We start from the raw sequence: 112,066 nt of genomic DNA on the forward strand, positions 1-112,066 counted from the left end.
CGCAACCCCGGCGATACCAGCCCGATCGACGAACGCGCCGCGCCACAGGAGATCACGCCGCTGGTGGGTTCGTTCAACGACCTGCTGGCACGCCTGGACCAGTCGGTGCAGACCCAGAAGCGCTTTATCGCCGATGCCGCGCACCAGATGAAGACACCGCTGGCGGGCCTGCGCATGCAGGCCGAGCTGGCGCAGCGCGAGCAGTCGCCGGAAGAGCTGCGGCGCTCGCTGGCGCAGATCGCCGGCAGCTCTGAGCGCACCGCGCACCTGGTCACGCAGTTGCTGTCGCTGGCGCGCATGGAAAACCTGGCGGGCACCGGCGGCATGGCAGCGCTGGATCTCGCGGCGCTCGCGCGCGAGGTGGTCAAGGACTGGCTGCCGCAGGCCTGGGCGCGCGACATCGATCTGGGCCTGGATGCCGGCGACCATCCGGTGATGGTGCAGGGCAACCGCCTGATGCTGACCGAGATGCTGAACAACCTGCTCGACAACGCCATCCGCTACACGCCGCGCGGCGGGCATGCCACGGTGCGCGTCAGCGCCGATGCCTTCGAGCCGTTCGCCTACCTGGATGTGGAAGACACCGGCCCGGGCATTGCGCCGGCCGAGCGCGAGCGCGTGATGGAGCGCTTCTACCGCGTGCTCGGCACCAATACCGAAGGCAGCGGCCTGGGCCTGGCCATCGTGCGCGAGATCGTGCAGCAGCACGGCGGCGACGTCCAGATTTCCGACCACGTCTACCAGCCATCGCCACGGCTGGCCGGCGCGCATTTCCGCGTGACGCTGCGCCGGCCCGACTACCTTCCGCCCGCATGAACCCGCATGAACGACAGCCCCGCCCCCGATAGTGCCGAAGCCCGCCAGCGCCAAGCCTGGCGGCGCAACCTGCGCTGGATCTGCGGCCTGCTCGCGATCTGGTTCACCGTCACCTTCGTGGTGGCATGGTTTGCGCGCGACCTGCGCTTCGACTTCTTTGGCTGGCCGTTCTCGTTCTGGGTCGGCGCGCAGGGGGCGCTGGTGGTCTACGTGCTGATGGCCGCGCTCTACGCCTGGCGCATGAACCGCGCCGACGGCGAAGCCGAAGCCGACAACCTGGCCGCACCCGCCCCTGCGCCGTCGCAGGGCGCCTCGCGCGGAACAGGCGCCGATGCTGCATAGCCGCACCCCTGCAAAGCGCGCCATTCCGCCACACAAGTACATCGCCCCCCGCAGCGCAGCATCCAAACTCCCGCCAACGGCTAGCGTATACCCCGACATTTTTAGACGATTGCGCGCCCGGATCTGTCAGAACGCAGTAAGTTTCGCCACCCACAATCCTCTGCAACTCAGGCATAGCGGCCAGCCGCGCGGTCTTTCCCGCGCCACGCCCACCCGAGATCCATTCCAGACGGAGGAGACAATATGGCAAACGTGCAAAGCGCTGCAGTGCCCGGAGGGGGCGCGCAGAACGCACCGATGACAGCCGAAGAGCGCAAGGTGATCTTTGCCTCATCGCTGGGCACGGTGTTCGAGTGGTACGACTTTTATCTCTACGGCTCGCTGGCGGCGATCATTGCCAAGCAGTTCTTCGCCGGGCTGGATCCCACCTCGGCGTTCATCTTTGCGCTGCTCGCATTCGCCGCCGGCTTTATCGTGCGGCCGTTCGGCGCGCTGGTGTTCGGCCGCCTCGGCGACATGATCGGACGCAAGTACACCTTCCTGGTGACGATCCTGCTCATGGGCCTGTCGACCTTCATCGTCGGCCTGCTGCCGGGCTATGCCACCATCGGCTGGGCGGCGCCGATCATCCTGATCGCACTGCGCATGCTGCAGGGCCTGGCGCTCGGCGGCGAGTACGGCGGTGCCGCCACCTACGTGGCCGAGCACGCACCGCACGGCAAGCGCGGCGCCTATACCTCGTGGATCCAGACCACGGCCACGCTGGGCCTGTTCCTGTCGCTGATCGTGATCCTGCTGTGCCGCGAAATGACCGGGCCCAACTTCGAGACCTGGGGCTGGCGCATCCCGTTCCTGGTGTCGATCCTGCTGCTGGGCGTGTCGGTGTATATCCGCCTGTCGATGAATGAATCGCCGGCGTTCCAGCGCATGAAGGCAGAGGGCAAGACCTCCAAGGCCCCGCTGACCGAGTCCTTCGGCCAGTGGCGCAACCTGAAGATCGTGATCCTGGCCCTGCTCGGCCTGACCGCCGGCCAGGCCGTGGTCTGGTACACCGGCCAGTTCTATGCGCTGTTCTTCCTGACCCAGGTGCTCAAGGTCGATGCCAAGACGGCCAACCTGCTGATCGCCGGCGCACTGGTGCTCGGCACGCCGTTCTTCATCTTCTTCGGCTCGCTGTCGGACAAGATCGGCCGCAAGTGGATCATCATGGCGGGCTGCGCGCTGGCCGTGCTGACCTACTTCCCGCTGTTCAAGGCAATGACTCACTACGCCAACCCGGCGCTGGAGCGTGCCCAGCACAGCGCCCAGATCGTGGTCACCACCGACCCGAAGCAGTGCTCGTTCCAGGGCAGCCCGATTGCCCGCGAGATCGACTTCCGCAGCTCCTGCGACATCGCCAAGCGCACGCTGGCCCAGGCATCGGCCAGCTATGAAGTGGTCGAGGCCCCGGCCGGCACCGTGGCCACGGTCAAGATCGGCGACAAGGAGATCAAGGCCTTCGACGCGCAGCTGGTGAACGGCCACAGCTTCGACGACGCCAGCAAGAAGCAGATCGCGGCGTTCAAGAAGGAGGTGGGTGAATCGATGGCCTCCGCCGGCTACCCGACCAAGGCCGACCCGGCGCAGATGAACACGATCATGGTGCTGGTGATCCTGGTCATCCTGGTCATCTACGTCACCATGGTGTACGGTCCGATCGCCGCCATGCTGGTGGAGATGTTCCCGACCCGCATCCGCTACACCTCGATGTCGCTGCCCTACCATATCGGCAACGGCTGGTTCGGCGGCCTGCTGCCCACCATCTCGTTCGCGCTGGTGGCCCAGAACGGCAACATCTACTACGGGCTCTGGTACCCGATCATCATCGCAGCCATCACCTTCGTGATCGGCGCGCTGTTCATCCGCGAGACCAAGGACGTGAACATCTACGCCAACGACTGAGCGGTCGTCCGGCACTAACGGAAACGGCAGGCCATCCGGCCTGCCGTTTTTTTATGCATGGGCCCTTCGCGCAAAATCTTCGCAGGAAGGTGTTGACAGCCTCGAAAGCCCAGGTATAATCTCAGTCTTCGTTGGCGAATTAGCTCAGTCGGTTAGAGCGACGGAATCATAATCCGCAGGTCCGGGGTTCGAGTCCCTGATTCGCCACCATCTATTTGAAAAGCCGCGATCCCGCATGGGTTCGCGGCTTTTTTCTTTGGGTCGTTACCAGGGCGCGCAAGCGAGCCGCCCATCATGGGCGGCCACAGACAGCGCTTACCAGTAACGCACGCGCCCGGTATCGATGTGCACGAACTGGTCAGACTCGTAGAAGCCGACGCCCCCGCCCTGCAATGACTTGGCCGCGTCGCGCACGTCCGCCAGCGGCACGCCGGCCAGGCGGATGTCGATGGCCTTGCCGTCCATGTGCAGGCTGTGCCTGGCCACGCCGCCGCCGCGCGTGTTGCGCAGGCGCGAGTTGGTGGCCGGGCTGCGGAAGCCGGAAATGACCTGGAACGGCTGGTCGGTGCCAAGCTCGCGGCGGACCTGGAACAGCAGGTCGAACAGCTGCGGGTCGATCATGCCGACCTTGCCGGAGTAGTGGTCGCGCAGGAAGCCGTTGAGTGTCGTCAGCGCTTCGGGCACGAAGCGCTCGCCCACGGCGTAGACCAGCGAAACGCGTTCACCGGTATGGGTGTGGTCGAAGGCCAGCGTGCGGGCGTCCGGCAGGCTGGCCAGCGCCTGGCGCGGCGCCAGCGGCATCAGGCCGGCGGCAAGGGCCAGGCCTCCGGCGGTATGAAGAAAGCGGCGGCGTGCCTGGCGCGTCGCATCAGTCATGGTACTTCCTCTGAATATGCTAGTGGCGCCTCAGTGGGTGGTGCCAGAGGCGCTTGCGATAGCTGGTTGCTGGGGGCGTCCGTTGCGTTGCCGCAGTGCCTTGTCCAGCAATTTGTCGTGACCGTAAATGTCAGGCAAGAAGGATACACGACCATCGGCGCGCGCAATGGCCGTGCCATAGGCCAGCACCACCGGCAAGGGCTGCTGCAGGCGCACCGTATTGGACTTGCCACGCGTCATCGCTTCGCGGATCCGGGTCTCGTTCCAGTCCGGCATATCCTGCAACACGAACTGGGCCAATGCTACTGGGGCTTCCACGCGGATGCAGCCGTGGCTGAAGTCGCGCCGGTCGCGCTTGAACAGCTGCGGCGAGGGCGTGTGGTGCAGGTAGATGTTCTCGTTGTTGGGAAACACGAACTTGATATCGCCGAGCGCGTTCAGCGGCCCCGGCCGCTGGCGGATGCGCATGCGGCCGTTCAGCACTGCTTCGAGATTTTCCTCGGACAGCGTGGTCACGGCCTTGCCGTCGCCGGTGACGAACTCCAGCCCCTGCCGGTTGAAATAGGCCGGATCGCGGCGCAGGTGCGGCACGGTCTCGCGGCGCGCGATCGAGGGCGGGATGTTCCAGTACGGGCTGAACTCGATGTAGCGCATATCCTCCTCGAACAGCGGCGTGCGCGTATCCAGTGCCTTGCCGACGATCACCTTCATCTCGAGCTTGATGTCGAGCTTGCCGTCGTGGATCTCATAGGCGCGCAGCATGAACTCCGGCACATTCACCACGATCATGCGCGGACCGTCCAGCGGCGTCCAGCGCAGCCGCTCCATGGTCAGTTCGATTTGCCGCACACGGCTGGCAATGGGCAGGTTGAGTTGTGCCAGCGTGGCCGCGCCGATCACGCCGTCGGCCTCCAGGCCGTGGCGCGACTGGAACGCCTTGACGCCGTCGACCAGGGCGCCTTCGTAGCGGGCCGGCACCTGGGTGCCGGCGGGCAGGTCGCCCAGCGCAACCAGGCGTGCAGCCAGCGCCGCAGCACCGGCCCAGGGCTGGCCCGGCGTCAGCTTGCTCGCCGGCAAGGGTGGCAGCGGCTGCCCCCAGGCCGGCTGCTTCGCGATCTCGCGGTACCGCGCCAGGGCCTCCCGCAGCGTGCCATAGAGCGGGAAGGTGGGCGCTGCCTGGCGGATGGCATCGGGCAGCCGCTGCTGCGTGACGGCATCGCGCAGCCAGATGGCGGCATCGAAGGGCCGTTCCGCCTGCGGGGCAAAGTTGGCATGGACCGCGCGCGGGTTGACGCGTCCGCCGTGCAGGTCTGCCAGCATCCGCTCCATCGCGGCGCTCAGCGCGGCATCCACGCGTGCGGCCGCGTCCGGCGGCAATGCTGGCCCGCTGGCGGCCTGGGCCACGGCCTGGCGCAAGGCGTCGGCATCGTAGTCGCGCGGATCGAGGCCGTCGGCCGCGGCCGCGGCCAGCGCATCGACGGCCTGGCGGGCCGCCGGCACCGGACGGCCCTGCGCAAACCACATCGGTTCATTGGCGAACGCAGGCGTGGCCAGGTACGCGGCGGCACAGGCAAGCACCACAGCGCCCAGGCGGCGCGCGGCGGCATTCAGGGTCGGAGGCATCGGGCGGAAAGCTCGGATTCATCACACACGCCCACAGTCTACCCGCGATGGCGGCATGGTGCGGCAAGCCGCCCGGGGTGCGCGTCACCACACCAGCTGATGCCGGCGCGCGTAGTCCACCATTTCGACCAGGGAGCCGACATTGAGCTTGGCCATGATGTTGGCCTTGTGGGTGCTGACCGTCTTGCTGCTGATCAGCAATTGCGCCGCGATCGACTTGTTGGAATGGCCGCGCGCCAGGTATTGCAGGATGGTGATTTCGCGGTTGCTCAGCCGCGCAAAGCCGGATTCCCGCTGCTCGCCGATCTGGCGCACGGTCTCCAGCGTATGCATGGGAAATACCAGGTAGCCGCCCAGCACGCCGCGCACGGCCTGCATCACCTCGGCCAGCCCACGCTGCTTGACCACAAAGCCATGGGCGCCGGCGCGCAGCGCCCGCACCGACGCCAGCGTGGCATCGCTGTCGGACAGTACCAGCAAGGGCACGGTGGGCAGCGTCGCCGAGACGCGCCGGACAAAGTCGATGCCGGGATTGCCGAAGCGCTCGACATCGACCAGCACCAGCCCCGGCCGGTGCTCGCGGACCAGCCGGAACGCTTCCCGCATGCCATCCGTTTCCAGTACTTCACCGGCGCCCAGCTCAGCGCAGAGTTCAGCGGACAGCGTGGTGCGGAACGGGGAAGGTTCGTCGACGATCAGCGCGAGATGCAATTTGAGGCTCCTTAACGACTGGCATGGCTTGGCCTGGTGCCAAGGTTAAGGGGCCGGAGAGATCCTGACGCGCCGAATCCTCGCCGCGCAGATGCGGCAAAATCTGCATCAGAGTCAGACTTTTCTGCATCGCGCTGTTTTCGTACCGATGCCGCGGTCGGCGTTACCCGTTGGCAGCGTCAAGGACTTCAGTCAGCTTGCGGCTCGCATCCAGTGCCGCGGGGAACCCGCAGTAGACCGCGCTGTGCACCATCAGCTCGCGCAGTTCCTGCGGCGTAACGCCGTTGGCGAGCGCGCCACGCAGGTGCCCGGCCAGCTCCTGCGGCCGGTTCAGCGCAATCAGCATCGACACCGTGGCCAGGCTGCGCTGCTTGCGGTCCAGGCCGTCGCGGGTCCAGACCGTGCCCCAGGCGAACTCCGTCACCAGTTGCTGCAGGCTGGTGTCGCCCTGCTGCGCGGCGGCGTCCAGCGCGCGCTTGACGTGCTCGGGGCCGAGCACTTCGGTGCGCACGCCAAGACCGGCCTCGAAGGCCGGCGTGGGGGTATAGGCGGGAGGTTGGCTGGGTTCGGCCATGGCATGGGTCTCCGGTTTGGGTGGATGCCGCATGGTAGCCGAACCGATCAAGCAGATTCGAGAGGCCGCAGCATCAGTGCCGCGGCCCCAGGTCATTCCGTGCCTGCGGGCAGGAAGCGCGGCGCCGGCGCCGAACGCGGCACCTCGCGCTCGCCCTGCTGGTACAGCCGATACGTGCCGCGAGCCTGGTTGTGCGGATGGCGCGCGGCCTCGTCCAGGGTCAGCACGCGCGCAAAGCACACGTCGGTGCCGCCCAGCACTGCCTCCCAGTGGGTGCTGGGCTTGCCTGCGATGCACGCGGCAATGCGCGCCTTCACCGCGGGCCAATGGGCGCGGTCATACTGCGTGGCGGGGTCGATGTCGGTCAGTTCCAGCCGCTCGAGCAGCTCGCGGTAGAACTGCGGCTCAAGCGCGCCCAGCGTGATGGCGCGGCCGTCGGCACAAGGAAAGACGTCATAGAACGGCGAATCGTGGAAGGGGCTGGGTTGCGGGCCGCCCAGCGTGCCGGCTGCGCGCGACACCTGCACCAGCGAGCCCAGCATGGCGACGATATCGGTGATGGCTGCATCCACCACGCAGCCCTCGCCGCTGGCGCGCGCGCTCAGGATGGCGCTGGTGATGCCGAATGCCAGGCCAAGCGCGCCGGTGGCATCGCCCACCACGGTCGGCGGCACCATCGGCAGTGAGCCTTCGCGCGCGGCCATCGACAAGAGGCCGGTCAGCGCGATGTAGTTAAGGTCGTGGCCGGCGCTCTGCGACAGCGGGCCGGTCTGGCCCCAGCCGGTCATGCGGCCGTAGACCAGGCGCGGATTGCGTGCATGGCACACCTTCGGGCCCAGGCCGAGGCGCTCCATCGCGCCCGGGCGCAGCCCTTCGATCAGCGCGTCGGCGCCGGCCACCAGGTCCAGCGCGGCGGCCACGTCTTGCGGCGACTTCAGGTTCAGTTGCACCACGCGCTTGCCGTGCTCCAGCTCCATCTCAGGCGGCACGGGCTGGCCGCGCAGGATGCGGCGGGCATCCGGCGCGACCGGGCGGGTCACCAGCGTGACCTCGGCGCCCAGGCCGGCCAGCATCGCGCCGCACAACGGGCCGGGGCCGATGCCTTCGAATTCCACTACCTTGATACCGCGCAGGGGCAGCAGGTTGCCACGCTCACTCATGATCGTCGTCTCCGGAATCGCCGCCCGCCCGCGCCATGGCCGGGGGCAGCTTGCATTGAATTGGTATGGGATGGGCCGTGCCTGCGGCAGCGCGGGCGTGCCAATGCCTGCCGCGGGGCTCGGGAGCATGCTACGCGCCACCGCGTTGACGGGGCAATGGCCAAATGCTTCAGCCGGATTGACGGAATCCGTCAGCCGGCCGGCTATCGCACGGCGGGATCGGATAAATCCGATCCGACTTGATCTAAATCGGGTCCTGGCAGGACACTAGGTGCCATGATGGTTCCAGATGGCGGTGCCGCCTCATGGCGCACCGCCTGCCGACAGCCCCCATCCAGGAGATTCCCAACATGACCAATATCGTGCTCGCCACCGACGGCTCGGCCTTCAGCGACGCCGCGGCCCGTTTTATCGCCGAAGGCAAGCTGCTGCAGAGCGGCTTCACCGTGCATGTCGTGCATGTGGCGCCGGAAGTAAGCGGCCAGGTGCGCGCCTTTGTCAGCAAGGAGACCATCGACGACTGGCACAAGGAGGCCAGCGACAAGGCCATGGCGGCGGTCTGCGACATCCTGTCCGCAGCCAAGGTGCCGTTCGAGCGGCACCCGCTGCACGGCTTCGCGCCGGAGCGCATCGTTGCCTGTGCGCGCTCGGTCGACGCCGCGGCCATCGTGATGGGCACGCATGGCCGGGGTTCGTTCTTCGATGCGGTGATCGGTTCAGTCGCGGGCCGCGTGCTGGCGCAGGCCGAGTGCCCGGTGCTGCTGGTCAAGGCGCCTGAAAAGAAGAGCTGAGCAAAGCAGCGGAATACCGGCGCCCTGGCGGCGCCGCCCGGTAGGTCTCAGGCGCCCCACAGGGGCGCTTCGTCCATCAGCGCCACCTGTTCGCGCAGCTCCAGGATGCGGTCCTGCCAGTAGCGCGCCGTGCCGAACCACGGGAAGGCGGCCGGAAAGGCCGGGTCGGCCCAGCGGCTGGCCAGCCAGGCGCTGTAGTGCAGCAGCCGCAGCGTGCGCAGCGCTTCCACCAGCCACAGTTCGCGCGGCTGGAATTCGGCGAAGTCTTCATAGCCGGCAACGATATCGGCCAGCTGGTCCTGCATGGACGCGCGGTCGCCCTCCAGCAGCATCCAGATGTCCTGGATCGCCGGCGCCATGCGGCTGTCGTCGAAATCGACGAAATGCGGGCCCGGCGCGCCATGGGTGCCGCCGCGCGCATCGTCCTCGTCAATCCACAGCACGTTGCCGCGATGGCAGTCGCCGTGGGTGCGCAGCAGGCGCACCTCGCCGGCGCGCTCATAGCAGCGGCGCACGCCGTCCAGCGCCAGGTCCGTCACCGATTGCCACGCGGGCAGCAGGTCGGCGGGAATGCAGCCGCTGGCGAGCAGCCAGTCGCGCGGGGCAACGCCGAAGGTTTCCAGATCCAGCGCCGGGCGCGCCTGGTAGGGCTGCGTCGCCCCCAGCGCGTGGATGCGGCCGATAAAGCGGCCGAGCCAGGTCAGCGTGTCGGAACGGTCCAGCGCGGGCTCGCGGCCGCCGCAGCGGGGGAATACCGCGAAACGGAAGCCGGCGTGATGCAGCAGCGTGCCGGCCTCGCCCGGTGCCAGCACCATGGCCGGCACGGCCGGGATCTCGGCATCGGCCAGCTGCTGCACGAAGGCGTGTTCTTCCAGGATGGCCGCGTCGGTCCAGCGGCCCGGACGGTAGAACTTGGCGATGACCGGCGCGGCATCTTCGATGCCCAGCTGCCAGACGCGGTTCTCATAGCTGTTGAGCGCCAGCAGGCGCCCGTCGGGGCGCAGGCCGGCGCCTTCCAGCGCGTCCAGCATCAGCTCCGGCGTCAGGCCGGCGTAGGGAACGCCGGGGTCGGCCGGGGCGTCGGGCGCGTGCATGGTGTCAGCCTGTCCCGCTCAGCGCGCCGGCTTGCGGTTGCCGCCGAGCAGCGCGGCCTGCGGCGCCGGACGGCGATTGCGCGCCGGTGCCGGTGCCGCGTCGTGCGGCTGGCGCGCGGGTTGAGCCGTGGTCCGTTGCTGGCGCGCCGGCTCCTGGCCATCGCGGCGCGGTGCGGGATTGCGCGCGCCGCCGGCGGGCTGGCCGCCACGGTTGCCATTGGCTGCACCGTTGCCGCGCTGGCCGCCTTCGGCAGCGCGCGTGCGCGGCTGGCCGCCCTGGGCTTGCCGCGGCGCAGCCTGCGCTTCGCGCGCCGGGCGTTGGCGCTGGGCGCCCTCGCCTTCGTTGCCGGCCGGACGCGCCTGGGCGCGTCCGCGGCCCTGGCCTTGTCCTTGCCCCTGGCCACCACCGCCACGCTGTTGCCGGCCCTTCTGGATCGGCTCGGGGGCGATGCTCGGGTCAACCTCGAAGCCCGGCAGCGCGGTCTGCTCGAGCTTGCGCTTGATCAGGCGTTCGATATCGCGCAGCAGCGCAATCTCGTCCACGCAGACCAGCGAGATCGCTTCGCCCTCGGCGCCGGCGCGGCCGGTGCGGCCGATGCGGTGCACATAGTCCTCGGGCACGTTGGGCAGGTCGAAGTTGACCACGTGCGGCAGCTGGTCGATGTCGATGCCGCGCGCGGCGATATCGGTTGCCACCAGCAGCCGCAGCGTGCCGGTCTTGAATTCCGACAGCGCGCGCGTGCGCGCCGACTGGCTCTTGTTGCCATGGATCGCCAGTGCCGACAGGCCGTCCTTGGTCAGCTGCTCGGCCAGGCGGTTGGCGCCGTGCTTGGTGCGCGTAAACACCAGCACCTGGTGCCAGTCATGCTGGCGCACCAGGTGGGCCAGCAGTTCACGCTTGCGCTCGCGGTCCACCGGGTAGACGCGCTGGTCCACGGTTTCAGCCGTGGTATTGCGCCGCGCCACCTCGATCGAGGCGGGGTTGTTCAGCAGGCGGTCGGCCAGCGTGCGGATATCGTCCGAGAACGTCGCCGAGAACAGCAGGTTCTGGCGCTTGGCCGGCAGCACGTTGAGGATCTTGCGGATGTCATGGATGAAGCCCATGTCGAGCATGCGGTCGGCTTCATCGAGCACCAGCAGTTCCACCTGCGACAGGTCGATGGTGCGCTGGGACACGTGGTCCAGCAGGCGGCCGGGCGTGGCCACGACGATCTCTACGCCGCGCTTGAGCTGTTCGATCTGCGGATTGATGCCGACACCGCCGAACATCACCATGGAGCGCAGGCGCAGGTATTTGCCGTAGTTGCGCACGCTCTCTTCGACCTGGGCGGCCAGTTCGCGCGTGGGCGTCAGCACCAGTGCGCGCACCGGCAGGCGGGCCGGACGCTGCGCGCCATTGGCGCCGCGCGCCGCGGAGTCGGACAGCATCTGCAGCATCGGCAGCGTAAAGCCGGCGGTCTTGCCGGTGCCGGTCTGCGCGCCGGCGAGCAGGTCACCGCCCTTGAGGATGGCGGGGATCGCCTGGGCCTGGATGGGAGTCGGCGTGGTGTAGCCCTGTTCGGCCACGGCACGCACAATCTTGTCGGACAAGCCGAGTTCAGAAAAAGACATGAATTGCTGCTTGGGCCATCGCTGCGCACGCGGTGCGCCAAACGCCGGATGGCTCCTGGTAATCGGATCGGAATCGGAACGCGAACGCCGGGAAGCCGGCATGGCAGGGCACCGGCCCGCCCGCGAAGGAAAGAGCGGTAGTGTACCAGTCCGGGACAAGCGGGTTCTGCACCGGGCGCGGCCCCGCATGCGCGCTGGCGCACATCGGGTCTGCGCGGGTGGCGCTGCGCTATCATGACAGCCTCTGCCCGCCCCCTCTCCGGCTCCGCACCCGCGCCACATGTGCCCCGGAAAGCCGCCATGCGCTTGCGTTTCCTCGAAGACCAGGAAGTCACCCTGTTCGCGGCCATCCCGGTCGGGATCGTCGCGGCCATTGCCACCACGCTGTTCAAGGAAGCGCTGGAGGGCGCGGGCGTCATCCTGTTTTCCAGCCATGCCGACGTGGTGGCCGTGTTTGCCACGCTGGCGCTGGCTTGGCGCGTGGTGGTGCCGGCCGTGGGCGGCGCGCTGGCGGGCGGCCTGCTGGTGCTGTCCAATCGCCTGGCCGGCAGCCACGGCGGCGCCACCGACTACATGGAAGCGGTGGCCAACGGCAGCGGCCGCCTGCCGGTGCGGATCACCTTGCTGCGCGCGCTCTCGTCGTTTTTCTCGATCGTCAGCGGCAGCTCGGTCGGCAAGGAAGGCGCGATGATCCAGCTGGCGGCGCTGTGCGGCTCGCTGTTCCCGTCGACCCGGCTGGAACGCGGCGGCGGCTCGAACATGCGCCGCATGCTGACCGCCTGCGGGGCCGCGGCGGGCCTTGCCACCGTCTATCACACCCCCTTCTCCGCCGCCGTCTTCGTTGCCGAAGTGGTGTTCGGGGCGCTCGCGGTGCAGCGCCTGATGCCGCTCTTCCTGGCTTCGGTGGCCGGCGCCATGGTCAGCCAGTGGCACGGCGGCCTGCAGCCGCTCTACCCGGGCCTGGATATCGCCCCCGACCTGCGCCCGCACATCCTGCTGGCCGCGGCGGCGCTGGGCGTGGCCGCCGGCATTGCGGGCGCGCTGTTCATGCGCGCGGCGGGCTTTGCGCGCAGCCGCTTTGCCGCGGTGCCTGGCGGCCCGGTGGCACGGCTGACGCTGGGCGGGGCGCTGGTCGGCGTGCTGGCGATGGCGGTGCCGGAGGTGGTCGGCAACGGCTATTCCACCATCCAGACCATCCTGCAGGAACAGCCGCTGAGCGTGCCGGTGGCCGGCGTGCTGCTGGCCAAGCTGGTGGCAACGGTGATCAGCATGGGCTCGGGGGCGGTCGGCGGCGTGTTCACGCCGTCGCTGTTCGTGGGGGCGGCGCTCGGGCAGTTGCTGGCCATCGGCATGCAGGGCACGGCGGCCGGTGCGGCGCCGCTGCTGCCGCTGGTGGGCATGAGTGCGTTCCTGGCGGCCACCAGCCAGGCGCCGCTGATGTCGGTGCTGATGGTGTTCGAGATGACGCTGGCGCCCGCGCTGCTGCTGCCGTCGATGATCGGCGCGGTGGCGGCGTACTACACCGCGTCACGCTGCCAGACGCTGTCGCTGTACAGCGTGATCGCCGAGCGCACGGAGGCCTCGGCCGCGGCCGAACATGCCCGCACGCTGACGCTGGCGGGCCTGTGCGACCCGACCGATACCGTACTCGACCCGAACGCTACCCTGGCGGCCGCAGCCGACAAGTTTGCCGAGACCGGCACGCGCTACCTCTATCTGGTCGAAGCGGATGGCCGCCTGCTGGGCGCGCTGTCGATCCACGCGCTGCAGCGCGCCCAGCGCGAGGGGGCCGCGGACGACGTGCTGGCGCTGGCCGAACGCGACTTCCCCGCGCTAACCCCGGATTCGCGGCTGCGCGATGCCCTGGCGGTGTTTGCCGAGCACGGCATCAACCGCATCCCGCTGGTGCGCGACAGCGCCAGCCGCGAGCTGATGGGCACGGTGTCCAAGCAGCGTGTGCTGCAAGAGGCATCCTGCCTGTTCTGAGCCCGGCCGCATCGCCGACACAGCCAGGCCGCCAGCGGGGTAAAATCACAGGTTGCGCCCGCCTTCGGGCCATTCCCGCCAACGCGTCGTCCCATTTGTCGGAGTTCTCCCCCATGCCAGCAGGTCGTGATGCGCGCCGCGAGGCGCCGGAGTCGGTCCAACCCAGGCGCGCCCGCAGGCTGTTGCCAACGCTGGCCTGCGCCGCCGCCCTGCTGCTCGGTGCGGCAAGCGCGATGGCCCAGCCGGTGCGGGTGATCCCGGACGATGCGCAGGCGGCCAGGCTCGTTATCGCCACGCCGTCTGCCGGTGCGCCGCAGACGGCCACGCTCGATGGCAAGACCGTCGGCGTGGCGCCCGGCCTGCGCCTGTTCGGCACCGACAACCAGTTGCTGGCCAGCGCCGCGGTGGCAGGCCAGAAGCTGCCGGTGCGGTACAGGCTGGACCTGTACGGCCAGCTGCTGACCGCGTGGGTGCTGAGCGAGCCGGAACAGAAGGCGCTGAAGAAAAAGTCGTAGTCCCCCGGAAGTGCGACCGGCGTGCCCCACGCGCCGGCCGTGTTGTTGCAACACCCTGATGCCCCCAGGTCAACCACTGAGATCGGCATATGAAGAAAGTTTTCGTCAAGACGTACGGCTGCCAGATGAACGAGTACGACTCTGGCAAGATGGTCGACGTCCTCAACGCCAGCCAGGGGCTGGAACCCACCGACAACGTCGAAGACGCCGACGTGATCCTGTTCAACACCTGCTCGGTGCGCGAGAAGGCGCAGGAGAAGGTGTTCTCGGAACTGGGCCGGATGAAGGCGCTCAAGGCCGTCAAACCCGACCTGGTGATCGGCGTGGGCGGTTGCGTGGCCAGCCAGGAAGGCGCCAGCATCGTCTCGCGCGCGCCGTATGTCGACGTGGTGTTCGGCCCGCAGACACTGCACCGCCTGCCCGACCTGATTGCGCGCCGCCAGCGCACCGGCCAGTCGCAGGTGGATATCTCCTTCCCCGAGATCGAGAAGTTCGACCACCTGCCGCCGGCGCGCGTGGAAGGCCCGAGTGCCTTCGTCTCGATCATGGAAGGCTGCTCCAAGTACTGCAGCTACTGCGTGGTGCCCTATACCCGCGGCGAGGAAGTGTCGCGCCCGTTCGAGGACGTGCTGGCCGAAGTTGCCGGCCTGGCCGAACAGGGCGTGCGTGAAGTCACGCTGCTGGGCCAGAACGTCAACGCCTACCGCGGCAAGATGGGCGACACCACCGAGATCGCCGACTTTGCGCTGCTGATCGAGTACGTGGCCGAGATCCCCGGCATCGAGCGCATCCGCTACACCACCAGCCACCCGAAGGAATTCACTTCGCGCCTGGTCGAGCTGTACGGCCGCTGCGACAAACTGGTCAACCACCTGCACCTGCCCGTGCAGCATGCGTCCGACCGCATCCTGATGGCGATGAAGCGCGGCTACAGCGTGCTGGAGTACAAGAGCATCATCCGCAAGCTGCGTGCGCTGCGCCCGGATATGTCGATGTCGTCGGACTTTATCGTCGGCTTCCCCGGCGAGACCGATGCCGACTTCGAGAAGCTGATGGCGATGATCGAGGAGATCGGCTACGACACCTCGTTCTCGTTCATCTTCAGCCCGCGACCCGGCACGCCGGCGGCCAACCTGCATGACGACACCCCGCACGAAGTCAAGCTGCGCCGGCTGCAGCGGCTGCAGGCCACCATCGAGGAAAACGTGCAGCGCATCAGCCAGAACATGGTCGGCACGGTGCAGCGCATCCTGGTGGAAGGCCCCGCGCGCAAGGATCCGACCGAGCTGCACGGCCGCACCGAGAACAACCGCGTGGTCAACTTCGCGCTGCCGGGTGTGCCCCAGGCCGGCCGCGACCGGCTGGTCGGCCAGCTGGTCGATGTCAGCATCACGCAGGCGTTCCCGCACTCGCTGCGCGGCGAGATCGTCGTTCGGCAGTAATCAGGCACCATCCAGCGAGGCCATCGCCAACTGATGAAAGTCCCATCCGCAGAATTCGTCGCTCCCAAGGACGACAACACCCGGCTGCAGAACCTGTGCGGGCCGCTCGACGAAAACCTGCGCCAGATCGAGCAGGCGCTCGACGTGACCATCCAGCGGCGCGGCCACCGCATGACGGTGCGCGGCAACAATGCGCAGGACACCGCGACGGCGCTGGAGCGCTTCTACAACCAGGCACGCACGCCGCTGTCGATCGACGACGTGCAGCTGGGCCTGGTGGAAACGCGCCAGCTGTCCGCACATGGCAGCTACCTGCCTGGCAACGGCGACGATGTCGAGGAGCGCGAGATCGGCGACGAATCGCCGGTGCTGCACACCCGCCGCCCCGGGCTGCAGGGCCGCACCGTGGCGCAGCGCGACTACCTGCGCAATATCCTGTCGCACGACCTGACCATGGGCATCGGCCCGGCCGGCACCGGCAAGACCTACCTGGCGGTGGCGTGCGCGGTCGATGCGCTCGAGCGCGATGCGGTCAAGCGCATCGTGCTGACGCGCCCGGCGGTGGAGGCCGGCGAGCGCCTGGGCTTCCTGCCCGGCGACCTGGCGCAGAAGGTCGACCCCTACCTGCGCCCGCTGTACGACGCCCTGTATGACCTGCTCGGCTTCGACCGCACGCAGAAGATGTTCGATCGGCAGATGATCGAGATCGCGCCGCTGGCCTATATGCGCGGGCGCACGCTGAACCATGCCTTCATCATCCTGGACGAGGCGCAGAACACCACGCCCGAGCAGATGAAGATGTTCCTCACGCGCATCGGCTTCGGCTCCAGGGCGGTGATCACCGGCGACATCACCCAGATCGACCTGCCCAAGGGGCAGAAGAGCGGCCTGGTGGAAGCGCAGCACGTGCTGCGCGACGTGCGCGGCATTGCCTGCACCCGCTTTACCAGCATCGACGTGGTGCGCCATCCGCTGGTGGCCCGCATCGTCGATGCCTATGAGGAATACCATGCCCAGCACAAGGACGCTTAATTGAAATCCCAGAAATCCAAGTCTTCCGCCGTGAGCCTGACCCTGTTCGACGGCGACGGCCGCGCGCGCAAGAGCGCCGCGCACGCGCTGCGCGTACAACTGCCCGACGGCCGCAGCCTGACGCTGGACCTGTCGCAGGCCGCCGACGGCGTGGTGGCGCTGCTGGCCGAGCATACTGATACCAACCAGCAGGCCGGCCTGCTGGTGCGCCCGGACAACCATGACTCACTGTCGGTGGCCGTGACCGCCACGCCAGTGGTCACCACCACGGGCACCCCGGCCACCCCGCCCGCCCTGGAACTCGAGATCCAGAACGGCGACGGCGTCGGCAAGCGCGCCGGCCTGCCGACGCGCCGCAAGATCGAGACCTGGGTCAAGTCGGCGCTGTATGCCGACGCGGCGCTGACTATCCGCTTTGTCGGCGAGGAAGAAGGCCGCACGCTGAACCGCACCTACCGCGGCAAGGACTACGCCACCAACGTGCTGACCTTTGCCTATGCGGAAAACGAAGATGACCCGGTCACGGGCGATGTCGTGCTGTGCTGCCCGGTGGTGGAAGCCGAGGCGCGCGAGCAGCGCAAACCGCTGGAAGCGCACTATGCGCACCTGATCGTGCACGGCGTGCTGCACGCGCAAGGCTACGAGCACGAGGAAGACGCCGAGGCCGAGGAAATGGAAGCGATCGAGACCGAGACGCTGCAGGCGCTGGGCTACGCCGATCCTTACCAGGGCGACCGCACCGCGTGATCCTCGCGTGATCCCTTTCTCACAGGCGGCGCCGACCGGGCGCCGCTTGCTGCACAAATCGTCTCAGGCCACCGCCCACCGTCACGGGACGGCCAGGCTTTTAGTGTATCCTTCAGACGATCTCCACCACGCGCTCGCCGCGAAATGAACGACCCTTATCCCAGTTCGAAGCCCGCTTACCTGAAGCAGGCCGATCGGCCCAGATCGCTTCTCGAACGCCTGTCAGACCTGATTTCCCCCGAGCCGGACACCCGCGCGGAATTGCTCGAAGTGCTCCAGGAAGCGCATGAGCGCAACCTGATCGACGCCGACTCGCTGTCGATGATCGAGGGCGTGTTCCAGGTCTCCGAACTGACCGCGGCCGACATCATGGTGCCGCGCGCGCAGATGGATATGGTCAATATCGCGGACGCCCCGGAGGCATTCATCCCCTTCATGCAGCAGACGGCGCACTCGCGCTTCCCGGTCTACGAAGGCAGCCGTGACAACATCATCGGCATCCTGCTGGCCAAGGACCTGCTGCGCTACTACACCGACCCCGCCTTCGACCTGCGCGAGACCCTGCGCCCGGCGGTGTTCATCCCCGAGTCCAAGCGCCTGAACATCCTGCTGCGCGACTTCCGCATCAACCGAAACCATATCGCCATGGTCGTCGACGAGTACGGCGGCGTGGCCGGCCTGGTGACGATCGAGGACGTGCTGGAGCAGATCGTGGGCGACATCGAGGATGAGTTCGACCTGGACGAAGACCAGGACAATATCCTGCCAATGCCCGACGGCAGCTGGCGCGTGCACGGCCTGACCGAGATCGCCCAGTTCAACGAGGCCTTCGGCACCGCCTTCTCCGACCACGACGTTGATACCGTGGGTGGGCTGCTGTCCAACCACGTGGGCCACGTGCCCCACCGCGGCGAGGTCATCACCCTGCCGCCGATCCGCTTCGAGGTGCTGCGCGCCGACGCGCGGCAGGTGCACCTGCTGCAGGTGCACCGAGAATCCAACGGCGACAACGCGGGCGCGGCCGGCGCATGAAGCGTTCGGCCCCGATCCTCAACGGCGCCGCCGCTGCCGACGCCGCCCCGACGGGCGTGCCTGGCACGCGCGCGCATTCGCGCACAGCGACCATGGCGCGGCTGCTGCTGGCCGGCGTGCTCGGCATCGCCCATACGCAAGCCTTCGCCCCCCATGACTGGTGGTGGCTGCAGATCCTGTCGCTGGCCGGCCTGGCCGCGCTGATGGCCGACGCGCCGCGCGCGCGCCTGGCCGCCGCCACTGGCTATGCCTTCGGGCTGGGCTGGTTCCTGTCCGGCATCTGGTGGCTCTATATCAGCATGCACGTCTACGGCGAGATGCCGGCGTGGATGGCCGCGCTCGCGGTGGTGCTGTTCTCGGGCTTCCTGTCGCTCTACCCGGCGCTGGCCGGCGCGCTGTGGCATCGGCTGACGGCGCGCCTGCCCAGGGCCACGCTGCTGGCGCCGCTGGCCTTCGGCGCTGCCTGGGGTCTCGCCGAATGGCTGCGCGGCGTGGTGTTTACCGGCTTCCCGTGGCTGTCGGGCGGGTATGCCCATACCGATGGCCCGCTGGCCGGCTTCGCGCCGCTGGTTGGCGTGTACGGCATCGGCGCCCTGGCAGCCGCGGTGGCGGCACTGCTGGCGGCTGCCGTACGCGGACTGGGCCGCGGCGAACGCGGCCGGGCGCTGGGCGCATTGGCACTGGCACTGGCCCTGCCCGCTGCGGGCGCCGCGCTGGCGCCGCTGGCCTGGACCACGCCCGCCGGCAAGCCGCTGTCGGTGCGGCTGCTGCAAGGCAACGTGGCCCAGGACATCAAGTTCGAGCCCGCCGGCATCCAGCGTTCGATCGAGCTGTACCGCGACATGATCACCGCCGCGCCGGCCGACCTCGTGGTCACGCCGGAAACCGCGTTCCCGGTCATCCTGCAAGAACTGCCGGTCGACGTGGCCGTGGCGGTGCGTGACTACGCGCTGGCCAGCGGCACCACGGTGCTGTTCGGCGCCGCCGGCGCCGACTCCCCGGTGGACTTCACCAACAGCGTCTTCGGCCTGGGCCCCGAGACCGAACGCCTGTACCGCTACAACAAGCACCACCTGGTGCCATTCGGCGAATTCATCCCGCTGGGGTTCCGCTGGTTCGTCGACATGATGAAGATGCCGCTGGGCGACTTCCGCCGCGGCGGGCTCGACCAGGCCTCGCTGCCGGTGCGCGGCGTGCGCGTGGCGCCCAATATCTGCTACGAGGATCTGTTCGGCGAGGAAATCGCGCAGACGCTGCGCCAGCAGCCGGCGCCGGCCAATATCCTCGCCAACCTGACCAACCTGGCGTGGTTCGGCGACACCATCGCGCTGGACCAGCACCTGCAGATCTCGCGCATGCGCGCGCTGGAAACGCGCCGGCCGATGCTGCGCTCGACCAATACCGGCATGACGGCGGTGGTGCGCCCGGACGGCTCGGTGCAGCAACGCCTGCCGACCTTCACGGTCGGCACGCTGGCGGCCGAGGTGCAGGGCATGCAGGGGCTGACGCCCTATATCCGCTGGGGGAACGCGCCGGCGCTGGCGCTGTTTGCGCTGGTGCTGGGGCTTGCTGCCTGGCGTGCGCGCAAGATGCGCGGTGCAGGCTGAAGGCACAGGTTGAAGCAAGCACCGGACGCGGCGGGATCGCCGCCGCCGTCCGGCGCTTGATTGCGGTGCCGGTTGTGGCGCCTCAGGTGAGCGCCAGCCGGTTCAGTTCAGCAGCCCGGTCGCCACGGACACGGTGGCCGCGGCGATCATGACCGCGATTGCGACCAGATATGGTTTGCGAGAAAGAAGTGCCATGATGCCAAGTCCCCATCAATCATCAGTTACCGACAGACGGCCCCTGCCCTACCAGCCAGCAGCCGGCCGTGCCCGCCATGCCGGCACGGACTGTCAACCGCAACGCTCTGAAACGGGTTGCTTACTCATACTGTATACAAAAACGTTATCGGCCAGCAGCGGCCAAACCTGAAATCCGCCTCAGTATTTTCCCGATGCGTTGCGTAGGGCCGACATTGGCAAGCATCCTCAGCCATCGGTGCGTGCCCTAGCCGGCCCCGCCAAACGGGGCGCCTTGCCAAAAAGCCGATAGAATTCAGGGTTTGGCAAAATCCGCATGCGCCGGCTCCGGCACGCGCTGCGCGGCCTGCATGCCGGGCGCCGCGACCGCGCCCGGGTGCCTCTACCTAGTCTTCATATGCTGACCTTCCAACAAATGATTCTGACCCTGCAGGCCTATTGGGACCGGCAGGGCTGCGCGCTGTTGCAACCCATCGATCTGGAGGTCGGCGCCGGCACATCCCACGTACACACCTTCCTGCGCGCGCTCGGCCCCGAGCCGTGGCGTGCCGCCTACGTGCAGCCGTCGCGCCGCCCCAAGGATGGCCGCTATGGCGAGAACCCCAACCGCCTGCAGCACTACTACCAGTACCAGGTGGTGCTCAAGCCAGCGCCGGAGAGCATCCTGGAGCTGTACCTGGGCTCGCTCGAGGCGCTTGGCCTGGACCTGAAGCAGAACGACATCCGCTTCGTCGAGGACGACTGGGAGAACCCCACGCTGGGCGCCTGGGGCCTGGGCTGGGAAGTCTGGCTCAACGGCATGGAAGTGACGCAGTTCACCTACTTCCAGCAGGTGGGCGGGATCGACTGCAAGCCTATCACCGGCGAGATCACCTACGGCATCGAACGCCTGGCGATGTACCTGCAGAGGGTCGAGAACGTCTTTGACCTGATCTGGACCGAGTGGGTCGAGAACGGCGAGACGCGCCGCCTGACCTACGGCGATGTGTACCACCAGAACGAAGTCGAGCAGTCGACCTACAACTTCGAGCACAGCAACACCGAGATCCTGTTCCGCCATTTCGCCGACCACGAAGGCGAGGCCAAGCGGCTGATGGGCAATGGCGAAGGGGCTGACGACGGCCAGACCGCCCGCACGCGCCTGGCGCTGCCCGCCTATGAGCAGGTGCTCAAGGCCGCCCACACCTTCAACCTGCTCGATGCGCGCGGCGCGATCTCGGTGACCGAGCGCGCGGCGTATATCGGCCGCATCCGCAACCTGTCGCGCCAGGTGGCGCAGGCCTACTACGACTCGCGCGAGGCCCTCGGCTTCCCGATGTGCGGCAACGGCGGAGCCCGGGCATGACGCGACTGGCGCGCAGCGCGTTGTGCTGCGCCATGGCGATCGCCGCGCTGGCCGCCGCCGGCAATGCCATCGGCGCGCGCGCACAGGCGGCACCCAGCGCGCAGGTCCTGCTGCTGCCGGCGGAACTGAGCAATGTGTGCGAAGCCGACCCGCAGGCGCTGCAACTGGCCATGGCACGCCAATGGCGCACGTCGCTGAACGCGCTCGACCAGTGGACGCAACTGGTGCGCTCGTTCTCGTGCGACCTGTCCGGCCAGCGCGACCTGGGCTGGCACCGCGTGCCGCTGCGCGCCTATGAAAGCGCGATCCGCTACCCGCTGACGTGGGTCGAGACGGAAACCCACAACGGCCGCACGCGCCGCAAGGTCAAGACGTACTACTCGGCTGCGCAGCTGCCGCCGAAGATCGATTTCTGGGTGGGCGGGCGCATCGACGAGATCCGCTACGACAAGCGCCTGCGCCGCATCGACGCACGCTTCCCGGCGGCAGGCAGCCGCGGCGGCAGCAACGGCGCGGCCAGCGCCGCGGCGGCCGCGCAATGCGCCTACACCACGCTGCAATTCCGGCAACAGAACGGCCTGTGGCTGCTGTCCGGAGTGGAACCTAATCTTTCGCCGCGCTGCTGACAAGCGGCGCGCGCTACAACCTGTTGGATACGATTCATGTCGCAACCCATGACCGACTCGCTGCTGATCGAACTGTTCACCGAAGAGCTGCCACCCAAGGCGCTGGCGCGCCTGGGCGACGCCTTCGCGCAGGGCCTGTTCGCCGGCCTGGGCGAGCGCGACCTGCTTGAGCCGGGCGCCACCGTGACGCCGTTCGCCACCCCGCGCCGCGTGGCCGCGCTGGTGTCGGGCGTGCGCCGCAGCGCGCCCGACCGCGAGCAGCGCGAGAAGGTCCTGCCGCTGTCGGTGGCGCTGGACGCCAAGGGCGAGCCCACCGCGCCGCTGGCCAAGAAGCTGGCCGCGCTGGCCAAGTCGGTCGGCGTCGCCGAGATTGACTGGCAGTCGCTGGAGCGCGCCTCCGACGGCAAGGCCGAGGCCTTCTTCTACCGCTATACCGCACGCGGCGCCGAACTGGCTGCCGCGGTGCAGGCAGCGCTGGAAGACACCATTGCGAAGCTGCCGATCCCCAAGGTCATGAGCTACCAGCGCCCGGACGGCAGCACGGTGCATTTCGTGCGCCCGGCGCACAGCCTGATCGCACTGTTCGGCGCCGAGATCCTGCCGGTGACGCTGCTGGGGCTGCAGGCCAGCAACCTGACCCAGGGCCACCGCTTCCTGTCGCATGGCGTGATCGAGATCGCGCATGCCAATGACTATGCGCAGCAGCTGGAATCCGCCGGCCGCGTGGTGGCCAGCTACGCCGAGCGCCGCGAGCGCATGCGCACCGCGCTGCTCAAGGAAGCCGGCGCCGACCAGGTGATCATGCCCGAGTCGCTGCTCGATGAAGTCAATTCGCTGGTGGAATGGCCGGTGGTCTATGCCTGCCATTTCGAGGAAGCCTTCCTGGCGGTGCCGCAGGAATGCCTGATCCTGACCATGCAGACCAACCAGAAGTACTTTGCGCTGACCGATGCCGACGGCCACCTGCGCAACCGCTTCCTGATCGTGTCGAACCTGGCCACCGAGACGCCGCAGTCGATCATCACCGGCAACGAGCGCGTGGTGCGCCCGCGCCTGGCCGATGCCAAGTTCTTCTTCGACCAGGACCGCAAGAAGACGCTGGCGTCGCGCGTGCCGCAGCTGGCCAGCGTGGTCTACCACAACAAGATCGGCACCCAGCTGGACCGCGTGCAGCGCCTGCAGCAGATCGCCGGCCATATCGCCGATGCGCTCAACGCCGCCGGCGTGCCCACCGACAAGGCCGCCGCGATGCGCGGCGCCGAACTGGCCAAGGCCGACCTGCTGACCGATATGGTCGGCGAGTTCCCCGAGCTGCAGGGCACCATGGGCACGTACTATGCCCGCCACGACGACGAAGCCGAAGACGTGGCACTGGCCTGCTCCGAACACTACCGTCCGCGCTTTGCCGGCGATGCGTTGCCCGCAGGCGCGGTCAGCACCGCCGTGGCGCTGGCCGACAAGCTCGAGACCCTGGTCGGGATCTGGGGCATCGGCCTGCAGCCCACCGGCGAGAAGGACCCGTTCGCGCTGCGCCGCCATGCGCTGGGTATCCTGCGCATGCTGATCGAAAAGCCGCTGGCGCTGTCGCTGTCGTCGCTGCTGGCGCTGACGCAGCAGGCCTTTGCCGGCATCGCTGCAGTCAAGCCGGCCCCCGAGGCAATCAGCGACTTCCTGTACGACCGCGTGCGCAGCTACCTGAAGGACAAGGGCTACACCACCAACGAAGTCGAGGCCGTGGTCAGCCTGCGCCCGGACCAGCTGCACGACATCCTGGGCCGCATGGAGGCAGTGCGCACCTTTGCCGCGCTGCCCGAGGCCGAGGCCCTGGCCGCCGCCAACAAGCGCATCACCAACATCCTGCGCAAGAACACAGAGCCGGTCGGCGCGGTCGATCCGGCGCTGTTCCGGGAAGAGGCCGAAGGCGCGCTGCACGCCGCCATCGAGCGCGTGCGCCCGGCCGTGGAAGCGGCCTTCGCCAGCGGCGATTTCACCGCCGCGCTGCGCGACCTGGCCCAGCTGCGCGATGCCGTCGACCGCTTCTTCAATGATGTGATGGTGATGGCCGAGGACGCGCAGCTGCGCGCCAACCGCCTGGCGCTGCTGGCTTCGCTGCATGCGATGGCCAACCGCGTGGCCGACATCTCCAAGCTGGCCGCCTGATCGCAGCCATCGCCGCCAGCCACCGGAGCCGCACATGCCGCAGACGCCGCCCAAGTTTGTCATCCTGGACCGCGACGGGGTGGTCAACCTCGACAGCGACCAGTTCATCAAGACGCCCGATGAATGGGTGCCGATCGACGGCAGCCTGGAGGCCATCGCCGCGCTGAACCAGGCCGGCTACCGCGTGGTGCTCGCCAGCAACCAGTCCGGCATCGGCCGCGGGCTGTTCGAGATGAGCGCGCTCAACGCCATGCACGAGAAGATGCACACGTTGCTCGCGCGCGCGGGCGGGCGCGTCGACGCGGTGTTCTTCTGCCCGCATACCGCCGCGGACGGTTGCGACTGCCGCAAGCCCAAGCCGGGCATGCTGGAGCAGATCAGCGAGCGCTTCGGCATCGAGCTCCGCGGCGTGCCCATCGTTGGCGATTCGTTGCGCGACCTGGAAGCCGGCGTGGCGATCGGCTGCGCGCCGCACCTGGTACGCAGCGGCAAGGGTCAGAAGACCCTCAACCAGGGCGGCCTGCCGCCGGGCACGCAGGTGCACGACGACCTGCGCGCGTTTGCGCGCTGGCTGACCGGCAACGGCGGCGTACAGCGCCCGCCCACTCATAGCGCCGGCTGACCGCCCGCATCCATTCCCTATTCGCGCCCCCCGCATGACGTTTCTCCGTTCCCTGTTGTTTGCGCTGTACCTGCTGGTGCTGACGCCGCCGTACGCGTGCGCCTGCTTCCTGGTGTTCCCGTTCATGAATGCCGACCAGCGCTTCCGCTTCGTGCGCGGCTGGCCCCTGCTGGTGATCTGGGCCGCGCGCGGCATCTGCGGCATCCAGTACCGCATCGAAGGCCATGAGCATATGGACGTGATGCTCGACAAGCCGGTGGTGCTGCTGTCCAAGCACCAGTCAGCCTGGGAAACCGTGGCCTACGTGGCGCTGATGCCCAAGCCGCTGTGCTTCGTGTTCAAGCGCGAGCTGCTGCTGGTGCCGTTCTTCGGCTGGGCGCTGGGCATGCTGAAGATGGTCCATATCAACCGCAGGGAAGGCATCCGCGCCTTCGCCTCGGCCGCGCGCCAGGGCCGCGATCGGCTGGCCGAAGGCGCCTGGATCATCATGTTCCCGGAAGGCACGCGCACGCCTTCGGGCCTGGAGAAGGCGCGCTACAAGAGCGGCGGCGCGCGCCTGGCGGTGGAAACCGGCGCCTGGGTGCTGCCGATGGCGGTCAACTCGGGCCGGGTGTGGCCGCGCAATTCGTTCCTGAAGCGCCCGGGCATGGTGACGATCTCGGTCGGCCCGGCGATCGCTTCGGCCAACAAGACCGCAGACCAGCTCAACCAGGAGGTGGCGGAATGGATCGAGCGCGACATGCGCCGCATCGATCCGCAGAGCTACCGGGGCGCGGCCCCGGGCGGGCCCGCCGCATGAAGCTGCTGCGACCCGACGCCGACGGCGCGCAGCTGGAGCTGCCGCTGGCGGAGTCCGCCCAGGCGCCGCAGCCTGCGGCCCCGCTTGCACAAGAGCCCCCGCAGCAGCCCGCATGGCCGGTGCCGCAACCCAACGCACGCCTGCTGCGTATCGGCGAACGGCCGCTGCACTACACGCTCAAGCGCTCGGCGCGCCGCACCATCGGCTTCACCATCGACGACCGCGGCCTGTCGATCACGGCGCCGCGCTGGGTCACGCTGGCGGACATCGAGTCGGCCATCCTGGAAAAACAGCGCTGGATCTTCAACAAGCTGGGCGAGTGGCGCCACCGCGAGTCGCGCCGCATCCTGCCCACGGTGCAATGGCGCGACGGCGCCAGCCTGCCCTTCCTGGGGCAGCCGCTGACGCTGTCGCTGGAGTCGCCGCTCGGCGCGCTGCTGTTCGATGCCGACCGCCGCGTGCTGCACCTGGCGCTGCCGGGCCATGCCGACGAGCAGCAGATCAAGGACCGCGTGCAGGGCTGGCTGCAGCAGCAGGCGCGCCGGCTGCTGGCCGAGCGGCTCGATATCTATGCTGACAAGCTGGGCGTGCGCCACACCGGCTTTGCGCTGACCTCGGCCGCCACGCGCTGGGGCAGCTGCACCGCCGACGGCAAGATCCGGCTGAACTGGCGCCTGATGCATTTCCCGCTGTCGATGATCGACTATGTCGCCGCGCACGAGCTGGCGCACCTGAGGGAAATGAACCACGGCCCGCGCTTCTGGCAGACCGTGGAATCGATCTTCCCCGAGTTCCGCGATGCGCGCGCGCAACTGCGGGCACACCCGCCCGAGCTGTTGCCGACCTTCTGAGCGGGCGGGAGCGGGCCGGTACGTTTCGGCCAAACGCACTAAAATGGCGCCTTCCTATACCTAAAACAGTTGAAGGCCCTCAAATGCGACTCCTCCACACCATGCTGCGCGTCGGCGACATGCAGCGCTCCATCGATTTCTACACCCGCGTGCTCGGCATGCAGCTGCTGCGCCAGAGCGACAACCCTGAGTACAAGTACCGCCTCGCCTTCGTCGGCTACGGCCCCGAGAGCGAGACCGCGGTGCTGGAGCTGACCTACAACTACGGCGTCGACCAATATGACCTGGGCACGGCCTACGGCCATATCGCGCTGGAAACCGACGATGCCGCGGCCGCCTGCGAGCGCATCCGCGCCGCCGGCGGCAAGGTCGCGCGCGAAGCCGGCCCGGTCAAGGGCGGCACCACCGTGATCGCCTTTGTCGAAGACCCGGACGGCTACAAGATCGAGCTGATCGAGCGCCATTCCACCCGCGACGCCAGCCGTCCCTGACGGACGCTGGCCATGAGCACGCAAACCCTGACCCGGCAGCCGCTCGACGGCATCGCCGTGGGCCTGATGGTGGTGCTGTGCGCCGCCTGGGGCCTGCAGCAGGTGGTGATCAAGGTCACCGCGCCGCTGATGGGCGCGGTGCTGCAGGCCGGCGTGCGCTCGGCGGTGGCGGCGTTGCTGGTGTTCGGTTTTGCCGCCTGGCGCGGCACGCCGCTGTGGCGGCGCGACGGCACGCTGAACGCGGGCTTGCTGGCCGGGCTGCTGTTCGGCGCGGAGTTCTTCTGCATCTTCGTCGGCCTGGGCCACACCACGGCCTCGCGCATGGCGGTGTTCCTGTACACCGCGCCGATCTTCACCGCGCTGGGACTGCATTTCGCGGTGCCGGGCGAGCGGTTGCACACCGGGCAATGGCTGGGCGTGGCACTCGCGTTTGCGGGCATGGCGCTGGCCTTTGCCGATGGCATTGCCGCGCCATCGGCGCAGGGCAGCACGCTGCTGGGCGATGCGCTTGGCATCCTCGCCGGCGCACTGTGGGCCGCCACCACCGTGGTGGTGCGCGCCAGCCCGCTGGCCAGCGCCCCGGCCAGCAAGACCCTGCTGTACCAGCTGGCGGTGTCCGCGGTGATGCTGCTGGCGATGGCGGTGGCCGCCGGCCAGACCGCAACCGTGCAGATCGACGGGGTGGTGCTGGCGAGCCTGTTCTACCAGTCAGTGCTGATCGCGTTTGCCAGCTACCTGGCCTGGTTCTGGCTGCTGCGGCGCTACCTGGCGTCGCGGCTGTCGGTGTTTTCCTTCCTGACGCCGCTGTTCGGGGTCGCCTTCGGCGTGGTGCTGATGCACGACGCGGTGGGCGCGCGCTTTGCCGTGGCGGCCGTGCTGGTGCTGGCGGGGATCGTGCTGGTCAATCGCCGCGCCTGAGCGGCGCGGCTACCGCAATACGGTGGCGGCCCGGAGCCGCCGCTTCCTGGCGCTCAGCGGCGTGCCTCGAACGAGAACATGCCGAGCGCGTCGCGCACTTCGTCCAGCGTCTGCTGGGTCAGTGCGCGCGCCTTCGCGGTGCCCTGGCGCAGGATGTCCAACACATAGTCCGGATCCTTGGCCAGTTCTTCGCGGCGCGCGCGGATCGGGGCCAGCATGTCCTGCAGGATGCCCTCGATGCGGCGCTTGAGCACCATGTCGCCCAGGCCGCCCTGCTGGTAGTGCTCCTTCAGCGCCTTGACTTCCTCGGTGTTGGGGTCGAACGCATCCAGGTAGGTGAACACCACGTTGCCCTCGACCTGGCCCGGGTCCGACACGCGCAGGTGGTTGGGGTCGGTGTACATGCTGTGCACCGCGGCCTTGATCTGCTCGGGCGAGGCCCCCAGCGCGATCGCGTTGCCCAGCGACTTGCTCATCTTGGCCTTGCCGTCCACGCCAGGCAGGCGGCCGAACTCGGGGATCAGGGCCTTGCATTCGGGCAGCACTTCGCGGCCGACCTGGTGGTTGATGCGGCGCACGATCTCGTTGGTCTGCTCGATCAGCGGCGCCTGGTCTTCGCCCACCGGCACCACGTGGGCCTTGAAGGCAGTGATGTCCGCGGCCTGCGATGCCGGGTAGCACAGGAAGCCGGCCGGGATGTCACGGCCAAAGCCACGCGCCTGGATCTCGTCCTTGATGGTCGGGTTGCGCTCAAGCCGCGCCACCGTGACGAAGTTCAGGTACATCAGCGTCAGCTCGGCCAGCGCCGGCAGGTGCGACTGCACGGTGATGGTGGTCTTGGCCGGGTCGATACCGACGGCCAGGTAGTCCAGCGCCACTTCCAGCACGTTGCGGCGCACCTTGTCGGGATCGTGCGCGTTGTCGGTCATGGCCTGGGTGTCGGCCAGCAGCACGTATTGCTCATGCGAGTCCTGCAGCGCCACGCGGCTCTTCAGCGAGCCGACATAGTGGCCAAGGTGCAGCGGGCCGGTGGGACGGTCGCCGGTCAGGATCACGGGACGCCGGTTGGTTTGGGTCTGGGCTGTCATGGGACGGTCTTGCACGAAATAGTCGCGGGAAATTCGGAATTCGGGATGCGCGGGCCTCAGGCGGCCTGTCCGGCCTGGCCGGATGGCGTACCACCCAGGCGCCGGGCCAGTTCGACATACTCGCCGACGGGCACTTCCTCGGCGCGGCGGCCAAGGTCGAAGCCCATCGCATCGAAGTCGACCTGGTCGCGCAGGAACGAGAGCGTGTTGCGCAGCACCTTGCGCCGCTGCGAGAACGCCGCGGTGACCACGTCGCCCAGCACGGTGATGTCGCAATCGGCATGCGGCGAACGCAGCCGGCCGTCGCTGTGGCGCGGCCACGGGATCATGCGGACCACGGCGGAATCGACCTTGGGCGGCGGGTTGAAGGCGCCCGGCGGCACGTCCAGCACGTGTTCCATGTAGTAGCGGACCTGCAGCATGATCGAGAGCCGGCCGAAGGCCTTGCTGCCGGGCTCGGCCACCATGCGCTCCACCACCTCTTTCTGCAGCATGAAGTGCTGGTCGCGCACCTGGTCGGCGAAGTCCATCAGGTGGAACAGCAGCGGGCTGGAGATGTTGTATGGCAGGTTGCCGACGATGCGCAGCGGGCGGCCTGGCACGGCGAGCTTGTCGAAATCAAACGCCAGCGCATCGCCGGCGTGGACCTGCAGGCGCTCGCCATAGCGGCGGCGCAGGCGCTCGACCAGGTCGCGGTCCAGCTCCACCACCTGCATCTGCGGGATCCGTTCGAGCAGCGGGTCGGTCAGCGCGCCCAGGCCGGGCCCGATCTCGACCAGCACGTCGTCGGCCTGCGGGCTGATGGCATTGACGATGCCGTGGATGATGGTGTCGTCGACCAGGAAGTTCTGCCCGAATCGTTTGCGGGCCACATGGCCCTGGTGCACGTTTGAACGCATGGGTTATTCGTCCAGCTTCAGCATGGCGGCTGCAGGCCGGAATGGGTGTGGCCAGGATGGCTGCCCGTGGCACCGTTGCTGCCAGGGCGCCGGCCATTGGCGTGGCCGGCCATGGTGACCGCACTGCGGATGGCCTCGATCATGCTGCCGTGTTCGGCCTGGCCGGTGCCGGCAAGGTCGAGCGCGGTGCCATGGTCCACCGAGGTGCGGATAAAGGGCAGCCCCAGCGTGATATTCACGCCGTGGCCGAAGGTGCCGTATTTCAGTGGCGCCAGCCCCTGGTCATGGTACATCGCCAGCACGCAGTCGGCATCGCGCAGGTGGCGCGGCTGGAACAGCGTGTCGGCCGGAAAGGGCCCGCGCGCGTCGATGCCGGCATCTTTTGCCTGCGCCAGCGCGGGCGTGATGATGTCGATCTCTTCGCGGCCCATATGGCCGCTTTCGCCGGCATGCGGGTTCAGGCCCGTGACCAGGATGCGCGGCCGCAAGATGCCGAAGTAGCGGCGCAGGTCGGCATCGATGATCGACAGCGTCTGCACCAGCAGCGGCACGGACAGCGCATCGGGCACCGCGCGCAGCGGCAGGTGGGTGGTGGCCAGCGCCACGCGCAGCATGGCCCCGTCATGCGCGGGCTGCGGGCCGGCCAGCATCATCACCACGCGCGGCACGCGGGCGCTGTCGGCCAGGTATTCGGTATGGCCGGTGAAGGGCACGCCGGCGTCGTTGATGGTGCTCTTCTGCACCGGCGCCGTGATCATTGCGGCATACCGGGGCGCGGCCTTGCCGCGCGCGCGGCAGCCGCGGATGGCGGCATCGAGCAGCTTCAGCACATAGGGGCCGTTGCGCGCGTCGAGCCGCCCGGCCTCGCACGCGACCGCCAGCGGGATGTCCTCGACGATCACGTCGCCGTCGGCAATGCGCCGCTCCCAGGCGTGCGTGGCGCCCAGCGCCGCGGCGCGATCGGCCAGCAGGCGGGCATCGCCCAGCACATGGAAGCGGTATTGGCCGCCGCCGACACCATTGTTGGCGCCCGCCAGCTGCAGCAACGCCCCGATGGTGATATCGGGACCGATGCCGGCGGGTTCTCCGGTCGAGATGGCAAGGGCTAGCGGGTCGGGCATATCAGGTCAGCTCGGGGGGCCGGCGCTTCAGCGCTGCCGGTTTACCCGGTACTCCACGTACGCCTGCGAACGCAGCTGGCGCACCCAGTCATCATAGGCTGCGCGCAGCTTCTGTTCGCGGACTTCGGCACGGGCGAAGTCGCGCTGCTTCTCGGGCGACATCTCGGTCTCGCGCCGGTTGAGCACCTGGATCAGGTGCACGCCGAACTGCGTGACCACCGGCTCCGAGATCTCGTTCGGGCGCAGGCGGCTCATGGCCTGCTCGAACTCGGGCACCAGCTCGCCCGGCGACACCCAGCCGAGGTCGCCGCCGTTCTGCGCCGAGCCGTCCTGCGAGAAGCGCTTGGCCGCGTCGGCAAAATCGCCGCCGTGGGTGATGCGGTCGCGCAGCGTGCCGAGCTGGCGGCGCGCCTCGGCCTCGGGCATGTTGGGGCCGGTGCGGATCAGGATGTGGCGCACCTGGGTCTGGGTGATCTTCGAGGCCGCGGCCGGGCTGGATGCCGGCGCCGCGCGCCTGGCCACCAGCTTGACCACATGGAAGCCCGCGGCGCTTTCCACCACCTGCGGCGCCACGCCGCCAGCCTGCAGGTCGACCACGGCGTTGGCGAACTGTGCCGGCAGGCGGCCGATCTCGCGGAAGCCCATCGCGCCGCCCTGGGCCGCCTCGGCGCCCTCGGAGTTGGCCTGCGCCAGCTGCGCGAAGTCGGCACCGCCCTGGGCCTGCTTGAGCAGCCCTTCGGCCTTGGCGCGCTGCGCCTGCTTCTGTGCGTCCGAGGCATTCTCGGGCACACGCACGAGGATCTGCGCCACGTTGTACTCGGCGGGGCCGCTGGCGGCGCCCTGGCCGCCGCGGGCCGCCAGGTAGTTGTCGATCTCGCCGTCGTAGACCTGCACCTTGGAATCGACCTCGCGCTCGCGCAGGCGGATCACCTGCACCTGCTTGCGCAGTTCCTCGCGGTACTTGGTCCAGGTCATGCCGCTGGCCTCGACGCGGCGGCGCAGCTCGGCCGCATTCAGCCGGTTCTGCTGCGCCACCGATTCGATGGCGCGGTCGATTTCCTGGTCGGTCACGCGGATGCCGGCTTCCTGTGCGGCCTGGGTCTGCACGCGCTCCATCACCAGGCGCTCGAGCACCTCGCCCAGCAGGTCGGCGCGCGCAGGCACCGGGCGGCCGGCGGCACGCAGCTGGCCTTCGATTTCGTCGGCACGGTCGAGCAGCTCACGCCGCGTGATCACGCTGTTGTTGACGACCGCGACCACTTCGTCGACCAGTTGCGAACGCTTCTGGCCGCCGGCCTGCGGCACGCCCAGCTTGGGCTGGCTCGACGGCGCCGCGACGTCAGACGCCTGCGGCACGAAGATGCCGCTGGAGCGCGGGGCCGTCCCGGGCGCCTTGAGTTGCGCGGCAGCCGGCACCGTCATGGCGGCCAGCACGGCCGGCAGCAGCAAGCGGTGCCAGGACGTCAGGAGAAAGGAAAACACGGCGAATTCTTGACGTTTCATCGTAATCCGTCATTCATAGTGATCGAACTGGGTCGTCGGCACCGGCTTGGCCGACACGGGCTCATAGCCGGGCACGTTCAGGCGCAGGATATTCAACGGGTTGGAACCGATCTTGGAAAGGCCACGGAGCTCCACCTGCAGGAAGACCCGCCCGGTGTAGCCATTCGTGGTGTTGCGGAAGCGCTGGTAGACCACGCGGCCAACCCAGCAGTCGGCGGCGTACTCGACGCCGGCCAGCGCATCGACCATCTGGCTTGCGGTCAGGTCGAAGGCAAAGCGTGCGATGCCGTAGGCACGGCGCGTGATCGGCCACTGGCTTGACACCTCGAACTGGTCGATCGCGGTGTTGTCGGTCACCGAGGTCGGGCGGCGGTAGCGGTAGCCTGCGTTAATCACCTTGCGCGACTCGGGCCGGTAAGAGAGCGCCACGTTGCCGTAGTTGATCCGGTCGCTGTCCGGGTTGTACTGCACGCCCGCGTCCAGGTAGTAGCCGCGGAACATCTGGATGGTGGTGGCCGCCAGCAGGTCCGAGAAACCCGCCTTGGGATCCGCCAGCGTGCCGTTGATCTGCACGCGCTGGCCGGTGAAGTCGTAGCGCTGCGCGATGGTGCCGCGGAAGCGCTCGATCCCGGTGTCGGCCTCGATCAGGCGCGTGGTCACGCCACCGGTCAGCTTGTTGTTGTCGGCGACGCGGTCGTAGCCGGTGAACGGGTTCTCGCTGAAGATCTGCCCGTAGCCGAAGTCGGACTGCACCGTGTCGAACAGCGGGAACTGGCTCTGGTCGCGGAACGGGGTGTACACGTAGAACAGGCGCGGCTCCAGCGTCTGCACATAGTTCACGCCGAACAGGCGGCTGACAGTCGGTGCCTCGCGCTCGAACGTCATGCCCGAGTCCAGGCTCATGGTCGGCAGCACGCGTGAGAAATTATTCTGCACCGTAGGCGTGTTGGAGGCCGCCTCCATCTGGTACTGGGTCGCGTTGAAGGTGACCTTCGGCGTCACGTACCAGCCCGCCCGCACGATCGGGTAGCTGATGCTCGGCTGGATATACATGCGCTCGCCCTGCGGCTGCTGGAAGCCCGTGGACGTCAGCGGAATGCGGAAGCGCGTGTAGTCCGCTTCCACCTGCACGTCGAAGCCGCCCAGGTCATAGCGGATGTACTTGCCGTTGAGCTGCGGCACGCGCTCGTACGACGGCTCGCTTGGGCGCAGCGTCTGGAACTTCTGCACCCGAGCCAGGAACGTGAAATCCTGCCAGTTATAGGTAACGCCGCCTTCCTGCGTGTACTGGCGCAACGTTGATTGCGCAACGCTGCGGTTGAAGTCGTCCGGGTACTGGTCGTCCGATACCCGGTTCACATTCAGGTAGGCATTGAGACCCTTGGCCAGGTTCTGGTTATGCTGGATCGAGTAGGCCCAGCGGTTCGAATTGGTCTTCTTGTCGTCCGGCAGGAACTCGGCGCGCAGGCGCCCGTTGTAGCCCTGGCCAAGGTAACGGTACTCGCCGCCGAGCTGCAGGCCGCGCTCCGTCATCAGCCGCGGATAGATGGTCAGGTCGCGGTTCGGCGCAATGTTGACGTAGTACGGCGTGGTCAGGTCGAAGCCCGAACGCGAGCCGTAGCCCATCAGCGGCGGCAGGAAACCGCTGCGGCGGTCGTCGTTCAGCGGAAAGCTGAACGCCGGCGCCGCCGCGATCGGCACGCCGAAGAAGTTCAGCACGCCGCCGTAGGCCACGCCCACCTGGCGGTCGTTGTCCAGGTCGATCCGGTTCGCGCTGAAATACCAGTCGGCGTTGTCCGGCGAACAGGTGGTGTATGACGCGTGCCTGGCGGTGCTGCGGTCCTTGTCCAGGAAGTCGATGCGCTCGGCCTTGCCCGAGCCGCCGGTCTGCTGGAAATAATAGTCCGGCGACAGCATGTAGCCTTCGTTGGCCTCGACTTTCATCCGCGCCTCGGGGCCGACCGCCAGCGTGCCGCTGCGCGACATGCGCACATTGCCCTGCGCAAAGGCTTCGTCGGTGTCCTGGTCGTAGGTCAGCTTGTCGCCCTTGATCGCACCGCCGTCACGGCGCAGCTCGGCATGGCCTTCCAGCTCGACGCCACGCTCGCTGTAGCCGGTCATGCGGTCGGCCTCGATAAAGGTCGGGGCGCCGGAGCCGGCGTCAGACTGTTTGCCGGGTTCGGCAAGCCGCGGCACCAGTTCGCCGGATTCCATGGGAAGCGGCGGCGCTTTCGGCACGGCTTCGAACACCGGCTCGACCTGGTCGAGATCGGGGATCGCCGAACCGGACATCTGCGCGTGTGCGCCGGCCGACAGGCTGGCCATGGCCAGCACCAGCGGCCGCAGCGCGCCCGCGTGCAGGCCGCCGGCGCGCCTGGCTCGGGCAGGAACGCTGGTTGGGGCAGGCGAAGGCAAGGCCCTGTTGTTCGGTGATCGTTGTTGTTCGGTCATTCGCACGGGTTGTCAGTCTCGGCGTCGGCTGCGGCCCGCCTGCAAGCCGCCAGCCCCCGCCGGAGCAGGCTGCGGGGCAGCGAATGGCCCCTCCCGGGGGCCACCCGGCGCCCGGGTCTGGTCGGGTATTATACGGGGCAACCTAGGGTCCCCTTCCCGCTTACTTTCGGTTTCATTTCCACTCTGCGCCCGTTCCCCACACGTATCTGTATGGCAGCTCTCCCCCACGACCCGCGCCTGGACCAGCTCAAGGCCTGGGTATCCGGACTTGGCCCGGCATGGTCCGCCGATCCCGATTCCTGCGCCCCCGCCTCGGCCGACGCCAGCTTCCGGCGCTATTTCCGCGTCAGCACCGGCCATCCGGCGCATCCCACCACCATCGTGATGGACGCGCCGCCGGCGCACGAGGACTGCCGCCCGTTCATCCATGTGTGCGGGCTGTTCGGCGCGGCCGGCGTGACCGTGCCGACCGTGCTGGCGCAGGACCTGGAGCAGGGTTTCCTGCTGCTGGCCGACCTTGGCAACCAGACCTACCTGTCGCGGCTCGATGATTCCACCGCCCACGGCATGTACGCCGACGCGGCCGCCGCGCTGGTCCGCATCCAGGCCGCCACCCGCCCCGGCGAGCTGCCGGCCTACGACCGCGCGCTGCTGCAGCGCGAGCTCGACCTGTTCCCGCAGTGGTACGTGGCCAGGCACCTGGGCGCCACCCTGACCGAGGCCCAGCAGGCTGACCTGCACGAAGTGACTGAAACGCTACTCGCCAATATTCTTGCGCAGCCGCAGGTCTACGTGCACCGCGATTTCCACTCGCGCAACCTGATGGTGCTCGACGGCGGCGCCAATCCGGGCGTGCTCGACTTCCAGGACGCGGTGATCGGCCCGATCACCTACGACGCGGTCTCGCTGTGGCGCGACGCGTATATCGAATGGGACGAGGAGCAGCAGCTGGACTGGCTGATCCGCTACTGGGAGCGCGCGCGCAAGGCCGGCCTGCCGGTCAACGCCGACTTTGGCGCGTTCTATCGCGATTTCGAGTGGATGGGCCTGCAGCGCCACCTCAAGGTGCTGGGCATCTTCGCCCGCCTGTACCACCGCGACGGCAAGGACGGCTACCTGGCCAACCTGCCGCTGGTGATGAAGTACACCCGCCAGGTGGCCGGCCGCTACACCGAACTGCGCAAGCTGATCCGGCTGCTGGACGCGCTCGAAGGCGTGGCCAGCCCGGCCGGCTACACGTTCTGACGCCGTGCCCGACCACGAGCCGGTTCTGCCCGACAACCACGCGCCCGCCATCACCGCCGCCGGCGAATGGCTGGCCGGCGCGCGCGCGCTCGCGCCGATGCTGCTGGGCGTGGTGCCGTTCGGCCTGATCTACGGCGTGCTGGCCGTCGGCGCCGGCATGCCGGCGTGGCTGGCCTGCGCGATGAGCGTGGTTGTGTTCGGCGGCGCCTCGCAGATGATCCTGACCCAGTTGTGGACCGCCGGCACCCCGGCAGTGGTGATCACGCTGACGGTGGCCATGGTCAACCTGCGCCACGCGCTGTATTCCGCCACCATCGCGCCCACGCTCGCGCACCTGCCGCGGCGCTGGAAGGCGCTGATCGCCTACCTGCTGACCGACGAAGCCTTTGCCGCGATGACGCACCGGCTGGGCGATAGTGGCCCGCGCGCCCGCTACCGCCACTGGTACTACTTCGGCGGCGGCTTCGCCCTGTGGGCCAGCTGGCAGCTGTCGACGCTGGCCGGCGTACTGGTCGGCGCCCAGGTGCCGCGCGACTGGCCGCTGGATTTCTTCCTGCCGCTGACCTTCATCGGCATCATCGTGCCGGGCCTGAAGCACCGCTCGCACGTGGCCGCGGCGCTGGCCGCCAGCGTGCTGGCGGTGGCCTGCTACAGCCTGCCGCACAAGCTCGGGCTGATGGTGGCGGCGCTCGGCGGCATTGCCGTGGGCATGCTGGTGCTGGGCCGCAACCGCCCCGGGCAACGCCCGGCCAGCCGTGGCACCGATGCCACGCCAGGCGGATCGGCTGGCAAGGAGGCCGCATGAGTGCGATGACCCTGCTGTGGGTCTTCCTTGCCGCGGGCCTGGCAACCTTCCTGATCCGCCTGTCGTTCATCGCCGTGGAAGGCCGCGTGCGGCTGCCGTCGTGGTTCCGCACCGCGCTGCAGTTCGTGCCGGCAGCGATGCTGTCGGCGCTGATCGCCCCTGACCTGCTGATGCAGCATGGCGAGCTTGCCCTCACCCCCGCCAACGCGCGGCTGGTGGCCGGCGTGGTGGCCATCCTGATCGCCGCTCGAACCCGCAGCGTGGGCTGGACCATCGCCGGTGGCATGGCCGCGCTGCTTGCCCTGGAGGCTCTCTTCTGATGAAGGCCATGATCTTCGCCGCCGGCCGCGGCGACCGCATGCGTCCGTTGACCGATACCTGCCCCAAGCCGCTGCTGGCGGTGGGCGGCAAGCCGCTGATCGTCTGGAAGATCGAGGCGCTGGCGCGTGCCGGCCTGCGCGACATCGTCATCAACCATGCCTGGCTGGGCGGACAGATCGAAGCCGCGCTGGGAGACGGCAGCCGTTTCGGCGTGCGGCTGGCCTATTCTGCCGAGCGCACTGCGCTGGAAACCGCCGGCGGCATAGCACAGGCCCTGCCGCTGCTGTCCGCGCACCCGGAGCGCGGCGAGATCTTCCTGGCCGTGTCGGGCGACATTTTCTGCGACTACGACTTCCGCAGGCTGTTGCCTCGCGCGCACGACATGGCCGGCGCGCCCGCCCCGCGCATGCACCTGGTGATGGTGCCCAACCCGGATTTTCACCCGAACGGCGACTTCACCTTGGAACCGAACGGCCTGCTGACGCTCGACGGGACACTGGCCAACGGTGGCGAACGGCTGACATTCGGCAATATCGGCCTGTACGACACGCGCCTCTTCACCGCCATCGAACCTGGCACCAAAATGCCGATGACACCCTACTACTGGGAGGCTATCGAGGCCGGCGCCGCTACCGGCGAACGCTTCGACGGACGCTGGGAGAACGTGGGCACGCCGGCGCAGCTGGCCGAGCTGGATGCGGCGCTTGCGGCAGCAGCACCTGTGGCGGCGCACGGGCGCTAAGTCGACTGACTGGGCAGGCCCCGGAAGATCCCGCGGCCAGCAAGGCGCCAGCGGCGGTAGAATCGGCCTGATCCTCCTCATCCCAGGCCCTACCATGTCCGCACCCGACAACGCCCTCCTCGCCGCCTGCCGCGACCGCCGCGCCCGTGTGCTGCAGCACCTGCGCGCCGGCGGCGGCGGCGTGGCGATCCTGCCCACGGCGCCGGAAGCCATGCGCAACCGCGACAGCGACTACCCGTACCGGCACGACAGCTATTTCTATTACCTGAGCGGCTTTACCGAGCCCGAGGCCGTGCTGGTGCTGGTGGCCGGCGCGCCGGGCGACCCCGCCGATGCCGACCGCAGCATCCTGTTCTGCCGCCCCAAGCATGAAGAGCGCGAGATCTGGGACGGTTTCCGTTTCGGCCCGGACGGCGCGCGCGCCGCCTTTGGCTTCGATGAAGCGCATTCGGTCGAAGAGATCGACGCCGCGCTGCCGCCGCTGCTGGCCAACCGCGCGCAGATTGCCTACCCGCTGGCCGACTCGACCCGCACCGACGTGCAGATGCGACGCTGGATGGACGCCGTGCGCGTGCAGGGCCGCGCCGGGGTGGCCGCGCCGTCGGTTGCGCTCGACATCCGCACCCTGCTCGATGAAATGCGCCTGTTCAAGGATGCGGGTGAACTGGCCACCATGCGCCGCGCGGCGCAGATCTCCGCCGGGGCCCATGTGCGGGCCATGCAGGCCACCCGCGCCGGGCTGCGTGAATACCACCTGGAAGCAGAACTGCTCTATGAATTCCGCCGCCATGGCGCACAGAGCGTGGCCTATAACTCGATCGTCGCGGCCGGCCCCAACGCCTGCGTGCTGCACTACCGCGCCGGCCCCGCCGAACTGCGGGACGGCGACCTCTGCCTGATCGATGCCGGCTGCGAGTTCGACGGCTACGCCTCGGACATCACCCGCACCTTCCCGGTCTCGGGCCGCTTCTCGCCGGCGCAACGAGAGCTGTACGACCTGGTGGTGGCCGCGCAGGACGCCGCCATTGCCGAGACCCGCGCCGGCGTGCCCTACAACGTGCCGCACGACGCCGCCGTGCGCGTGCTGGCACAGGGCATGCTCGATACCGGCCTGCTCGACCGCAACAAGGAGGGCACGCTCGACGACGTGCTGGCCAGCGGCAGCTACCGCCGCTTCTACATGCACCGCACCGGCCACTGGCTTGGCATGGATGTCCATGACGTGGGCGAATACCGCGTGGCCAGCCACGGCGGCGAAGGCGAGCGTCCGTGGCGGCCGCTGCAGCCGGGCATGGTGCTGACCATCGAGCCCGGCATCTATGTGCGCCCGGCCGAGGACGTGCCCGAGCGCTACTGGCATATCGGCATCCGCATCGAGGACGACGCCGTGGTCACCGACGGCGACTGCGAGCTGATCACGCGCGGCGTGCCGGTGCTGGCCGACGAGATCGAGGCGCTGATGCGCGATAACGCGAGCGCTGCCGGAGGTCTGCGATGATCGGCTGGCTGCGCAGGATCTTTCCGGGCCAGGCCCGCAGCGGCAGCAATGCTGGCAGCACCCGCCGGCCCGATCCGTCCGAACCCTTCATCATCAACCTGTACGACGACCGCGTGGTGGTGCACCGCCCCGACGGCCAGCGCGAGGAAGTCGCCTGGGACGCGCTCGAGCGCGTGGTGGTGCGGGTGTCCAACCGCGCGCCCTGGGCCGGCACGGCCTGGCTGATCCTGATCGGCACGCCCGATTCGGGCCAGGGCTGCGTGGTGCCGCTCGATGCCGCCAACCATGCGGCACTGGTGGAGCGGCTGCGCGCGCTGCCGGGCTTCAACCACCAGAAGCTCGAGAACGCGCTGCGCGACGCCGCGGCGGGAAAGTCGCGCTCGGATGCGATCTGCTGGAAGCGGGGCACGGAAGCACAACCGCGGGCGGATGGGGACCATGCTGGAGGCAACGACGATGCCGGCCGTGCCGCCTGATTTCCACGGCCTGCGCGACATCGCCATCGTCGGCGGCGGCCCGGTCGGGCTGGCGCTGGCCTGCCAGCTGCTGCGCACTACCGACTGGCGCCTGACACTGGTCGATGCCGCCACGCCTGCGCGCGCCGCGCGCGATCCGCGCGCGATCGCGCTGTCGCATGGCAGCCGCCAGATGCTGGAGCAGATCGGCGCCTGGCCGGTGCCCGGCAGCCCGATCGAGCACATCCATGTCTCGCAGCGCGGCCGCTTCGGCCATGTCCGGCTGCACCATGACGACTATGGCGTGCCGGCGCTCGGCTACGTGGTGCGCTACGGCGACTTGTGCGAGGCACTGGAGCGCGCGCTCGCCCATGCCGCGCAGGCGGCGGGCGAAGGCCGGCTGCAGCGCGTGTTCGAGACCCGCATCGACCAGATCGGGCAGGATCCCGCGCCGCGCGCCGCGGACGACCCTGATGCCGGCACCGTGCAACTGGCCGGCACCGGTCACGACGGCCAGGTGGCGCACTTGTCCGCGCGCCTGGTGGTGCAGGCCGAGGGCGGGCTGTTCCACCAGCAGGCCGCCCACCAGGGCCGCGGCGCGCGCACGCGCGACTACCGCCAGACCGCGGTGATCGCCCATGTGACCTGCTCGCGCCCGCAGCCGGGCTGGGCCTGGGAGCGCTTTACCGAGGAAGGCCCGCTGGCGCTGCTGCCGCATGAGGAGCACGGCGTGCCGGGCTATGCGCTGGTGTGGTGCTGCCCGCCGGACCAGGCGGCACGGCGCATCGCGCTGCCGGAAGCCGAGTTCGCCGCGGAACTGGGCCGAGCCTTTGGCGACCGCATGGGCCATTTCACGCTGGCCGGCAAGCGCCATGCCTTCCCGCTCGGCCTGAATGCTGCACCGGTGACCGTCAACGGCCGCGTGGCGGCGGTCGGCAATGCCGCGCAAACGCTGCACCCGGTGGCCGGACAGGGGCTCAACCTGGGCCTGCGCGACGCCTTCGCGCTGGCCGATTCGCTGCGCAGCGCCTGCACGCCGCAGGCGCTGCAAGCCTTCGCCAGCCGCCACCGGCTTGACCGCGCCGTCACCATCGGCGTGACCGACCTGCTGCCGCGCGTGTTCGGCATCGCCTACCCGCTGGCCGCGCACGCGCGGGGCGCGTCGCTGGCCGCGCTGGCCTGCCTGCCGCCGCTGCGGCATGCGCTGGCGCGCCACATGATGTTCGGGATGCGGCGCTGACCTCAGCCAGTGGCGCAAGCGCCACGCGCGTGGCGGCGTTTGCGCCACGGCCCCCTGCCCGGATGCGCTCCGGATGCTCAAATCTTGGGCAATGGCGACGGTTTGGCGGTAGAATCCTGCCCTCGCACATGTCCCGATCCAACGCCGGCAGCAGTTTCGGCAGGGGCATGTTTTTCCGTTTCGTCTTCCGTCTCAGAGCAGGCTGTCCCGATCCCTTCCCTGGCGCCATCCGCGCCGCGAGGGCGCTACGGTCACCGGGACGGCCTCTCAGAACCGCCGCCCAACCGTGCAGATCGGACCTCACCAACTCCGCAACAACCTGTTTGTCGCCCCGATGGCCGGCGTGACGGACCGGCCCTTCCGCCAGTTGTGCAAGCAGCTCGGCGCGGGCTATGCAGTGTCGGAAATGGTGGCGTCCAATGCACAGCTGTGGAAGAGCGAGAAGACCATGCGCCGCGCCAACCATGCCGGCGAGGTCGAGCCCATCGCGGTGCAGATCGCCGGCGCCGAGCCGTCGATGATGGCCGAGGCGGCGCGCTACAACGTGGACCGCGGCGCGCAGATCATCGACATCAACATGGGCTGCCCGGCCAAGAAGGTGTGCAACGTCGCCGCCGGTTCGGCCCTGTTGCAGAACGAGCCGCTGGTGGTGCGCATCGTCCAGGCCGTGGTCGGCGCCGTGGGCGACCGGGTGCCGGTCACGCTGAAGATCCGCACCGGCTGGGACCGCGAGAACCGCAATGCGCTGCGCATCGCGCGCATGGTCGAGGACGCGGGCATCAGCATGCTGACCATCCACGGCCGCACCCGCGCCGACCTGTACCACGGCGACGCCGAGTACGAGACCATTGCCGCGGTCAAGGCAGCGGTCTCGATCCCGGTGGTCGCCAACGGCGACATCACCACGCCGCAGAAGGCAAAGCAAGTGCTGGCGCTGACCGGCGCGGACGCGATCATGATCGGCCGCGCGGCACAGGGCCGGCCCTGGCTGTTCCGTGAGATCGAGCACTTCCTGAAGACCGGCGAGATGCTGCCGTCGCCGGAAGTGGCCGAGATCCGCGCCATCATGAATGCGCACCTGGAAGACCACTACGCCTTCTATGGCGAATTCACCGGCGTGCGCACCGCGCGCAAGCATATTGCCTGGTACACGCGCGGGCTGCGCGGCGCCAACCTGTTCCGCCACCGCATGAACACGCTGGAGAGCACCGCCGGGCAACTGGCGGCGGTCAATGCGTTCTTCGACGAGCAGGCGCAGATCTCTGACCGGCTGGTGTACGTGGACGACGCAGCACAAGACCAAGACGAAGCGAACAACAACAAAAACGGGGAGTTGCTTGCCGCATGAGCCGCAACGCTATCGACCAGTGCATCCGGGAAAGCCTGGATACGTACTTTCGCGACCTGGACGGCGAAGAGCCGTCCAATATGTACAACATGGTGCTCGAGGCGGTCGAACGGCCGCTGCTGGAAGCCGTGATGGTGCGCGCCGAGCGCAACCAGTCGCTGGCGGCCGCCTACCTGGGCATCAATCGCAATACGCTGCGCAAGAAGCTGCAGCAGCACGGTTTACTTTGAATTTGAAGCGTCTCCCACAGCCATGATCAAGCAAGCCCTACTCTCCGTTTCCGACAAGACCGGCATCGTCGATTTCGCGCGCGAACTGAACGCGCTCGGCGTCACGCTGCTTTCCACCGGCGGCACCGCCAAGCTGCTGGCCGACAGCGGCCTGCCCGTGACGGAGGTGGCCGACTACACCGGCTTCCCGGAAATGCTCGACGGCCGCGTCAAGACGCTGCACCCGAAGGTGCACGGCGGCATCCTGGCGCGCCGCGACCTGCCCGAGCACATGGCCGCGCTGGCCGAGCACGACATCCCGACGATCGACCTGCTGGTGGTGAACCTGTACCCGTTCCAGCAGACCGTGGCCAAGGATGACTGCACCCTGCCCGACGCGATCGAGAACATCGACATCGGCGGCCCGACCATGCTGCGTTCGGCGGCCAAGAACCATCGCGACGTGACCGTGATCGTCGACCCGGCCGACTACGCCGTGGTGCTCGATGAAATGCGCGCCAACGCCAACAGCGTCGGCTATGACACCAATTTCCGCCTGGCCACCAAGGTGTTCGCGCACACCGCGCAGTACGACGGCGCCATCACCAACTACCTGACCAGCCTGGGTGCCGACAAGTCGCACCAGGCCCGCAGTGCGTACCCGCAGACGCTGAACCTGGCCTTCGACAAGGTGCAGGAAATGCGCTACGGCGAGAACCCGCACCAGTCCGCCGCGTTCTACCGCGACCTGAAGGCCGTGGACGGCGCGCTGGCCAACTACGTGCAGCTGCAGGGCAAGGAACTGTCGTACAACAACATCGCCGACGCCGACGCGGCCTGGGAATGCGTCAAGTCGTTCGACGCCGCCAACGGCGCCGCCTGCGTCATCATCAAGCACGCCAACCCGTGCGGCGTGGCGCTGGGCGCGAATGCGCTGGAAGCCTATGACAAGGCCTTCAAGACCGACTCGACCTCGGCCTTCGGCGGCATCATCGCCTTCAACGTCGAGCTGGACGAGACCGCCGCGCAGGCCGTGGCCAAGCAGTTCGTCGAAGTGCTGATCGCCCCGTCGTTCAGCGCCGGCGCGCGTGCCGTGTTCGCGGCCAAGCAGAACGTGCGCCTGCTGGAGATCCCGCTGGGCAAGGGCATCAACCAGTTTGACTTCAAGCGTGTCGGCGGCGGCCTGCTGGTGCAGAGCCCGGACGCCAGGAACGTGCAGCCGTCCGAACTGCGCGTGGTGACGCGCCGCCACCCGACCCCGAAGGAAATGGACGACCTGATGTTCGCCTGGCGCGTGGCCAAGTTCGTCAAGTCCAACGCCATCGTGTTCTGCGGCGGCGGCATGACGCTGGGCGTGGGCGCGGGCCAGATGAGCCGCGTGGATTCGGCCCGCATCGCCAGCATCAAGGCGCAGAACGCCGGCCTGACGCTGGCCGGCTCGGCAGTGGCCTCGGACGCGTTCTTCCCGTTCCGTGACGGCCTGGACGTGGTGGTCGACGCGGGCGCGACCTGCGTGATCCAGCCGGGCGGCTCGATGCGCGACGACGAAGTGATCGCCGCCGCCGACGAGCGCGGCATCGCCATGGTGGTGACCGGCACGCGCCACTTCCGCCACTAAGCACTGGCAGGCTTGCGGTCTTGCCTGGCAAGACCGCCGGCTCCCGAAGCGGTTTCGTTCTCCTGCAAGGGAAAGCGAAACCGCTTTTTGCATTAGGTGCCGGCGCAAAAAGCAATACACTAGCGACGGCATCCAACCTACCCAGCCCATGCGAATCTTAGGCATCGACCCCGGCCTGCGCACCACCGGCTTCGGCGTGATCGAGAAGCACGGCAACAAGCTTGCCTACGTGGCCTCGGGCACGATCAAGAGCGACGGCAATTCAACGCTGCCGGAACGGCTGAAGACGCTCTACGACGGCATCAGCGAAGTGTCGCGCACCTACGCACCCGACTGCGCGGCGATCGAGAAGGTCTTCGTCAACGTCAACCCGCAGTCCACGCTGCTGCTCGGCCAGGCCCGCGGCGCGGCGATCTGCGGGCTGGTGGGCTATGGCTTGCCGGTGTTCGAATACACCGCGCTGCAGCTGAAGGTGGCGGTGGTCGGCTATGGCCGCGCCAACAAGGCGCAGGTGCAGGAAATGGTGACGCGGCTGCTGATGCTGCCCGGCCAGCCCGGCAGCGATGCGGCCGATGCGCTCGGCGTGGCGATCTGCCATGCCAACGGCGGCGATACCCTGGGCACGCTGGCGGGCCTGGCGCCCGACCTGGTGCGCAAAGGCATGCGCGTGCGGCGCGGGCGGCTGGTCGGCTGAGCGCACTGGCGGATGGCGCTTGCCGCGCCCGCTTTCCTATCTTTTACAATCGGGCCTTGGTCTCACCACAGGAACGCTGCATGCCTAGCCAGTCCCGATTGAGCGCGCCGCGCTGGCGCGCCGCCGGCCTCTTCCCGGTTCTTGCCTTCCGGCGATGGCTGTTCCCGGCCGCTGCCGCCGCGGCCTGCGCCATGCTGGTCGCCGGCTGCGCCACCGCGCCGCGCCCGAAGCCCGCCTCCCCGGCGCCAGCGCCCACGCCAAGCGCCCCGCCTCCGGCGGCCTCCGCCGCCCAGCCCAGGCCGCTGGTGATCGCCCACCGCGGCGCCAGCGCGCTGCGCCCCGAACATACGCTTGCCGCCTACGCCAAGGCCATCGAAGACGGCGCTGACGCCATCGAGCCCGACCTGGTCATGACACGCGACGGCGTGCTGGTAGCGCGCCACGAGAACGACATCACCGGCACCACCAACGTGGCCGAACTGCCGCAGTTTGCCGAGCGCAAGCGCACCAAGGTGATCGACGGCGAGCGCCTGACCGGCTGGTTCACCGAAGACTTCACGCTGGCCGAGCTCAAGACGCTGCGCGCGCGTGAGCGCATCCCGCGCCTGCGCCCGAACAATGCGCGCCTGAACGACCAGTTCGAGGTGCCGACCTTCGACGAGATCGTGCGCCTGGCCGAGCAGGCCGCACTGCGCACCGGCAAACCCATCGGCATCTACGCGGAACTGAAGCACCCGAGCTACTTCCGCGGCATCGGGCTGCCGCTCGAGGACAAGCTGGTGGCCGCGCTGCGGGCACAACCCTACCTGCGCAACGCACCCGTGTTTATCCAGTGTTTCGAGACCGGCAGCCTGCGCGCGCTGCGGCGCACGCTTGGCAGCGGGCTGCCCAACGTGAAGCTGGTGCAGCTCATCGGCAACCCGCGCAAGGGCCCGGCCGACTGGAAGCTGGCGGGCGACGGCCGCACCTTCGGCGACATGCTGGGCGCGACCGGCCTGCGCGAGGTGGCGGCCTATGCCGACGGCATCGGCCCCGAGAAGAGCAGCGTGGTGCCGCGCGATGCGCAGGGCGCGCTGGCTGCGCCGACGCCGGTGGTGCGCCAGGCGCATGCTGCCGGGCTGTTCGTCCATCCCTACACCTTCCGTCCGGAAAACAGCTTCCTGCCCAAGGCGCTGCAGACCGGCGGCGACGAAGCCACGCGCAGCCCGTCCGGCATGGAGCGGGAGGTGCAGGCCTTTATCGCGGCCGGCATCGACGGCTTCTTCACCGACGACCCGGCGCTGGGCCGACGCGCGGTGGATACGCCGGCGCGCTGACCCGGCCGGGCGGCCGCTGGGCTACACTTGCGGCCGCCTCCTCCCTGACACCCCACCTTCCATTCCCTCCTCCGCATCATGATCGGACGCATCGCCGGCACCCTTATCGAGAAGAATCCCCCGCACCTGCTGGTCGATTGCCACGGCGTCGGCTACGAGGTGGACGTGCCGATGAGCACCTTCTACAACCTGCCCGCGGTGGGCCAGCCGGTGACGCTGCTGACGCAGCTGATCGTGCGCGAGGACGCGCACCTGCTGTACGGCTTCGGCACCGCATCGGAACGCAACACCTTTCGCGAGCTGATCAAGATCACCGGCATCGGCGCGCGCATGGCGCTGGCGGTGCTGTCGGGCATGTCGGTCCCCGAGCTGGCGCAGGCCATCACGCTGCAGGAAGCCGGCCGCCTCACGCGCATTCCCGGCATCGGCAAGAAGACCGCCGAGCGGCTGCTGCTGGAGCTCAAGGGCAAGCTGGGCGCGGAGCTGGGCCATGCGCCGGGCACGCCGGCGGTGCCGGACAGCGCCGTCGACGTGCTCAATGCGCTGCTGGCGCTGGGCTACTCGGAGAAGGAAGCCGCCGCCGCGATCAAGCAGGTGCCGGCGGGGACCGGCGTGTCGGATGGCATCAAGCTGGCGCTCAAGGCATTGTCCAAGGCTTGAGACCTGCATAGGCGCGTAGAATGGCGGATTGTTGCCGCTGTCCGGGCCCCTGACCACCATGATCGAAACTGACAAGCTTGCCGCCCCCGCCCGCGTGATTGCCGCCACCCCCGCCTCGTCGCACGAGGAGGCATTCGAGCGCGCGCTGCGGCCCAAGCTGCTGGACGAGTATGTCGGCCAGGAAAAGGTGCGCGGGCAGCTCGATATCTTCATGCACGCCGCGCGCAACCGGCGCGAGGCGCTGGACCACGTGCTGCTGTTCGGCCCGCCGGGCCTGGGCAAGACCACGCTGGCCCACATCATCGCGCGCGAGATGGGGGTCAACCTGCGCCAGACCTCGGGCCCCGTGCTGGAGCGCCCGGGCGACCTGGCCGCGCTGCTGACCAACCTGGAAGCCAACGACGTGCTGTTCATCGACGAGATCCACCGGCTCTCGCCGGTCGTTGAGGAAATCCTGTACCCGGCGCTCGAGGACTACCAGATCGACATCATGATCGGCGAAGGCCCGGCGGCGCGCTCGGTCAAGCTCGACCTGCAGCCGTTCACGCTGGTGGGCGCCACCACGCGTGCCGGCATGCTGACCAACCCGCTGCGCGACCGCTTCGGCATCGTGGCGCGGCTGGAGTTCTATACCGCCGAGGAACTGGCCCGCATTGTCACGCGCTCGGCGCAGCTGCTGCATGCCCGCATCGACCCGCAGGGCGCGCTGGAGATCGCCCGGCGCGCGCGCGGCACGCCCCGTATCGCCAACCGGCTGCTGCGCCGGGTGCGCGACTATGCCGAGGTCAAGGGTGATGGAAACATCACTCGCGGCATGGCCGACGCGGCGCTGGCCATGCTGGACGTGGACAGCGTCGGCTTCGACCTGATGGACCGCAAGCTGCTGGAAGCCGTGCTGCACAAGTTCGGCGGCGGCCCGGTGGGCGTGGACAACCTGGCCGCGGCCATCGGTGAGGAGCGCGACACCATCGAGGACGTGCTCGAGCCCTACCTGATCCAGCAAGGTTACCTGCAGCGCACTCCGCGCGGGCGCGTGGCCACGGCTGCCGCCTACCGGCATTTCGGCCTGGCCAACCCGCAAGGCAGCGGTGCGACCGAGCTGCTCGGCGATGCCTGACAGCACGCTGCAGCGCAGCAATAACGCCTTGGCAGGGCCCCGGCGCAGCACCAATTAAATGTTTTAATTTCGCGCTCCAAATTTTTTCGAAGTGGATTGCTGGCCCGTGGCCGATTGTCCACAATGGCTTTATCGGCACCGGCCCGGTGCTGCGATGGCCGTGCCCCGCCAGGCACGGCACCTTCACAAATACGTCAAGGAAAGCCAATGATTCGCCATTCGTCCAGCCTGCTCGCCGCAGCCCTCGCCGCCACCGCGTTCGCCGCCGGCAGTGCCAACGCCCAGCGCCCGCCGGCGCCGGTCGGCGTGGCCGAAGAAGCGGTCATCAGCGGCAAAATCGTCGATATCGATCCCGAATCCAAGGCCGTGCTGGTCCAGGGCCCGCGCGGCAACGTGGTCGAACTGGTGGCTGGCGACGAAGCCCGCAACTTTGGCCAGATCCGCAAGGGCGACATCCTCACCGTGGCGCGTGGCGCCGCGCTGGTCGCCGCGCTTGAGCCGGTCGACAGCAAGGCCACCGCACTGGCCGAATCGGTCGACCGAACCACGCGCGCCGCCGAGGGCGGCAAGCCCGGCATCATGCGCGAGATCACCACCACGGTGACCGCACAGATCACCAAGGTCGACCCGGCCAAGCGCCTGATCACCTTCCGCGGTCCGCGCGAGACGCTGCGCACCGTGAAAGTGCAGGACCCGGCCATCGACCTGAACGGCATCAAGCAGGGCCAGATGGCCAAGATCGTCTACCGTGAAGTCGTGGCCATTACGGTCAAGGCACCCGCGGCAGCCGCAGCCAACTGAGCCACTGAGCCAGACGCGGTACTTTTCCCATCAGGAGGTTACCTATGAATCGTCGCCACTTTGTTACCCGGGTTGCCGGATCGGGCCTGCTCGTCGCCACGGTGATGGCTGCGGGCTGCACCACTACCGGCACCAGCGCCTCGAAGGACCCGGTCGCCAAGAAGCAGGAAATCGATGCAGGGGTGGACGGAGCGCTGAACCGGCTGTTCTCCGCCAACGCCAGCGCACGCGACCTGGCGCAGCGTGCGCAAGGGGTCCTGGTGTTCCCGCGTGTCATCTCGGCCGGCCTGGTGGTAGGCGGCGAGTACGGCGAGGGTGCGCTGCGATCGAAGGGCGCGACGGTCGGCTACTACAGCACGACGCAGGCCTCGGTCGGGCTGACCGCCGGCGGGCAGTCCAAGGCCGTCATCATCATGTTCATGACCCCGGAGGCCTACAGCAAGTTTGTTTCCAGCAAGGGCTGGACCGCCGGCGCCGATGCCAACGTGGCGGTGGCCAAGATCGGCGCGGACGGCAGGCTCGACACCCTGACCAGCCAGCAGCCGGTGATTGCCTTCGTGCAGACCAATGCCGGCCTGATGTTCGACGTTTCGGTGAACGGCTCCAAGATCAGCAAGCTGGATATCTGACGCGGCCACCCGGCTGCGCCGCTCCACCTGAAGTTCCCGGCTTCGGCCGGGAATTTTCATTTCAGGCGGCCGCAGCAACGCTTGCGCACGCCGCGGCAGGCGCGGCGGAATCCGGGGCGCGCTGGCATAATCGCGCCCAAAACACCGCGCGCCAGCGCGTCCGACCGGGAGCCCCCATGTCCGCCGTCCCCGCCAGCACGACCCAACCGGGCCGCGTCTACCGCTACTATGACTTCGTCATGGTGGCATTCGTCACCGTGCTGCTGTGTTCGAACCTGATCGGCGCGGCCAAGGCGGCGCAGATGACGCTGCCCGTGATCGGCACGGTGACCTTTGGCGCGGGCGTGCTGTTCTTCCCGATTTCGTACATCTTCGGCGACGTGCTGACCGAGGTCTACGGCTATGGCCGTGACCGGCGCGTGGTCTGGGCCGGCTTTGCCGCGCTGGCGTTCGCCACCTTCATGAGCCTGGTGGTGCTGAACATGCCGGTCGCGCCCTTCATGGCGGACTACCAGAAAAGCCTGCAGGACGTGTTCGGCAACACCTGGCGGATTGCGCTCGGCTCGCTGATCGCCTTCTGCTGCGGCAGCTTCACCAACAGCTACGTGCTGGCCAAGATGAAGCTGCGGACCTCGGGGCGGTGGCTGTGGACGCGCACGATCGGCTCCACGCTGGCCGGGGAGCTGGTCGACTCGTCGCTGTTCTACGTGATCGCCTTCTACGGCATCTGGCCGCTGGAGAAGGTGATCCAGGTGGCGGTGGCGCAGTACGTGCTGAAGACCGGCTGGGAAGTGGTGATGACACCGGTGACGTACAAGGTGGTGGGGTTCCTGAAGCGGGCCGAGAACGAGGATTATTTTGATCGCAATACCGACTTCACCCCGTTCCGCGTCCGCGTGTAGCGCTACGGTACGCGACGGTCCACCTCGTCCAGCGCCAGGTTTTCCAGGTGGCTGACATCGCCCCACTGCGCCAGCGTCAGGTGGGTGCTGTCGCTGCGTAGCCGGTTGACGCTGGCATTGAGCAGTTCATGCTGGCGCGGCGCTTCCAGCGTCATGCCGGTGGCCTCGCGGTACAGGCAGTCGAGCACGCCGCCGTGCGCCACCAGCGCGATGCGCTCGCCGGGATGCCGGCGCGACAGCGCCAGCACCACCTCGACCGCGCGCTCATGGAAGCCCAGCAGCGACTCGCCTTCAGGCGGCGCGTAATCCGGCACGCGCGCCTGCCAGCGGGCGAAATCTTCGGGCAGGTGCTCGGCCACTTCGGCGTAGGTCTTGCCCTGCAGCGTGCCGTAGCTGCGCTCGCGCAGGCGCGCATCGGGGCGTACCTGCAGCCCCAGCACCTCGGCCAGCGGCGCAGCGGTTTCCATCGCACGCGACAGGTCGCTGGCATAGACCGCATCGATCGGCTCGCCCGCCAGCGCAGTGGCCAGCGCGCGCGCCTGGGCGCGGCCGGTCTCGTTCAGGGGAATGTCGAGCTGGCCCTGCAGCCGGCGCTCCCGGTTCCAGGCCGTTTCGCCGTGGCGGATCACGATCAGGTGGGTATAGGCCAGCGAATGCGGCCCGGGGCTTTGCGACATGCCGTTTCCTTCGGGATTTCCTTGAGGCCGGCGCCGCGCGGCTGGCGCGGCGCCGGCCAGGCGTTATTTCGCCAGCTTCGGGTTTAGCGTATAGGTGCCGGTGAGGCTGGCCTGCGCCAGCACATGGCCCTGGATCGCCTCGCGCACTTGCGCGCCGGTGAAGGTGCCATCCAGCGGCAGCCGGTCGATGTCCAGCGCATACAGCGTGAACACGTAGTGGTGCAGCAGCGTGTCGTTCCACGGGGGGCACGGGCCGTCATAGCCGTAGTAGTCGCCCTTCATGTCGGCATCGCCGGCGAACCAGCCGGTGTAGTCGTTGATGCCGTGGCGCAGGCCGCCCGCGGTGGCGGTGCCGCCGGTGGCTTCGGGGCCCGGCTTGCCGCGCGCGATCACGCCGTCGCTGTGCGAGCCCGCCGCGATCGAGGTAAGGCCCGGCGGGATGTCGACCAGCACCCAGTGGAAGAAGTCCACGCGCGGCAGCGAGGCCGGCACTTCGCGGCCCTCCTGGTTGACATCGTCGCCCTTGCTGGGGACGTCGCGGTCGTGGCAGATCAGCACGAACGAGCGCGTCTCGGCCGGGGCGTCTTCCCAGTGCAGGTCGGGATTGCGGTTGTTCGACAGGGCCACGTGGGCGGCGGCGTCGGGCACGCAGAAGGCGAACTCGCCGGGAATCGGCGCGTTGTCGTTGAAGGACTTGCTCCAGAGTTTCATTTGTCTCTCCTGTCTTGGTGCCGCGCCGGGGCGCGGCAGCTTCGAATCTGTTCAGGCCGGCGGCACCCGCAGCCAGAAGGTGACCGGGCCGTCGTTGACCAGGCTGACCTGCATCATCGCGCCGAACTCGCCGGTCTGCACCTGCGGATGGGCGGCGCGCGCCTGTGCCACGAAATGCTCGTACAGGCGCCGGCCGTCCTCGGGCGAGGCAGCGGGCGTGAAGCTCGGCCGCGTGCCGCTGTTGGTATCGGCCGCCAGCGTGAACTGCGACACCACCAGCAGCCCGCCGGCGTTGCCGTTGCCGTCCATGTTCTGCACCGGCAGGTTCATCTTGCCGGCCGCATCGGAAAACACCCGGTACGACAGCATCTTGGCCAGCAGCCGCTCGGCCTGCGCCTCGGTGTCGCCGCGCTCGGCGCAGACCAGCGCCAGCAGGCCGGCGCCGATTTCACCGGTGGTGCGGCCTTCGACCGTGACGCGGGCCTGGGCCACCCGCTGGATCAGCGCTATCATCCCGGCCGCCTCAGGCCAGCGTCACGCGCGCGAAGCGGCGCTTGCCGACCTGCACGACATAAGTGCCGGCGGCCACCTTGGTGGCCTTGTCGCTGACCGTGGCGCCGTCGATCTTGACGCCGCCCTGCTCGATATTGCGGTTGGCTTCCGAGGTGGACGGCACCAGGTTGGCCTGCTTGAGCAGCTGCGCGATGCCCAGCGGCGCGCCGGTCAGGCTGACCGCCGGGATATCGTCCGGCACGCCGCCGCGGGCGCGATGGTTGAAGTCTTCCAGCGCCTTCTCGGCATCGGCCTGGCTGTGGAAGCGCGCCACGATCTCCTGCGCCAGCAGCACCTTGCAGTCGCGCGGATTGCGGCCCCCCGCGATTTCCTGCTTCATCAGGTCGATCTCGGCCAGCGGGCGGAACGACAGCAGCGTGTAGTACTGCCACATCAGGTCGTCCGAGATGCTCATCAGCTTGCCGAACATCTCGTTGGGCGCCTCGGTCACACCGATGTAGTTGCCCTTGGACTTGGACATCTTCTCGACGCCGTCCAGGCCCACCAGCAGCGGCATGGTCAGGATGCACTGCGGCTCCTGGCCGTATTCCTTCTGCAGCTCGCGCCCGACCAGCAGGTTGAACTTCTGGTCGGTGCCGCCGAGCTCCAAGTCTGACTTGAGCGCGACCGAGTCATAGCCCTGCATCAGCGGGTAGAGGAACTCATGCACTGAAATCGGAATCCCGGAGCGGAAGCGCTTGGTGAAGTCGTCGCGCTCCATCATGCGCGCCACGGTGTACTTGGCCGCCAGCTGGATCATGCCGCGCGCGCCCAGAGGATCGCACCACTCGCTGTTGTAGCGGATCTCGGTGCGGGCCGGGTCCAGCACCAGGCTGGCCTGGCGGTAGTAGGTCTGGGCGTTGGCCTCGATCTGCTCGCGCGTAAGCGGCGGGCGCGTGCTGTTGCGGCCCGACGGATCGCCGATGGTCGAGGTGAAGTCGCCGATCAGGAAGATCACCTGGTGGCCGAGGTCCTGCAGCTGGCGCAGCTTGTTCAGCACCACGGTATGGCCGATATGGATGTCGGGCGCGGTCGGATCCAGGCCCAGCTTGATGCGCAGCGGCACGCCGGTGGCCTCGCTGCGCGCCAGCTTCTGCGCCCATTCGGATTCGATCAGCAGTTCGTCGCAGCCTCGCTTGGAGACTTCCAGAGCCTGCATCACCGACGGCGTCAGGGGGTATTTGGCCGTGGGGCCCGTGGCAACTTCAGTCATGACGTAAGTCTTTGAAATACTTGAAATTTTAGGAAATTTCCTGACAGCCGCCAGGGCTGGATTTTGGTATAATCCGCGATTCCCGGCGCCTACGGAAGCCTTTCCAGTGCGCTACCCGCCACTTTGTGCAGCAATGCAGGCGGCCAAATAACAGTGAAGAGCCCGCGCCGCACCTCGGGGGAGGAAGGCAGACGAGACACATCGTCCCCGGCAGCGGTGCTCAGACCAAGGTTGAATTTTACGTGATGTGGTCCAGACTCCGCGAAGTTTTCGCGCGTGAGCTGGTGGTTCTCGTCGATCCGACCAACCCCCAGCACGCGCGGCGGCGCAAACAACTGACGGCCTCGGTGGGCGCAATCTTCACGCTCGGCATGGCCGCGGCGATGGGCGTTGCGCCGCGCAGCGCCTTTGACGATCCGCTCGCACCGCGCACGCAGCAGGCGCTGCGCATGCCCGACGTGCGCGAGCAACTTGAACAGCTTACCGACAACCAGGCCGTCTACGTGCGTGAAGAGCGCATGCAGCGCGGCGACACCATCGCCAGCCTGCTCAAGCGGCTGGGCGTGGACGATGCCGACGCGCAGGCGTTCATCGTCAAGAACCCGACCGCGCGCGGCCTGTTCAACCTGAACCCCGGCCAGGCGGTGCAGGCGGAGATCGACGACAGCAACACGCTGGTGTCGCTGCAGGCCAACCTGGGCGGCGACGCAGCGGCCTCGCGCGAGCTGGTGATCGAGCGCGTGCGCGCGGCCAGCGACGACACCGCCGCCACCTACAAGGCCAAGGTGCAGCGCGTCGACAACGACGTGCACTACGAGATGGCCTCGGGCGCGATTTCCGCAGGCGGCTTCTTCAAGGCCATGGACGCGGCCAACGTGCCCGACGAAGTCGTGCAGCAGATGCTGTCCATCTTCTCCGGCGTGATCGACTTCCACCACGACATCGCCAACGGCGACCGCTTCCGCATCATCTATGAAGCGGGCTTTCGCGACGGCACCTTTGTGCGCAACGGCCGCGTGGTCGCATTGGAGCTGATCAACCGCAACCAGCTGCACCAGGCGCTGTGGTTCGCGCCCGAAGACAGCAAGGACGGCGGCGCCTACTACACCTTCGACGGGCGCAGCATGAAGCGGCCGTTCCTGCGTTCGCCGGTGGAATTCTCGCGCGTGTCGTCGGGCTTCGGCGGCCGCGAGCATCCGCTGCATCATGACTGGGCGCAGCACAAGGGCGTGGACTTCGCCGCCCCGACCGGCACCAAGGTGCTGGCCACCGGCGACGGCGTGGTCGAGTTCGTGGGCCAGCAGAACGGCTACGGCAATATCGTCATCCTGAACCACGCCAACGGCTACTCGACCTACTATGCGCACCTGTCCGGCTTTGCCGGCATGCGCCAGGGCCAGCCGGTGCGCCAGGGCCAGCTGATCGGCTATGTCGGCTCGACCGGCTGGGCCACCGGCCCGCACCTGCACTATGAGTTCCGCTTCAACGACGTGCCGCAGAACCCGCTGACCATCACGCTGATGGAATCGCCGACGCTGACCGGCAAGTCGCGACAGGAATTCCTGACCTACACCAGCGGGCTGCTCAGCCGCATCAATGCGCTGCGCACCTACAACGTGCTGACCGCCTCCAACTGACCGCGCGCATCGTGACCCAGCCCGTGCCTGGCAGCGAACGCTATATCGGCATCATGTCCGGCACCAGCATGGACGGTGCCGACGCGGTGCTGGTGGATTTCAGCGGCGCGCGGCCCGCCGTGCTGGCGGCCGCCAGCCAGCCCTTCCCCGACACGCTGCGCGCGGCATTCTCTGCCCTGCAGCAGCCGGGCGAGGACGAGATCCATCGCGAGGCGCTGGCAGCCAATGCGCTGGCGCAGGTCTACGCCGGCTGCGTGGCCGCCCTGCTGAGCGAGGCGCAGGTCGACGCGGCCGCGGTGGCCGCCATCGGCGCCCACGGCCAGACTATCCGCCACCGGCCGGGCCTGTACGACGGCATCGGCTACACCCGCCAGAGCCAGCATCCGGCGCGGCTGGCCGAGCTGGCCGGCATCGACGTGGTGGCGGACTTCCGCAGCCGCGACATCGCCGCCGGCGGCCAGGGCGCGCCGCTGGTGCCGGCGCTGCACCATGCGCTGTTCGGCAGCGACGCCGAAACCCGCGTTGCCTGCAATATCGGCGGCATCTCCAATATCAGCATCCTGCCCGCGGCGGGCGGCGCCGTCAGCGGCTTCGACTGCGGCCCGGGCAATGCGCTGCTCGACTACTGGGTCGGCCGCCACCGCGGGCTTCCCTTCGACAGCAACGGCGACTGGGCCGCCAGCGGGCGTGTCGACGCCGCGCTGCTGGCGCAGTGCCTGGCGGAGCCCTACTTCAGCGCAGCGCCGCCCAAGAGCACCGGGCGCGACCTGTTCCATCCGGGCTGGCTCGAAGCCTGTCTCGCCTCGTTCCAAGACCTCGCGCCTGCCGATGTGCAGGCGACGCTGGCCGCGCTGACGGCCGAGGCCATCGCGCGCGACGTGCGCACCCACGCGCCCGACGCGCGCCGCCTGATTGTCTGCGGCGGCGGCGCCCGCAATGCGTTCGTGATGGCACGGCTGGCGCAGGCGTTGCCCGGCGTGGCCATCGAGACCTCGGAAGACTACGGCGTGCCAGTGTCGCAGGTCGAAGCCATCGCCTTTGCCTGGCTGGCACGCCAGTGCCTGCTGCGCCTGCCCGGCAACGTGCCCACCGTGACCGGCGCTGCCGGGCCGCGCGTGCTGGGCGCGATCTATCCGCGCTAAGGCAGGCGCATCGCGCCGCCCTCCTCCACCCAATCCATGAACGCTTGTGCCAGCGGCGAGGCCCGCATGGCCGGCGAGCGCGCCAGCACCACGCGCTGCGGCGTCACCGGCTCGCGCAGCGGCAGGCAGGCGATCGGCACGCCGTCGTAGCTGTGGTCGCCGGCCGGGCGCGTGCACGACAGCGCCACGCCATAGCCGTGCGCCACCAGTCCGCGCTGCATCTCGAAGGTCTGCGTGTACTGGTGCAGCATCGGGTGCAGGCCATGCGCCCAGAACAGCGACAGGAAGTATTCACGTGTCTGCGGGATGTCCTCGAGGATCAGCCGCTCGCCGGCCAGGTCGGCCAGGCTCACATCGGTGCCGCTTGCCAGCGGATGACCGGCGGGCAGCAGCGCATAGGGCGCCAGTTCCGCCAGCGTGCGGCGCTCGGTGCGGGCATCGAGCCCCAGTTCATAGGTCAGCGCCAGTTCGGCCTTGCCCGCCTGCAGCGTGCGGTGGACGGTCGCCAGGTCGGCCTCGAACAAGGTCACCGAGATGCCCGGATGGTGCCGGCGCAGCCCCGCCAGCAGACGTGGCACAAAGTACGGCCCGAGGTCCTGGAAGCAGGTCAGCGAGAGCTGGCCGATCAGCCCCCGGCCGGTGGCGTCGTCCACGGTGAGGCCGGCCGCCAGCGCGAGGATGTCTCGTGCGCGCCCCAGCAGGCGCTGCCCGGCGGGCGTCAGGGACAGCCCGCGGCTGACCTGGCGCTTGAAGAGAGGCTCGCCCAGGGTGTCTTCCAGCTGTGCGATCGCGGTGGAGACAGAAGGCTGCGACACATGGCGCGCACGAGCCGCCGCGCTGATGCTGCCGTGCTCGGCTGCAGCGACAAAGTATTCGAGCTGGCGGAAGGAGAAGGGAATCATAATTTCCTATAACGCAACATAGGAAATATATGCTTTTCCTATCCCCAATGCATGGCGATACTGGGCACATCGCCCCCACACAACATCGCCATGAACATCACCCAGGAACAGATCGACACCTACCAGCGCGACGGCGTGCTGGTGCTGCGCGGCGCCTTCACCGACTGGGTCGAACGGCTGCGCGACGGCTTTGCGCAGAACCTGGCCGAGCCGGGCCCCTTCGCCATCGAGAACATACGGCCCGGCGAAAGCGGGCGCTTCTTCGAGGACTACTGCAACTGGCAGCGCATTACGCCGTTCGATGACTTTATCCGCCAGTCGCCGGCGGCGGCCATTGCCGGGCACATCATGCAGTCGCAGGCGGTGCAGGTGTTCCACGAGCACATCCTGGTCAAGGAGCCCGGCACGGCCAAGCCCACGCCGTGGCACCAGGACCTGCCCTATTACTGTGTCGACGGCACCCAGACCGCGAGCTACTGGATCCCGCTGGATCCGGTCACGCAGGCCAATACCCTGCGCGTGGTGGCCGGCTCGCACCGCTGGCCGCGGCTGGTGCGGCCCAAGCGCTGGGCCAGCAACGAGAACTTCTATGGGGGTGACGACGCCTTCATGGAGATGCCGGACGTGGAAGACGGCAGCTACACCCTGCTCGCACCGGAGCTGGCGCCGGGCGATGCCGTGGTGTTCGACTTCCGCACCGTGCACGGCGCTGCCGGCAATACCGGCACCGGGCGCCGGCGCGCGTTCTCGGCGCGCTTCCTGGGCGACGACGTGCGCTTCATGCAGCGGCCCGGGCGCACCTCGCCGCCCTTCCCCGGCATCGATCAGCAGACCGGCGAGCGCATGCGCGAAGACTGGTTTCCCGTGGTCTGGCGCGCCGCGCAGTAAGCCATCGCGGAAAAGAAAAAACGCACCCGAAGGTGCGTTTTTTTGGGGACCAGTGTCGGTCAGACCGAGAACGACGAGCCGCAACCGCAGGTGGTCGAGGCATTCGGGTTCTTGATCACGAACTGCGCGCCGTTGATATCTTCCTTGTAGTCGATCTCGGCGCCGACCAGATACTGGTAGCTCATCGAGTCGATCAGCAGGGTGACGCCGTTCTTGACCATGGTGGTGTCGTCTTCGTTGACTTCCTCATCGAAGGTGAAGCCATACTGGAAGCCGGAGCAGCCGCCGCCCTGCACGAACACGCGCAGTTTCAGTTCGGCATTGCCCTCTTCCTCGATCAACTGCTTGACCTTGTCGGCTGCGCTGTCGGTAAAGACGAACGGTGCCGGCACGTCCTCGGTAACGGGTGCCTCTGCGACTGCGTTCATGGGGTGTTCTCCTGTTTAGATACGCCTGTATTCTAAGCGCTACTGGAAGATCGTGCCGAAACCCTGTGTTTTCAAGGGGTTCCCGGCATGGCGGGTGCCGCTCAGGCGGCCTTTTCAGTGGGATGGGCGTCGGCAGCGGGCGTTGCGCGGTCCGTGACAGCAGCCTCGTCCGCCGCTTCCGTCACTTCAGCCGCCGGTGCCGCCTCGACCAGGTTCGGCAGCGCCTTGATCTCGCCTTGCAGCAGCGGCATCAGGCGGCCTTCGACCAGCGCGCCCTGGTGCATTTCCAGCGCCGCATAGCGCACGTCGCCCAACACGCGGGCCTGCGGCTGCAGTTCGAGCAGGTCGGTGGCCTGCACCGGGCCCTTGACGGTGCCGTTGAGCACCAGGTGGCCGACGCTGATCTCGCCCTCGACCATGCCTTTTTCGCTGACCACGAGCATGCTCGGCTTGCCCGGCGCCGCGGTGACGTTGCCGCGCACGCGGCCGTCCAGGCGCAGGCCGCCGGCAAACACCAGGTCGCCGTCGATGGCGGTGTCTTCGCCGATCAGCGTATCGATCGAAAGGCCCTTCTTTTTCGAAAACAGCATCACTCTCACTCCTCTCTCGTTCGTGCCGAACCCTCCGGCCGTGGCGCATTCGCGCCGGCAAGCAGCACTTGCCGATGGCGACAGGGCGTGATTGTAGCCGCGCGCAGCCCATACCCCACAAAAGTATGGCTGCCCAATCGCTTTTTCGGCAGGCCAGTGCATTTCCGTACCCTGCGGGCGAAAAAAAACCGCACGGCCAGCGTGCGGTTTTTTGGTCTCGCAAGATCCGGCAGTACCGGACCCGCGAAAACGCATCAGCGCTTCGAGAACTGCTTGCGACGACGCGCCTTGTGGAAGCCGACCTTCTTACGCTCGACTTCACGTGCATCGCGCGTGACGTAGCCAGCCTTCGACAGCGCCGACTTCAGGGTCGCATCGTAGTCGATCAGGGCACGGGTGATGCCGTGGCGCACTGCGCCGGCCTGGCCGGTTTCGCCACCGCCGGTCACGTTGACCTTGATGTCGAACGTTTCAGCGTGAGCGGTCAGTTCCAGCGGCTGGCGCACGATCATCAGCGAGGTTTCGCGAGCGAAATACTCTTTGATGGGCTTGCCGTTGACGACGATGTCGCCCTTGCCCGACTTGATGAAGACACGTGCCACAGCGCTCTTGCGGCGGCCAGTACCGTAATTCCAGTTACCGATCATGGATTGGCCTCCTTAGATTTCCAGCGCCTTGGGCTGCTGCGCTTCATGCGGATGCTCGGCTTCGGCGTAAACCTTCAGCTTCTTGATCATCGCGTAGCCCAGCGGACCCTTCGGCAGCATGCCCTTGACAGCCTTCTCCAGGGCACGGCCCGGGAAACGCTGCTGCATCTTGCCGAACGTCGTTTCGTAGATACCGCCCGGGTAGCCCGAATGGCGATAGTACTTCTTGTCCGTTTCCTTGGTACCCGTGACACGCAGCTTGGCTGCATTGACGATGATGATGTAATCACCCGTGTCGACGTGCGGAGTGAATTCCGGCTTGTGCTTGCCGCGCAGACGGCGTGCCACTTCGCTGGCGACACGGCCGAGGACTTTGTCCGTCGCGTCAATCACGTACCAGTCGCGCTTTACCTCATGAGGCTTGGCGGAAAAGGTCTTCATGATTTTTCCTGACTATTAGTTCGTACCCGAAATCCGACTCGCGAAGGCTTGTGCTCGCCCCTGCAAGTCTTGTGGCTGGCCCGTGAAGGCTGGCCTGATCCTGCTCTCTCTTCCGCGGGTATGACGGAAAGCCTTCCATTATACTGGCGGCTGCCGGAACCGCACAAGCAAAGACTGATCTTTTCGTCAAGATCGCCGCCATGGAGGGGCCAGGCCAGGGCAGCCTCGCGCACTTTGCCGTGCACGGTGCGTCAGGACGCAGGGGCGAAAAAAAACCCAAGCTGTTGAGCTTGGGTTTGAATCCACCAAAGGAGGAGGGTGGAGGAGACACTGGGAGATCGACGGAGGCACTGGCGGGCGGTGCGGAGGGCTTGCCCCGGGGCTTCGCTTTCGCACTCTGGCGCGCTGTCAGCGCCGTCGTTCAATGATTCAAATTATACATGGGGTTTTCCCCAGTGCAAGGGAAATCTGCACTGCGAAATGCAATTTCATATTACGGAATGAAGATGGCGATGTATCAGGTAGGACGTTTCTTTTAAAAATCAATGTCTTACAAAACATCAATGTATGTCATTGAGCTGCCAAACTAGAGGAAACCCTCAGATTTCATGGGGGTATGGGCGTCAGCAGCCCAAGCTTGACGATGCCATATACTGAGAATTGCAAGATTCGAGATCACGCGCTTGTGATCGAAAGCACACAACATAAACGACAGGAACGAACAAAATGGAATGCAAAGTGACATGGATGGGCGCGGACGGCATGAGCTTCGTGGCCCAGACCGGCAGCGGCCATATCGTGGCGATGGACGGCGCGCCCGAGGGCGGCGGCCATAACCTGGCACCGCGGCCGATGGAAATGGTGCTGCTGGGCACCGGTGGCTGCACCGCCTATGACGTGGTGCTGATCCTCAAGCGCGGCCGCCAGGACGTTACCGGCTGCAGTGTGCAGCTGCAGGCCGAGCGCGCCGGCGAGGACCCCAAGGTCTTCACCCGCATCAACTTCCATTTTGTGGTGACCGGCAAGAATCTCAACCCCGCCACGGTCGAGCGTGCCATCAAGCTGTCGCACGAAAAGTACTGCTCGGCGTCGATCATGCTGGCCAAGACGGCCGAGCTCACGCACACGCTGGAAATCGTCGAAGCCTGAAGGGAAGATGCAGACCCGGTACGCCGTGGTGGCGCCGGGTCATGCCGGAAGAAGAAGCAAAGCAGGCCGATAAGCCGGATTCTGTGCGCCCCGCCCGCCTTGCGGCAAACGGTGCGTGACAACCATTCCTCTAGGCCGGCTGTTACCAGCCGGCTCGAGCTCCCTACCCGCAGACTCAGCGGGCCGCTTCATCGCCTGCCTATTTGGGATTGCTCCAGGTGGAGGTTACCGCGTTTCACCCTTCCCGCCAGGCGAACCCGGCGGCAAGACTCGTCTCTGTGGCCCTATTCCGCACGTTGCCGTGGATGGCTGTTAGCCAACACCCTGCCCTGTGGAGTCCGGACTTTCCTCCCCCTGCACCTTGCGGTGCAGGCAGCGGTTGCCTGGCCTGCTTTGCGGCCCGCAGTCTAACACCGATTGGCCGCGCCTTCAGCCGGCGCGCCGTCCTGGGCGGAACACCGCGGTATCGGCGTAGAAGCCAGGTTCGGCGTTATCGTCGCACCAGCCCGGGATGCCCATCACCGGCAGCGGCGCAAAACTGCGCCCGCCGCGCAGCGCGCCAGCCTGTGCCGCAGCGGCAAGGGATTGCGCCAGCATGGCGTCCAGCGATGGGCCTGCCGCCTGCTGCGGCGCCAGCAGCACCCACGCATGCGCAGTGACCGACTTGTACGGCTGCACCAGTTTTTCGAGTAGCGCATGGCCGAACGGCACCACCGTGCAGGTCCTGCCCCACGCCGGCCTGGACTCGACGAACAGGCGCTGCCACGCAAACGCCTTGAGCGCATCCGCCAGGTCCTGATCGGCGCTGACAAGCAGCACCGCATTCTCGTCGAACAGGGTCGCCGCATCGCGCACGCCGCCGCGCGTGGTCTGCACGCCTTCGCGCGCGATGACCTCGGCCTGGATCTGGTTGAGCACGCGCTTGGCCAGCGAGAAATACAGCCAGGTCAGCGCGTTGAAAAAATCGTGGAGATTGTCGCGAGTCGGGATCTCGCCCGTGGCATGGATATGCGCCTCATAGGCGCTGCCTTCGGGCAAGGCATGCTGGGCGATGAAACGCAGCGGCAGGCCGCGGGCATTGCGCAGGCGGAGTTGGGCTGCATGCGCGTTTAGCAGCGCGCGCAGATCGGCGCCGCCCTGCACCGCCGCAGCGAGCGCGGCACCCTGCGCCACAAATGGCTGGAACCACGGCCGGGACCAGTCGATCCCGGCCAGCGCGGCGGCGAAGGGCTCGTCGCCCGCTTGCACCTGCATGGGCAAGGCCTCGGCAGGGTTTAGCGGGCCTTCCAGCGCAGCGTCTCGCCGCCGCGCAGCGGCACCAGCGTGGTGTCGCCATAGGGCAGCTCGGCCGGCAGTTCCCAGTCCTCTCGCTCCAGCGTCAGCGTGCCGGTGTTGCGCGGCAGGCCGTAGAAGGCCGGGCCGTTGAAGCTGGCAAAGGCTTCCAGCTTGTCCAGCGCGCCGGCGGCGTCGAAGGCCTCGGCATACAGCTCCATCGCATGCAGCGCGGTATAGCAGCCGGCGCAGCCGCAGGCGTGTTCCTTCAGCCCGCGCGCGTGCGGCGCGCTGTCGGTGCCCAGGAAGAAGCGCGGGCTGCCCGAGACCGCGGCCGCCACCAGGGCCTCGCGATGGGTCTCGCGCTTGAGCACCGGCAGGCAGTAGTAGTGCGGGCGGATGCCGCCGGTGAAGATGGCGTTGCGGTTGTAGAGCAGGTGGTGCGCCGTGATGGTGGCGCCGACCGGGCCGCTGGCGTCGCGCACGAATTCAGCCGCGTCCTTGGTGGTGATGTGCTCGAACACCACCTTCAGCTCGGGCATGTCGCGGCGCAGCGGCGTCATCACGCGGTCGATAAAGACGGCTTCGCGATCGAAGATGTCGATGCTGGGGTCGGTCACCTCGCCGTGCACCAGCAGCGGCAGGCCCGCGCGCTGCATCGCTTCCAGCGCCGGGTAGCAGCGGCGGATATCGGTCACGCCGGCGTCGCTGTTGGTGGTGGCGCCGGCCGGGTACAGCTTGACGCCGTGCACGAAGCCGCTGGCCTTGGCCGCGGCGATCTCTTCGGCCGTGGTGTTGTCGGTCAGGTACAGCGTCATCAGCGGCTCGAACTGCATGCCGGCCGGCAGCGCCGCCAGGACGCGGGCACGGTAGGCCTGCGCCTGCGCCACCGTGGTCACGGGCGGCTTCAGGTTGGGCATGATGATGGCGCGTGCGAACTGGCGCGCGGTGTCGGGCAGCACGGCGGCCAGGGCCGCGCCGTCGCGCAGGTGCAGGTGCCAGTCGTCCGGGCGGGTGATGGTGAGCTTCTGGGTCATGGCTAGCTTGGGCCTGCCGCGGCGGCGGCGGGCGTTCGTCGAAATCAGAGAATCAGGATGGCACGGTAGTCGTTCACATTGGTGCGCGTCGGGCCGGTGACCACCAGGTCGCCAATGGCATCGAACAGGCCCCAGGCGTCGTGCGCGTCCAGCTGGCGCAGTCCCGGCAGGCCGGCGGCCGCGGCGCGCGCCAGCGTGGTCGGATCGGCCAGCGCACCGGCATTGTCTTCCGAACCGTCGATGCCGTCGGTGTCGGCCGCGATCGCATGCACGCCGGGCATGCCGTCCAGTTCGACCGCCAGCGACAGCAGGAATTCGGAGCAACGCCCGCCCCGTGCCTTCGCGGCGCCACCGCCGGCAGGCAAAGTGACCGTGCACTCACCTCCGGAAATCAGTGCCACGGGCGCGGCAAACGGCGCATTGTACGCGCGAATCTCGCGCACCAGCGCAGCGTAGACGCGGGCCACTTCGCGCGCTTCGCCGGTCACGGTATCGCCCAGCACCACCGGCGTGATGCCGCGTTCGCGGAACAGCGCCGCGGCCGCCTGCAGGCTGCCATGGGCGGTGGCGATCATGCGGTTGTCGACCTGGGCGAACAGCGCGTCGCCCGGCTTGGGCGTCTCCGGCACCTCGCCGCGGGCGCCGCGCTCCAGGTGGGCCTGCACGCTGGCCGGCACCTGCGCGCCCCAGCGGCGCAGGATCTCCAGCGCATCGGCAAAGGTGCTCGGGTCGGCCACGGTCGGGCCCGAGGCGATCGCGCTGGGATCGTCGCCGGCCACGTCCGAGACGATCAGCGTGGTCACCGGCGCCCGGCTTGCCTGCGCCAGCCGCCCGCCCTGGATGCGCGAGACATGCTTGCGCACGATATTCATCTCGGTGATCGGTGCGCCACAGCGCAGCAGTTCCCGGGTGGTGGCCTTCAGGTCAGCCATCGGGATGCCTTCGGCCGGCAGCGACAGCAGGCTGGAGCCGCCGCCTGACACCAGCACCAGCAGCCGGTCCTGCGGCGTCAGCGACTGCACGCTGGCCAGGATATCGGCAGCGGCCTGCTCGCCGGCCTCGTCGGGCACCGGGTGGCCGGCTTCGATCACGCGGATATGGTCGGTCGGCAGCCCGTGGGCGTAGCGCGTGACCACCAGCCCTTCCAGCGTGGCCTTGCCGGCATAGGCACGCTCGACCGCCGCGGCCATCGACGCCGCAGCCTTGCCCGCGCCCACCACCATCGTGCGGCCGCCCGCGTGCGGGGGCGGCAGGTGCTGCGCCACGATCTGCAACGGATCAGCGGCCGCCACGGCGGCGTGGAAGCTGTCCAGCAGGAGTACGCGCGGCTCGCCCGCTCCCGCCGTGCTCACAGCACCTCCGCGATAGCCAGGCCCAGGTCGGCCGTGCCGGCCTTGCCGCCGATGTCGCGCGTCAGCGGCGCGTGTTCGGGGCCCGCGGCCAGCACCTTCTCGATCGCGCCCAGCACGGCGGCGCCGGCTTCTTCATGGCCCAGGTGCTCCAGCATCATGGCGCCGCACCAGATCTGGCCGATCGGGTTGGCCACGCCGCGCCCGGCAATATCCGGGGCCGAGCCGTGCACCGGCTCGAACAGGCTGGGGAAGGTGCGGTCGGGGTTGATATTGCCCGACGGCGCGATGCCGATGGTGCCGGTGCAGGCCGGGCCCAGGTCGGACAGGATGTCGCCGAACAGGTTGCTGGCCACCACCACGTCGAACCAGTCCGGATGCTGGACGAAATGCGCGGTCAGGATGTCGATGTGGTACTTGTCGACCTTGATGCCGGGGTAGCTGGCCGCCATCGCCTCGACGCGCTCGTCCCAGTACGGCATGGTGATCGAGATGCCATTGGACTTGGTGGCGGAGGTCAGGTGCCTCTTCGGCCGCTTCTGGGCCAGTTCGAAGGCAAACTTCAGGATGCGGTCGACGCCGGTGCGGCTCATCACGGTTTCCTGCACCACGATCTCGCGCTCGGTGCCCGGGAACATGCGTCCGCCGATACTGGAGTACTCGCCCTCGGTGTTCTCGCGCACCACGTAAAAGTCGATATCGCCAGGCTGGCGGCCGGCCAGCGGGCTCTTGATTCCGGGCATCAGCCGCACCGGGCGCAGGTTCACATACTGGTCGAACGAGCGCCGGAACTGCAGCAGCGAGCCCCACAGCGAGACATGGTCGGGCACGGCATCAGGCCAGCCCACCGCCCCGAAATAGATGGCGTCGTACTTGACCAGCGTGTCGAACCAGTCGTCCGGCAGCATCTTGCCGTGGCGGGCGTAGTAGTCGCAGCTGGAAAAGTCGAAGTGGTCCCACTGGAAGTCGATGCCGAAGCGCCGCGCCGCGGCGTCCATCACGCGGATGCCCTCGGGCATGACTTCCGTGCCGATTCCGTCTCCGGGAATCACGGCGATCTTGTATTGGCGCATGGTTATTGGGGAGATACGTGCAGGATGGCCGGTCGCCGCGCGCGGCCCGGCCAACGCTGCTTGGCAGCGGCCCGGGTGCGCGGGATAATGTCTGCATTCTATTGCAAAGCGGCAGCCCGCTGCCGACCGGTGCCCCGATATGTGCCAGCTGCTAGGCATGAACTGCGCCACGCCGACCGACGTGACGTTCTCCTTCACCGGCTTTGCCGCGCGCGGTGGCCTGACCGACCATCACGCCGACGGCTTCGGTGTCGCCTTCTTCGAGGACAAGGCCTGCCGCCTGTTTATCGACAACCAGTCCGCCGGCACCTCGCCGGTGGCGGACCTGATCAAGCGCTACCCGATCAAGTCCAAGAACGTCATCTCGCATATCCGCAAGGCGACGCAGGGCACCGTGCTGCTGGAGAACTGCCACCCCTTCATGCGCGAGCTGTGGGGCCGGCACTGGATCTTTGCCCATAACGGCGACCTGAAGGGCTTCACCCCGTTCCTGTCCGGCGTCTACCAGCCAGTGGGCGACACCGACAGCGAACTGGCCTTCTGCACGCTGATGCAGGGCCTGCGCAAGCGCTTCCCGGGCTCGCAGCCGCCGCTGAACGAGCTGTGCCATGCGCTGGGCGACATCACCCGCGAAATCACGCTGCACGGGGTCTTCAACTTCCTGCTGTGCAACGGCCAGGCGCTGTTCGCGCATTGCTCGACGCACCTGTACTACCTGGTGCGGCAGTGGCCGTTCTCGACCGCGCACCTGATCGACGCCGACCTGTCGATCGACTTCGCCCAGGTCACCACGCCGGACGACCGCGTGGCGGTGATCGCCACCCAGCCGCTGACCGACAACGAGACCTGGACCCGCTTTGCCCCGGGCGAGCTGATCATGTTCGAGGACGGGCGCCCGACCATGACGCTGACGGTGCCGATCCCGCCGGAGGTGCAGGCGAAGAACGCAGCCAACACGGCCTGCACCTGAACCATCAGGAACGAAAAAAGGGACGCCGAGGCGTCCCTTTTTGCTTGCCCTGCGAGGCCGGTCAGTGCTGCAGGATCTTCGACAGGAACTGGCGCGCGCGCTCCGAGCGGGCGTCGATATTGCCGAAGAATTCTTCCTTGTCGGCGTCTTCGACGATCTTGCCCTGGTCCATGAAGATCACGCGGTTGGCCACCTTGCGCGCAAAGCCCATTTCGTGGGTCACGCACATCATGGTCATGCCTTCATGCGCCAGCTGCACCATCACGTCCAGCACTTCGTTGACCATCTCGGGGTCCAGCGCCGAAGTCGGTTCGTCGAACAGCATGCAGATCGGGTCCATCGACAGCGCACGGGCGATTGCCACGCGCTGCTGCTGGCCGCCCGACAGCTGGCCGGGGTACTTCTCCGCCTGGCTCTTCAGGCCCACGCGGTCCAGGTACTTCAGGCCCTTGGCCAGCGCTTCTTCCTTGGAGCGGCCGAGCACCTTCATCTGCGCGATGGTCAGGTTCTCGGTGATCGACAGGTGCGGGAACAGTTCGAAGTTCTGGAACACCATGCCCACGCGCGAGCGCAGCTTGGGCAGGTTGGTCTTGGGATTGCCCACCGAGGTGCCGTCGACCAGGATATCGCCCTTCTGGAACGGCTCAAGCGCGTTGACGGTCTTGATCAGCGTGGACTTGCCCGACCCGGACGGGCCGCACACCACCACCACTTCACCCTTGGCGACCTTGGTGGTGCAGTCGGTCAGCACCTGGAAGGCGCCGTACCACTTGGAGACATTGTTGATTTCGATCATACAGCCACCTTTTTCTGGTAACGCTTGACCAGCAGCGAAGCGGAGAAGCAGATAAGGAAGTACACCAGGCCGGCGAACAGCAGCAACTCGACGATGCGGCCGTCACGTTCGCCGATGCCGTAGGCCTGGCCGAAGAAGTCGGCCAGCGCGCTGACGTAGACCAGCGACGTATCCTGGAACAGGATGATCCCTTGCGTCAGCAGCAGCGGCACCATGTTGCGGAACGCCTGCGGCAGGATCACCAGCCGCATCGACTGGCCATAGGTCATGCCCATCGCCTGCGCCGCGAACATCTGCCCGCGCGACACGCTCTGGATGCCCGCGCGGATGATTTCCGAGTAGTACGCGGCCTCGAACAGCGCAAAGGCCACCAGCGCGGACGTCATGCGCAGGTCGGCCGCCGGCGACAGGTTGAACAGGTTCTGCAGCACCTGCGGAATGATCAGGAAGAACCACAGCAGCACCATCACCAGCGGGATGGAACGGAAGATGGTCACGTACCCCTGCGCAAACCAGTTCATCAGCCTGAACGACGACAGCCGCATCATCGCCAGGATGGTGCCCCAGACGATGCCCACCACCACTGCCGTGACGGTGATCTTGAGCGAGACCATCATGCCCTCGCCCAGCACCTCGAGCGTGGCGGGGTTGATGGAGGTGAAATCGAATGAATAAGCCATGGCGCCCCCTTACTTGCCGCCGATAAAGCCGGGCACGCGCGTGCGGGCTTCCACCCAGCGCATGATCAGCATCACCGTCACGTTGATCAGCGCGTACATCAGCGTGACCGCGATGAACGATTCATACGGGCGCGCGGTGTAGTCCACCAGTTGCCGGCCCTGCGCCGCCAGTTCCAGCAGGCCGATGGTCGACGCCACCGCCGAGTTCTTGAAGATATTCAGGAATTCGGATGTCAGCGGGGGCACGATCACGCGGAACGCCATCGGCAGCAGCACGTGGCGGTATGTCTGCGGCAGCGTGAAGCCCATCGCCAGGCCGGCGTTCTTCTGTCCGGTCGCCAGCGAGTTGATGCCCGAGCGCACCTGCTCGCAGACCCGCGCGGCGGTGAAGGTGCCAAGGCACAGCATGGCGGCCAGGAACTGCTGCGCAAACGGGTTCATCTGCTTGATCGCCTCGCCGCCGGGCAGCAGCTCGGGCGCGACGAAATACCAGATGAACAGCTGCACCAGCAGCGGAATGTTGCGGAACACCTCGACATACGTCGCGGCAAGTCCCGACAGCCACTTGTTGGGCACGGTGCGCAGCACGCCGAGCACCGAGCCGATGACCAGGGCAATGACCCAGGACGAGAGCCCCAGCGCGAGCGTCACCTTCAGGCCCGAGATCATCCAGTCCAGGTAGGTCTCGTTCTGGGCGGCCTGTTCGAGGAAGACTCCCCAATGCCAGTTGTAGTTCATGTTGCGTCCTCAAAAAGAAACGGAAGGACATGCCTTCCGTTTCACACTGCTGTCAACGGCAGGTCAGTCCAGCGCCTTGTCGTTCGGCGTCTTGAACAACGCCTTCATGTCTTCGGACAGCGGGAAGTCCAGGTTGAGGCCCTTCGGCGGCACCGGCTGCATGAACCACTTCGTGTACATGGTGTTGATCGAGCCGTCCTTCATCAGGCCGGTGATCACCTTGTCGGACAGGCCCTTGAACTGCGGATCGTCCTTGCGCAGCATGCAGCCGTACGACTCGCGCGACTGCGCCTTGCCCACGACGATCCAGTCGGCCGGGTTCTTGGCCTTGGCGCGTTCGCCGTAGAGCAGCGCGTCGTCCATCATGAACGCCACGGCGCGACCCGACTCCAGCGTCAGGAACGACTGGCCGTGGTCCTTGGTGCTGATGATGTTCACGCCCAGCTTCTGGTCATCGTTCATTTTGCGCAGCAGGCGCTCGGAAGTGGTGCCGGCCGTCGTCACGACGTTCTTGCCCTTGAGGTCGGCCCAGTCCTTGATGCCGCCGTCCTTCTTCACCATGATGCGCGTGCCGATGATGAAGATCGAGTTGGTAAACGCAACCTGCTTCTGGCGTTCCAGGTTGTTGGTGGTGGAGCCGCACTCGATGTCGATGGTGCCGTTCTGCAGCAGCGTGATGCGGTTCTGCGAGGTGATCGGGATTTCCTTGACCTGCAGGTTCGGCAGCTTCAGCTGGTCCTTGATGGCTTCCACGATCTTCATGTTGATATCGTAGGAATAGCCAACTTGCCGCACGCCGCCCAGGTTGTAGTTGAACGGAATCGACGACTCGCGCACGCCCAGCGTGATGACGCCGGTGTCCTTGATCTTCTTCAGCGTGCCCGTCAGTTGTTCAGCTGCCTGTGCCGTCCCGCACATCACGCCCCCAGCAATCATCAGGGCAGCCAACTTGGCAAAATTCATAACATCTCCTTGACCATGAAGAGAAAGCGGGATTCTAGAGATAAAACCCCCACTGATGAAACAGTATTGCGCAGCATCCGCCGCAATACAACTGGGTTTTCTCCTAGAACCCCACTTCAGGGCAATCACTGCGCACGGCATCCGGATACGACAACGCGGTCTCCGGCGCTAGCCGGAAACCGCGTCTGGCGGTCATGACCAGGGGTGCCGGGACAATTGCTGCGTTGCACCATGACAGTGCCTCGTCCCGGCTTTCCTGTGTCCTGCCGATCAGGGATACAGGCCGCGCATCTCGCGCGCCTGCAGGATCCGCGTACAGGCCACGATAAACGCCGCCGTGCGCAGGGTCACCTTGTTGTCCTGTGCCACTTGCCAGATTGCCCGGAAGGCTTCTTGCATGATCCGTACCAGGCGCTGGTTGATCTCTTCCTCGGTCCAGAAGAAGCTGGAGAAATCCTGCACCCATTCAAAGTAGGACACGGTCACGCCGCCGGCGTTGGCGATCACGTCCGGGGCCACCAGGATATTGCGCTCGCGCAGGATGTCGTCCGCTTCCGGGGTGGTCGGGCCGTTGGCGCCCTCGATCACCAGGCGGGCCTTGATCTGCGGCGCGTTCTCAGCCGTGATCTGGCCTTCCAGCGCGGCCGGGATCAGGATGTCGCAGTCGACTTCCCAGAACTGCGCGGTACGCAGGACTTCGCCGCGGAAGCCTTCGATGGTGCCGCTGTGCGAGGCGTATTCCATCAGCGCCGGCACGTCCAGGCCGGCCGGGTCGAACAGCGTGGTGCGGTGGTCCTGTACCGCCACCACCTTGGCGCCAGCCTCATGGAACAGCTTGGCCGCCACGGCGCCCACGTTGCCGAAGCCCTGCACCGCCACGCGCGCGCCCTTGATTTCCAGGCCGATATTGCGCGCGGCTTCGGAGCCGACCACGAACGCGCCGCGGCCGGTGGCTTCGTGACGGCCGAGCGAGCCACCCAGCGAGATCGGCTTGCCGGTCACCACGCCGGTGGCCGTGCTACCGGAGTTCATCGAGTACGTGTCCATCATCCAGGCCATGACCTGGGCGTTGGTGTTCACGTCCGGCGCCGGAATATCCTTGCTCGGCCCGATGATGATGTTGATTTCGCTGGTGTAGCGGCGCGTCAGGCGTTCCAGCTCGGCGTGCGAGAGCGTGCGCGGATCGACGCGGATGCCGCCCTTGGCACCGCCGTAGGGCACGTTGACCGCGGCGTTCTTCACCGACATCCAGGCCGACAACGCCATCACCTCGGACAGGGTCACGTCCTGGTGGAAGCGCACGCCGCCCTTGCCCGGGCCGCGCGACAGGTTGTGCTGCACGCGATAGCCCTCGAAATGGGCAATGGTGCCGTTATCCAGTTCGATGGGAACGTCGACGATCATCGCTCGCTTGGGGCGCTTGAGGGTTTCAACCCAGCGTGCCAGCGAGCCCAGGTAAGGCGTGACACGGTCGACCTGCTGCAGGTAGATGCCCCAGGGGCCGAGATTGTCGGCATTGAGGTAAGACGGGAGTGCGTGCTTTTGGCCAGCAATGTTGGTCGGTGCTGCGGAAGACATCGGTGGGTTCCGGTGTGAAGAATGCCCGCAAGCTTAGGGGTGGCGCCCCGCCCGAATCCAATGCCGTTTGCTCATCCGCTCATGCAAAATCTGCATAACCTTGTCATCTGGCGGAAACCACTGCCCTGGCTGGCCTAGGCCGCCGGGGCGGCGGACAAGGTCGACCAAACCTGGTCGACCAGCTGGCGCTTGCGCCGTGCCCCGGCGCGGCGTTCGTTGCCGTTCTCGCCCGGCCGCTCGCGGTACAGGCGGATTTCCATGTCGATCGACAGCGGCAGCCCGCGCGCCGACTCGGCCCGCACCAGCCGGCCCGCGGCCACGTCCTCGCGTACCGCGCTTTCGGGCAGGAAGGCCATGCCGTGGCCGGCCAGCGCCATCACCTTGAGCGCCTCGGCCATGTCGGTCTCGTAGCATTTGTCGAGCTTGAGGGCCTCGGCGGTATCGGCCAGCAGCAGGTCGACCATGCGGCCGAGGAAGGCGTTGGGCGTGTAGCTGAGGAAAGGCACCGGCTTCTTGTCCGAGCCCGGCAGCCGGAACTGCGGCTTGCCGGCGGCGTCCGGCACGCTGTAGGGCGACAGCCGCTCGGTACCAAGCACCAGCATGTCGTACCGGGCCGGATCCAGCTGGATCGCCTGGCGCGCGTGGTGGTAGACCATCACCAGGTCGCAGCCGCCCTCCACCAGCATCAGCACCGCGTCATGGACGTTGAGCGCGCGCAGCCGGCACGGCAGCGTGCCGATCCTGCGCTCCAGCGCCTTGAGCCATTCCGGGAAGAAGGTCAGCGACAGCGTATGCGGCACCGCGAACTCCAGCACCTGGGCGTTGGCCGAGCGCTGGCCGCGCATCAGCGCGCGGGTCTCGCTGACCTGCGCCAGCATGGCCAGCGCCTGCTCGTAGAACACCTTGCCGGCCGGGGTCAGGCTGGTGGGGTAGCTCGAGCGGTCGATCAGCTCGGTGCCGACCCACGCCTCCAGCGACTGGATGCGGCGCGAGAACGCGGGCTGCGTGACGTGGCGCAGCTCGGCCGAGCGCGAGAAGCTGTGCGTCTCGGCCAGGCTGACGAAGTCTTCAAGCCATTTGATTTCCATGACGCGGATTATCCACCCGCGCCGGGGCCTCCGTCACCTGCCCGGCAGCAAGCCGTCAGCCGCGATACGCCCAGCCGGTCATGCGCTTCTCGACCACGGCACGAGATCAGGCCCGCCGCCCCTTGGGGCACGTGGACGCAGGAGAATGCAGTCCCGTCAGGCGTCCTGCGTGGCGTCGCCCACGTCTAGTGCCAGCGCATCCGCGCCCACGGCTTCGCCGCCCTTGGCGGCGGCGCGCGCCTGGATGTCCCACATCTCGGCGTAGCGGCCACGCGCGCGCATCAGTTCAGCATGGGTGCCGCGCTCGACAATGCGGCCGTGGTCCATCACCAGGATCTGGTCGGCATGCACGACCGTGGACAGCCGGTGCGCGATCAGCAGCGTGGTGCGGTTCTGCGCCAGCCGCATCAGCTCGGCCTGGATCGCCTGCTCGGTGCGTGAATCCAGCGCCGAGGTGGCTTCATCGAAGACCAGCACCGGCGGGTTCTTCAGCAGCGTGCGCGCGATCGCCACGCGCTGCTTCTCGCCGCCGGACAGCTTCAGGCCGCGCTCGCCCACCGGCGTGTCATAGCCTTGCGGCAGCTCGCGGATGAAGCTGTCGATCTGCGCGGCGCGCGCGGCGGCGATGACCTCGTCGCGGCTGGCGTCGGGCCGGCCGTAGGCAATGTTGTAGAAGATGCTGTCGTTGAACAGCACCGTGTCCTGCGGCACGATGCCGATGGCGCGGCGCAGGCTGTCCTGCGTGATCGCGCGGATGTCCTGGCCGTCGATCTCGATGGCGCCGTCGTTGACGTCGTAGAAGCGGAACAACAGCCGCGCCAGCGTCGACTTGCCCGAGCCGCTGTGCCCGACCACCGCGGTGGTGGTGCCCGCCGCGATGGTGAAATCCACGCCATCCAGGATCAGCCGGTCCGGCTCATAGCTGAAGCGCACGTCGCGGAAGCGCACCTGCGCGCCGTCGACCTGCAGCGGCTTCGCACCAGGCGCGTCGGCCACCTCCTGGTTGGTGCCGAGCAGCACGAACATGCGGTCCATGTCGGTGGTGGCCTGCTTGATCTCGCGGTAGATCACGCCGAGGAAGTTCAGCGGGATATAGAGCTGGATCATCAGGGTGTTGACCAGCACCAGGTCGCCCAGCGTGAGCTTGCCGTCGACCACGCCCACGGTGGCGCGCCACAGGATCAGGATCAGCCCCAGCGCGATGATGGTCTGCTGGCCGAAGTTCAGGAACGACAGCGAGTTCTGCGAGCGGATCGCCGCGGTGCGGTACTTGCGCAGGTTCTCGTCGTAGCGTTGCGCCTCGTACTCTTCATTGCCGAAGTACTTGACGGTCTCGAAGTTGAGCAGGGAATCGATCGCCTTCTGGTTGGCGCGCGAATCCAGCTCGTTCATGCGGCGCCGGAAATGCGTGCGCCATTCCGTCACCACGATGGTGAAAACGATATAGCCCACCAGCGCGCAGCCGGTGATGGCCGCGAACCAGATGTCGTAGTGCAGGATAAAGAAGCCGATCACCAGCCCCATCTCCACCAGCGTGGGCAGGATGCTGTACAGCGAATACGAGATCAGCGACTGGATGCCGCGCGTGCCGCGCTCGATGTCGCGGCTCATGCCGCCGGTCTGCCGGTCCAGGTGGAAACGCAGCGACAGCGCGTGCAGGTGCCGGAACACCTGCAGCGCAATCTCGCGCACGGCGCTCTGCGTGACCTTGGAAAAGAGCATCTCCCGCAACTCGGTGAACAGCGTCGCCGACAGCCGCAGCAGCCCGTAGCCGACGATCAGCCCGATCGGCACGGCCAGCAGCGCGCGCGGATCGCCCGGCTGCAGGTTCATGCTGTCGATCAGCTGCTTCATCAGCACCGGCACGCCCAGGTTGGCCACCTTGGCGGACACCAGGCACGCCAGCGCCAGCATCACGCGCCACTTGTAGTGCCAGACATAGGGCAGCAGGTTGCGCACCGTCTGCCAGTCGCTGCGCGGCGCGCGCTGACCGGGAAAGAGCGTGTTTGAAGCAGGAGCGGGGGCCGGCTCAGCGGTCGTGGAATAGCGGCGCATACGTTAGAATTCGGGCCAATGCGCGATTGTCGCAGAGTTCGCATTACGTGGCAGGCGAAGGGTCTTTCGCCACGCCCCGCCCCTTCCGCAGTCCACCACACACCGTCATGAACGCTCCCCACACCGTCCCCGCCCTGCCCGCCGGCAAGAATCCCGCACTGCGCGTGGTGCCGATGCCCGCCGACGCCAATGTGCACGGCGACGTGTTCGGCGGCTGGATCATGGCGCAGGTGGATATCGCCGGCTCGATCCCGGCGGTGGAACGCGCCCAGGGCCGCGTGGCCACCGTCGCGGTCAACTCCTTCCTGTTCAAGCATCCGGTGTTCGTTGGCGATCTGGTCAGCTTTTATGCGGACATCGTCAAGACCGGCCGTACCTCGATCACGGTGTCGGTCGAGGTCTATGCGCAACGGATGCGCCACAGCAATGAGATCGTCAAGGTGACGGAGGCCACGCTGACGTATGTGGCGACGGATGAATCGCGGCAGCCGCGGGTGTTGCCGTCGGCTTGAGGGGCGGCAGGTCAATACACTCTTTCTATTGTCCTGTCCATTTGCGGCGCCTCCTTGGTACTACAGCGCAATGATTCTGGTTACGGTGAACACAACCGCCCAATGTGCGAAAACCGCCCCCGCCAGCGCGGTAGCCAGCAGGGTGACTTTGTCGACACGCGCGCAAAGCAGGAACCCCAGGACGCCAAACAAGACTGGCGGCACAGGTATCAGCAAGATCAAACCCCGCAGCATCCGGGCATCAGCAGGGCATATGTCAATCCCAACGCATGTCCCAGGCCGCGGCACGCACAGGCCCGGGAACTTGTCGCAGAGGTATGCATCGATAAGGGACCATGCGAGGACACTGGCCAGACCAATGCCGACGAATGCTGCTGTGATGGCAATGCGCCGCTTGTTCACTTGATTTCCCAGAAAAGTATCTCCGCTGACCGCCCGAGATCTGACCACCCGTAGTGGGTGCCGGGAAACAAAGCGTCCCAGCCCAAGCTGCGACCGATTGTTGCAATAGCACCGGGTGCGCTGCTGATGGTCAGCCTCGATCCGTTCCACAGGTCAGAGGCAGCTTTCCGCTTTCGTCCAGGCATCCGGCGAACGTCCGGCCATCGGAGATCTCAACGAAGTAAGGGTAGCCTGCGACGAGGGCCGCTCCCGATCACGCTCGGATTTGTTCGTCGTACCTGACAGTCACCGGCGAGGTGTGAAAACCGGCGATGTTCCGCACTTGGGGCCTATTCCACTGCGCGGCATCCTCTGCCGTCATGGTCATCGTGTACGGTCGCGACGCAAAGAAGACGGGCGGCGGATTGCAGCCGCACGCGCAGATGTCTCCGCTCAAGGCTTCTTCCTTGCCCTCGTCCGTGCTGGGCCAACGTGGGCCGACACAGACGATGATTCCCGTTCGCTTGCAGACAGGGCAGTACGCCGGATCGCCTTCACGCGCTGTTGGGATGCCTTCGTAGCTGGATCCGGGGCTGCCACCAACGATCGTGGCGCCATTGTTAGCTTTGTCACCTCTGATGAGATAGGTTCTGGTAACCATGGTCGCACCTTATTTGGAGATAGGTTTTCACCGCACACCATTGCGCCAAAGCTTCCTTAAGGAATCAATCAGTGAAATCTGATTCCTCCTTGTCGATTAGTCGACTAGTCCCACCGGTTCAGCCATCCAGAGATGCGGGAGCGTGGAGTAGCCAGGAAAGGCCCCCCGGACATTGCATTTCCGAGGGACAAATCGGCCAGGCTCACTCAAACTTCGTAAAATCCGGCTTGCGCTTCTGGAAGAAGGCAGCAAACGCCTCTTTCGCCTCCGGCGCCACCAGCATCTTCCGGAACACCGCGCCCTCGTCGGCCATCTGCTTTTCCACCGCCGCCGCATCGCCCGCCTTCATCAGCCGCTTGGTCTCGCGCAGCGACGACGCCGGCAGCGCCGCCAGCTTGCGCGCCTGCTGCAGCGCAAAGTCGTGCAGCTCGGCCACCGGCAGCACCCGCGTCACCAGCCCGATCTCCAGCGCCTCCTGCGCGCTGAAGGCTTCGCCCAGCAGCAGCTTCTCGGCCGCGCGCTGGTAGCCGACCAGCCGCGGCAGCAGCAGGCTCGAGGCCGCCTCGGGGCACAGGCCCAGCTGCACGAACGGCAGCGACAGCTTGGCCGTATCGGACGCATAGACCAGGTCGCAATGCAGCAGCATGGTCGTGCCCACCCCGACCGCGGCACCGCTGACGGCTGCCACGATCGGCTTGGTGGCGTGGCTGATCTGGTAGAGGAACTGGAACACCGGCGCCTGCTCCGCGCCTTCGCCGGCGGTAGGCGGGCGCTGCATGAAGTCTTCCAGGTCGTTGCCGGCGGTAAAGATCTCTGGCTTGCCGCGCAGCAGGATGGCGCGCACGTTGCGGTCGGTCTCGGCCGCGCGCAGCGCGTCGGCCATGGCCTGGTACATCGCCGCGGTGATGGCGTTCTTCTTGTCGATGCGGTCGAACTCGATGGTCAGGATGCCCTGCTCGATGCCGGTGCGGATGCTCATGGTGTCCTCGTCTGTGGATGCATTGCTGGGAGGGTTATTCAAAAGGCGGCGGCGATTCGGAAAGATAGCTCAGCCCGAACGCGCGCGCGCCGACATTCAGCGCCACCGTCAGGCTCATCGGCGCCAGCATCAGCTCCACGCCCTGGCCGCGCGCGGTGCGCGCCAGCGACTGGAACGCCGGCATCGCGCGCACGTCATCGAGCGGGCCGGCATAGCAGACCGAGATCGCCGGCACCGTCAGGTCGCCGCTGCGGATGCACTGCTCGGCATGCTGCAGCACGCGGCGCGCACCCTCCTCGGAGCCGCGCGCCTTGGCGATGGCGTCGGTGTGCCCGCGGTGCATGCGCACCACCGGGCGGATATTGAAGGCGCTGCCCATCACATAGCGGCCCCAGGTGATGCTGCCCTCGCCCTTCTGGCGCGCGCGCGTGTACATGTAGAGCAGCTCGTCGGGCACCAGGAACATATGGGCGGCATCGCGCAGGCGCGTCTCGACCGCTTCCTGCACCGCTTGCGGGCTGGCGCCGGCGGCGGCCATGCGCGCGGCTTCACGCACGATCAGCGCCTGGCCCGGCCCGATCGCGCCGGTATCGACCACGGTCAGGTCGAACAGGCCAATGCGCCCGGCTTCCTTGCGCAGGCGCACGCTGCGCGCCACGGTGCCGATCACCGCGCCGGTGGCATGCGCATACAGCTTGCTGCGCGAACTGGCGATGGTGAACAGGATAGCGCGGTCGCAGTGGGCCACCACATTGCGCAGCAGGTGTTCTTCCAGCTCGCGCTCGAGCAGCGGGATCGACTCGGCGTAGTGGTCCTGGCGGCCGACCAGGTATTTCTGGTAGAGCGTGGGCAGCGCGTCTTCATCGCGCGTATCGGCGACAAAGTGTTCGCCCGCGCGGATGCGGAACGGAATGGTGTGGACCTTCAGCTGGGCCATGACGTCGCGCGGCAGATCGCACGCGGCATCGGCCAGGATGGCTGTCTCCTGCATATTATTGTCTCCTCCCTACCTGGTGACCCGCGTCGCGGGCGGCAGCCCCCGGTTACTGCTTTCTTCACCTGATGCAGAAGGGCGGGACAGTCCCGAGGGACCGTCCCGCAGGCGCGTTTAGACGCGCTCGAAGATGCCTGCGGCGCCCATGCCCGTACCGACGCACATGGTCACCATGCCGTACTTCAGGTTGTGGCGGCGCAGCGCGTGCACCACCGTGGCCGAACGGATCGCACCGGTGGCACCCAGCGGGTGGCCCAGCGCAATCGCGCCGCCCATGCGGTTGACCTTGGCCGGATCCAGTTGCAGATCGCGCATCACCGCCAGCGACTGCGCGGCAAAGGCTTCATTCAGTTCGATCCAGTCGAGCTGGTCCTGGGTCAGGCCCGCGGCCTTCAGCGCTGCCGGAATCGCTTCCTTGGGGCCGATGCCCATGATCTCGGGCGGCACGCCGCGCACCGCGAACGAGACGAAGCGCGCCAGCGGCACCAGGTTGAACTGCTTGAGGATCTTTTCCGAGACCAGGATCAGCGCGCCGGCGCCGTCGGAGGTCTGCGAGCTGTTGCCGGCGGTGACGCTGCCCTTGTTGGCAAACACCGGGCGCAGCTTGCCCAGGCCTTCCAGCGAGGTTTCCGGGCGCGGGCCTTCGTCCAGCGAGATCGTGCGCGTCTTCACGTTCACCTGGCCGCTGGCGAGGTCCGGGAAGCGCTCAACAATCTCGATCGGCGTGATCTCGTCCTTGAACTCGCCGGCCTGCTGCGCGGCGATGGCCTTCTGGTGCGAGGCCAGCGAGAACGCATCCTGGTCCTCGCGGCTGACCTGCCATTGCTGCGCCACCTTCTCGGCAGTCAGGCCCATGCCGTAGGCGATGCCCACGTTCTCGTCGCGGGTGAAGATCTCCGGCGACATCGACGGCGAGTTGCCCATCATCGGCACCATGCTCATCGATTCCACGCCGGCGGCGATCATCACGTCGGACTCGCCCACGCGGATGCGGTCGGCCGCCATCGCCACCGCGCTCACGCCCGAGGCGCAGAAGCGATTGACGGTGATGCCGCCCACGGTATTGGGCAGGCCCGACAGCAGCGCGCCGATGCGGGCCACGTTCAGGCCCTGCTGCGCCTCGGGAATCGCGCAGCCGACGATGGCGTCCTCGATCAGCTTCGGGTCCAGGTCCGGCACCTGCGCCACAGCGGCCTTCAGGATGGTGGCCAGCAGGTCGTCCGGGCGCGTGTTCTTGAACGCGCCCTTCGGGGCCTTGCCGATCGGCGAGCGGGTGGCCGCAACGATATATGCGTCTTGCAGTTGTTTCATGATGTCGGTTCCTCGCTTGCCCTGTTAGTTACGCACCGGCTTGCCGGTCTGCAGCATGCCCATGATGCGCTCCTGCGTCTTGCTGGTGCCGAGCAGGTCGACAAAGGCCTTGCGCTCCAGCGCCAGCAGCCAGTCCTCGCTCACCAGCGAGCCGGCCTCGACGTCGCCGCCGCACACCACTTCAGCAATGCGCGCGGCAATCAGGAAGTCGTGCGCCGAGATAAAGCCGCCGTCGCGCATATTGACCAGCGATGCCTTGATGGTGGCAACGCCGGAGCGGCCGGCCACCGGGACCAGCGTCGGCAGCGGCGCGCGGTAGCCGGCGTTGGCCAGCGCGCGCACTTCGTTCTGCGCCACGTACAGCAGCTCATGCACGTTGAAGACGATCTTGTCGGACGGCTGCAGGTAGCCCATCTGGCGCGCTTCCAGCGCCGAGGCCGAGACCTTGGCCATGGCCGCGCTCTGGAAGCGGCTGGTCAGGAACTGCAGGGTGTTGGTGCTGCCTGCGGCCTGTGCCGCGCGTGCGGCTGCCAGCGCGGCTTCCTTCAGGCCACCGCCGGCCGGCACCAGGCCCACGCCCACTTCGACCAGGCCGATATACGTCTCCAGTGCGGCCACGCGCGAAGCCGAATGCAGCATCAGCTCGCAGCCGCCGCCCAGCGCAATGCCGGACGCCGCGGACACCACCGGCACCGAGGCGTACTTCACGCGCATCATGCCGTCCTGGAACTTCTTCACGAACGGCTCGATGCCCTTGGCGCCGCCCATCATGAAGGCGGGCATGGCCGCTTCAAGGTTGGCGCCGGCGGAGAACGGGCCACCCGGCGCGCCCAGCTGCAGCGAGGTCGGCTGCCACACCACCAGGCCCTTGTACCCGGCTTCGGCCAGGTCGATGGCGCGGGTCAGGCCGTCGATCACGTCCGGCCCGATGGTGTTCATCTTGCTCTTGAACGAGACCACCAGCACGTCGTCCTGGCCTTCGCTCACCCAGATGCGCACGGCGTCGTTCTCTTCGACGGTGCGGCCGGCCTTGCGCGGATCGGCCGCGGCAGTGCCCTTGATCGCGGCACGGAATGCCTGGCGCTGATACACCGGCAGCGTGCTGCGCGCGACGAACGACTGCGTCGCCGGCGACCACGAACCGGCGGCGGCATGCACACCCTGGTTCTCTGCCACCGGGCCCTCGAATACCCATGCCGGCAGCGGCGCGGCCGACAACGCCTTGCCGGCTTCCACGTCTTCCTTCACCCACTCGGCCACCTGCTTCCAGCCGGCCGACTGCCAGTCTTCGAACGGACCCGAGTTCCAGCCGAAGCCCCAGCGGATCGCCAGGTCGATGTCGGCGGCGGAACCGGCGATCTGCTCCAGGTACACGGCGATGTAGTGGAACACGTCGCGGAACACTGCCCACAGGAACTGCGCCTGCGGGTTGGTCGACTCGCGCAGCAGCTTGATGCGCTCGGCCGCATCCTTCTTCAGCATGCGCACCACGATCTCGTCGGCCTTCTTGCCGGCATCGACATACTGGCCGGTCTTGGCGTCGAGCACCTTGATGGCCTTGCCTTCCTTCTTGTAGAAGCCGGCGCCGGTCTTCTGGCCCAGCGCGCCCGCGTCGACCAGGCCCTTGAGCACGGCCGGGGTCTTGTACACCGGCGCGAACGGGTCGTCGTGCAGGGTGTCCTGCATGGTCTTGATCACGTGCGCCATGGTGTCCAGGCCGACCACGTCCGCGGTGCGGAAGGTGGCGGACTTGGCGCGGCCCAGCTTGGAGCCGGTCAGGTCATCGACCACGTCGAACGGGATGCCGAACTTCTCGGCTTCGGCAAACACGGCCAGGATCGAGAAGATGCCGACGCGGTTGGCGATGAAGTTGGGCGTGTCCTTGGCGCGCACCACGCCCTTGCCGAGCGTGGTGGTCAGGAACGCTTCAAGCTGGTCGAGGATCTGCGGCTGCGTGGTCGCGGTCGGGATCAGTTCGACCAGGTGCATGTAGCGCGGCGGGTTGAAGAAGTGCACGCCGCAGAAGCGCGACTTCAGGTCGGCATCAAACCCGTCGGACAGCGCTGTAATCGACAGGCCCGAGGTGTTGGTGGCGAAGATCGCGTGCGAGGCCAGGTGCGGCGCGACCTTCTTGTACAGGTCGTGCTTCCAGTCCATGCGCTCGGCGATCGCCTCGATCACCAGGTCGCATTCCTTGAGCAGCGCGATGTCGTCTTCGTAGTTGGCCGCCTGGATCAGGCCGGCCTCTTCCTTGATGCCCAGCGGCGCGGGCGAGAGCTTCTTCAGGTTCTCGATGGCGCGCAGCGCGATGCCGTTCTTGGGGCCTTCCTTGGCGGGAAGGTCAAACAGCACCACCGGCACGCGCGCATTGATCAGGTGGGCGGCGATCTGCGCCCCCATGACGCCGGCACCCAGCACGGCGACTTTCTTGACGATGAAATTGGACATGCTCGCTCCTGGATTAGTGAGCGTTAGATAGATGCGAAGCCGTCGTTCCCGGCCGGGAACGACGGGTAGAGTCGACTCAGAACAGGTCTGCGTCCAGCGCCATCAGCGTGGCCGAACCGGCGCGTGCCTTGCGGATCTCGGCGGCGGTTTCCGGCAGCAGCTTGGCAAAGTAGAAGCGTGCGGTCGCCAGCTTGGCGGTGTAGAACTTGTCGCCGCTGCCTTCCTTCTCCAGCGCGATCTTGGCCATGCGGGCCCAGAAGTACGAGAACACCAGGTGGCCCACCACGCGCAGGTACGGCACCGCGGCGGCGCCCACCTCATCGGCATTGCCCATCGCCTTCATGCCGATTTCCATGGTCAGCTTCTGCACCTTGTCGCCAATGTCGGCCAGCGGGTTGATGAACTCCTGCATGGCTTCGTTGGTGCCTTCGGCTTCCACGAACGCCTGCACGATCTTGCCGAAGGCCTTCATCCTGGCGCCCATGTCGCCCAGGATCTTGCGGCCCAGCAGGTCCAGCGCCTGGATGGTGTTGGTGCCTTCGTAGATCATGTTGATGCGCGCATCGCGCACATACTGTTCCATGCCCCACTCGGCGATGTAGCCGTGGCCGCCGAACACCTGCATGCCCTCATTGGTGGACGTGAAAGCGTTGTCGGTCAGGAAGGCCTTGATCACCGGCGTGAGCAGCGCGACCAGGTCGCCGGCCTGCTTGCGCACGGCTTCCTCAGGGTGCGACAACTCGCGGTCGATCTGCAGCGCGGTCCAGTAGCTGAAGGCGCGGCCGCCTTCGACATAGGCCTTTTGCGTCAGCAGCATGCGGCGCACGTCCGGATGCACGATGATCGGGTCGGCGGGCTTGTCCGGCGCCTTCGGGCCGGTCAGCGCGCGCATCTGCAGGCGGTCCTTGGCGTAGGCCAGCGAGTTCTGGTACGCCACTTCGGTCAGGCCCAGGCCCTGCGCGCCCACGCCCAGGCGCGCGGCGTTCATCATCACGAACATGGCGTTCAGGCCCTTGTTGGGCTCGCCCACCAGCCAGCCGCGCGCGCCATCCAGGTTCATCACGCAGGTGGCGTTGCCGTGGATGCCCATCTTGTGCTCGATCGAGCCGCACTTGATGCCGTTGCGCTCGCCCGGGTTGCCGTTGGCATCGGGGATGAACTTGGGCACCACGAACAGCGAGATGCCCTTGGTGCCGCCCGGCGCGTCCGGCAGGCGTGCCAGCACCAGGTGGATGATGTTCTCGGCCATGTCGTGCTCGCCGGCCGAGATGAAGATCTTGGTGCCCGAGATCAGGTACGAACCGTCAGCCTGCGGCTCTGCCTTGGAACGCAGGATGCCGAGGTCGGTGCCGCAGTGCGGCTCGGTCAGGCACATGGTGCCGGTCCACACGCCGGAGACCAGCTTGGGCAGGTAGGCCTGCTGCAGTTCGGGCGTGCCGTGCGCGTGCAGCGCTTCGTACGCGCCGTGCGACAGGCCCGGGTACATGGTCCAGGCCTGGCCGGCCGAGTTCAGCATCTCGTAGACCACATTGTTGATCACGATCGGCAGGCCCTGGCCGCCGAATTCGGGATCGCAGGCGAGCGCCGGCCAGCCGGCTTCGACGTACTGCTGGTAGGCTTCCTTGAAGCCGGTGGGCGCCTTGACCACGCCGTCGCCGACGTAGGTGCAGCCTTCGCGGTCGCCCACCTGGTTGAGCGGGAACACGACGTCCGAGCAGAACTTGCCGGCTTCTTCGATGACCTGGTTGATGGTGTCCGCGTCGATGTCCGCGTGCGGCGGCATCGCCTTGAGTTCGGCTTCGGCGCCGAGCAGTTCATGGAGCACGAACTGCATGTCGCGCAACGGTGCGGTGTACTGGCCCATCTGAGACTCCTTGGAGTTGTGCGATGCCGCCACGCCGCCCGTCCCGCTTGCGCGATACGGTCCGACCGGGGCGACCTCAGGTACGGTAAGACTGAATCAGTTTGTTGAGCGCGACCATGGCAAGCTCGGCACTGTCAGGCAGGCGCAGGAAACGGGCGTCATGATGCAAGCCTAGTTCAAGGCTGTACATCTCGAACAGCATCAGGCGCGGATCGCAGTCCGCGCGCAGGTGCCCCTCCTCCCGCGCCTGGTTGATGGCGCGCGTGAGCGCTGCCCGCCAGATGGTGACGCTCTTGACCAGCTCGTCACGCACCAGGCTGCCGGCACGGTCGTCGTACTCCACGGCGCCGCTGATGTAGATGCATCCAGTCGTCACTTCCTGGATGCGCTTCTCCATCCAGCGCCGCACCATCGACCACAGCCGGGGCAGGCCGCGCGGCTCCTGCAGCGAGGGGTAGAACACCTCCTGCTCGAACCGGCGGTGATACTCCCGCACCACCTCTACCTGCAGGTCTTCGCGCGAACCGAAATGCGCGAAGACACCGCTCTTGCTCATCTGCATGCGTTCCGCGAGCAGCCCGATGGTCAGACCTTCGAGCCCGTCGCGGGACGACAATTCCAGTGCGGCATCCAGAATCGCCACGCGCGTCATTTCACCCTTGCGCATGGGCGCGGGAGAGGCGGCGGCGGATTCGAGACGGGCTGACTGGTGTCGCATGTTTTTTCTCCGTTCTGCGGGGCCCTGCTGCGGCCCCGCGTATGACCCTGACGTTGCATTCTTTGCTTGCGGCCGACCGGCGGAATTGCCGGTGCATACCGCGAATGCACGCAGTCTAAGCCAAAAAAGAACGGTCGTTCAGATTATTCTGGCGCAGCAGTCGACCATCAAGCTTTTAATTAGACCGCTGTTTCTAAACGGACTGCAATGCAGCATGTCCGTCACGGCTTGCGCTGCAACCGGTTGCAGCCTGTTCGATGCCGCATGGCAGCAAATGCATGCACACAGTGCGCGTGGCGGGCTCAGTAGCGCCCGGTCACGCCGGCAATGATCACGCCCAGGCGCAGCAGCGTATAGGCCGCCCAGTTGGCCAGCCGGTGCAGCGGCGAGCGGCGCGCATGCACCTCCGGCATCACGCGCACGCTGCGGTGCGCAATGGCGTATTCCAGCGCGGTACGCAGTTCAGCGGCGAAGGCCGCATCATAAACGGCGACGTTGGCTTCGCGCGCAAGCAGCAGGCTGAACGGGTCCATATTGCTCGACCCGACCGTGGCCCAGGCCTCGTCCACCACGCCCACCTTGGCGTGCAGGAAGCTCTCGGCATACTCGTAGATCTCGACGCCGACCTCCAGCAGCGAGGCGTACAGCGCATGGGTGGCGTAGTGCTGCAGCCGGTATTCGACCCGGCCCTGCAGCAGCAGCCGCACGCGCACGCCGCGCGCGCGGCAGGCCAGCAGCGCGCGCCGCATCTTGTGGCCAGGCAGGAAGTAGGCGTTGGCAAGGATCACGTCGTGGCGCGCGGCGCCCAGCGCGCGCAGGTATTCGCGCTCGATGGTGCGGCGGTTGCGCAGGTTGTCGCGCAGCAGCAGCGCGGCGCGTACGCCGCCCGCGGCTTCCGGGCGCGGCGGCAGGTCGGTGACCAGCGGGTAATCGGCCACCGCGGCGGCGCGTTCGGCTCCGTGCGTATCGCGCAGCGACAACCGCCACCAGAGCCGCTCGGCGGACAGCGCAATGCCGTCCACCAGCGGGCCGCTGACCTGCACCGCGAAGTCATAGCGCGGCCCCAGGTTGGCGCCTTCGAACGGGCCGTGGTTGTGGTCGTCGATGATATTGATGCCGCCGACAAAGGCCACGCGCCAGTCGATCACTGCCAGCTTGCGGTGCAGCCGGCGCAGGTGGCGCCGCGCCAGCCGGAAGCCGCGCAGCATGCGAAAGACGCGCAGTTGCACGCCGCCGGCGCGCAGCCGCGCGGCCAGCTCGGCCGGCATGTCGCCGGCGCCGAATCCGTCCACCGTCACGCGCACCGTCACGCCGCGCGCGGCGGCGCGGATCAGCGCGTCGCTGACCGCGCGGCCGACCTCGTCATCGGCATAGATGTAGGTTTCCAGCATCACCTGGAACGCGGCCTGGTCGATGGCGGCGATCAGCGCGGGGAAGAAGTCCTGGCCGCCGTGCAGCAGCCGCACCGCATTGCCAGTGGTGGGCTTGCCGCGGCGCCAGGTCCAGCGCAGCATGCGGCGGCGCGGCGCGTGATCGCCGGCCGCGGCCGGGTCGTGCGCGCGGGCGTCGGCGTGCGCGGCCTGGCCTGCCGCGCGGTCCGCCGGGATCTCGGGGCCGTCGGCATGAGCGGAGTGGGATATCCGTGACATGCCGTGATTATCGGACAGATTGCCTGACGCAAGGCGCCGCGCGCACATTGGCAGGCGCATCTCTGCTATCGTCGATACTGATGCTTGCCCGCGCAGCCAGCGACGGGCAATCGACGACTGACGCCCCCCCACGGAACCCATTGTGAAGGTATTCGGCATTACCGGATCGTCCGGCAGCGGCAAGACCACGCTGCTGGACCAGCTCATCCCCTGTTTCGTCGCCGCCGGCCTGCGCGTGGCCGGCGTCAAGCACACCCACCACGGCTTTGACCCCGACACGCCCGGCAAGGACTCCTGGCGCATGCGCGAGGCCGGCTGCGCCAATGTCGTGCTGGTCGGCGCTCGCCACCTGACACTGATGCGCCACTACCCGGAAGCGGTGCCCTCGCCTGAACTGGACGATGCGCTCGCCGTGCTGCCGGCCGACACCGAACTGGTGCTGGTGGAAGGCTACAAGCGCAGTGATTTTCCCAAGCTGGAGGTGTATCGCCCGGCACTGGGGCGCACGCCGCTGTGGGACGAGGTGCCGGGCGTGGTGGCGGTGGCAAGCGACGACCCTGCCGCGGTGGCCGCCATGACCGCGCTGCCGGTGCTGGACCTGAACGACCCGCAGGCGGTGTTCGCCTTCATCCGCGACTATCCGGACCGCGCGCGCTGAATTCAGGCGGCCTTGCCGGCGGGCTCCGCGGGCATGGCCAACTCGCCCTGCGGATGTCCCAGTTCCGCCACCAGCGGCACGTGGTCCGAGCGCTGCGCCCAGTCGCGGCCGGTCAGCGCATGCGCGCGCTCGATCTCATAGCCGCGCACATAGATTCGGTCGAGCTGCCACCACGGCATATGGCTGGGGAAGGTATGCAGACGCGCACCGCGCGCGTGCGAGGCCTCGACCGCGCCCAGCGTATTGCAGATCTGTGCATCGAGCCGGTGGTTCCAGTCGTTGAAGTCGCCGGCGATCACGAGCGGCACGCCGTTCGGCACCACAGTGCGCACGCGCTCGACCAGCGCCTCGGCCTGGCGCACGCGGCTGCGGGCGAACAGGCCAAAGTGCACGCAGATCAGGTGGGTCTCGATGCCATGGACGTCCGCCACCGCATGCAGCAGCCCGCGCTGCTCGAAACGGTGGTCGGAAATATCGAGGTTTTCGGACATCAGGATCGGGTGGCGCGACAGGATCGCGTTGCCGTGATGGCCGTAGTCATAGACCGCGTTGCGTCCGTAGACCGAGTGCGGATAGGCGTCAGTGGCCAGGTAGTTGAGCTGCGTATGCTCCGGATCGAACAGCGCCGCGGCCACCAGCCGGTCGTTGCGGTCCTGCACTTCCTGCAGGAAGACGATGTCCGCATCCATCGCATGCAGGCCGGCGCGCACGTTCTGGATGCGCGGGCGCCGCGAGAGGCCGGTCACTCCCTTGTGGATGTTGTAGGTGACCACGCGCAGCTTCATGGCTGCGCTCCGTACACCGCCTGCCGCTCGCCAGCACCGGCCGCGCGCCAGGCCAGCTGGCGGATGGCCTCGGCATTGCTGCTGGAAAAGCACTGCTGCGCCGCCTGCTCCCACGGCAGCCACTGGTATTGCAGGTGTTCGCATGGCGCCAGCGTCACCGGCAGCGCCCCGGACACGCGCAGCCCGAACCAGTGCTCGGTATTGCGCGTGACGCCTTCGGCGTAGCGGTGGCGCCACTGCGGGTAGATCTCGTACTGGATGGTGTGGGCCCAGTCGGTCAGCTGGTGCTCGCCGGCGATGATGCCGGTTTCCTCGGCCACTTCACGCGCGGCGGTCAGGGCCAGGGGTTCGTCCAGGGTGTCGAGGCTGCCGGTCACGGACTGCCAGAACCCCGGGCGATCGGCGCGTTCCAGCAGCAAGACTTGAAGATCTGGCGTGTAAATCACCACCAGCACGGATTCCGGGATCTTGTAGGACATGGGTCTGGGCGAAAGGACAAACCCAAGGATAGCGCAGCCACGCCACGTTGCCACGCGAAAGCGTGGCGGCGCCCGCCCGAGGCGGCCCTCGGCGGCCTTCAGGCGGCGCTGCGCGCGCTATGCGTGGCATGGGGTGCCAGGTACGGCTCGTCGGCGGCGGTGCGCTGCCAGGTGTCGAACACCTGTGGCGAATCGCCGTGGCCCCAGGCGGCACGCAGCTGGTCCATCAGCGGCGCCAGCGCCTGGCGGTAGCGCTTGGACGCGCCATGCGCGTGCGTGGCCAGGGCGTCGGCGCGGTGCCGGACCTCGCCCTGCAGCCGTGTGCGCTCCAGCGCGATTTCCTTCTCTCGCTGTCCCAGCGCGTTGTACTTCTGGATCAGGAAGCGCTGGTAGTCGCCGCCATCCATGCCCTGCGCCGCCTGCGCATTGACCTGCTCGAAACGCAGCACGATGCTGCCGGTTTCCTGCTCGATATGGGCAACCTCGGCGTCCAGGGCCTGCAGCGCCTCCTGCACGCGCTGGGCATCGCGGCGCAGCGCCTGCACCTGCGCGGCCTCGTCCTCGAACACGCGCTGCGCATCCAGGTAGGCCTGCACCACCGGCTGCGGCGCCACCACCAGCAGCGGGTCGGCGCCATCGGCGCGCTGGCCGGCCAGCAAGGCGTCGTCGGCCAGGCGCAGGTTGCCGAGCTCGTCCAGCCAGCGCCCGCGCGTCATGACCACGCCGACGGTATCCAGCGCCAGCCGGCGCAACGCTTCGGCGCGCTGCATTTCCACCGGCTCAGCCGCCGCGGCGGGCGCGGCCGACTGCACCGCATGGGCGATGTCGGGCACGCAGGCCGCCACGGTGGTCGCCACCGATTCAGACATGGCCTGCGCCGAGCGGCGCACGGCGCGGCGCAGCTCGAAGCGCGCCAGCAGCATCATTAGCAACCCGGCCACCAGCCAGGTCAGGATGGTTTGGTCATGGGCCAGCAGGAACTGGCGGATCAGGTCGATATCCAGGGTCACGAATTTCCTCCCGAGTGCCGGAAGCCTTCATTGCGAGGCCCCTCGGCAAATTACGTGTCAAAGAGAGCAGACCCCGCCGCGGCGCCCTTCGTTCCGACCGGTAACAAATCGAAACCAATGCGCCGCGCGCCTCACAGCGCAGTCGACCCGACGTTGCGCATAAAGCAAAAAAGCCGCGCAATTGCGCGGCTTCCTTGCGGGCTTCAGGCAACTCAGGCCGTCGGCTTGGGCTCGGCGGCGCGCAGGCGGATATGCAGCTCGCGCAGTTGCTTCTCGTCGACCGAGCTCGGGGCCTGGGTCAGCAGGTCCTGGGCGCGCTGGGTCTTCGGGAAGGCGATCACGTCGCGGATCGAGTCGGCGCCGGCCATCATCGTGACGATGCGGTCCAGGCCGAAGGCCAGGCCGCCGTGCGGGGGCGCGCCGTACTGCAGCGCGTCCAGCAGGTAGCCGAACTTGGCACGGGCTTCCTCATCGTTGATGTTGAGCGCGCGGAACACCTTGCTCTGGATGTCCGAACGGAAGATCCGCACCGAGCCGCCGCCCATTTCCCAGCCGTTCAGCACCATGTCGTAGGCCTTGGCCACGCACTTGCCCGGGTCGGTCTCCAGGTATTCCAGGTGCTCGTCCTTGGGGCTGGTGAATGGGTGGTGCATGGCCACCCAGCGCGCGTCTTCCTCGTCGTACTCGAACATCGGGAAGTCGACCACCCACAGCGGCTTCCAGGTGTCTTCGAACAGGCCGTTGGCCTTGCCGAAGTCAGAATGGCCGACCTTCAGGCGCAGCGCGCCGATCGAGTCGTTGACCACCTTGGCCTTGTCGGCGCCGAAGAAGATGATGTCGCCGTCCTGGGCGCCGGTGCGCTTGAGGATCTCGGCAATGGCGGCGTCGTGCAGGTTCTTGACGACCGGCGATTGCAGGCCGTCGCGGCCCTTGGCCACTTCGTTGACCTTGATCCAGGCCAGGCCCTTGGCGCCGTAGATGCCGACGAACTGAGTGTAGGCGTCGATCTCGCCGCGCGAGATCTGGCCGCCGCCCGGTACGCGCAGGCCGACCACGCGGCCGTTGTCGCTGTTGGCCGGGCCCGAGAACACCTTGAAGTCGACGTCCTTCATCACCTCGGTCAGCTCGGTGAATTCCAGCTTGACGCGCAGGTCAGGCTTGTCCGAGCCGAAGCGGGCCATGGCCTCGCGGAACTCCATCACCGGGAAGGCGTCCAGGTCGACGTCGATCGCATTCTTGAACACCGTGCGCATCATGTCCTCGAACAGGTCGCGGATCTCCTGCTCGCTCAGGAACGACGTTTCGCAGTCGATCTGCGTGAACTCGGGCTGGCGGTCGGCACGCAGGTCTTCGTCGCGGAAGCACTTGGTGATCTGGTAGTAGCGGTCGAAGCCCGAGACCATCAGCATCTGCTTGAAGATCTGCGGCGACTGCGGCAGCGCGAAGAAGTGGCCCGGGTTCACCCGCGACGGCACCAGGTAGTCGCGCGCGCCTTCGGGCGTGCTCTTGCCCAGCATCGGGGTCTCGATGTCGATAAAGCCCTGGGCGTCCAGGTACTTGCGCACTTCCATCGCCACCTTGTAGCGCAGGCGCAGGTTGTACTGCATCTGCGGGCGGCGCAGGTCCAGCACGCGGTGCGTCAGGCGCGTGGTTTCCGACAGGTTGTCGTCGTCGAGCTGGAACGGGGGCGTGACCGACGGGTTCAGCACGGTCAGCTCATGGCACAGCACCTCGATCTTGCCCGAGGTCAGGTTGGCGTTCTCGGTGCCGGCCGGGCGCGGACGGACCTTGCCGGTGACGCGGATGCAGAACTCATTGCGGATCTCTTCCGCGGCCTTGAACATCTCGGGGCGATCCGGATCGCACACCACCTGCACCAGGCCTTCGCGGTCGCGCAGGTCGATGAAGATCACGCCGCCATGGTCGCGGCGGCGCTGGACCCAGCCGGTCAGGGCCACTTCCTGGCCCGAGAATTGTTCGGTCACCAGACCGCAGTAGTGAGTACGCATGGAGGACATAAGGAAATTCCCGGTAAAACGCGGCCGCCCGATCGCATCGGGCGGCCCGTGATCAGATTGGATGCTTAAGGATCGGTCGTCTCGACCGTTTCCTCGTTGCTGGCCCTGCCGGCCGGACTGGCCGGGGCTGCCGGCCGGGGGACGCTGCCGCTCTTGCGCGGCAATTCCGCCGGTGCCACCACACCCATCGAGACGATGTACTTGAGCGCGGCGTCGACGGTCATGTCGAGTTCGATGGTGTCGGCCTTGGGCATCATCAGGAAGAAGCCCGAGGTCGGATTCGGCGTGGTCGGCACGTAGACGCTGACGTATTCGCCCTGCAGGTGGTTCTGCACGTCGCCGCCGGGGCGCCCGGTCAGGAAGGCGATGGTCCACGAGCCCTCGCGCGGGTACTGCACCAGCAGCGCCTTGCGGAAGGCATTGCCCGAGGACGACAGCAGCGTGTCCGAGACCTGCTTGACGCTGGTGTAGATCGGGCCCACCACCGGGATATGGCCCAGCAGCGCTTCCCACCAGCGCACCAGGCGCTGGCCGATGAAGTTATGCGCCAGCAGGCCGACCAGCAGGATGACCAGCAGCGTCAGGATGGCGCCCAGACCGGTCACGCGCTTGCCGAACATCAGCCGGTCCGGGCGCCAAGCCTCGGGCAGCAGCGCCAGGCTCTGGTCCATCGTGCCGATGATCAGGCTGAGCACCCACAGCGTGATGCCCAGCGGCACCAGCACCAGCAGCCCGGTCAGGAACCAGGTTTTCAGGGCGGAAGTCTTCTTGGCAACCACGGGGCGGGTCCGGCTCAATGGCAGGCGCAGGCGCTGCCGCAGCCGCCGGCGGCCGCGGGGGTGGCCGAAGCGGACGAGGCAGGACTGGCCGGCGATTCAGCCGCCGCCGGGGCGCTGGCCGCCGCTGCAGCGGCGCCACCCGCGGCGCCGGTCGCTGCCGGCGCGCTGGCGCCGCCGCGGAAGTCGGTCACGTACCAGCCCGAGCCCTTGAGCTGGAAACCAGCAGCGGTCAGCTGTTTCTTGAACGCGCCGGCGGCGCCGCACGACGGGCAGTCCGGCAGCGGGGCATCGCTCATTTTCTGCAGCACATCGCGCCCGTGGCCGCAGGCGTCGCAACGGTAGGCATAGATCGGCATGGTGTTATTTCGCGAGAAAACTTCGGAATCGGTACAAAGGCGGACATCGCCGCGGGCCATGGCGGCTGCGGGAAATTCCCGCGCGACGATGCAAAGCCTTGAATTATAAACCGTTCCGGGGCTGCCTGATTGCCGGAAATGAGGGGGTTGCGGACCCCCGGGCGTCAGGCGATATGGACTTCCTTAACCGGCGCGTGATCTGCAATCCACTGCGGCAGCAGTGAACCGATCACCATGCCGCTGATCGAGAACAGCAGGCCCACCAATTGCGGCGGCACCACGGCATCGGCAAAGGCCACCTCGCAGGTCAGCCAGGAAGACAGGCCCAGCAGGATCGCCGCCAGCCCGCCCTGGCGGGTGGCGTGCTTCCAGAACATGCCGAAGGCCAATGGCACGAAGGACGAGACCAAAGTGACCTTATAGGCATTTTCAACCATATGGAAGATCGACAGGTGCGAGTTGAGCGCGAACAGCGTCACCACCGCGGTGAACACCAGCACCACGGCCTGCATCACGCGCAGGAACTGCCGGTCGTCGAGGTGGCGGAAGTACGGGCGCAGGATGTTCTCGGCAAAGGTCACCGATGGCGCCAGCAGCGTGGCCGAGGCGCAACTCTTGATCGCCGACAGCAGCGCGCCGAAGAACATCACCTGGGCGAACATGGGCGCGTGCTGCAGGATCAGCTGCGGCAGGATCAGCTGCGAATCGGTGTCGATGTACTTGGCCACCATGCCGGGGTCGATCATCGTGGCCGAATACGCCAGGAACATCGGGATAAAGGCAAAGCAGAAGTACAGCACGCCGCCCAGCACCGAGGCGCGCCCGGCGATCTGCTCGGTGCGCGACGAGGTCACGCGCTGGAACACGTCCTGCTGCGGGATCGAGCCCAGCATCATGGTGAACAGCGCCGCCGCAAAGCCGATGATCTGGATGAGATCCAGCGACGGCAGGAACTCGAACTTGCCGGCCGCGGCCGCGTGCGACACCACCGCCGTGACGCCGCCGGCCTGGCCGCTGACCTCGTAGCCGATATAGAGCATGCCGATCACGATGATGATCATCTGGATGAAGTCGGTGATGGCCACCGACCACATGCCGCCGAACAGCGTATAGACCAGCACGCTGGCGGCGCCGATCATCATGCCGGCCTCCTGCGACAGCGCGCCGTCCGAGACGGTATAGAACACCAGCCCAAGCGCCTTGATCTGCGCCGCCACCCAGCCCAGGTAGGACACCACGATGCACAGCGTGGTCAACACCTCGGCCAGTCGGCCATAGCGGTTGTGGTAGTAGTCGCCGATGGTCAGCAAGTTCATCCGGTACAGCGGCCGGGCGAAGAACAGGCCCACCAGGATCAGGCACAGCGACGAGCCGAAGGGGTCGGAGACCACGCCCGACAGGCCTTCCTTGAGAAATACCGCGGGGATGCCCAGCACCGTCTCGGAGCCGAACCAGGTGGCGAAGACGGTGGCGGTGACGATATGGAACGGCAGGCTGCGCCCGGCGACGGCGAAATCGGTGGTGTTGCGTACGCGCAGCGCCGCCCACAGGCCGATGCCGACCGAGATTACCCAGTAGATGATGACGAACCAGATCAGCATGCCGCTGCCCTATGCAGAAAGTGCCCTTGTGGCGAGAAACCGAATGCCGGGCGGCGCATGGGTGCACGTTGCTTGCGCGCATCTGCCCGGAGTCCAATTCATCGGTCGGGGCCGCATATCGAGCTGCCTGGAGTTCTCGCGCTGGGCGGAAAACGGGGCCGGGGCTGCGGTCGTAGCCGAATCAAAACGCGGATTATAGCGACGCAGACCAGCGTGGGCGAAAAAAATTCCCCGCTGGCGCAAATGCGCCACGCGGAGCATCGCCTGCGCCACAAGGGCTGGCCGGCGGCTGGTTCAGCCGGACCGGCGGCGCCAGACCTGCCAGCGCTCCTGCCCCTGGAACACCGGCAGCGGCGCAGCCGAGGGCCGGTCCTCAAGCTGCTCGAAGGCCGGTGCCAGCAGCGCGTCCAGTTCCTCGGCCGGCATCGCGAACGGCGGCCCGCCGCAGTTTTCGCCCAGGTAGAAGTAGCCGGCCAGCAGGCCGCCCGGCGCCAGCAGTTGCGCGACCCGGGCGGCATAGTCAGCCCGCATCGCCGGCGGCAGCGCGCACAGGAAGGCCCGTTCGTAGATCAGCTCGCACGCCGGCTGCGGCGTGAAGGCAAAGAAATCGGCCTGCTGCACCACTACCCCCGCCGGCCCCAGCGTCCGCCGCGCCGACGCGACCGCCTGTGGCGAGAAGTCGATTGCCGTCACCGGCCAGCCACGCTCGAACAGCCACGCGGCCTCCCAGCCGTTGCCACAGCCTGGCACCAGGGTCGGGCATGGCGCGCGGCCTTCAATGAACTGCCGGAATTCATCGGGCACGCCGCCCTGGTCCCAGGGCGTGAAGCCCTGTTCGAAACGCTCGTCCCAGAACGCCGGGTCGGCGGCGTTGCGGGTGGCAAAGGTCGGCGCAGGCTCGGCGGTGTCGCTCATGGTCATCTCTGATGGATCAGTCCCGGGTGCGCTACCAGTAGCCGGCCCAGCCCAGCACATGGGTCAGCACGATGCCGGCGACAAAGCCGCCCAGCAACAGCAGCCCGGTGCCGAGCAGCCGGTTGGTGCGGCGCTGCTCCACCACCAGCATCGCCAGCAGCTTGTCCTGCTCGCCGTTGCTGGTCAGCGCGCGCCGCTCCAGGAACTGGTGCGCCAGGCGCGGGAAGTCGGGCAGCATCTTGGCCCACAGCGGCGCCTCCACCTTGACCCGCTCCCAGGCGCCCTTCCAGCCCACCTGCTCGTGCATCCAGCGCTCCAGGAAAGGCTTGGCGGTCTTCCACAGGTCCAGGTCGGGGTCGAGCTGGCGGCCCAGGCCTTCGATATTGAGCAGCGTCTTCTGCAGCAGCACCAGCTGCGGCTGGATCTCGACATTGAAGCGGCGCGAGGTCTGGAACAGCCGCATCAGCACCATGCCCAGCGAGATTTCCTTCAGCGGCTTGTCGAAGTACGGCTCGCAGCAGGCGCGCACCGCGCTTTCCAGCTCTTCGACGCGGGTATCGGGCGGCACCCAGCCGGACTCCACGTGCAGCAGCGCCACGCGGTGGTAGTCGCGCCGGAAGAAGGCGATGAAATTCTGCGCCAGGTAGTTCTTGTCGAACTCGGACAGCGCGCCGACGATGCCGAAGTCCAGCGCGATATAGCGGCCGAAGGACTCGGGCTGCACCGACACCAGGATATTGCCCGGGTGCATGTCGGCATGGAAGAAACCATCGCGGAACACCTGGGTGAAGAAGATCTCGACGCCCTCTTCCGCCAGGTGGTGCATGTCCACGCCGGCGGCCTTGAGCGACTCAGTGCGCGAGATCGGGATGCCGTGCATGCGCTCCATCACGAACACGGTGCTGCTGCACCAGTCCCAGAACACCTCGGGCACCAGCAGCAGGCTGGTGTCGGCAAAGTTGCGGCGCAGCTGGCTGGCATTGGCCGCCTCGATCATCAGGTCGAGTTCGTCGTGCAGGTATTTGTCGAACTCGGCCACCACCTCGCGCGGCTTCAGGCGCTTGCCGTCGGCCCAGAAGCGTTCCAGCCAGGTGGCCATGTCGCGCATCAGCGCCAGGTCGCTGTCGATCACCGGCAGCATGCCCGGGCGCAGCACCTTCACCGCGACCTCGCGGCCGTGGCAGGGGCCGCCCTTGAGCGTGGCGAAGTGCACCTGCGCGATCGAGGCGCTGGCCACCGGCTGGTGCTCGAAGGTCTCGAACAGCTGGTCCAGTGGCCGCCCCAGCGCGCGCTCGATGATCTTCACCGCCACCACCGAATCGAACGGCGGCACCTGGTCCTGCAGCTTGGCCAGTTCATCGGCAATGTCCGCCGGCATCAGGTCGCGCCGGGTCGACAGCACCTGGCCGAACTTGACGAAGATCGGGCCCAGCCGCGTCAGCGCCAGCCGCAGGCGCTCGCCGCGCGGCATGTCGAGCTTGCGCCCGATGGTGATGACGCTCACCAGGAAGCGGATCCGGCGGCTGCGGAAGCCGGAGAGCACCAGCTCGTCCAGGCCATAGTAGAGGATGACGAAGAGAATTTTGCCAAGGCGCAGGAGGCGGGTCATTCGGGAGTCTTCACAGGGCCGGGCAGGCAGTCACGTTAGTGGTGGATGGGATCGGGGGGCGGCCGGCTCAGCGGTGCGGCGACGGCAGCTTGCCGGACTGGCCGGATGCCGGCGGCGGGACGACGCGCTCCAGCCGCTCCAGCCGTTTTTCGAGCCGGGCCAGGCTGTCGCGCAGCCGGCCCACGTCGGCGCCGAAGGCATCGAGCGCGGCGTGGCGCACCAGGGTCGGATGCTCGTCCAGCAGGTAGTCGGTGACGTTGTCGACCAGGGCGCGGCCAACGCGCGTGGCCTGCTCATGCACCTGGCGCGCGCCATCGACCACGCGCTGCGCCACGCTGTCGCTCACCGGCCCGCCCAGGATGCCGCGCAGCGCGCGCGACAGGTCTTCGGCGGCGTCCCAGCGCAGGTTGCGCGCCAGCGTCGAGACGGTGTTGGCCAGCTCGGCGTCGCCCTCGATGCGTACATGGCGCATGGCGGCGGCCTGGCCGCCTTCGGCCACGTCGGCGGCCACCAGCGGCCACTGCTGCACCGGCACGCGCAGCGTCACTGCGGGCGCCTCGGCCTCTGGCGCCGGTTCGGTGCAGCCGTGTTCGGTCACCTTCAGCGACAGCACGAAGGCGGCGGCATCGAAGCGGATCACGCGCCCGGCAAACGGCGTGAGCTGGTTGCGGGCCCACGGCTCCTGCTCAAGCAGGTGGTTCAGCGCCGAGATGGCGGGCATGGCCAGGGCGGAAGGCAGAGTATTCATGACAGCGCGGTTGGCGGGCAGGCAGCGACGCCGCACGTCGGGCGTCCCAAACAAAAAAGGCCCACGCTTTCACGTGGGCCTCCATTCTAAGCTACTCCCCCCGGCGCATCACCGCCGCGGGGTGCGGCATCAGGACTCTTGCTGGATGCCGGCCAGCAGCCAGCCGCCGGTGCCGCTGGCAGGCTTGGCCAGGTTCCAGACCTCGCCGAACGGCTGGGCCGCCTCGCCGGACTTCTCGCGGATCATGCCCGAGAAGCGCACGCTGGCGATATGCTGGGCCGCGGCCGACTCGATGCCGAGCAGCTGGGCTTCCAGCGTGACCACGTCGGTCTTGTTGACCTCGGCGCCGCGCTCGGCCAGGTCCATCTTGATCTCGGCGAACATCTCCGGCGTGGTGAATTCGCGGATGTCGTCCAGGTTGCCGGCATCCCACGCGGCCTGCAGGCGCACAAAGTGGACCTTGGCGTTGCGCAGGAAGGCTTCGGTGTCGAAGTCTGCCGGCACGCCCCACGGCTGCTGGGCCACGGCACCGGCGGCCACCGCCGCGCCAGCCGCAGCCGCAGCCGGCATCACCGTGCCGGAGGCCGGGCTGGTGGACGGGGTAACCGACGGGCTGACCGAAGGCGCGGACTCGCGCAGCATGGGCTCGGCGTTGCGGTCCAGGTTCGGCGCGTTGCCGGCACCGGCGTAGGCCGGCTGCTGGGTGCGCTTGCTGCCGCCACGGAACTTGCGGATCAGCCAGATCGCCGCGAACGCGACCAGCGCGATCAGGATCAGGTTGGACAGGAAGCCCAACGCCGCGCCGCCCAGGCCGAAGTGCGACAGCAGCCAGCCGATACCCAGGCCGGCGGCGATGCCGCCCAGGATGCCGCCCCAGTTGCGCTTGGGGGCTGCCGCGGCAGCCGCGCCAGCGGCGCCAGCCGTAGCCGGGGCTGCCTGATTAGGCTGCTGGGCCGGTTGCTGGGTCGGCGAAGTGGGCTGCGGCGCCTGCTGGCGCTGCTGCGTGACCGTCGACGACTGCTTGCCGACGCTGCGCGAACCGCCCATGCGCTTGGCATTGGCGTCGAACACCATCCCGAAGGCAATCGCGGTAATCAGCGACCCAACCAGGAATTTTCCACGAAATGACGACATATTCTGCTATCCCCTGTCAGTTTCACCCTATATGCGGGCGAGGCATGGCGATTTCAAGTCTTCTTAATACTTGCGCCCGACGTGGAGCGCCACCACTCCGGCCGTCAGATTGAAGTATTCGACATTTTCCAGGCCGGCATGTTCCATCAAGCGTACAAGTGAAGCCTGGTCCGGATGCATTCTGATCGATTCCGCGAGATAGCGATAGCTGGGGGCATCCCCTGCCACCCGCTCACCCAGCCACGGCAGCACCTTGAAAGAATAGACGTCATAGGCCTTCTCCAGGGGTTTCCACACCTTGGAGAATTCCAGCACCATGACCTTGCCGCCCGGCTTGACCACCCGGCGCATCTCGGCCAGCGCGGCGTCCTTGTGCGTCATGTTGCGCAGGCCGAAGGCCACGATCACCAGGTCGAAGTGGTTGTCCGGGAACGGGATGCGCTCGGCGTCGCACAGGCACACCGGGGTGACGATCCCCTTGTTCAGCAGCCGGTCGCGGCCCACGCGCAGCATCGACTCGTTGATGTCGGTCAGCCAGACCTCGCCGGTCGGGCCGGCCTGCCTGGCGAACGCCTTGGCCAGGTCGCCGGTGCCGCCGGCGATATCCAGCACCTTGTGGCCGGGGCGCACGCCGGCCTGGGCGATGGTGAACATCTTCCAGAGCCGGTGCATGCCGCCCGACATCAGGTCGTTCATCACGTCGTACCTGCTCGCCACCGAATGGAATACGCCGGCAACCTTGTCGGCCTTTTCCGCTTCGTCGACCTTTTCAAACCCGAAGTGGGTTTCACTCATCTTTCAGACTCCAGGGTAATCGGTTCGGCGCGGCTCAGTGATGGCCGCAGCCGTGGCCGCCGGCAGCGCCAGCGGCGGGCATCGGGGTGTCACGGTCGGCGCCGGCGGCTTCCAGGCGCTGCAGGTAGTCCTGCCAGAGCGCATCCTGGTTGTCGCCGAGGCGGTACAGCAGGTCCCAGGAATAGATGCCGGTGTCGTGGCCGTCGGTAAAGCGGATCAGGATGGCGTAGTTGCCGACCGGCTCGACCGCGTTGACGCCCACCTCGCGCTTGCCGGTCTGCAGCACTTCCTGCCCCGGGCCGTGGCCCTGGACTTCAGCGGACGGCGAATACACGCGCAGCAGCTCGAACGGCAGCCGGAAGCTGCGGCCGTTGTCGAAGCCGATCTCCAGCACGCGGGATTGCGTGTGGACCGTCAGCGCGGTGGGATGGGGAGTGTCTTTGTCCAGGCCTGCCATGATGATCGCAGCCCGTGCTACGGGCGCCCTCGATAGGTGATTTCAGCGTGACGGGACCAGTGCGGCGGTGCAGATGCCATGCCCCGTCACGCTTCGCATACGACCCGATAGCTTACCCCAGGCATGCCGGCTTGCGCAGCCTGCTCCGCCTCGCCGTCCTGCGGCACGTAGCGCAGGCGCCGGGCATGGTAGGCCGCCACGGTGCTGCGGTGGGCGATGCTGACGATGGCGGCGCCCGGCAGCGACTCCACCATCAGCTCGTACATGGCGCCTTCGGTTTCCTCGTCGAGCGCGCTGGTGGCCTCGTCCAGGAACAGGTAATCGGGCTTCTGCAGCAGCGCGCGCGCAAAGGCCAGCCGCTGCTGCTCGCCCGGCGACAGCCGCAGCGACCAGTTGTCGAACACGTCGAGCTGGTCCGCCAGCGCGGCCAGCCGCGCCTGGCGCAGCGCCGCCTGCAGCGCCTCCTTGTCGTGTGCGGTGCCGGCGTCCGGGTAGGCCAGCGCATCGGCCAGCGTGCCGATCGGCAGGTAGCTGCGCTGCGGCAGGAACAGCATGCGCGCGCCTTCGGGCATGGTTACGGTGCCGCTGCCGTACGGCCAGATCCCGGCCAGCGCGCGGAACAGCACGCTCTTGCCGCAGCCCGACGGGCCGCTGACCAGCCAGCGCTCGCCCGGCGCCACCGACAGCGAGAACGGCGCCACCAGCGGCCGCTTGCCCACCGCCGCGCTGTGCGCGGCGCGCACCGGCAGCGCCAGCGCCAGGCCGTCGACGCTGATGCCGGCCTGCGGCTGGCCGGTGTATGCCACTTCAATATCGCGCATGCCGTCCGGCGACTCATCCTGGCGCTCGGCCACGCGGATCGCTTCCTGGAAGTCGATCAGGCGGTTGGACGCCGCCTTCCAGCCCACCAGCGTGGCATAGCTGTCGACAAACCACGACAGCGCACCCTGCACCTGGCCGAAGGCGGAGCTGGTCTGCATCAGCCCGCCCAGCGTCATCTTGCCGGCGAAGTAGCGCGGCGCCGCCACCAGGATCGGGAAGATGATGGCAAACTGGGCATAGCCGGAGCTGACAAAGGTCAGTCGCCGCGTATAGCGCATCAACTGGTTCCAGTTGGCTCGGATGCGGTCGAAGCGCGCACGCAGGCCGGCCTGCTCGGTCGGCTCGCCGCGATACAGCGCCACCGGCTCGCTGTTCTCGCGCAGGCGCACCAGCGTGAAACGGAAATCCGCCTCGTACTGTTCCTGCTGGAAGTTCAGGCCGATCAGCGGGCGGCCAACCACGTGCGCCACCAGCGAGCCGATCACCGCATAGCCCGCCGCGAACCACACCATATAACCGGGGATGGTCCATTCGGTGCCGCCCATTGCAAAGCTGATCGGCCCAGATACCGTCCACAGGATGCCGACGAAGGACAGCAGCGTCACCACCGAGTTGAGCAGCCCGAGCGACAACGACAGCGCGCCATCCGTGAACTGGCGCAGATCGTCGGCGATACGCTGGTCAGGGTTATCGGTGGTGTGGGTCTGCTCGATGCGGTAATAGGCCTGGTGCCCGAGCCAGTGGCCCATGAAGCGGCCGGTCATCCAGGTACGCCAGCGCATCTGCAGCATCATGGTGTAGTACTGGCGCGAGATCGCCGCCACGATGAAGAACGCCGCGATCCACGAGAAGCGCAGCAGCAGCACCTTGAACGAGGCGTAGTCGCGCTGCTCCAGCGCGTTGTAGAACACGCGGTTCCACTCGTTGAGCAGCACGTTGATATAGACGATGCCGAGGTTGAGCACGACCACCAGGGCCAGCAGGCCAAGCCCGGCGACGCGGTCGTCGGATTTCCAGTAAGGCTTGATCAGCGCCCAGGTGGCGGCCATGCGCAGCCGGCTCTGGATCTTGAGGGCCCTGGCAGGGACGGCTGGGCCCGGTACGGTGACGGAGGTCGGAGTGGAGGACATAGCGGCAGCGCTTGGCCCGTCAGCGGATGCCGGCCGGGCTTGTTGTTCTGGATACCGTGGCGGCAGGCCACGGCGGCAACAGCATTCGGACGGTCACGGCCAGGCGTGGGTTCCGCGCGCCCCTCACGCGTCGCCGGCTTCGAGCAGCGAAAGCGCCGTACGCAGCGCCGGCAGCCGGCTGGCCAGTTCCTGCACGCGCACGGCATCCGCGGCGCGCTGCGGCGCGGCCCAGATCGCCTCGGGGAAATGGGTGTCCCAACGATAGCGCGGGATGATGTGCCAGTGCAGGTGCGGCACCATATTGCCGAAGGCCGCCAGGTTGACCTTGTCCGGCGTCATCACCTCGCGCACCACCCGTTCGACACGTGCGACCAGCCGCATCAGCCAGGCCTGGTCGGCATCGTCCAGGTCGCTGAACTCGGCCACATGGTCGTTCCAGACAATGCGGCAGAAGCCCGGGAAGCGGTCGTGCTCGACCAGGATCAGCCGGGCGCGGTCGCCCATCCAGACCAGTTCGCCGCCGTCGGTCTCGCAGAGCGGGCAGTTGGGAGCGCGCGTCATGGCGTTGGCTTACACCAGCACGCGTTCGATGCCACCGGCGTTGGCCTTGGCCACGTACTCCGGCATCCAGTTCTCGCCCAGCAGGTGCTTGGCCATCTCGATGACAATGTAGTCCGCCTGCACCGTGGCATCTTCCTTGTAGCGCGACAGCCCCTGCAGGCACGACGGGCAGCTGGTCAGGATCTTGACGTCGCCGGTGAAGCCGTCGGCACGCAGCTTGTCGGCGCCCCTGGTCATTTCCTCTTCCTTGCGGAAGCGGACCTGGGTCGAGATGTCCGGGCGGGTCACCGCCAGCGTGCCCGACTCGCCGCAGCAGCGCTCGTTCTTCTCGATCTTGCCCAGACCGGTGTTGCCGCCCATCAGGTCGTTGACCAGCTTGGTCGGGTCCATGGTCTTGATCGGGGTATGGCAGGGATCGTGGTACATGTAGCGCGTACCGGTCACGCCTTCCAGCTTCACGCCCTTCTCGAGCAGGTATTCGTGGATGTCGATGATGCGGCAGCCCGGGAAGATCTTGTCGAATTCATACCCGGCGAGCTGGTCGTAGCAGGTGCCGCAGCTGACCACCACGGTCTTGATGTCGAGGTAGTTCAGCGTGTTGGCCACGCGGTGGAACAGCACGCGGTTGTCGGTGACGATCTTCTCGGCCTTGTCGTACTGGCCGTTGCCGCGCTGCGGATAGCCGCAGCACAGGTAGCCCGGCGGCAGCACGGTCTGCACGCCGACGTGCCACAGCATCGCCTGCGTGGCCAGCCCCACCTGCGAGAACAGCCGCTCCGAGCCGCAGCCCGGGAAGTAGAACACCGCTTCCGTTTCCGGCGTGGTCGCCTTCGGGTCGCGGATGATCGGCACGATCTCGTTGTCTTCGATGTCGAGCAGCGCGCGCGCGGTCTTCTTGGGCAGGTTGCCCGGCATCTTCTTGTTGATGAAGTGGATCACCTGCTCGCGCACCGGCGGCTTGCCCACGGTTGCGGGCGGATGCGCGGTCTGCTTCTTGGCGAACTTCTTCAGCACGTCGTTGCCCAGGCGCTGCGCCTTGTAGCCCCAGTCGATCATGACCTTGCGGGTCAGGTTGATGGTCTCGGGATTGGTGGCGTTGAGGAAGAACATCGACGCCGCGGTGCCGGGGTTGAACTTCTTCTGCCCCATCTTGCGCAGCAGGTTGCGCATGTTCATCGACACGTCGCCGAAGTCGATCTTGACCGGGCACGGCGTCACGCACTTGTGGCACACGGTGCAGTGGTCGGCCACGTCGGAGAACTCGTCCCAGTGCTTGACCGAGATGCCGCGGCGGGTCTGCTCTTCATACAGGAAGGCCTCGATCAGCAGCGAGGTCGCCAGGATCTTGTTGCGCGGGCTGTACAGCAGGTTGGCGCGCGGCACGTGCGTGGCACACACCGGCTTGCACTTGCCGCAGCGCAGGCAGTCCTTGACGCTCTCGGCGATGGCGCCGATATCGCTCTGCTGCATGATGATCGACTCATGCCCCATCAGGCCGAACGACGGCGTGTAGGCATTGCGCAGGTCGGCGCCGGGCAGCAGCTTGCCCTTGTTGAAGCGGCCTTGCGGGTCGACCTTGGCCTTGTAGGCACGGAAGTCGCCGATCTCTTCCTCGGTGAGGAATTCCAGCTTGGTGATGCCGATGCCGTGCTCGCCCGAGATCACGCCGTCGAGCGAACGCGCCAGCGCCATGATGCGGGCCACCGCGCGGTGCGCGTCCTGCAGCATGTCGTAGTCGTCGGAGTTCACCGGGATGTTGGTGTGCACGTTGCCGTCGCCGGCATGCATGTGCAGCGCCACGAAGACGCGGCCACGCAGCACCTGCTTGTGGATCTTCTGGGCCTCGTCCAGGATCGGCTTGAACTCGCCGCCGTTGAAGATCTTGCGCAGCTCGGCGCGGATCTCGTTCTTCCACGACACGCGGATGGTGCGGTCCTGCAGCAGGTGGAACACGGTGGCGTCAGGCTGCTGGTGCAGGCGCGCCTCGAACTCCTGCCCGAGCAGCCCCAGGCCGTGACCGATCAGCGAAGCCTTGGCCTGCGCCAGCGGCACGTCCATATGGTCCTGCAGGTAGCGCCAGCGCGCGCGGATCTCGCGCATGAGCGTCAGCGCGTGCTGCACGCGGTCTTCCAGCAGCTCGGCGCTGGGGATCTCGTTGGCGTCGTCGCTGCGGCCCAGCGGCAGGTTGCCACGCGCGAAGAACGCTTCCAGCGCGTCGACCAGCTTGAGCTTGCTCTTGATCGACAGCTCGATATTGATGCGCTCGATGCCGTCGGTGTACTCGCCCATCCGGTTCAGCGGAATCACCACGTCTTCATTGATCTTGAAGGCGTTGGTGTGCTTGGCAATCGCCGCGGTACGCGAACGGTCGAGCCAGAATTTCTTGCGCGCCTCCGGGCTGACGGCGATAAAGCCTTCGCCGCTCTTGCCGTTGGCCATGCGGATCACTTCCGAGGTGGCACGCGCCACGGCGTCTTCATCGTCGCCGACGATATCGCCGATCAGCACCATCTTCGGGAAGGCGTTGCGCTTGCTCTTGGTGGCATAGCCCACCGCGCGCAGGTAGCGCTCGTCCAGGTGCTCCAGCCCGGCCAGGATGGCGCCGCCGGGCTTTTTCGTCTCCGCATCAAGGAAGTCCTTGATCTCGACGATGCTGGGGATGGCGTCGCGCGCCTGGCCGAAGAACTCCAGGCACACCGTGCGGATGTGCTTCGGCATGCGGTGCAGGATCCAGCGCGCGCTGGTGATGATGCCGTCGCAGCCTTCCTTCTGCACGCCCGGCAGGCCGGCCAGGAACTTGTCGGTGACGTCCTTGCCCAGGCCTTCCTTGCGGAACTTGCGGCCCTCGATGGCCAGCGTCTCGGTGCGCAGCACCTTCTCGCCCGGGGCGCGGTTGCCGTCGGACCACTTCAGCTCGAAGGTGGCCACCGGCACGTCATGGATCTTGCCCAGGTTGTGGTCCAGCCGGGTGATCTCCAGCCAGTTGCCTTCCGGGTCCACCATGCGCCACCAGGCCAGGTTGTCCAGCGCGGTGCCCCACAGCACGGCCTTCTTGCCGCCGGCGTTCATGGCCACGTTGCCGCCGATGCACGAGGCATCGATCGAGGTCGGGTCGACCGCGAACACCAGGCCGGCCTTGTCGGCCGCATCGGCCACGCGGCGCGTCACCACGCCGGCGCCGGAGAAGATGGTCGCAACCTTATGCGACACGCCGGGCAAGTCGCTCTGCTCGACCGGGCCGAGCTGCTCCAGCTTCTCGGTATTGATCACCGCGCTCATCGGCGTCAGCGGCACGGCGCCGCCGGTGTAGCCGGTGCCGCCTCCGCGCGGGATGATGGTCAGGCCCAGCTCGAAGCAGCCCTTGACCAGGCCGGCAATCTCTTCCTCGGTATCCGGCGTCAGCACGACAAACGGATATTCCACGCGCCAGTCGGTGGCGTCGGTCACGTGCGAGACGCGCGACAGGCCGTCGAACTTGATGTTGTCCTTCTGCGTGACCTTGCCCAGCACGCGCTGGGCGCGCTTGCGCAGGTCATAGGCCGCGGCGAATTCGTTCTTGAAGTCCTCGATCGCCTGCTTGGCGAAGGCGACCAGCTGCTCCACGCGGTGCGAGCGGTCCTCGGCGGCGGGCTCGGCGTGCTCGGCACGGTCGGCGGCGCGGCGCTTCTCGATCTCGTTCAGGCGGTGGTGCAGCGCGGTGACCAGCATCTGGCGGCGCTTGGGATTCTCCAGCAGGTCGTCCTGCAGGTAGGGATTGCGGCGGACCACCCAGATATCGCCCAGCACCTCGTACAGCATGCGGGCCGAGCGGCCGGTGCGGCGCTCGCTGCGCAACTCGTCCAGGATGCGCCAGGCTTCCTCGCCGAGCAGGCGGATGACAATCTCGCGGTCCGAGAAGGACGTGTAGTTATAGGGAATTTCACGCAGGCGCGGCGGGGCGTCCTGCGCGGCGAGCTTGGCGTCGAGCACGAGTGGGGCGTTCATTGGGGGACCGCTTCCTGCTGCGCACGGGGACAGTGCGCGAATCGTTCATTAAAGGGCGATTGTACTGCAAGGCCCGGTTTCGCCGCACCGCAACATCGAGGAATCCTTGTTGGAACAAGGGATTAGGCGACATTTTGGCGGTCGCATTGGCGCCCTGCGGTGCTGCCGGCTGCGCACCGGATCAGAACCAGGCCTTCCACATTTGCGCAATGTTGTGCCAAAAGCTGTCCGGGATCCACAGCAGGCTGGCGGTCATGAACAGGTAGCGGATGAACTTGCCGACCGCCATCCAGGCCAGGCTGGGCCAGAACGAGAGGCGCAGCCAGCCGGCTAAAGTGCACAACGGATCACCAATTCCAGGCAACCACGAGAACAGCAGCGTGGGCGGCCCAAGCCGGCGCATCCACCGGAAGTAGCGCGCGTCGAGCTTGGGCTTGGGCGGCTTGCGCGTGTGCTCGCGGTGCTCCAGGTGCTCACGGTCGTGCTCGCGCGTCCGGCGCCGCTTGTGGTAGCGCACCAGCGCCAGCTTGGCGGCGTAGCCCAGCCACCAGTCGATGGCGCCGCCGACGGTGTTGCCGGCGGTGGCCACCACGATCGCCGGCCAGAACATCTGCGGATTGAGCTTGACGTAGCCGAACACCGCCGGCTCCGAGCCCAGCGGCAGCAGCGTGGCCGAGATCAGGCTGACCACAAAGATCGCGGGCAGGCCCACCTTGGGCAGGGCAATGGTTTCGAACAGCCAGTCGAAGAAGGCTTCCATGCTTCCATGTAAGGGTGGCGGGTGCAAGTGGGCGCGGCTCATTCTAGCTGCTGTGCCCCGAACGGGGCGCGGGCAAACCACATGGCAGCGCCCCACGATTTGTGATTTACTGTTAGAGCCTGTTGTGGCCAATCGTTCGCCGGCCGCAGCATTCGCGCCAGCATTGAAGCCGCTCGCCGCGTGCGCTGGCGCACCTACAGCAGTTGTAGCGGCAGCACCAATATCACGAATTAGCCGTCCTATAGCCGTCTTAAGCGGCAGTACCGCGTCGTGGCCAGTCCCGCGCAGTTCGTTCGGGATTTCGGGCAATTGGTCATGCGCGTCCACCCCACATGGAGACAAGCATGGCGATTCCGATCCGCCTGACGGTCAACGGCAAGCCCGTTGACGCGCAGGTAGAACCCAACACCCTCCTGGTCCAGTTCCTGCGCGAACAGCTGCGCCTGACCGGCACCCACGTCGGCTGCGACACCGCGCAGTGCGGCGCCTGCACGGTCCACCTGGATGGCCGGGCGGTCAAGTCGTGCAATATCCTCGCGGTCCAGGCCGACGGCGCCGCCGTGACCACCATTGAGGGCCTCGCCGGCGACAAGGCCGGCAACGGCCTGCACCCGATGCAGGAAGCCTTCCGCGAATGCCACGGCCTGCAATGCGGCTTCTGCACGCCGGGCATGGTGATGAGCGCCACCGCGCTGGTGCAGGAGCATCCGGGCGCCGACGCCGCCACCATCCGCGCCCACCTGGAAGGCAACCTGTGCCGCTGCACGGGCTACCACAACATCGTGCGCGCAGTGCAGCAAGGCCAGGCGGCCATGCAGGGCACCACCGCCAGCGCGGAATAAGGGGGACCGGCCATGAACGCACCCGAGAACCAACGCCTGGTAGGCGCGCCGGTCAAGCGCAAGGAAGACTATCGCTTCCTGACCGGCAACGGCCAGTACACCGACGACATCGTGCTGCCGCAGCAAAGCTACGCGTACTTCCTGCGCTCGCCGCACGCGCATGCGCGCATCCGCTCGATCGACAAAACCGAGGCCCTGGCCGCGCCCGGCGTGATCGCCGTGCTGACCGGCGACGAGCTGGCGGCCGACAAGGTCGGCGGCCTGCCCTGCGGCTGGCTGATCCACAGCATCGACGGCTCGCCGATGAAGGAGCCGCCGCACCCGGTGATCGCCCACGACAAGGTGCGCCACGTCGGCGACCAGGTCGCGCTGGTCATCGCCGAGACCCTGCAGCAGGCGCGCGACGCGGCAGAGAAGATCGACGTCGACTATGAAGAGCTGCCCGCCGTGGTCAGCGCCGCCGATGCCGCCAAGGCGTCCACCCTGGTGCATGACGACGTGCCTGCCAACACCTGCTACACCTGGGGCCACGGCGACAAGGCCGCCACCGACGCCGCCTTTGCCAAGGCCGCCCACGTGACCACGCTGGACATCGTCAACAACCGGCTGATCCCCAACGCGATCGAGCCGCGCGCGGTCAACGCCAGCTACACGCGCCAGGACGACAGCTATACCGTCTACGTGGCAAACCAGAACCCGCACGTCGAACGCCTGCTGATGGGCGCGTTCGTGCTGGGGCTGCCCGAATCGCGCTTGCGCATCATCGCGCCGGACGTGGGCGGCGGCTTCGGCTCCAAGATCTTCCTGTACCCGGAAGACGTGGCGCTGACCTGGGCCTCGAAGAAGATCGGCCGCCCGGTCAAGTGGACCGCGGACCGCTCCGAGTCCTTCCTGACCGATGCGCACGGCCGCGACCATGTGACCAAGGCCGAGCTGGCGCTCGACGCCGACGGCAAGTTCCTGGCGATGCGGGTCCATACCACCGCCAATATGGGCGCCTACCTGTCGACCTTCGCCAGCAGCGTGCCCACCATCCTGTACGCGACCCTGCTGGCCGGCCAGTACGCCACGCCCGCGATCTACGCCGAAGTGCAGTCGGTCTTCACCAACACCGCGCCGGTGGATGCCTACCGCGGCGCCGGACGGCCCGAGGCCACCTATGTGGTCGAGCGCCTGGTCGAAACCGCCGCGCACGAGATGAAGATCGACCCGGCCGAGCTGCGCCGCAAGAACTTCATCCGCCAGTTCCCCTACGCCACGCCGGTGGGCCTGACCTACGACACCGGCGATTACGAGCCATGCCTGGCGCGCGCGCAGGAACTGGCCGACGTCAAGGGCTTTCCGGCCCGGCGCGACGAAGCGAAGCAGCGCGGCAAGCTGCGCGGCCTGGGCTATTCCTGCTATATCGAGGCCTGCGGGCTGGCGCCGTCGAATATCGCCGGCGCGCTGGGCGCGCGCGCGGGGCTGTTCGAGGTGGGCGAGATCCGCGTGCACCCGACCGGCACCGTGACCGTGTTCACCGGCTCGCACAGCCATGGCCAGGGGCACGAGACCACCTTCGCGCAGATCGTTGCCGACCGGCTCGGGCTGCAGCTGGACCAGGTCGAAATCGTGCATGGCGACACCGGCCGGGTGCCGTTCGGCATGGGCACCTACGGCTCGCGCTCGCTGGCGGTGGGCGGCTCGGCCATCGTCAAGGCGCTCGACAAGATCGAGGCCAAGGCCAAGAAGATCGCCGCGCACCTGCTGGAAGCCGCCGACACCGACATCGAGTTTAGCAACGGCGTGTTCCGCGTGGCCGGCACTGACCGCACCAAGACCTTCGGCGAAGTCGCGCTCTCCGCCTACGTGCCGCACAACTATCCGCTCGACAAGCTGGAGCCGGGCCTGAACGAAAACGCGTTCTACGACCCGACCAACTTCACCTACCCGTCCGGCGCCTATGTGTGCGAGGTGGAGGTCGATCCCGATACCGGCGAGTCGCAGGTGGTCAAGTTCACCGCGGTGGACGACTTCGGCAACATCATCAACCCGATGATCGTCGAAGGCCAGGTCCATGGCGGCATCGGCCAGGGGCTGGGCCAGGCCATGCTGGAGCAGTGCGTCTACGACAACGACAGCGGCCAGTTGCTGACCGGCTCGTACATGGACTACGCCATGCCGCGCGCCGGCGACCTGCCCGACTTCACCGTCGAAACCGCCACCGGCACGCCCTGCACGCACAACCCGCTGGGCGTGAAGGGCTGCGGCGAAGCCGGCGCGATCGGCTCGCCGCCGGCGTTCATCAATGCGCTGGTGGATGCGCTCAGCCCGCTGGGCGTGAAGGACATCCAGATGCCCGCCACGCCGCACCGGGTCTGGCAGGCCATCCAGGCCGCCCGGCCGTGACCCACGCACACCGCAAAGGAAACCGACATGTACGCATTCAAGTTTGAACGCGCCGCGGATGCCAAGGCGGCCGTGGCCACGCTCAAGGCCGATCCCGACGCCAAGTTCCTCGGCGGCGGCCAGAGCCTGCTGGCCGCGATGAAGCTGCGGCTGGCGCAGCCCTCGGTGCTGGTCGATGTGGCGCGCATTCCCGGCATGGCCGAGATCCGCGTCGAAGGCAATGAGATCGTGGTCGGCGCCGCCGCGCGCCATGCCGATGTGGCCGAGCATGCCGAGGTGCGCCAGCGCATTCCGGCGCTGGCGGCACTGGCCGGCGGCATCGGCGACCGCCAGGTGCGCGCCATGGGCACCATCGGCGGCGCGCTCGCCAATGACGATCCCGCTGCCGACTATCCCGCGGCTGTGCTGGGGCTGGGAGCGACCGTGGTCACCGACCGCCGCACCATCGCCGCCGACGACTTCTTCAAGGGCCTCTATGAAACCGCGCTGGAGCCGGACGAGCTGATCACCGCGGTGCGCTTCCCGATCCCGGAGCAGGCTGCCTACGCCAAGTTCCGCAACCCGGCCTCGCGCTTTGCGCTGGTGGGCGTGATGGTGGCGCGCACCGGCAACACGGTGCGCGTGGCGGTGACAGGCGCGGCCGACAGCGTGTTCCGCTGCCAGCCGCTGGAGCAGGCGCTGTCGGCCAGCTTCACCGCGCAGGCGGCGCGTGGGGTGAAGATCGATGCAGCGAAGCTGAACGCCGACCTGCATGCGTCGGCGGAGTACCGGGCACATTTGATTCCGGTACTGGCGGCGCGGGCGGTGGAGGCGGCGGCGAAGGGGTAGCGCTTCCCCGCTGCCGCATGTTGTCTCCCCTCTCCCGCACTGCGGGAGAGGGGCGCAAACCGCCGGCGTATTTTCCGCATCGGCACACAAGATTGCTCATGCTTCCCACCTCCATCGACGACACCATCGCCCAGCTGGAACGCCAGCAATACTTCGCCGACCGCGAGACCGCCACGGTGCTCTATCTCGCCATGCGCATGCAGCGGCCGCTGTTCCTGGAAGGCGAACCCGGCGTCGGCAAGACCGCCATGGCGCATGCGATGGCCGGCGTGCTCGGCACGCGGCTGCTGCGGCTGCAATGCTATGAAGGACTGGACGCCGCCAGCGCGCTGTACGAATGGGACTACCCGCGCCAGATCATGGCGCTGCGCCTGGCCGAGGCGCGCGGCGAGCGGCCCGAGGCGCAGTCGCTGTACCACGACGACTACCTGCTCAAGCGCCCGCTGCTGGAATCACTGCTGCCCGACCCTGCCGCACCGGAAGTCCCGCGCGTGCTGCTGATCGACGAGATCGACCGCGCCGACGAACCCTTCGAAGCCTTCCTGCTGGAGGTGCTGTCCGAATTCCAGGTGTCGATCCCCGAGATCGGCGTGATCCGCGCGGAGCGTCCGCCGCTGATCGTGATCACCTCCAACCGCACCCGCGAAGTCCACGACGCCCTCAAGCGCCGCTGCCTGTACCAGTGGATGGGCTACCCGGCGCGCGACCGCGAACTGCAGATCGTGGCCGCGCGCGCCCCTGAGGC

At 67.5% G+C, this 112,066-nt stretch carries 105 protein-coding genes, 1 tRNA gene, 1 other RNA gene and 1 pseudogene (2 of these 108 only partly in view); 48 read left to right on the plus strand and 60 right to left on the minus strand.

All coding sequences use genetic code 11. The features are described from left to right. The 4 genes from ACW4E8_RS02720 to ACW4E8_RS02735 form a co-directional block, all read left to right on the plus strand. A protein-coding gene (locus tag ACW4E8_RS02720; protein WP_456803114.1) for a sensor histidine kinase N-terminal domain-containing protein crosses the window boundary here: on the plus strand, positions 1-816 show its 3' portion. It extends 741 nt beyond the left edge of the window; only the last 816 of its 1,557 coding nucleotides appear in the window; the start codon falls outside the window, past its left edge; it ends in the stop codon at positions 814-816. A 6-nt stretch (positions 817-822) separates the two neighbouring features. Next, positions 823-1,158 carry a DUF4212 domain-containing protein gene (locus tag ACW4E8_RS02725; RefSeq protein ID WP_456803115.1) on the plus strand — a complete coding sequence of 112 codons (336 nt, stop codon included), beginning with the start codon at positions 823-825 and terminating at the stop codon, positions 1,156-1,158. A 243-nt stretch (positions 1,159-1,401) separates the two neighbouring features. Continuing rightward, positions 1,402-3,099: an MFS transporter gene (locus tag ACW4E8_RS02730; RefSeq protein ID WP_456803116.1), complete on the plus strand. Its 1,698-nt coding sequence runs from the start codon at positions 1,402-1,404 to the stop codon at positions 3,097-3,099. A 133-nt stretch (positions 3,100-3,232) separates the two neighbouring features. Next, positions 3,233-3,309, plus strand: a tRNA-Met gene (locus ACW4E8_RS02735). A 105-nt stretch (positions 3,310-3,414) separates the two neighbouring features. Here the strand turns inward: ACW4E8_RS02735 and ACW4E8_RS02740 are convergent. The 5 genes from ACW4E8_RS02740 to ACW4E8_RS02760 form a co-directional block, all read right to left on the minus strand. Beyond that, positions 3,415-3,975, minus strand: a complete 561-nt coding sequence (locus ACW4E8_RS02740; RefSeq protein ID WP_456803117.1) for a YcbK family protein — start codon at positions 3,973-3,975, stop codon at positions 3,415-3,417. A gap of 30 nt (positions 3,976-4,005) precedes the next feature. Continuing rightward, positions 4,006-5,598: a L,D-transpeptidase family protein gene (locus tag ACW4E8_RS02745; protein WP_456803118.1), complete on the minus strand. Its 1,593-nt coding sequence runs from the start codon at positions 5,596-5,598 to the stop codon at positions 4,006-4,008. 84 nt (positions 5,599-5,682) lie between these two features. Beyond that, positions 5,683-6,309: a LuxR C-terminal-related transcriptional regulator gene (locus tag ACW4E8_RS02750; protein WP_456803119.1), complete on the minus strand. Its 627-nt coding sequence runs from the start codon at positions 6,307-6,309 to the stop codon at positions 5,683-5,685. Between the two features lie 163 nt (positions 6,310-6,472). Next, the gene (locus ACW4E8_RS02755; RefSeq protein WP_456803120.1) at positions 6,473-6,883 is read right to left on the minus strand and encodes a carboxymuconolactone decarboxylase family protein; all 411 of its coding nucleotides are present in this window, start codon (positions 6,881-6,883) and stop codon (positions 6,473-6,475) included. A 92-nt stretch (positions 6,884-6,975) separates the two neighbouring features. Next, a complete protein-coding gene (locus ACW4E8_RS02760; protein ID WP_456803121.1) occupies positions 6,976-8,043 on the minus strand; it encodes a CaiB/BaiF CoA transferase family protein in 1,068 nt (355 codons plus the stop codon). 350 nt (positions 8,044-8,393) lie between these two features. Here ACW4E8_RS02760 and ACW4E8_RS02765 point away from each other — a divergent pair, with 350 nt between their 5' ends. Then, positions 8,394-8,834 carry a universal stress protein gene (locus ACW4E8_RS02765; protein ID WP_041227749.1) on the plus strand — a complete coding sequence of 147 codons (441 nt, stop codon included), beginning with the start codon at positions 8,394-8,396 and terminating at the stop codon, positions 8,832-8,834. A gap of 47 nt (positions 8,835-8,881) precedes the next feature. On the opposite strand, the gene ACW4E8_RS02770 is transcribed toward ACW4E8_RS02765, so the two are convergent. Further along, positions 8,882-9,928, minus strand: coding sequence for a serine/threonine protein kinase (locus tag ACW4E8_RS02770; protein ID WP_456803122.1), 1,047 nt, complete (start codon positions 9,926-9,928; stop codon positions 8,882-8,884). 18 nt (positions 9,929-9,946) lie between these two features. Further along, entirely contained in the window at positions 9,947-11,539 is a 1,593-nt protein-coding gene (locus ACW4E8_RS02775) for a DEAD/DEAH box helicase (RefSeq protein WP_456803123.1), read from the minus strand. Positions 11,540-11,839: 300 nt separating this feature from the next. Between ACW4E8_RS02775 and ACW4E8_RS02780 the strand changes: the two genes are divergently transcribed. The 15 genes from ACW4E8_RS02780 (at position 11,840) to ACW4E8_RS02850 (ending at position 27,907) form a co-directional block, all read left to right on the plus strand. Beyond that, complete coding sequence (locus tag ACW4E8_RS02780) at positions 11,840-13,525, plus strand: ClcB-like voltage-gated chloride channel protein (RefSeq protein WP_456803124.1); 1,686 nt, start codon at positions 11,840-11,842, stop codon at positions 13,523-13,525. 113 nt (positions 13,526-13,638) lie between these two features. Then, positions 13,639-14,040: a hypothetical protein gene (locus ACW4E8_RS02785; protein ID WP_456803125.1), complete on the plus strand. Its 402-nt coding sequence runs from the start codon at positions 13,639-13,641 to the stop codon at positions 14,038-14,040. An 89-nt stretch (positions 14,041-14,129) separates the two neighbouring features. After that, a complete protein-coding gene (miaB, locus tag ACW4E8_RS02790) occupies positions 14,130-15,482 on the plus strand; it encodes a tRNA (N6-isopentenyl adenosine(37)-C2)-methylthiotransferase MiaB (RefSeq protein WP_456803126.1) in 1,353 nt (450 codons plus the stop codon). Between the two features lie 33 nt (positions 15,483-15,515). Next, a complete protein-coding gene (locus ACW4E8_RS02795) occupies positions 15,516-16,514 on the plus strand; it encodes a PhoH family protein (RefSeq protein ID WP_456803127.1) in 999 nt (332 codons plus the stop codon). Further along, a complete protein-coding gene (ybeY, locus tag ACW4E8_RS02800; RefSeq protein WP_456803128.1) occupies positions 16,515-17,261 on the plus strand; it encodes an rRNA maturation RNase YbeY in 747 nt (248 codons plus the stop codon). Between the two features lie 144 nt (positions 17,262-17,405). After that, positions 17,406-18,293, plus strand: a complete 888-nt coding sequence (locus ACW4E8_RS02805; RefSeq protein WP_456803129.1) for an HlyC/CorC family transporter — start codon at positions 17,406-17,408, stop codon at positions 18,291-18,293. Continuing rightward, positions 18,290-19,900 carry an apolipoprotein N-acyltransferase gene (gene lnt, locus ACW4E8_RS02810; RefSeq protein WP_456803130.1) on the plus strand — a complete coding sequence of 537 codons (1,611 nt, stop codon included), beginning with the start codon at positions 18,290-18,292 and terminating at the stop codon, positions 19,898-19,900. Before ACW4E8_RS02805 ends, lnt begins: the two co-directional genes overlap by 4 nt. A gap of 592 nt (positions 19,901-20,492) precedes the next feature. After that, on the plus strand, positions 20,493-21,440 hold the full coding sequence (glyQ, locus tag ACW4E8_RS02815; protein WP_456803131.1) for a glycine--tRNA ligase subunit alpha: 948 nt from the start codon (positions 20,493-20,495) through the stop codon (positions 21,438-21,440). Then, a complete protein-coding gene (locus ACW4E8_RS02820) occupies positions 21,437-22,066 on the plus strand; it encodes a hypothetical protein (protein ID WP_456803132.1) in 630 nt (209 codons plus the stop codon). The genes glyQ and ACW4E8_RS02820 overlap by 4 nt, the downstream gene beginning before the upstream one ends. Positions 22,067-22,102: 36 nt before the next feature. Beyond that, positions 22,103-24,226 (plus strand): glycine--tRNA ligase subunit beta, encoded by a 2,124-nt coding sequence (gene glyS / locus ACW4E8_RS02825; protein ID WP_456803133.1) that lies wholly within the window; start codon positions 22,103-22,105, stop codon positions 24,224-24,226. 34 nt (positions 24,227-24,260) lie between these two features. Next, entirely contained in the window at positions 24,261-24,848 is a 588-nt protein-coding gene (gene gmhB, locus ACW4E8_RS02830) for a D-glycero-beta-D-manno-heptose 1,7-bisphosphate 7-phosphatase (protein ID WP_456803134.1), read from the plus strand. A gap of 34 nt (positions 24,849-24,882) precedes the next feature. Then, positions 24,883-25,647, plus strand: coding sequence for a lysophospholipid acyltransferase family protein (locus tag ACW4E8_RS02835; RefSeq protein WP_456803135.1), 765 nt, complete (start codon positions 24,883-24,885; stop codon positions 25,645-25,647). Next, on the plus strand, positions 25,644-26,498 hold the full coding sequence (locus tag ACW4E8_RS02840) for a M48 family metallopeptidase (RefSeq protein ID WP_456803136.1): 855 nt from the start codon (positions 25,644-25,646) through the stop codon (positions 26,496-26,498). The genes ACW4E8_RS02835 and ACW4E8_RS02840 overlap by 4 nt, the downstream gene beginning before the upstream one ends. A gap of 83 nt (positions 26,499-26,581) precedes the next feature. Continuing rightward, a complete protein-coding gene (gene gloA, locus ACW4E8_RS02845) occupies positions 26,582-26,989 on the plus strand; it encodes a lactoylglutathione lyase (protein WP_340519958.1) in 408 nt (135 codons plus the stop codon). Between the two features lie 12 nt (positions 26,990-27,001). After that, the gene (locus tag ACW4E8_RS02850; RefSeq protein ID WP_456803137.1) at positions 27,002-27,907 is read left to right on the plus strand and encodes a DMT family transporter; all 906 of its coding nucleotides are present in this window, start codon (positions 27,002-27,004) and stop codon (positions 27,905-27,907) included. A gap of 53 nt (positions 27,908-27,960) precedes the next feature. Here the strand turns inward: ACW4E8_RS02850 and trpS are convergent, their stop codons facing one another. The 5 genes from trpS to ACW4E8_RS02875 are packed head-to-tail and all read right to left on the minus strand — an operon-like array spanning position 27,961 to position 34,969. Next, entirely contained in the window at positions 27,961-28,995 is a 1,035-nt protein-coding gene (gene trpS / locus ACW4E8_RS02855; protein WP_456803138.1) for a tryptophan--tRNA ligase, read from the minus strand. Between the two features lie 56 nt (positions 28,996-29,051). Further along, entirely contained in the window at positions 29,052-29,894 is an 843-nt protein-coding gene (gene rsmA, locus ACW4E8_RS02860) for a 16S rRNA (adenine(1518)-N(6)/adenine(1519)-N(6))-dimethyltransferase RsmA (RefSeq protein WP_018312802.1), read from the minus strand. 17 nt (positions 29,895-29,911) lie between these two features. Further along, positions 29,912-31,015, minus strand: a complete 1,104-nt coding sequence (gene pdxA, locus ACW4E8_RS02865; protein WP_456803139.1) for a 4-hydroxythreonine-4-phosphate dehydrogenase PdxA — start codon at positions 31,013-31,015, stop codon at positions 29,912-29,914. A gap of 27 nt (positions 31,016-31,042) precedes the next feature. Then, positions 31,043-32,518 carry a peptidylprolyl isomerase gene (locus tag ACW4E8_RS02870; protein ID WP_456803140.1) on the minus strand — a complete coding sequence of 492 codons (1,476 nt, stop codon included), beginning with the start codon at positions 32,516-32,518 and terminating at the stop codon, positions 31,043-31,045. A 9-nt stretch (positions 32,519-32,527) separates the two neighbouring features. After that, complete coding sequence (locus ACW4E8_RS02875; RefSeq protein WP_456803141.1) at positions 32,528-34,969, minus strand: LPS-assembly protein LptD; 2,442 nt, start codon at positions 34,967-34,969, stop codon at positions 32,528-32,530. Positions 34,970-35,179: 210 nt separating this feature from the next. Between ACW4E8_RS02875 and ACW4E8_RS02880 the strand changes: the two genes are divergently transcribed. The 17 genes from ACW4E8_RS02880 (at position 35,180) to ACW4E8_RS02960 (ending at position 50,569) form a co-directional block, all read left to right on the plus strand. After that, positions 35,180-36,214: an aminoglycoside phosphotransferase family protein gene (locus ACW4E8_RS02880; protein WP_456803142.1), complete on the plus strand. Its 1,035-nt coding sequence runs from the start codon at positions 35,180-35,182 to the stop codon at positions 36,212-36,214. 4 nt (positions 36,215-36,218) lie between these two features. After that, positions 36,219-37,019, plus strand: a complete 801-nt coding sequence (locus tag ACW4E8_RS02885) for an AzlC family ABC transporter permease (RefSeq protein ID WP_456803143.1) — start codon at positions 36,219-36,221, stop codon at positions 37,017-37,019. Beyond that, positions 37,016-37,339 carry an AzlD domain-containing protein gene (locus ACW4E8_RS02890; protein ID WP_010813881.1) on the plus strand — a complete coding sequence of 108 codons (324 nt, stop codon included), beginning with the start codon at positions 37,016-37,018 and terminating at the stop codon, positions 37,337-37,339. Before ACW4E8_RS02885 ends, ACW4E8_RS02890 begins: the two co-directional genes overlap by 4 nt. Next, positions 37,339-38,082: an N-acetylmuramate alpha-1-phosphate uridylyltransferase MurU gene (gene murU / locus ACW4E8_RS02895; protein WP_456803144.1), complete on the plus strand. Its 744-nt coding sequence runs from the start codon at positions 37,339-37,341 to the stop codon at positions 38,080-38,082. Before ACW4E8_RS02890 ends, murU begins: the two co-directional genes overlap by 1 nt. 94 nt (positions 38,083-38,176) lie before the next feature. Next, positions 38,177-39,580 carry an aminopeptidase P N-terminal domain-containing protein gene (locus ACW4E8_RS02900; protein WP_456803145.1) on the plus strand — a complete coding sequence of 468 codons (1,404 nt, stop codon included), beginning with the start codon at positions 38,177-38,179 and terminating at the stop codon, positions 39,578-39,580. Further along, complete coding sequence (locus ACW4E8_RS02905) at positions 39,577-40,056, plus strand: hypothetical protein (RefSeq protein ID WP_456803146.1); 480 nt, start codon at positions 39,577-39,579, stop codon at positions 40,054-40,056. The genes ACW4E8_RS02900 and ACW4E8_RS02905 overlap by 4 nt, the downstream gene beginning before the upstream one ends. After that, positions 40,037-41,275 carry a UbiH/UbiF/VisC/COQ6 family ubiquinone biosynthesis hydroxylase gene (locus ACW4E8_RS02910; RefSeq protein WP_456803403.1) on the plus strand — a complete coding sequence of 413 codons (1,239 nt, stop codon included), beginning with the start codon at positions 40,037-40,039 and terminating at the stop codon, positions 41,273-41,275. Before ACW4E8_RS02905 ends, ACW4E8_RS02910 begins: the two co-directional genes overlap by 20 nt. A 286-nt stretch (positions 41,276-41,561) precedes the next feature. Continuing rightward, on the plus strand, positions 41,562-42,623 hold the full coding sequence (gene dusB, locus ACW4E8_RS02915; RefSeq protein ID WP_456803147.1) for a tRNA dihydrouridine synthase DusB: 1,062 nt from the start codon (positions 41,562-41,564) through the stop codon (positions 42,621-42,623). After that, a complete protein-coding gene (locus tag ACW4E8_RS02920; protein ID WP_010813887.1) occupies positions 42,620-42,853 on the plus strand; it encodes a Fis family transcriptional regulator in 234 nt (77 codons plus the stop codon). The genes dusB and ACW4E8_RS02920 overlap by 4 nt, the downstream gene beginning before the upstream one ends. A 22-nt stretch (positions 42,854-42,875) precedes the next feature. After that, complete coding sequence (purH, locus tag ACW4E8_RS02925) at positions 42,876-44,450, plus strand: bifunctional phosphoribosylaminoimidazolecarboxamide formyltransferase/IMP cyclohydrolase (RefSeq protein WP_456803148.1); 1,575 nt, start codon at positions 42,876-42,878, stop codon at positions 44,448-44,450. Positions 44,451-44,598: 148 nt separating this feature from the next. Next, positions 44,599-45,144, plus strand: coding sequence for a crossover junction endodeoxyribonuclease RuvC (ruvC, locus tag ACW4E8_RS02930; RefSeq protein WP_078195302.1), 546 nt, complete (start codon positions 44,599-44,601; stop codon positions 45,142-45,144). 80 nt (positions 45,145-45,224) lie between these two features. Continuing rightward, positions 45,225-46,460, plus strand: coding sequence for a glycerophosphodiester phosphodiesterase (locus tag ACW4E8_RS02935; protein WP_456803149.1), 1,236 nt, complete (start codon positions 45,225-45,227; stop codon positions 46,458-46,460). Between the two features lie 78 nt (positions 46,461-46,538). Then, positions 46,539-47,120: a Holliday junction branch migration protein RuvA gene (ruvA, locus tag ACW4E8_RS02940; protein WP_456803150.1), complete on the plus strand. Its 582-nt coding sequence runs from the start codon at positions 46,539-46,541 to the stop codon at positions 47,118-47,120. Positions 47,121-47,178: 58 nt separating this feature from the next. Next, positions 47,179-48,237 carry a Holliday junction branch migration DNA helicase RuvB gene (gene ruvB, locus ACW4E8_RS02945; RefSeq protein WP_456803151.1) on the plus strand — a complete coding sequence of 353 codons (1,059 nt, stop codon included), beginning with the start codon at positions 47,179-47,181 and terminating at the stop codon, positions 48,235-48,237. A 207-nt stretch (positions 48,238-48,444) separates the two neighbouring features. Next, the gene (locus ACW4E8_RS02950) at positions 48,445-49,038 is read left to right on the plus strand and encodes a hypothetical protein (RefSeq protein ID WP_010813893.1); all 594 of its coding nucleotides are present in this window, start codon (positions 48,445-48,447) and stop codon (positions 49,036-49,038) included. A gap of 44 nt (positions 49,039-49,082) precedes the next feature. Continuing rightward, complete coding sequence (locus tag ACW4E8_RS02955; protein ID WP_456803152.1) at positions 49,083-49,667, plus strand: BPSL1445 family SYLF domain-containing lipoprotein; 585 nt, start codon at positions 49,083-49,085, stop codon at positions 49,665-49,667. A gap of 176 nt (positions 49,668-49,843) precedes the next feature. After that, complete coding sequence (locus ACW4E8_RS02960; protein ID WP_456803153.1) at positions 49,844-50,569, plus strand: queuosine precursor transporter; 726 nt, start codon at positions 49,844-49,846, stop codon at positions 50,567-50,569. A 2-nt stretch (positions 50,570-50,571) separates the two neighbouring features. Here the strand turns inward: ACW4E8_RS02960 and ACW4E8_RS02965 are convergent, their stop codons facing one another. The 4 genes from ACW4E8_RS02965 to tyrS form a co-directional block, all read right to left on the minus strand. Next, positions 50,572-51,246, minus strand: a complete 675-nt coding sequence (locus ACW4E8_RS02965) for a histidine phosphatase family protein (protein WP_035824657.1) — start codon at positions 51,244-51,246, stop codon at positions 50,572-50,574. A 63-nt stretch (positions 51,247-51,309) separates the two neighbouring features. Next, complete coding sequence (locus ACW4E8_RS02970) at positions 51,310-51,957, minus strand: YbhB/YbcL family Raf kinase inhibitor-like protein (protein ID WP_456803154.1); 648 nt, start codon at positions 51,955-51,957, stop codon at positions 51,310-51,312. Between the two features lie 51 nt (positions 51,958-52,008). Then, complete coding sequence (gene dtd, locus ACW4E8_RS02975) at positions 52,009-52,470, minus strand: D-aminoacyl-tRNA deacylase (RefSeq protein WP_010813898.1); 462 nt, start codon at positions 52,468-52,470, stop codon at positions 52,009-52,011. Between the two features lie 10 nt (positions 52,471-52,480). Continuing rightward, positions 52,481-53,722, minus strand: coding sequence for a tyrosine--tRNA ligase (tyrS, locus tag ACW4E8_RS02980; protein ID WP_456803155.1), 1,242 nt, complete (start codon positions 53,720-53,722; stop codon positions 52,481-52,483). 245 nt (positions 53,723-53,967) lie between these two features. On the opposite strand from tyrS, the gene ACW4E8_RS02985 reads away from it, so the two are divergent. After that, entirely contained in the window at positions 53,968-55,359 is a 1,392-nt protein-coding gene (locus ACW4E8_RS02985; RefSeq protein WP_456803156.1) for a M23 family metallopeptidase, read from the plus strand. Between the two features lie 11 nt (positions 55,360-55,370). Then, on the plus strand, positions 55,371-56,501 hold the full coding sequence (locus tag ACW4E8_RS02990) for an anhydro-N-acetylmuramic acid kinase (protein WP_456803157.1): 1,131 nt from the start codon (positions 55,371-55,373) through the stop codon (positions 56,499-56,501). Here the strand turns inward: ACW4E8_RS02990 and ACW4E8_RS02995 are convergent. Beyond that, positions 56,498-57,403, minus strand: a complete 906-nt coding sequence (locus ACW4E8_RS02995; RefSeq protein ID WP_456803158.1) for a LysR substrate-binding domain-containing protein — start codon at positions 57,401-57,403, stop codon at positions 56,498-56,500. The genes ACW4E8_RS02990 and ACW4E8_RS02995 overlap by 4 nt on opposite strands. A gap of 90 nt (positions 57,404-57,493) precedes the next feature. Between ACW4E8_RS02995 and ACW4E8_RS03000 the strand changes: the two genes are divergently transcribed. Continuing rightward, the gene (locus tag ACW4E8_RS03000) at positions 57,494-58,291 is read left to right on the plus strand and encodes a phytanoyl-CoA dioxygenase family protein (RefSeq protein ID WP_456803159.1); all 798 of its coding nucleotides are present in this window, start codon (positions 57,494-57,496) and stop codon (positions 58,289-58,291) included. Positions 58,292-58,350: 59 nt separating this feature from the next. Here the strand turns inward: ACW4E8_RS03000 and erpA are convergent, their stop codons facing one another. The 4 genes from erpA to rplM all read right to left on the minus strand — a co-directional run bounded on the left by erpA (position 58,351) and on the right by rplM (position 60,397). Continuing rightward, positions 58,351-58,719 (minus strand): iron-sulfur cluster insertion protein ErpA, encoded by a 369-nt coding sequence (gene erpA, locus ACW4E8_RS03005; RefSeq protein ID WP_010813904.1) that lies wholly within the window; start codon positions 58,717-58,719, stop codon positions 58,351-58,353. A gap of 101 nt (positions 58,720-58,820) precedes the next feature. Further along, the gene (locus ACW4E8_RS03010) at positions 58,821-59,309 is read right to left on the minus strand and encodes a bactofilin family protein (protein WP_456803160.1); all 489 of its coding nucleotides are present in this window, start codon (positions 59,307-59,309) and stop codon (positions 58,821-58,823) included. Positions 59,310-59,563: 254 nt separating this feature from the next. Next, positions 59,564-59,956, minus strand: a complete 393-nt coding sequence (gene rpsI / locus ACW4E8_RS03015; RefSeq protein ID WP_012351769.1) for a 30S ribosomal protein S9 — start codon at positions 59,954-59,956, stop codon at positions 59,564-59,566. 12 nt (positions 59,957-59,968) lie between these two features. Then, positions 59,969-60,397, minus strand: a complete 429-nt coding sequence (rplM, locus tag ACW4E8_RS03020; protein ID WP_010813907.1) for a 50S ribosomal protein L13 — start codon at positions 60,395-60,397, stop codon at positions 59,969-59,971. A 726-nt stretch (positions 60,398-61,123) separates the two neighbouring features. Between rplM and ACW4E8_RS03025 the strand changes: the two genes are divergently transcribed. Then, entirely contained in the window at positions 61,124-61,546 is a 423-nt protein-coding gene (locus tag ACW4E8_RS03025; protein ID WP_456803161.1) for an OsmC family protein, read from the plus strand. 54 nt (positions 61,547-61,600) lie between these two features. Here the strand turns inward: ACW4E8_RS03025 and rnpB are convergent. From rnpB to ACW4E8_RS03050, 5 genes are all read right to left on the minus strand, one after another. After that, positions 61,601-61,941: RNase P RNA component class A (gene rnpB, locus ACW4E8_RS03030), an RNA gene on the minus strand. 34 nt (positions 61,942-61,975) lie between these two features. Next, complete coding sequence (locus ACW4E8_RS03035; protein ID WP_456803162.1) at positions 61,976-62,800, minus strand: DUF3025 domain-containing protein; 825 nt, start codon at positions 62,798-62,800, stop codon at positions 61,976-61,978. Between the two features lie 20 nt (positions 62,801-62,820). After that, the gene (gene pyrC, locus ACW4E8_RS03040; protein WP_456803163.1) at positions 62,821-63,855 is read right to left on the minus strand and encodes a dihydroorotase; all 1,035 of its coding nucleotides are present in this window, start codon (positions 63,853-63,855) and stop codon (positions 62,821-62,823) included. Between the two features lie 44 nt (positions 63,856-63,899). Further along, on the minus strand, positions 63,900-65,207 hold the full coding sequence (locus tag ACW4E8_RS03045) for a glycerate kinase type-2 family protein (protein ID WP_456803164.1): 1,308 nt from the start codon (positions 65,205-65,207) through the stop codon (positions 63,900-63,902). Continuing rightward, positions 65,204-66,277, minus strand: a complete 1,074-nt coding sequence (locus ACW4E8_RS03050) for a tartrate dehydrogenase (RefSeq protein ID WP_456803165.1) — start codon at positions 66,275-66,277, stop codon at positions 65,204-65,206. The genes ACW4E8_RS03045 and ACW4E8_RS03050 overlap by 4 nt, the downstream gene beginning before the upstream one ends. 139 nt (positions 66,278-66,416) lie before the next feature. Between ACW4E8_RS03050 and ACW4E8_RS03055 the strand changes: the two genes are divergently transcribed. Continuing rightward, positions 66,417-67,247, plus strand: a complete 831-nt coding sequence (locus tag ACW4E8_RS03055) for a class II glutamine amidotransferase (protein WP_456803166.1) — start codon at positions 66,417-66,419, stop codon at positions 67,245-67,247. 61 nt (positions 67,248-67,308) lie between these two features. Here the strand turns inward: ACW4E8_RS03055 and ACW4E8_RS03060 are convergent, their stop codons facing one another. From ACW4E8_RS03060 to ACW4E8_RS03090, 7 genes are all read right to left on the minus strand, one after another. Continuing rightward, the gene (locus tag ACW4E8_RS03060; RefSeq protein ID WP_456803167.1) at positions 67,309-68,043 is read right to left on the minus strand and encodes an amino acid ABC transporter ATP-binding protein; all 735 of its coding nucleotides are present in this window, start codon (positions 68,041-68,043) and stop codon (positions 67,309-67,311) included. Then, positions 68,040-68,723 carry a glutamate/aspartate ABC transporter permease GltK gene (gene gltK, locus ACW4E8_RS03065; protein WP_456803168.1) on the minus strand — a complete coding sequence of 228 codons (684 nt, stop codon included), beginning with the start codon at positions 68,721-68,723 and terminating at the stop codon, positions 68,040-68,042. The genes ACW4E8_RS03060 and gltK overlap by 4 nt, the downstream gene beginning before the upstream one ends. Before the next feature lie 9 nt (positions 68,724-68,732). After that, a complete protein-coding gene (locus tag ACW4E8_RS03070; protein ID WP_456803169.1) occupies positions 68,733-69,461 on the minus strand; it encodes an amino acid ABC transporter permease in 729 nt (242 codons plus the stop codon). A 63-nt stretch (positions 69,462-69,524) separates the two neighbouring features. Then, positions 69,525-70,424 (minus strand): glutamate/aspartate ABC transporter substrate-binding protein, encoded by a 900-nt coding sequence (locus tag ACW4E8_RS03075; protein ID WP_456803170.1) that lies wholly within the window; start codon positions 70,422-70,424, stop codon positions 69,525-69,527. Positions 70,425-70,694: 270 nt separating this feature from the next. Next, the gene (locus tag ACW4E8_RS03080) at positions 70,695-72,002 is read right to left on the minus strand and encodes a Glu/Leu/Phe/Val family dehydrogenase (RefSeq protein ID WP_456803171.1); all 1,308 of its coding nucleotides are present in this window, start codon (positions 72,000-72,002) and stop codon (positions 70,695-70,697) included. A 134-nt stretch (positions 72,003-72,136) separates the two neighbouring features. After that, the gene (locus tag ACW4E8_RS03085; RefSeq protein WP_456803172.1) at positions 72,137-73,090 is read right to left on the minus strand and encodes a LysR substrate-binding domain-containing protein; all 954 of its coding nucleotides are present in this window, start codon (positions 73,088-73,090) and stop codon (positions 72,137-72,139) included. 156 nt (positions 73,091-73,246) lie between these two features. Continuing rightward, positions 73,247-75,145 carry an ABCB family ABC transporter ATP-binding protein/permease gene (locus tag ACW4E8_RS03090; RefSeq protein ID WP_456803173.1) on the minus strand — a complete coding sequence of 633 codons (1,899 nt, stop codon included), beginning with the start codon at positions 75,143-75,145 and terminating at the stop codon, positions 73,247-73,249. A 107-nt stretch (positions 75,146-75,252) separates the two neighbouring features. Between ACW4E8_RS03090 and ACW4E8_RS03095 the strand changes: the two genes are divergently transcribed. Beyond that, positions 75,253-75,657 carry an acyl-CoA thioesterase gene (locus tag ACW4E8_RS03095; RefSeq protein ID WP_013955553.1) on the plus strand — a complete coding sequence of 135 codons (405 nt, stop codon included), beginning with the start codon at positions 75,253-75,255 and terminating at the stop codon, positions 75,655-75,657. 60 nt (positions 75,658-75,717) lie between these two features. Here the strand turns inward: ACW4E8_RS03095 and ACW4E8_RS03100 are convergent, their stop codons facing one another. The 10 genes and pseudogenes from ACW4E8_RS03100 to clsB all read right to left on the minus strand — a co-directional run bounded on the left by ACW4E8_RS03100 (position 75,718) and on the right by clsB (position 86,710). After that, a complete protein-coding gene (locus ACW4E8_RS03100) occupies positions 75,718-76,059 on the minus strand; it encodes a hypothetical protein (RefSeq protein WP_456803174.1) in 342 nt (113 codons plus the stop codon). After that, a pseudogene (locus ACW4E8_RS03105) lies at positions 76,056-76,214 on the minus strand (type VI secretion system amidase effector protein Tae4); the annotation flags it as partial. The gene ACW4E8_RS03100 and the pseudogene ACW4E8_RS03105, both read right to left, overlap by 4 nt. Positions 76,215-76,312: 98 nt before the next feature. Further along, a complete protein-coding gene (locus ACW4E8_RS03110; RefSeq protein WP_456803175.1) occupies positions 76,313-76,699 on the minus strand; it encodes a PAAR domain-containing protein in 387 nt (128 codons plus the stop codon). 202 nt (positions 76,700-76,901) lie between these two features. Beyond that, the gene (locus tag ACW4E8_RS03115) at positions 76,902-77,678 is read right to left on the minus strand and encodes an enoyl-CoA hydratase (protein WP_456803176.1); all 777 of its coding nucleotides are present in this window, start codon (positions 77,676-77,678) and stop codon (positions 76,902-76,904) included. Between the two features lie 34 nt (positions 77,679-77,712). Further along, entirely contained in the window at positions 77,713-78,669 is a 957-nt protein-coding gene (locus ACW4E8_RS03120; protein ID WP_456803177.1) for a DegV family protein, read from the minus strand. A gap of 117 nt (positions 78,670-78,786) precedes the next feature. Continuing rightward, entirely contained in the window at positions 78,787-79,986 is a 1,200-nt protein-coding gene (locus ACW4E8_RS03125; RefSeq protein WP_456803404.1) for an acetyl-CoA C-acyltransferase, read from the minus strand. A 21-nt stretch (positions 79,987-80,007) separates the two neighbouring features. Further along, the gene (locus ACW4E8_RS03130; RefSeq protein WP_456803178.1) at positions 80,008-82,431 is read right to left on the minus strand and encodes a 3-hydroxyacyl-CoA dehydrogenase/enoyl-CoA hydratase family protein; all 2,424 of its coding nucleotides are present in this window, start codon (positions 82,429-82,431) and stop codon (positions 80,008-80,010) included. A gap of 76 nt (positions 82,432-82,507) precedes the next feature. After that, entirely contained in the window at positions 82,508-84,295 is a 1,788-nt protein-coding gene (locus ACW4E8_RS03135; RefSeq protein WP_456803179.1) for an acyl-CoA dehydrogenase C-terminal domain-containing protein, read from the minus strand. Positions 84,296-84,371: 76 nt separating this feature from the next. Next, positions 84,372-84,962, minus strand: coding sequence for a TetR/AcrR family transcriptional regulator (locus tag ACW4E8_RS03140; protein ID WP_026201385.1), 591 nt, complete (start codon positions 84,960-84,962; stop codon positions 84,372-84,374). Between the two features lie 353 nt (positions 84,963-85,315). Beyond that, positions 85,316-86,710: a cardiolipin synthase ClsB gene (clsB, locus tag ACW4E8_RS03145; protein ID WP_456803405.1), complete on the minus strand. Its 1,395-nt coding sequence runs from the start codon at positions 86,708-86,710 to the stop codon at positions 85,316-85,318. 94 nt (positions 86,711-86,804) lie between these two features. Between clsB and mobB the strand changes: the two genes are divergently transcribed. Beyond that, positions 86,805-87,320, plus strand: coding sequence for a molybdopterin-guanine dinucleotide biosynthesis protein B (gene mobB / locus ACW4E8_RS03150; protein WP_035822773.1), 516 nt, complete (start codon positions 86,805-86,807; stop codon positions 87,318-87,320). Positions 87,321-87,322: 2 nt separating this feature from the next. Here mobB and ACW4E8_RS03155 read toward each other — a convergent pair whose 3' ends face one another. The 17 genes from ACW4E8_RS03155 to ACW4E8_RS03235 all read right to left on the minus strand — a co-directional run bounded on the left by ACW4E8_RS03155 (position 87,323) and on the right by ACW4E8_RS03235 (position 107,263). Then, on the minus strand, positions 87,323-88,105 hold the full coding sequence (locus ACW4E8_RS03155) for an endonuclease/exonuclease/phosphatase family protein (RefSeq protein ID WP_456803180.1): 783 nt from the start codon (positions 88,103-88,105) through the stop codon (positions 87,323-87,325). Beyond that, complete coding sequence (gene nudB, locus ACW4E8_RS03160; RefSeq protein ID WP_456803181.1) at positions 88,102-88,584, minus strand: dihydroneopterin triphosphate diphosphatase; 483 nt, start codon at positions 88,582-88,584, stop codon at positions 88,102-88,104. Before nudB ends, ACW4E8_RS03155 begins: the two co-directional genes overlap by 4 nt. A gap of 98 nt (positions 88,585-88,682) precedes the next feature. Further along, positions 88,683-89,594, minus strand: coding sequence for a hypothetical protein (locus ACW4E8_RS03165; protein ID WP_456803182.1), 912 nt, complete (start codon positions 89,592-89,594; stop codon positions 88,683-88,685). A 212-nt stretch (positions 89,595-89,806) separates the two neighbouring features. Continuing rightward, the gene (gene aspS, locus ACW4E8_RS03170) at positions 89,807-91,612 is read right to left on the minus strand and encodes an aspartate--tRNA ligase (protein WP_456803183.1); all 1,806 of its coding nucleotides are present in this window, start codon (positions 91,610-91,612) and stop codon (positions 89,807-89,809) included. Positions 91,613-91,677: 65 nt separating this feature from the next. Continuing rightward, entirely contained in the window at positions 91,678-92,391 is a 714-nt protein-coding gene (locus tag ACW4E8_RS03175; protein ID WP_456803184.1) for a DUF502 domain-containing protein, read from the minus strand. 14 nt (positions 92,392-92,405) lie between these two features. Further along, on the minus strand, positions 92,406-92,747 hold the full coding sequence (locus ACW4E8_RS03180; RefSeq protein WP_456803185.1) for an FmdB family zinc ribbon protein: 342 nt from the start codon (positions 92,745-92,747) through the stop codon (positions 92,406-92,408). Positions 92,748-92,911: 164 nt separating this feature from the next. Then, positions 92,912-94,348 (minus strand): sodium:solute symporter family protein, encoded by a 1,437-nt coding sequence (locus ACW4E8_RS03185; protein ID WP_456803186.1) that lies wholly within the window; start codon positions 94,346-94,348, stop codon positions 92,912-92,914. Between the two features lie 294 nt (positions 94,349-94,642). Then, a complete protein-coding gene (locus tag ACW4E8_RS03190) occupies positions 94,643-95,263 on the minus strand; it encodes a methyltransferase domain-containing protein (RefSeq protein ID WP_456803187.1) in 621 nt (206 codons plus the stop codon). Between the two features lie 31 nt (positions 95,264-95,294). Then, positions 95,295-96,872, minus strand: coding sequence for a ubiquinone biosynthesis regulatory protein kinase UbiB (gene ubiB, locus ACW4E8_RS03195; RefSeq protein WP_456803188.1), 1,578 nt, complete (start codon positions 96,870-96,872; stop codon positions 95,295-95,297). Between the two features lie 67 nt (positions 96,873-96,939). Continuing rightward, positions 96,940-97,620 carry a ubiquinone biosynthesis accessory factor UbiJ gene (locus tag ACW4E8_RS03200; RefSeq protein WP_456803189.1) on the minus strand — a complete coding sequence of 227 codons (681 nt, stop codon included), beginning with the start codon at positions 97,618-97,620 and terminating at the stop codon, positions 96,940-96,942. Positions 97,621-97,749: 129 nt separating this feature from the next. Further along, positions 97,750-98,754, minus strand: coding sequence for a Tim44 domain-containing protein (locus ACW4E8_RS03205; RefSeq protein ID WP_456803190.1), 1,005 nt, complete (start codon positions 98,752-98,754; stop codon positions 97,750-97,752). Between the two features lie 63 nt (positions 98,755-98,817). Next, positions 98,818-99,549, minus strand: a complete 732-nt coding sequence (ubiE, locus tag ACW4E8_RS03210) for a bifunctional demethylmenaquinone methyltransferase/2-methoxy-6-polyprenyl-1,4-benzoquinol methylase UbiE (RefSeq protein WP_456803191.1) — start codon at positions 99,547-99,549, stop codon at positions 98,818-98,820. Positions 99,550-99,583: 34 nt separating this feature from the next. Then, the gene (locus ACW4E8_RS03215; protein WP_018314788.1) at positions 99,584-100,006 is read right to left on the minus strand and encodes a gamma-butyrobetaine hydroxylase-like domain-containing protein; all 423 of its coding nucleotides are present in this window, start codon (positions 100,004-100,006) and stop codon (positions 99,584-99,586) included. Positions 100,007-100,092: 86 nt separating this feature from the next. Continuing rightward, entirely contained in the window at positions 100,093-101,958 is a 1,866-nt protein-coding gene (locus tag ACW4E8_RS03220; RefSeq protein ID WP_456803192.1) for an ABC transporter ATP-binding protein/permease, read from the minus strand. 123 nt (positions 101,959-102,081) lie between these two features. Continuing rightward, positions 102,082-102,519: an HIT family protein gene (locus ACW4E8_RS03225; RefSeq protein WP_456803193.1), complete on the minus strand. Its 438-nt coding sequence runs from the start codon at positions 102,517-102,519 to the stop codon at positions 102,082-102,084. 9 nt (positions 102,520-102,528) lie between these two features. Further along, a complete protein-coding gene (locus ACW4E8_RS03230) occupies positions 102,529-106,503 on the minus strand; it encodes a DUF3683 domain-containing protein (RefSeq protein WP_456803194.1) in 3,975 nt (1,324 codons plus the stop codon). A gap of 181 nt (positions 106,504-106,684) precedes the next feature. Next, complete coding sequence (locus tag ACW4E8_RS03235) at positions 106,685-107,263, minus strand: YqaA family protein (RefSeq protein ID WP_456803195.1); 579 nt, start codon at positions 107,261-107,263, stop codon at positions 106,685-106,687. A gap of 344 nt (positions 107,264-107,607) precedes the next feature. Between ACW4E8_RS03235 and ACW4E8_RS03240 the strand changes: the two genes are divergently transcribed. The 4 genes from ACW4E8_RS03240 to ACW4E8_RS03255 form a co-directional block, all read left to right on the plus strand. After that, positions 107,608-108,105: a (2Fe-2S)-binding protein gene (locus tag ACW4E8_RS03240; RefSeq protein ID WP_018314794.1), complete on the plus strand. Its 498-nt coding sequence runs from the start codon at positions 107,608-107,610 to the stop codon at positions 108,103-108,105. 12 nt (positions 108,106-108,117) lie between these two features. After that, positions 108,118-110,493 (plus strand): xanthine dehydrogenase family protein molybdopterin-binding subunit, encoded by a 2,376-nt coding sequence (locus ACW4E8_RS03245; RefSeq protein ID WP_456803196.1) that lies wholly within the window; start codon positions 108,118-108,120, stop codon positions 110,491-110,493. A 27-nt stretch (positions 110,494-110,520) separates the two neighbouring features. Next, entirely contained in the window at positions 110,521-111,321 is an 801-nt protein-coding gene (locus ACW4E8_RS03250) for an FAD binding domain-containing protein (protein WP_456803197.1), read from the plus strand. 98 nt (positions 111,322-111,419) lie between these two features. After that, positions 111,420-112,066 carry the 5' portion of an AAA family ATPase gene (locus tag ACW4E8_RS03255; RefSeq protein ID WP_456803198.1) on the plus strand. 250 nt of this gene lie beyond the right edge of the window, so the window shows 647 of its 897 coding nt (coding positions 1-647); its start codon is at positions 111,420-111,422; its stop codon lies beyond the right edge, outside the window.

Source organism: Cupriavidus sp. CP313 (genome assembly GCF_054072015.1).

Excerpts from the sequence above, each read along its gene's own strand:
- ACW4E8_RS02725 (WP_456803115.1), top strand. The coding sequence starts at position 823 with ATGAACGACAGCCCCGCCCCCGATAGTGCCGAAGCCCGCCAGCGCCAA.
- ACW4E8_RS02730 (WP_456803116.1), top strand. The coding sequence starts at position 1,402 with ATGGCAAACGTGCAAAGCGCTGCAGTGCCCGGAGGGGGCGCGCAGAAC.
- ACW4E8_RS02740 (WP_456803117.1), bottom strand. The coding sequence starts at position 3,975 with ATGACTGATGCGACGCGCCAGGCACGCCGCCGCTTTCTTCATACCGCC.
- ACW4E8_RS02745 (WP_456803118.1), bottom strand. The coding sequence starts at position 5,598 with ATGCCTCCGACCCTGAATGCCGCCGCGCGCCGCCTGGGCGCTGTGGTG.
- ACW4E8_RS02755 (WP_456803120.1), bottom strand. The coding sequence starts at position 6,883 with ATGGCCGAACCCAGCCAACCTCCCGCCTATACCCCCACGCCGGCCTTC.
- ACW4E8_RS02760 (WP_456803121.1), bottom strand. The coding sequence starts at position 8,043 with ATGAGTGAGCGTGGCAACCTGCTGCCCCTGCGCGGTATCAAGGTAGTG.
- ACW4E8_RS02765 (WP_041227749.1), top strand. The coding sequence starts at position 8,394 with ATGACCAATATCGTGCTCGCCACCGACGGCTCGGCCTTCAGCGACGCC.
- ACW4E8_RS02770 (WP_456803122.1), bottom strand. The coding sequence starts at position 9,928 with ATGCACGCGCCCGACGCCCCGGCCGACCCCGGCGTTCCCTACGCCGGC.
- ACW4E8_RS02775 (WP_456803123.1), bottom strand. The coding sequence starts at position 11,539 with ATGTCTTTTTCTGAACTCGGCTTGTCCGACAAGATTGTGCGTGCCGTG.
- ACW4E8_RS02780 (WP_456803124.1), top strand. The coding sequence starts at position 11,840 with ATGCGCTTGCGTTTCCTCGAAGACCAGGAAGTCACCCTGTTCGCGGCC.
- ACW4E8_RS02785 (WP_456803125.1), top strand. The coding sequence starts at position 13,639 with ATGCCAGCAGGTCGTGATGCGCGCCGCGAGGCGCCGGAGTCGGTCCAA.
- miaB (WP_456803126.1), top strand. The coding sequence starts at position 14,130 with ATGAAGAAAGTTTTCGTCAAGACGTACGGCTGCCAGATGAACGAGTAC.
- ACW4E8_RS02795 (WP_456803127.1), top strand. The coding sequence starts at position 15,516 with ATGAAAGTCCCATCCGCAGAATTCGTCGCTCCCAAGGACGACAACACC.
- ACW4E8_RS02805 (WP_456803129.1), top strand. The coding sequence starts at position 17,406 with ATGAACGACCCTTATCCCAGTTCGAAGCCCGCTTACCTGAAGCAGGCC.
- lnt (WP_456803130.1), top strand. The coding sequence starts at position 18,290 with ATGAAGCGTTCGGCCCCGATCCTCAACGGCGCCGCCGCTGCCGACGCC.
- glyQ (WP_456803131.1), top strand. The coding sequence starts at position 20,493 with ATGCTGACCTTCCAACAAATGATTCTGACCCTGCAGGCCTATTGGGAC.
- ACW4E8_RS02820 (WP_456803132.1), top strand. The coding sequence starts at position 21,437 with ATGACGCGACTGGCGCGCAGCGCGTTGTGCTGCGCCATGGCGATCGCC.
- glyS (WP_456803133.1), top strand. The coding sequence starts at position 22,103 with ATGTCGCAACCCATGACCGACTCGCTGCTGATCGAACTGTTCACCGAA.
- gmhB (WP_456803134.1), top strand. The coding sequence starts at position 24,261 with ATGCCGCAGACGCCGCCCAAGTTTGTCATCCTGGACCGCGACGGGGTG.
- ACW4E8_RS02835 (WP_456803135.1), top strand. The coding sequence starts at position 24,883 with ATGACGTTTCTCCGTTCCCTGTTGTTTGCGCTGTACCTGCTGGTGCTG.
- ACW4E8_RS02840 (WP_456803136.1), top strand. The coding sequence starts at position 25,644 with ATGAAGCTGCTGCGACCCGACGCCGACGGCGCGCAGCTGGAGCTGCCG.
- gloA (WP_340519958.1), top strand. The coding sequence starts at position 26,582 with ATGCGACTCCTCCACACCATGCTGCGCGTCGGCGACATGCAGCGCTCC.
- ACW4E8_RS02850 (WP_456803137.1), top strand. The coding sequence starts at position 27,002 with ATGAGCACGCAAACCCTGACCCGGCAGCCGCTCGACGGCATCGCCGTG.
- trpS (WP_456803138.1), bottom strand. The coding sequence starts at position 28,995 with ATGACAGCCCAGACCCAAACCAACCGGCGTCCCGTGATCCTGACCGGC.
- rsmA (WP_018312802.1), bottom strand. The coding sequence starts at position 29,894 with ATGCGTTCAAACGTGCACCAGGGCCATGTGGCCCGCAAACGATTCGGG.
- pdxA (WP_456803139.1), bottom strand. The coding sequence starts at position 31,015 with ATGCCCGACCCGCTAGCCCTTGCCATCTCGACCGGAGAACCCGCCGGC.
- ACW4E8_RS02870 (WP_456803140.1), bottom strand. The coding sequence starts at position 32,518 with ATGAAACGTCAAGAATTCGCCGTGTTTTCCTTTCTCCTGACGTCCTGG.
- ACW4E8_RS02875 (WP_456803141.1), bottom strand. The coding sequence starts at position 34,969 with ATGACCGAACAACAACGATCACCGAACAACAGGGCCTTGCCTTCGCCT.
- ACW4E8_RS02880 (WP_456803142.1), top strand. The coding sequence starts at position 35,180 with ATGGCAGCTCTCCCCCACGACCCGCGCCTGGACCAGCTCAAGGCCTGG.
- ACW4E8_RS02890 (WP_010813881.1), top strand. The coding sequence starts at position 37,016 with ATGAGTGCGATGACCCTGCTGTGGGTCTTCCTTGCCGCGGGCCTGGCA.
- murU (WP_456803144.1), top strand. The coding sequence starts at position 37,339 with ATGAAGGCCATGATCTTCGCCGCCGGCCGCGGCGACCGCATGCGTCCG.
- ACW4E8_RS02900 (WP_456803145.1), top strand. The coding sequence starts at position 38,177 with ATGTCCGCACCCGACAACGCCCTCCTCGCCGCCTGCCGCGACCGCCGC.
- ACW4E8_RS02905 (WP_456803146.1), top strand. The coding sequence starts at position 39,577 with ATGATCGGCTGGCTGCGCAGGATCTTTCCGGGCCAGGCCCGCAGCGGC.
- ACW4E8_RS02910 (WP_456803403.1), top strand. The coding sequence starts at position 40,037 with ATGCCGGCCGTGCCGCCTGATTTCCACGGCCTGCGCGACATCGCCATC.
- ACW4E8_RS02920 (WP_010813887.1), top strand. The coding sequence starts at position 42,620 with ATGAGCCGCAACGCTATCGACCAGTGCATCCGGGAAAGCCTGGATACG.
- purH (WP_456803148.1), top strand. The coding sequence starts at position 42,876 with ATGATCAAGCAAGCCCTACTCTCCGTTTCCGACAAGACCGGCATCGTC.
- ruvC (WP_078195302.1), top strand. The coding sequence starts at position 44,599 with ATGCGAATCTTAGGCATCGACCCCGGCCTGCGCACCACCGGCTTCGGC.
- ACW4E8_RS02935 (WP_456803149.1), top strand. The coding sequence starts at position 45,225 with ATGCCTAGCCAGTCCCGATTGAGCGCGCCGCGCTGGCGCGCCGCCGGC.
- ruvA (WP_456803150.1), top strand. The coding sequence starts at position 46,539 with ATGATCGGACGCATCGCCGGCACCCTTATCGAGAAGAATCCCCCGCAC.
- ruvB (WP_456803151.1), top strand. The coding sequence starts at position 47,179 with ATGATCGAAACTGACAAGCTTGCCGCCCCCGCCCGCGTGATTGCCGCC.
- ACW4E8_RS02950 (WP_010813893.1), top strand. The coding sequence starts at position 48,445 with ATGATTCGCCATTCGTCCAGCCTGCTCGCCGCAGCCCTCGCCGCCACC.
- ACW4E8_RS02955 (WP_456803152.1), top strand. The coding sequence starts at position 49,083 with ATGAATCGTCGCCACTTTGTTACCCGGGTTGCCGGATCGGGCCTGCTC.
- ACW4E8_RS02960 (WP_456803153.1), top strand. The coding sequence starts at position 49,844 with ATGTCCGCCGTCCCCGCCAGCACGACCCAACCGGGCCGCGTCTACCGC.
- ACW4E8_RS02965 (WP_035824657.1), bottom strand. The coding sequence starts at position 51,246 with ATGTCGCAAAGCCCCGGGCCGCATTCGCTGGCCTATACCCACCTGATC.
- ACW4E8_RS02970 (WP_456803154.1), bottom strand. The coding sequence starts at position 51,957 with ATGAAACTCTGGAGCAAGTCCTTCAACGACAACGCGCCGATTCCCGGC.
- dtd (WP_010813898.1), bottom strand. The coding sequence starts at position 52,470 with ATGATAGCGCTGATCCAGCGGGTGGCCCAGGCCCGCGTCACGGTCGAA.
- tyrS (WP_456803155.1), bottom strand. The coding sequence starts at position 53,722 with ATGACTGAAGTTGCCACGGGCCCCACGGCCAAATACCCCCTGACGCCG.
- ACW4E8_RS02985 (WP_456803156.1), top strand. The coding sequence starts at position 53,968 with ATGTGGTCCAGACTCCGCGAAGTTTTCGCGCGTGAGCTGGTGGTTCTC.
- ACW4E8_RS02995 (WP_456803158.1), bottom strand. The coding sequence starts at position 57,403 with ATGATTCCCTTCTCCTTCCGCCAGCTCGAATACTTTGTCGCTGCAGCC.
- ACW4E8_RS03000 (WP_456803159.1), top strand. The coding sequence starts at position 57,494 with ATGAACATCACCCAGGAACAGATCGACACCTACCAGCGCGACGGCGTG.
- erpA (WP_010813904.1), bottom strand. The coding sequence starts at position 58,719 with ATGAACGCAGTCGCAGAGGCACCCGTTACCGAGGACGTGCCGGCACCG.
- ACW4E8_RS03010 (WP_456803160.1), bottom strand. The coding sequence starts at position 59,309 with ATGCTGTTTTCGAAAAAGAAGGGCCTTTCGATCGATACGCTGATCGGC.
- rpsI (WP_012351769.1), bottom strand. The coding sequence starts at position 59,956 with ATGATCGGTAACTGGAATTACGGTACTGGCCGCCGCAAGAGCGCTGTG.
- rplM (WP_010813907.1), bottom strand. The coding sequence starts at position 60,397 with ATGAAGACCTTTTCCGCCAAGCCTCATGAGGTAAAGCGCGACTGGTAC.
- ACW4E8_RS03025 (WP_456803161.1), top strand. The coding sequence starts at position 61,124 with ATGGAATGCAAAGTGACATGGATGGGCGCGGACGGCATGAGCTTCGTG.
- ACW4E8_RS03035 (WP_456803162.1), bottom strand. The coding sequence starts at position 62,800 with ATGCAGGTGCAAGCGGGCGACGAGCCCTTCGCCGCCGCGCTGGCCGGG.
- pyrC (WP_456803163.1), bottom strand. The coding sequence starts at position 63,855 with ATGACCCAGAAGCTCACCATCACCCGCCCGGACGACTGGCACCTGCAC.
- ACW4E8_RS03050 (WP_456803165.1), bottom strand. The coding sequence starts at position 66,277 with ATGCGCCAATACAAGATCGCCGTGATTCCCGGAGACGGAATCGGCACG.
- ACW4E8_RS03055 (WP_456803166.1), top strand. The coding sequence starts at position 66,417 with ATGTGCCAGCTGCTAGGCATGAACTGCGCCACGCCGACCGACGTGACG.
- ACW4E8_RS03060 (WP_456803167.1), bottom strand. The coding sequence starts at position 68,043 with ATGATCGAAATCAACAATGTCTCCAAGTGGTACGGCGCCTTCCAGGTG.
- gltK (WP_456803168.1), bottom strand. The coding sequence starts at position 68,723 with ATGGCTTATTCATTCGATTTCACCTCCATCAACCCCGCCACGCTCGAG.
- ACW4E8_RS03070 (WP_456803169.1), bottom strand. The coding sequence starts at position 69,461 with ATGAACTACAACTGGCATTGGGGAGTCTTCCTCGAACAGGCCGCCCAG.
- ACW4E8_RS03075 (WP_456803170.1), bottom strand. The coding sequence starts at position 70,424 with ATGAATTTTGCCAAGTTGGCTGCCCTGATGATTGCTGGGGGCGTGATG.
- ACW4E8_RS03080 (WP_456803171.1), bottom strand. The coding sequence starts at position 72,002 with ATGTCTTCCGCAGCACCGACCAACATTGCTGGCCAAAAGCACGCACTC.
- ACW4E8_RS03085 (WP_456803172.1), bottom strand. The coding sequence starts at position 73,090 with ATGGAAATCAAATGGCTTGAAGACTTCGTCAGCCTGGCCGAGACGCAC.
- ACW4E8_RS03090 (WP_456803173.1), bottom strand. The coding sequence starts at position 75,145 with ATGCGCCGCTATTCCACGACCGCTGAGCCGGCCCCCGCTCCTGCTTCA.
- ACW4E8_RS03095 (WP_013955553.1), top strand. The coding sequence starts at position 75,253 with ATGAACGCTCCCCACACCGTCCCCGCCCTGCCCGCCGGCAAGAATCCC.
- ACW4E8_RS03110 (WP_456803175.1), bottom strand. The coding sequence starts at position 76,699 with ATGGTTACCAGAACCTATCTCATCAGAGGTGACAAAGCTAACAATGGC.
- ACW4E8_RS03115 (WP_456803176.1), bottom strand. The coding sequence starts at position 77,678 with ATGAGCATCCGCACCGGCATCGAGCAGGGCATCCTGACCATCGAGTTC.
- ACW4E8_RS03120 (WP_456803177.1), bottom strand. The coding sequence starts at position 78,669 with ATGCAGGAGACAGCCATCCTGGCCGATGCCGCGTGCGATCTGCCGCGC.
- ACW4E8_RS03130 (WP_456803178.1), bottom strand. The coding sequence starts at position 82,431 with ATGTCCAATTTCATCGTCAAGAAAGTCGCCGTGCTGGGTGCCGGCGTC.
- ACW4E8_RS03135 (WP_456803179.1), bottom strand. The coding sequence starts at position 84,295 with ATGGGCCAGTACACCGCACCGTTGCGCGACATGCAGTTCGTGCTCCAT.
- ACW4E8_RS03140 (WP_026201385.1), bottom strand. The coding sequence starts at position 84,962 with ATGCGCAAGGGTGAAATGACGCGCGTGGCGATTCTGGATGCCGCACTG.
- clsB (WP_456803405.1), bottom strand. The coding sequence starts at position 86,710 with ATGTGCGCGCGGCGCCTTGCGTCAGGCAATCTGTCCGATAATCACGGC.
- ACW4E8_RS03155 (WP_456803180.1), bottom strand. The coding sequence starts at position 88,105 with ATGAAGCTGCGCGTGGTCACCTACAACATCCACAAGGGAGTGACCGGC.
- nudB (WP_456803181.1), bottom strand. The coding sequence starts at position 88,584 with ATGTCCTACAAGATCCCGGAATCCGTGCTGGTGGTGATTTACACGCCA.
- aspS (WP_456803183.1), bottom strand. The coding sequence starts at position 91,612 with ATGTCCTCCATGCGTACTCACTACTGCGGTCTGGTGACCGAACAATTC.
- ACW4E8_RS03180 (WP_456803185.1), bottom strand. The coding sequence starts at position 92,747 with ATGCCGATCTATGCCTACCGTTGCGACGCCTGCGGCCACGGGCGCGAT.
- ACW4E8_RS03185 (WP_456803186.1), bottom strand. The coding sequence starts at position 94,348 with ATGCTGATCTGGTTCGTCATCATCTACTGGGTAATCTCGGTCGGCATC.
- ACW4E8_RS03190 (WP_456803187.1), bottom strand. The coding sequence starts at position 95,263 with ATGAGCGACACCGCCGAGCCTGCGCCGACCTTTGCCACCCGCAACGCC.
- ubiB (WP_456803188.1), bottom strand. The coding sequence starts at position 96,872 with ATGACCCGCCTCCTGCGCCTTGGCAAAATTCTCTTCGTCATCCTCTAC.
- ACW4E8_RS03200 (WP_456803189.1), bottom strand. The coding sequence starts at position 97,620 with ATGAATACTCTGCCTTCCGCCCTGGCCATGCCCGCCATCTCGGCGCTG.
- ACW4E8_RS03205 (WP_456803190.1), bottom strand. The coding sequence starts at position 98,754 with ATGTCGTCATTTCGTGGAAAATTCCTGGTTGGGTCGCTGATTACCGCG.
- ubiE (WP_456803191.1), bottom strand. The coding sequence starts at position 99,549 with ATGAGTGAAACCCACTTCGGGTTTGAAAAGGTCGACGAAGCGGAAAAG.
- ACW4E8_RS03215 (WP_018314788.1), bottom strand. The coding sequence starts at position 100,006 with ATGGCAGGCCTGGACAAAGACACTCCCCATCCCACCGCGCTGACGGTC.
- ACW4E8_RS03220 (WP_456803192.1), bottom strand. The coding sequence starts at position 101,958 with ATGTCCTCCACTCCGACCTCCGTCACCGTACCGGGCCCAGCCGTCCCT.
- ACW4E8_RS03225 (WP_456803193.1), bottom strand. The coding sequence starts at position 102,519 with ATGACGCGCGCTCCCAACTGCCCGCTCTGCGAGACCGACGGCGGCGAA.
- ACW4E8_RS03230 (WP_456803194.1), bottom strand. The coding sequence starts at position 106,503 with ATGAACGCCCCACTCGTGCTCGACGCCAAGCTCGCCGCGCAGGACGCC.
- ACW4E8_RS03235 (WP_456803195.1), bottom strand. The coding sequence starts at position 107,263 with ATGGAAGCCTTCTTCGACTGGCTGTTCGAAACCATTGCCCTGCCCAAG.
- ACW4E8_RS03240 (WP_018314794.1), top strand. The coding sequence starts at position 107,608 with ATGGCGATTCCGATCCGCCTGACGGTCAACGGCAAGCCCGTTGACGCG.
- ACW4E8_RS03245 (WP_456803196.1), top strand. The coding sequence starts at position 108,118 with ATGAACGCACCCGAGAACCAACGCCTGGTAGGCGCGCCGGTCAAGCGC.
- ACW4E8_RS03250 (WP_456803197.1), top strand. The coding sequence starts at position 110,521 with ATGTACGCATTCAAGTTTGAACGCGCCGCGGATGCCAAGGCGGCCGTG.